We start from the raw sequence: 111348 nt of genomic DNA, 5'->3' as shown, positions 1-111348 counted from the left end.
GGCCCGCTCGGCAGCCTCACGCTGCTCGGCCTCGACCTGCGCGTCGCGTTCACGGCGCTCGCGCTCCATCTGCGCCTCCCGGGCCACCCGCTCGGCCTCCGCGGCCGCACGCTCCTCGGCCTGACGCGCCTCGGCCTCGGCCCGCTCCACCGCGGCCCGCTGCTCCGCAGCCGCCCGCGCCTCCCGCTCGGTGGCCGCGGCCGCCGAGGCCACATCGGCCTGGTTCAACGACTCCACCACCGCATCGATCGACGTCGCGATCGACCCGATCTCATCAGCATTCCTGTGCTCCACCCGCTTCTAACGATCACCCGAGGCGATCGACCGCAGCACCTCCACCACCCGCTGCAACGGCCGCGTGATCGAGCCGATGATGAAGAACGCCACCGCGATGAACAACAACGCACCGATGATCGCCACGACCGCCAGACTCAACCGCAACGAGCTCAGCTTGCCGTCGATGTCAGCGGTGCGCTCGGCGGTGACCTGCTTGGCGAGCTTCGACATCTTCTGGAAGCCGTCGTCGACCTTGGTGTACATCGTGTTGCCGCCGATCATCGCCACCCGGGCCGCCGCCTTGGTGTGGCCGGCCTGCAGCTCGGTGATCGCCTTGACCTCGATGTCGTCGTGGTAGGCGGCGACGAGCTTCTTCAGCGACTCCAGCCCCTTCACAGCAGCGGTCGTCTGCGCGCCCTGGGTGGTCTGGGCGGCGGCGATCGCGGCGTCGAGGTGCTTGGTGGCGTCCGCATAGTCGTTGGCCAGGTCGTCGATCATCTCCGCGACCGTGCCGGGTGCCTCGGACTCGATCGGCGTACCGCTCAATGCCGACTGCACGTCGTCGTCGCTGGAGACCCAGTTCGTGTACGCCGCGCTCATCTCGGTGATCGCGGTGGTGGTGGCCGCGTTGTCCTTGACAGCACCGATCGAGGGACCGACGCGCAGCAGTCCGATCGCGGTCATGACGAGGAAGACCGCGATCGCGATCGCCGCCATCGCCCACAGCTTCTGCTTGATCGTGACCTTGGTGAGCAACCCGCCACCACGCCGGTCGTCGCCGGGGCCGTCCGCTGAGCCCTGGGGGCGTTGCCCGGTCAGATGCTCGGTCAGGTGCGCGGTCGGGCGCTCGGTCTCACGCTCGAAGGCCAACGTGGCCATGGGGTCCTCCAAGATGTCCGGGGTTCGTCCCGTTCATCGGCCGCGAAAGCGTCCAGTGGAGGGCTGTTGGACGAGCAATGCGGTGCGCCGCGGCGCGGTGGCACGTCGTCGGGTCGCAGGCGGCTCAGGCAGTGTCGACGTGAGGGTCCGTGACGAGGGTGCGCAGGTAGCCCGCGAACCCGCCGGTGACGCGGCCGCGGGTGCGCCCTGACGTCTGGACCCACGGCCCGGTCTGGGTCCAGCGGCAGCCCGCGGCGAGGGCGGCGGCCACGAAGTGCACGTCCTCGTGCTCGCTCACGTTCGCGAATCCGCCGGCGCGGTGGTAGGCGGCGAGGGTGAAGCCGAGGTTGGCGCCGTAGACCGGCATCCGGACAGGATCACGGTGGTGGTGCCACCACCGCGCCAGGACGTCCTGGCCCAGCTCGGCCCGGTCCGGGCGGACGCGGCCCACCATCAGCTCGACACCGTCACGGGCCAGGTCGAGCTGCGCGGTGAGCCACGACGGCGGCACGGAGGAGTCGGCGTCGGTGGTCGCGAGCCAGACGGAGGCCGGACTCGTGCCACCGGTCCGTCGGGCCACGTCGGCGACTCCTGCTGCTCGCGCCCCGCCGACCGATCGGCTGTCGACGCTCACACAGGTCGCCCCGTGCCGAGTCGCGACGGATGCGGAGCCGTCCGTGCAGGAATCCAGGACGACGGTGACCTCGACGCGCGGCATCCGCGGCCGGCGGCGTACCTCCTCCACGGCCTGGCCGATCGCCGTCAGGCACCGTGGCAGGAGCGCCTCCTCGTCGTGCACCGGTACGACGACGTGCAGCTCACTGATCCGCCTCACCGGTCGGGCTCCGGCCAGGCGTCGTCGCGCGCGAGCACCAGCACCTCGACGTCCCGCTCGGCATAGCGCGCCTGGACGGGACGCGTGAGCCGCTCGCTCAGCAGCCGATGTGCACGCGGACCGTCCAGCGGCCAGCCGACGACGGGGTGGCGCCAGTGGCAGAGCAGGATGGCGCCGTCGGCTCGGACGGAGTCCTCCAGCCGCTGGGCCAGGCCTTCCAGCCGTCGGGGGCTGAGGAAGTAGGCCACCTCCGCGACCACGGCCAGGTCGAAGCCGGCGTCGTGCGGGTGCGGCCACTGGCCTGGTACGTCGGCGACGTCGACGCGGAGACGGCCCGCGGCGATCGGCTCGTGCAGCCGACGCCGGGCCGCGTCGACAGCGGTGGGGCTGGCATCGAGGGCGACCAGCTCGCCCGACGGCACCAGCCGTTCCACCAGCCGCGCCGTCAGGGCGCCGGTCGAGCAGCCGACGTCGAGGATGCGCTCGAAGCGGGGCCGAGGGAGGGCGGCGAGGATCAGCTCCCGCTTGCGCTCCTCGTACCAGCGGGTGTCGACGCCCCAGGGGTCGGCGACCTCCTCGTGCAGCCGCTCGAGGCGGGTGTCAGCGGGACCGGCGACCACGAAGAACTCCTCCGGCCCCTCGAAGTGCGCGAGCATCTCGGCGGTGAGCAGCGCCTCGTCCCCGGGCTGTTCGGAGAGCGGCAGGACCTGGCTGCGGTGCGCGGCGATGGCGCGGTCGCGACGCTCCCGCGCGGACGCGCTCAACCGCAGGCGGCGCAGCTCCGCCCAGGGCGCCTGCTCCGGATCCGACCAGTGCCACCACCAGACGGGGAACTCCAGGAGATCGGCGTCGGTGCGCAGCGCGGCGGTGGCTGCCGCGCGACCCGCCGCCTCGTGGTCGGGGTGTCCGTCGTGACGCCACGGCGCGACCAGCAGCGTGCCCGGCCCGCGCTCGCCGATCCGTTCCACGAGTGCCGTGGCGAGGTCCTCCTCGGCAGCGTCCACCGCCCCATCCGCGGCACCCAGGAACACCAGCTCGGCGTCAGGTGCAAGGGCGGCGAGCGCCTCGTCCGCCTCGGCCCGTCGGCGCGCGGCGAGATCGTCGGGGGAGTGCGTGGGCGAGTGCGGATGGCTGGCCTCGCCGGCGGTCGCCAGTACCAGGGTCACCGCCAGGCCGCGCTCGGTGGCCTCGGCGATCAGACCGCCGGCACCGAGCGACTCATCGTCGGGGTGGGCGGCGACGACCACGACCCGTCGGTACGGCGCCAGGTCGATCGTCCCGATGTCGCCGAACTCGGAGCGGGCGCGCCATCGCTCGGCACTGGTCCCCGGTCCGTCGTGGGTGAACCGCACGCCGCTCATCGACGCGTCACCACGGCCTGCGCGCCGCGACCGAACGTCCGAGGGCCGCCACGTCCCGCTCGGCATGGTGCTGGCGCAGGTAGAGGCGGAGATCGGCGACCCGGTCGGCGTATGCCGCCTCCTGGGCGAGCGGTGCCGGGCCCATCGCGTGATCGGCCTCGCGCAGCACCGCCTCGGCAGTCTCGTGGACGGCGTGCCTGACCTGGAGCGCCAGCACCGCACCCGCCTCGCCGTCGGCGCGACCCGCGTCGATCCGGTCGGCGGACTCGGCCAGGAGCGCGCGGGCGCAGCTGAGCGCCACGTCGGCGCGGCCCAGGTGGAGCTCGCCGATCTGATCCAGGGGCCGTGCCGCGGCCTGCTGCTGCATGCGCCGGATCACACCGACGGCGCCGCCGAACCAGACCGCCGCCACGCCGATGCCGCCCCAGGCGAAGCCATCGCGGCGCAGGTACCAACCCGGCTCGCCGACAGGCCGAGCAGGTACGCCGTCGAGTGTCACCGACGTACTGCGGATGTTCCGCAACCCGTGCGGCACCCACTCCTCGACGCCACCCTGCACTCCTTCGTCGCGGAGGTCGATCGCGAACAGGCCCCGTTGCTCCGCGTCGACCCAGGCCGTGATGAGCGCATGGCTCAGGTCCCCGGCCAGCGAGCACCACGGCTTGGTCCCGTGCAGGCGCCATCGGCCGTCCCGCTCCTCGGCCGTCACCCGCACGCGTGGTCCCTCGGCGGCGAAGACGCCCCACGTCGAACCAGGCTGCGCGAACTCGCGCTGGTCGGCCTCGGCGAGGATCGCCAACGCATCGAGGTGGGGCTCCCACGCTCGCGCGAGCGACAGGTCGGCGGCGGAGAGCGTCGCCAGCGCCGCCCACCGCTCAGCCGTCGCGCCGCCGCCGGGCAGGGGCACGTCAGTGCCGCCGTCGGCGGCCAGTCGCAGCGCCGCGACCGGGTCCCGACCCACATCTGCGCTCCGCGCGGCCAGGTCGTCCCAGCGGCTCCCCGTGACCGCGCCGAGCCCGACCCCGAACCGCTTCGAGTCCATCGCTTCCTCCGATCGGCTCGTCCTCCGGCCCCTCACCGGCACGGTGCCGTACCCGAGGCGGCACACCGGCAAACGAACGCACGCCCGGCCCGGCGCCAGACGGCGGCTCCCCGGCTCGAGAGCCGGGGAGCCGCCGTCGACAGGCGGTGCTCAGCGGTTGATGCGCACGCTCACCTGCGTCCACGCACCCGCACCCACGGAGTTGAGCGCGCGGACCTCCACCTTCGCGGTGTGGCCGTGCGTCAGCTTCCGCGCCTTGATCGCGAATCGCCGCGTCCCGGCGCCGAGCGTCCTGCTGATGACGGTCCGGCCGCTCTGCTTGACGATCAGCTCGTAGCCCTTGATCGTCGCGCCTCCGGTGCTGGCGGGAGCGCCCCACACCGCGACCCGCTTCGTGGCCGACTTCTTGCCGGTCACCTTCAACGAGGTGACCTTGCCCGGTGCCGTGCTGGGTGCCTTGGTCGGGCCTGTGGTCGGGCCTGTGGTCGAGGGTGCCGGGAAGTCGCGGACCCGGGCGGTCGCACCCTGGCCGTACAGGTCGGCGTGCGGCCACGCCGAGGAGCCGGCCCAGCTCGCGTCGTAGGGAACGTAGGCGGAGACGCCGTCATGGTTGATCATGTTCAGCGTGCCGCCGACGGTCGCACCGGACGGGGTCGTGGAGACCGCCGTGCTGCTCCCGGTGGGCGTGTACGTCGCCGAGGAGCCCAGGATCTGCCCGGCGTACAGGCCGTGGAAGGTGATTCCGGGCTTGACCGGCGTCGTGATCAGGCTGGTGATCGTGCAGTAGCAGCCGTTGCCGAGACGTCCCCAGGACTGGAAGCCCTTCAGGGCGAAGGTGGTGACGTCGTTGTCGATGGTCAGCACCGGGTAGCCGTTGAACGTCGCGCTCTGCTTCCACACGTGCGGCTGCTGGCCCAGCTCGTCGGGGATGTCATAGGGCACCGTCAGCGGCCACTCGTTCTGCAGGAACATCACCTGGCCGTCGTTGCCGTGCCAGATGACCTCCTCCTTCTTGAAGTGCTCGAGCCAGATGCCCTGGAAGGTGACGTGGTCACCGTTGACGATCGCACCGTGCTCGCCGTTGTTCTGCGCGACCCAGTTGGTCGTGGTGTAGCCGTCACCGCTGTTGTTGTTGGTCTGGATCTCGGCCTGGTTGAGGATCACGTAGTTCTGGTTGACCAGCTCGTCGGTGTTGGCGCCGCTGACCGAGCTGATGTCGCTCAGCGTGGTCGGGTCGGTCTTCGAGCCCGTCGCGCCCGGCGTGTTGCCGATCACGATCTGGTTGGCCGGGAACGGTCCGGCGGCGTTCGCGTCGAAGGCTGCGCCGTTGGCGTTGAACCCGGCCAGGACCGTGCCGGTCGCGGCGTCGTTCACCACGATTGACGCCGTCGGGTTGGTCGTCGTCAGGGTCGCCTCGCCCAGCCCGAAGATCATCTGGTCGGGCTTGGTGACCCTGATCGGCGACTCGATCGCGTAGGCACCTGGGTTGAGTACGACGTTCTGGCCGCCGGCCAGTGCCGCGTTGATCGTCGCCGCCGTGTCCGTGGCGGCAGAGGCGAGGTAGACGTCGCTCAGCGGGAGGGACGTGCCGTTGCTCGTGGTGCTCCAGTCGTACCCCTGGACGTTGAAGCGCGCCGAGGGGTTGAAGACCTTGAACGTGCCCGCGTCGGCGTAGACGAACGGCGACTCACGCACCACGGGGACGGTCGCGAGGTTCGTGACGTCGCCCGGAGCGGTGGTCGACGTACCTGGACCGAAGTCGTCGGCCGGGGCACCGATGACGCCGGCGAAGACGATGCCGGAGCCGAAGCCGGTGAACCCGCCGATCCGGCTGTCCTGGATGTAGAGGTCGGAGTTGCCCTCCTCGCCGGCCTTGCCCTGGGTGTTGAGCCCGTTGGTGTCAACGAGCTTGCCGGTGATGTTCGAGTTCGCGACCACGAAGCCGTTGGCGTCGCCGCCGTAGTTGTTCAGCGTCTGCGGAGTCGTGCACGGGGTGGTGCACGGCCCGGTGATCGCGGTGGCGAGGTCGGCGTCGAGGTTGCCGAGGATGTTCACCCGGCGCAGCGTGGCGTTCTGCGAGGTGAACCACGTCAGTGTGTGGGCGGGGCTGCCGGCCTCGATCGGGTTGACGGTCAGGTTCTCCATCTGCGTTGGCCGGATAGCGAGGCCGTCCCTCGGGATGTCCAGCGCGCCGTTGATCACCACGTCGCACGGACTGGCGCCGAGCCCCGCGACCACCGTGCCGCTGGCCACCTCGGCCTGGATCGTGTTGTCGGTGGTGGCCGTGGCCGGCGTGGCGGTCGGGTCGCCATAGGTGCCGGGCATGAAGAAGAACTGCCGCGGTGCCCTGGCGGGGGTCGTGGCGGCCTTCAGGGCCGTGTTGATCGTGGTGACCGACATGTTCGGAGTGAAGATCGTGACGTTCGGACCGAACGCATTGGGCGGCACGGTGTTCACGTCGGTCGGCGACGTCGGGCACGCGGTGGTGCTGGTGACCGACGAGGTGTGGGCGGACGGTGCGGTGGCCGACGCGGGGCCCGAGGCTGGCCCGCCGACCACCAGGAACGCGGCGGACGACGCCGCCGCCAGGGTGCACAGCAGTCTTGTTGGCAGTGCGCCCGGTGCGCGCCTTCGTTCCAACGACATACGAAACTCCTCGTGTGAGATCCGACCCGTGGGATCGCCGCGATACCTCCGCTCGCCGCGATGGTTGCGTTGCAACCGGTCGTGTGGCGAGTGTCACGTTTCGGCGCAGGCGCGGGAATCCCGCGGCACCGATACCTCCGATCGGAGATCCAGGTCGGAGGCGGACGTCAGAGGCGGATGCGGTGCTACGGCGCCGCAGGGTCGGCAGCGACGGCGCGGTCCTCGACCTCGATCGCGACGCCGTGCAGGATGCGACGCAACCAGACCACCGCCGGGTCGCGCTCGCGCCGGCGGTGCCAGTGCGCCGCCTCGGTGATGTCGATGTCGTCGAGCGGTGTGCGGGCCACGGTGAGGCCGAGCTCGTCCGCGCAGCGGGCCGCCAGCCGCGAGGGGATGAAGGCGCACAGCTGGGTGCCCGCCACGGCGAAGGGGAGGGTCAGCATGCTGGTCACCCGGACCTGGACACGCCGGTCGGCGAGACCACTCGCTGCCAGGGCCACCTCGAGGGGCCGCGGCCGTGCGGACGGCTTCAGCTCGGCGACGGCATGCGAGAGCCGACCCAGGTCCGCGAGGGTCAGCCCTTCGGGGCGGAGGGCGGGGTGGTCGGCCGACACGACGCAGACCAGCCGGTCGGTGAAGACCGGCTGGACACCGCCGGGCCAGTCGAACGCGAGCGGTGCGATCGTCAGCTCCTGCCGCAGCAGCTGAGCCTCCATCCGGTCGGCTTCGACGTCGAAGGGCTCGAGCACGAAGCTGCAGTGGGGAGCCTGCTCGGCGAGCGTGCGGGAGATCGGCTCGGCAAGCACGCTCATCGCGTACTCGGACATGCTGATCGACAGCTCGCGCGTGCTGGTGGCTCCGTCGAACTCCTTGCCCTCCGCCAGCAGCGCCTCCGCCGACCGTGCAGCCTCGGCGACGACCTTGCGCAGCTCGATCCCGAGGGGCGTCAGGTCGAGCCCGTTCTCACCCGCGACCAGCAGGTCGTCGCCGAAGTGATGGCGCAGCCGCTGCAGAGCGCCGCTCATGGCGGTCTTCGTCATCGGGATGCGGGCACTGGCTCGGGCGAGATTGCGCTCCTCGAGCAGGGCGTGCAGCGGCAGGATGAGGTTGGCGTCAACGTCCTTCAGTCGTCTCCGCACCGCCATACTCTAGGCTCCGACTCCCTGGCCGAGAGATGTGTTCGCGCGATCATGGGAGCCGCGGTCCGGCCAGGTCGCCTGATCCGGTGTGGAGGTGCGGCATGGCGCTGGGTGGCTTCGACCTCAATCTGCTCGTGCCGCTGCAGGCGCTGCTGGAGGAGGCGAACGTCACCCGGGCCGGCGAGCGTCTCGGGGTGACCCAGCCGACGATGAGCGGCTCGTTGGCCCGGCTGCGCCGCACCTTCGGCGACGAGCTCCTGGTCAAGAGCGGACGCGAGTTCGAGCTGACCCCGCTGGCCAAGGACCTGCTGCCGCACGTCCAGGAGACGGTACGACTGATGGGATCGGCGCTGCGCCTCGACGACCCCTTCGATCCAGGGACCAGCGAGCGCACCTTCCGGCTCGTGATGAGCGACTACGCGATCGCCGTCATGCACGGCCCGCTCGCGGTACGCCTCCAGGCGCAGGCGCCCGGAGTGAGGCTCGAGATCAATCGGGTCGGATCGGTGCCCGACGAGCGTCTGCTCGTCGACCACGACGTGGTGATCGCGCCGATGGCGCGCAGGTTCCCGGGCAGCACCAAGCCGCTGTGGCGCGACCGGATGGTGATCGTTGCGGATCGGGCCAACCCTCGCATCCGCGACGGGCGCCTGACGGTCGCGGATCTGGCCGCGCTGCCGCACGCGGTCACCTACTTCGCCCACCAGGCGGTGACCCCTGTCGACCAGGCGTTCAACGAGCTCGGGATCGAGCGACAGATCACCCTCCGGGTCTACGGCTTCCTGCCGCTCCTGTTCGCCGTACAGGGAACCGAGATGGTGGCCTTCGTGCCCGAGCGACTGACGCAGGCATATCGGGGCGGCTCCAACTCGCTGGTCGCGATCCAACCGCCGTTCGATGAGATCCGGCTGACCGAGGGTTACTGGTACGACGAGTCCCGCCTGATCACCGACGGGGGCTATGCCTTCCTGCTGGGCCAGCTCGAAGCGGTCGTCCGCGATTGGCACGACGGCTCCTAGAGCCGCCCCGCTCGGTTGCGGCTCGGATCCGCTCAGTCGCCGCGTGCCGTGGGGGCGCCGAGCCGCTGACTGAGCAGCCGGGCGAAGTGGGCCACCACCTCGGGCTGCGGTGCGCTGGTGGTGTCGGTCGGGTAGGTGACCGCCAGTCCCGCGACCGGGTGGTCGTTGTGGTCGAGCACCGGCACCGCGATGCTCGCCATCCCCAGCGTCACCTCACCGTCCTCCACGGCATAGCCGCGGTGGCGCTGCTCGGTGAGGACTGCCCGCAACGCGGTAGGGGACTGCGGCCCGTTGCCGGTGCGGTCCGCGAACGCGGCCCGGTCCGGGTAGAGCGCGCGCACCTGGCTGGCGGACAGGCTGCCCATGATGGCGCGACCGCTCGCCGTCAGGTGGGCCGGCAGGCGCACCCCGACATCGGTCACCAACGGCGGCCGACCGGGCGCGCGCTCCTCGACGACGTACAGGACGTCGCGACCGTGCAGCACGGCGAGGTGGGCGCTGTGGCCGACCCGGTCGACGAGCTGGGCGAGCGGGCGACGGGCGATCCGCTGCAGTGGTGCCTGCCGGATGTAGCCGCTGCCGGCCTCGAACGCGGCGACCCCGAGGCCGTAGCGGCGCTCGTCGACGAGGTGGACCACGAAGCCCTCCTCGATCATGGTGTTGACGAGGTGGTACGCCGTGCTCCGCGGCAGCTCGCACGCCCGCATCAGGGCCTCGATCGAGACCGGATCGGCCTGGGTCGCGAGGAAGCGGAGGACGCGGAGCGCCCGCGTGGCCGCCGGGACGTGGCTCATGGAGGTGAGCGTGCCACGGCGGCCGTCGCGACCCGAAGGCTGTTCGGCTCAGAAGCCGGTCGCGACCAGATGCGGGTAGTACTCCCGGAACCCTCCTCGACCGTCGAACTGCGCCAGCAGGCGCAGGCCGTTGCGCTCGATGATGATGCTGCTGACCCAGGCCGCGGCCATGGAGACCATCGCGACAGTCGTCGCCGTGATCCAGACGTCGATCAGCTGTCCGTCCCGCGCTGGGACGGCTCCGTTGGCGCGCAGGATGCGCATCAACGGCTCGTGCAGGAGATACACCCCGTAGCTGATCGACCCGAGGAAGACCAGCGGCTGCCACAGCAGCCACCGCGGATCGGTCCGCCGGGCCAGCACGAGCGAGCCGACCACCAGCAGCGACGCCGCGATGTCGAGGTAGTGCAACCACTCCGTCGCCACATCGTCGGAGCGTCGTACGACGGAGCACGCGATCAGCGCGACCGCCACGGCGCACGCCGTCGGCCGCACCCAGGCGGACCGGAACTCGACACCGGCCGCCGTCAGCACGGCCAGCATCATGCCCGAGCCGAAGGCCATGCCCTTGGCTATCGGGCCGAACCACACCGGCCAGTCCGTGTAGGAGGTGTGCACGACCACGGAGTGGTAGGCCATCCAGGCGGTGCCGAGGACCATCAGCGCGACCGGGAAGATCGCCAACGCCACCAGCCGCGCCCTGCGCGTGGTGACGCGGCGGCACCGACGACCGATGAAGATCGCTGCCAGCGCCATCAGGACGTAGAAGTGGAACTCGACGGCCAGCGACCACGCGGGACCGTCGGTCCAGTAGATGTAGGTCTCGCTGTGGACCTGGGTGAAGGTCAGGTGCAGGACCAGGTCGTGCCAGTTGCCGGGCAGCCGGGTGTTGGAGATGCCCCAGACCAGGAAGACCACGGTGTAGTAGAGCGGGATGAGCCGGGCACAGCGACGCAGCAGCATGTCCATCGCCGAGCGTGGTGGTTCGCCCGCCAGCCCGGCACGCGCGACGGGCAGGAAGAGCACGAACGCGCTCAGCACGAAGAACAGGTCGACGGCCAGGTCGCTGGTCGTGGCGAGCAGCTTCGTCAGCAGCGGCAGTCGGTCGTGGCCACCGACGATGTCGACCATCTGGTTCTGGTAGGCGTGGAAGGCGACCACCGAGAGGGCGGCCACCCCACGCACGCTCTCCAGCGGGAACCAGCGCCGCGACGCGGGTGCGAGCGGAACCGCGCTGCTCATGCCGGTGCCATCCCGAGTGCCTCGCGGTCGTCGCCGCGCTGATCGCGTGGGGTGACGGTCCACTCGCGTTCGCCGCACAGGTGCTTGAGCTGCGCGACCCGCATCGCCATGTTCTTGGCCTCGGTATAGAAGAGCAGGGCGAAGACCAGGTAGCCGACGAACCACCACGGATGCTGCCGGATGCTCGGGACGGCCAGACGCCAGGCGAACATCACCTGCAGCGGCCCGGCGACGAGGGTGAAGAGCGTGGTCATCAAGAACAACGGGGCCGACCAGTGCAGCACGCCGTCGCGCCAGGCGAGGAAGGCCAGCAGCGGGATCGGCAGCGGGGAGATCCAGGGATACAGCTCGCGCCAGCCCAGCAGCACCAGCACGCCCCAGCGCTGCCGCAGGGTCAGCGTCGGCGAGGTGACGGTCCGCAGGAGGTAGCGCGCGGACACCTGCACCCAGCCTTGTGCCCAGCGCATCCGCTGGCGCCAGAGCGCCGGGATCGAGACGGGCGCCAGCTCGAGGGAGACGAGCCCCGGGTCGCTGACGATGCGGTGGCCTTCACGGGTGGCCCGGATCGAGCAGTCGATGTCCTCGGTCAGGCGGTCGGTGCGCATCCTGATGGCGCGGATGACCGAGGTGCGCCAGAAGCCGTTCGAGCCGCCGAACAGCCCGAACCCGTGCATCGACGCCCGTCCCGGGTGACTGACGGCGTAGATCTGCTCGAACTCGACGGCCACCATCCGGGCCAGCAGCGAGTGCGCGCCGTTGCGTACGACGCAGTGGCCCTGGACCACGTCGGTGCCCGAGCCGATCCACTGCCAGGCGCGATCGAAGGCGCCGGGCATGGGGTGGTGGTCGGCATCGAAGATGCCGACGAACTCGCCGGTGATCAGTGGCATGGCGGCATTGACGTTCTGTGCCTTGCTGGTGCTGCCCTCCACGCGTAGCAGCACGAGCCGTGGATCGGTGCGCGCCAGTGCGGAGAGCTCGTCCTCGATCGGATGGGTGCGCGGTGTGTTGTAGGCCAGGATCACTTGGAGCCCGCCGCCGTACGCGTGGGCCAGGAAGGTGTGCAGGGTGTCCAGGATCGTGTCGGCCTCGTTGGGCAGGTAGGCGGCGACGATCGCGGTCGCCGGCGGTGGTGGCGAGGTCGTCGGCGGTGGTTGCTCGGGTGTGAGCGCGTGCAGGGACTCGATCCAGATCAGGCTGGCGGTGAAGGCCAGTGCGGCCACCACGAACCAGTAGAGGAAGGACGAGAGGTCCAGTCCCGCCCGGTAGCAGGTGACGAGCACGAGGAAGGGCAGGACCAGGCTGATCAGGCTGGCGGCCAGGATCTGGAGGAGCAGGCCCGTCACGTGCGATCGCCGGGCGCGTCGCGAGGTGGTGCCGACGCGTCGCGCCACCAGGTCTCCCAGTCGGGATGCTGCGTGCGCGGTCTCCTGCACGCTGAGCAGGTGGCTCGCTCGGGCAGCCTGCGATCGCGGCCGCTGATGCGACCAGCTCGTGCCGGCCCGCACCCAGTGCGAGGAGCCGTCGGGGGAGGAGAACGGCTCGAGCGAGAGCGCTCGGCACATCGCCTCGAGCCGAGCGGAGACGTGCCGGCGAGGCTCTCGGGACAGATGTACCCGCACGTGGTGGTCGTCGACGTCGGCCACCCCCGTCTCGCCCTCGCGCAGGAACGGTCGGATCCGGGTGAGGATCGCCTCGGAGAGGCCGGGGTCGGGGAGGGCGTCGTTGGGGAGGGCGTCGTCGGCCGTGCCGCCGACGCGCAGGTGGGGGACGGCGAGAATGGCGAGGACACCGGAGCGCTCGTCGTCGGGTTCGCGGTGCAGATGCTGTGGTTCTGGGCGCGACGCAGGCGCCCACCGGGAGATGGCCATCGGTGGATCCGATCTGGTCAGGTGCCTCAACGGTCCGCCCACCTCGAGGATGGGCACATTCCCTGCTGTGGGAGAGGGGGACCGGTCGCCGTTGGCCGGATCCGGGGCGAGATGGTCGCGACGGAGACTCACCTCGATTCTAGGGAACGCGGGCCGTTGTCCGCCTGCCCCATCTGGGGTAATCCGACGGATCCACCCGATGCGCCTGGTGTCTCATATCCGAGACAGATCTCCCTCGTCCGCGGTGGTGCGACAGGCCGCCGGGGGTTGCAATGGAGGCATGGTTGAACACATCACGGTCGGCGTCGGACCGCTCTCGATCGACGACGTCGTAGCGGTGGCCCGCCGGGGCGCCGCAGTAGAGCTGAGCGCCGAGGCGCTCACCGCTATCGACACCGCTCGCAAGGTGATCGACTCGCTCGCGGCCTCGGCCACCCCGGTGTACGGCGTCTCCACCGGCTTCGGTGCCCTCGCCAACCGGCACATCCCCGGCGAGCTGCGCGCCCAGCTGCAGCGCTCGCTGGTCCGCTCGCACGCGGCCGGCTCCGGTCCCGTCGTCGAGCGAGAGGTCGTCCGAGCGCTGATGCTGCTGCGGCTCTCCACGCTGGCCACCGGCCGGACCGGCGTACGCCGCGAGACCGCCGAGCTGATGGCGGCGATGCTGTCGGCCGGGATCACCCCGGTGGTGCACGAGTACGGCTCGCTGGGCTGCTCCGGTGACCTCGCGCCGCTGGCGCATTGCGCGTTGACCCTGATGGGCGAGGGCGAGGTGTTCGACGCCGAGGGCACCCGGATGCCGGCTGCCGAGGCGCTCGCCGCAGCCGGCCTGGCGCCGGTGGAGCTTGCCGAGAAGGAGGGTCTCGCGCTGATCAACGGCACCGACGGCATGCTGGGCATGCTGGCGCTGGCGATCGACGACCTGACCGACCTGCTCAAGGTCGCCGACGTCACCGCCGCGATGTCGGTGGAGGGCCAGCTCGGCACCGACCGGGTCTTCGCACCCGAGCTCCAGGCGATCCGGCCGCATCCGGGCCAGGCGTCGTCGGCGGCCAACCTGACCGCGCTGCTGCGCGACTCCAGCGTGGTGGCCTCCCACCGCGGCCCCGACTGCAACCGCGTCCAGGACGCCTACTCGCTGCGCTGCTCGCCGCAGGTCCACGGCGCTGCCCGCGACACCGTCGCGCACGCCGCCACCGTGGCCGGTCGCGAGCTCGCCTCCGCCGTCGACAACCCGGTCGTGCTCGCCGACGAGGGCCGGGTCGAGTCCAACGGGAACTTCCACGGCGCGCCGGTGGCCTACGTGCTGGACTTCCTCGCCATCGTGGCCGCCGACGTCGCCTCGATCGCAGAACGGCGTACGGACCGTTTCCTCGACACCGCCCGCAACCACGGCCTGCCGCCGTTCCTCGCCGACGACCCGGGCGTCGACTCGGGCCTGATGATCGCCCAATACACCCAGGCAGCGGTCGTCTCCGAGCTCAAGCGCCTGGCCAACCCGGCCAGCGTCGACTCGATCCCGTCCTCAGCCATGCAGGAGGACCACGTCTCGATGGGCTGGTCCGCCGCCCGCAAGCTGCGCCGCTCGGTGGACGGGCTGGCCCGTGTGCTCGGCATCGAGCTGATGACCGCCGCCCGCGCGCTCGACCTGCGGGCGCCGCTGACCCCCGGCCCCGCGACCGGCGCGGTGGTGCGGCTGCTGCGTGAGGCCGGCGTCGAGGGCCCCGGCACCGACCGCTTCCTCGCCCCTGACATCGACATCGCTTACCAGCTCGTCGTCGACCGCCGCGTGACCGCCGCTGTCGCCGATGTGATCGGAGAACTCGCATGAACGTTTCGACAGGCTCAACGGGCGTTTCGACAGGCTCAGCCAACGAGCGACTGCCCATCCACGCCGCGACCGGATCCACGTTGACCGCGAAGTCGTGGCAGACCGAGGCCCCGCTGCGGATGCTGATGAACAACCTCGACCCGGAGGTGGCCGAGCGGCCCGAGGACCTGGTCGTCTATGGCGGCACCGGCAAGGCGGCGCGCAGCTGGGAGGCGTACGACGCGCTCGTGCGCACCCTGCGCGACCTCGAGCCGGACGAGACCATGCTGGTCCAGAGCGGCAAGCCGGTCGGTGTGATGCGCACCCACGAGTGGGCGCCGCGCGTGCTCATCGCCAACTCCAACCTGGTCGGCGACTGGGCCAACTGGGAGGAGTTCCGCCGGCTCGAGGAGCTCGGTCTGACGATGTACGGCCAGATGACGGCCGGCTCCTGGATCTACATCGGCACCCAGGGCATCCTGCAGGGCACCTTCGAGACCTTCGCCGCGGTCGCGGACAAGAGGTTCGGGGGCACCCTGGCCGGCACCATCACCCTCACCGCCGGCCTCGGCGGCATGGGTGGCGCGCAGCCGCTGGCCGTCACCATGAATGACGGCGTCGCGATCTGCGTCGACGTCGACGACTCCCGGATCAAGCGCCGCATCGAGCACCGCTACCTCGACGTCCGGGCCGACTCGCTGGAGCACGCGCTGGAGCTGGCGGTGGCGGCCCGGGACGAGCGCCGTGCGCTGTCCATCGGCCTGCTCGGCAACGCCGCGGAGATCTTCCCGGCACTGCTGGAGCGCAAGGCTCCGATCGACATCGTCACCGATCAGACCTCCGCCCACGACCCGCTGTCCTACCTGCCCCTCGGTGTCCCGTTCGAGGAGTGGCACCAGCGCGCCGCAGCGGACCCCGAAGGCTTCACGAAGCAGGCGCGGGCCTCGATGGCGGTCCACGTGCGCGCGATGGTGGAGTTCCAGGACGGCGGCGCCGAGGTCTTCGACTACGGCAACTCGATCCGCGACGAGGCCCGCAAGGGCGGCTACGACCGCGCGTTCGAGTTCCCCGGCTTCGTGCCGGCGTACATCCGACCGCTGTTCTGCGAGGGCAAGGGCCCGTTCCGGTGGGCAGCGCTCTCCGGCGACCCGGAGGACATCCGCAAGACCGACGAGGCGATCCTCGAGCTGTTCGGTGAGAACGACCGGCTGCGCAAGTGGATCACCATGGCGCAGGAGCGCGTCCACTACCAGGGCCTGCCCGCCCGGATCTGCTGGCTCGGGTACGGCGAGCGCCACCTGGCCGGCCTGAAGTTCAACGAGATGGTGAGGAACGGGGAGCTCAAGGCGCCGATCGTGATCGGCCGTGACCACCTCGACTGCGGCTCCGTGGCCTCGCCGTACCGGGAGACCGAGGGGATGCTGGACGGCTCCGACGCGATCGCCGACTGGGCGCTGCTCAACGCGCTGGTCAACACCGCCTCGGGCGCGACGTGGGTCTCGATCCACCACGGCGGCGGCGTCGGCATGGGCCGCTCCATCCACGCCGGCCAGGTCTGCGTGGCCGACGGCACCGACCTGGCTGGACAGAAGATCGAGCGCGTGCTGACCAACGACCCGGGCATGGGCGTCATCCGGCACGTCGACGCGGGCTACGACCGTGCCGCCGAGGTCGCCGCGGAGCGTGGCGTTCCCATCCCGATGCAGGACCGTCCGATGCACCGTCCCACCCAGGAGAGCTGATCGGCGTGGCGCAGCCGGACTTCGAGCGGATGTGGCGCGATCTCGCGCCCATCGGCCGATCCACGTCCTCGGGCGGATACTTTCGCCAGCCGTGGCTCTCCGCCGAGCTCGAGCTGCGCGCGTGGTTCCGCGAGGCGGCGACCGCGCGCGGGCTCGAGGTCGAGGAGGATCCGTTCGGGAACCTGGTGGCCTGGTGGCCGCCCCAGGGGGTTTCGAGGCTCGCTGGCGCTCGCACCTCGACCAGCGGCGCGGTCCTGACCGGCTCGCACCTGGACTCCGTGCTCGACGGCGGGGCCTTCGACGGCCCGCTCGGCGTGGTGTCGTCGTTCGCGGCGATCGACCTGATGCGCGAGCGCGGCGTGGCTCCGACACGCCCGCTCGGGGTGGCTGCCTTCGTGGAGGAGGAGGGCTCGCGCTTCGACCGGGCCTGCCTCGGCTCCCGGCTCGCGGTGGGGGCCGCGTCGTGGGCTGATGCCCGCGAGCTCACCGACCGCGACGGCGTCCGCCTCGGGGACGTGGTCGAGGGTGGCACCTCCACGCTGCTCGACGGGGTCGACGCCTATGTCGAGCTGCACGTCGAGCAGGGTCGCGGGTTGGTCGACCAGGACGCGGCGGTCGGCATCGGCAGTGGCATCTGGCCGCACGGCCGTTTCCGGTACGACGTGGCGGGCCGCGCCGACCATGCCGGCACCACCCGGATGGAGGACCGCGCCGACCCGATGCTCACCTACGCGATGACCGCGCTGGCGGCCAACAAGCAGGCGCGGCTGGCCGGGCAGCGGGCCACCTTCGGGCGGATCGAGGTCCGTCCCAACGGCACCAACGCGGTGCCGTCCCACGTCACCGCATGGCTGGATGCGCGTGCGGAGTCCGACCAGGCACTCGCCGACCTGGTCGCGGCGATCGAGCGGCAGGCCGTCGACCGGGCCGACCGGGACGGCACCACGGTCACCGTCACCGCGGAGTCGGTCAGCGGGCAGGTCGCCTTCGACGTACCGCTTCGTCACGAGGTGGCCGCCACACTCGGCTCGGAGCGGCGGCGTGTGCCGGTGCTGCCGACGCAGGCGGGGCACGACGCCGGCATCCTGCAGGAGGCGGGCATCCGCTCCTCGATGCTGTTCGTCCGCAACCCGACCGGCATCTCGCACTCCCCGGAGGAGACGGCCGGCACCGCGGACTGCCTCGCCGGGGTGGAGGCGCTCGCCGACGCGCTGACCGGGCTCGTGGGATGAACGCCTACCTGCTGCAGCACGCCTGGGTCGACGGCCGGGTCCGCGACGCGGTGCTGGTCGAGATCGAGGACGGCCGCTTCACCCGGGTCGCGCCGGACGCACCCGCTGCCGGTGCTGCCGGTGCTGCCGGTGCGACCCGGGTGGCGGGGCTGAGCCTGCCGGGCTTCGCCAACACGCACAGCCACGCGTTCCACCGCGCCCTGCGTGGCCGGACACAGGCCGACCGCGGCACGTTCTGGACCTGGCGCGAACAGATGTACGCCGTCGCAGGCCGGCTCGAGCCGGACTCCTACTACGAGCTCGCCCGCGCGGTCTACGGCGAGATGCTGGCCGCCGGCTACACCGCCGTGGGGGAGTTCCACTACCTCCACCACCAGCCCGACGGCGTCCCCTACGCGGATCCGAACGCGATGGGCGAAGCGCTGCTGGAGGCGGCGCGCGAGGTCGGCATCCGGATCACGCTGCTCGACACGCTCTACCTCTCCAGCGGGTTCGGTGCGGCGACCCAGGGTGTGCAGCGTCGCTTCGACGACGGCACGCCGCAGGCCTGGCAGGACCGGGTCGACGCGCTGCGCGTCCCCGCCGATGGTTCGGCCGGGGACGGGGACGGGGTCCGGATAGGTGTCGCCGCCCACTCGGTGCGGGCCGTGCCGGGGGGCGCGCTGAAGACCTTCGCGCCGTACGTCGAGGCTGGTGCGCCCGTGCACATCCACCTCTCCGAGCAGGTCAAGGAGAACGAGGACTGCCTGGCGGCGTACGGGCTGACCCCGACGGGCCTGCTCGCCGAGCACGGCGTGCTGGGGCCCACGACCAGCGCCGTGCACGCGACCCACCTGACCGACGACGACATCCGGCTGCTGGGGGAGGCGCACGCCTTCGCGTCGTTCTGCCCCACCACCGAGCGCGACCTCGGCGACGGGATCGGACCGAGCCGCAGGCTGAAGGACGCGGGCGCCGTCCTGACGCTCGGGTCGGACAGCCACGCGGTCATCGACGCGTTCGAGGAGATGCGCGCGCTGGAGATGGACGAGCGGCTGGCCACCCAGGAGCGCGGGCACTGGAGTGCCGCCGAGCTGCTGCGCGCGGCGTCGTCGGACGGGCACCGGAGCCTCGGCTTCGCCGACGCGGGCGAGCTCGCTGTCGGTCGCCGTGCGGACCTGGTCACCGTCGACCCCGGCTCCGCCCGGACCGCCGGCACCGGCGGCGACGAGCACAGCGTGGTGTTCGCGGCCGGCGCCCCCGACATCACCCAGGTCATGGTGGACGGCCGGGTCGTCTTCGAGGGCGACCACCGCAGCGTCGGGCACACCCTGCACGAGACGATCGGAGCGATCTGGGCATGAGTCTCCTCCTCACCAACATCGGCGAGCTGGTCACCAACGACCCGGCGGCCGAGGACCTGCTCGGGCTCCGCACCGACGCGGCCCTCGTCATCGACGAGGGAGAGATCGTCTGGGTCGGCGATGCCGCCCGGGCACCCGACGCCGACGAGGTCGTCGACGCCGCCGGCCGGGCTGTGCTGCCCGGGTTCGTCGACAGTCACAGCCACCTGGTCTTCGCCGGCGACCGTGCGCGCGAGTTCCAGGCCCGGATGACGGGGGAGTCATACTCCGCCGGCGGCATCCGCACCACCGTTGCCGCGACCCGAGCGGCCAGCGACGACGAGCTCGCCGCAGGCGTGGGGCGGCTCGTCGAGGAGATGCGGCGCCAGGGGACCACGACCGTCGAGATCAAGTCCGGCTACGGGCTCTCGGTCCACGACGAGGCGCGCTCGCTACGGGTCGCGCGGCAGTTCACCTCGGAGACGACGTTCCTCGGCGCCCACGTCGTCCCGCCGGAGTACGCCGAGGACCCCGCGGCCTACGTCGACCTCGTCACCGGACCGATGCTGGCGGCTGCCGCGCCGTACGCACGCTGGATCGACGCGTTCTGCGAGCGAGGCGCCTTCGACGCCGACCAGGCGCGTGCGGTGCTTCAGGCCGGCGCTGCCGTCGGGCTGCCCGGTCGGCTGCACGCCAACCAGCTCGGTCCGGGGCCGGGAGCACAGCTGGCCGCGGAGCTGGGGCTGGTCGCGGTCGACCACTGCACACACCTGTCCGACGAGGACGTGCACGCGCTGCGGGAGGCAGGGACCGTCGCCACCCTCCTGCCGGGTGTGGAGTTCTCCACCCGGCAGCCCTACCCGGACGCGCGCCGCCTGCTCGACGCCGGCGTCGCGGTCGCGCTCGCCAGCGACTGCAACCCGGGGTCCTGCTACACCAGCTCACTGCCGCTGTGCGTCGCCCTCGCCGTACGGGAGATGGGGATGAGCCCGGCCGAGGCGGTGTACGCCGCCACCGCGGGCGGCGCCGCTGCCCTGGACAGGTCCGATGTCGGAGCGCTGGTGCCAGGTCGTCGCGCCGACCTCGTCCTCCTGGACGCGCCGAGTCATGTGCACCTCGCCTATCGCCCCGGCGTGCCCCTCGTCGCCGGCGTCTGGGTCGGAGGGGTCCGCGGTCGGCCCCGAGCTGGCGAGGTCTGAACGACCGCTCAAGAGTCTGGGCTCTCCCCAGCGTGGACTGAACGGTTGTTCGGTCCGGCGGGGTGGTTCGCTCGCAGCTGAACGATCGTTCGATCGGCGGCATGGGCCGCTCGCAGCTGAACGATCGTTCAGCCGACCTGCCCTCAATGCGTCGACGGCTCGGTCTCCACCTCGCGGCGGTCGTCGGACCACATCGTGTGGAAGGTGCCCTCCTTGTCGATGCGGCGGTAGGTGTGGGCGCCGAAGAAGTCGCGCTGCGCCTGGATCAGCGCGGCCGGCAGGCGCTCGGAGGCGAGCGAGTCGAAGTAGGACAGTGCCGAGGAGAATCCCGGAGCCGGTACGCCGGAGGCCGCCGCGATGCCGACGATCCGGCGCCACGCGGCCTCGCCCTCGGCGACAGCGTCGGCGAAGTAGGGATCCGCGAGCAGCGACTCGAGCTCGGGGTTCTTCTCGTAAGCCTCCACGATCCGGTTGAGGAACTGCGCCCGGATGATGCAGCCGGCGCGCCAGATCTTGGCGATCGCGCCCAGGTCGATCTCCCAGCCGAACTCCTTGGCCCCGGCGACAATCAGGTCGAATCCCTGCGCGTAGGCGACGACCTTGGAGGCGTAGAGGGCGGCACGGACGTCGTCCTCGAACCCCTCCGGAGCCTGGACCGGCTCGGGACGACGCTTCACCACGCCCTGCACGGCAGCGCGCTGGGTCGGCTTGCTGGAGACGGCGCGGGCGAAGACGGCCTCGCCGATCCCCGAGACCGGGATGCCGAGGCCGACGGCGTTCTGCACCGTCCACACGCCCGTGCCCTTCGAGCCTGCCTCGTCGCGGATCACGTCGACCAGCGGCTTCCCGGTCTCGGCATCGTGCTGGGAGAGCACCTCGGCGCTGATCTCGATGAGGTAGGACTGCAGGTCGCCCTCATTCCACGACCGGAAGACCTCGACGAGGGCGTCGACGTCGTGGCGACCGACCCGGCGCAGCAGGTCGTAGGCCTCGGCGATGAGCTGCATGTCGGCGTACTCGATGCCGTTGTGCACCATCTTCACGAAGTGGCCGGCGCCGTCGGTGCCGACATGGGTCACGCACGGCTCGCCCTCGGCCACCGCGGCGATCGAGCGCAGGATCGGCCCGAGCGTCTCCCACGCCTCGTCCGAGCCGCCGGGCATGATCGAGGGCCCGTGCAACGCGCCCTCCTCACCCCCGGAGATGCCGGTGCCGACGAAGTTGAGGCCGCGCTCGCGCAGCTCGTGCTCGCGGCGGATGGTGTCGTGGAAGTTGGCATTGCCGCCGTCCACGATGATGTCGCCCGGCTCGAAACGCTCGGACAGCTGCTCGATGACCGCGTCGGTGCCCTTCCCGGCCTGCACCATGATGATCGCGGTGCGCGGCTTGGTGAGCGAGGCGACGAAGTCGTCGATCGACTCCGAGGCGATGAAGCCGAGGTCGCCGTGCTCCGCCATCAGCTCCTCGGTGCGGGCGTAGGTGCGGTTGTAGATGGCGACCGTGTTGCCCTCCCGCGACGCCAGGTTGCGCGCCAGGTTGGACCCCATCACCGCCAGCCCGACCACGCCGATGTTCGCCCGCCCGTCGGTGCCGTTCGTGTTCTCCGCCATCTCGCAGCTCTCCCGTCTCGGTGTCTCCCTGCGACGGTGCCCGCTCGCCCCTGGGGGATGCGCGGACCGGGTCGCTCTTCTCTCAGCGTCGCAGAGCGCGAGCCGGGAATCCATGGTCTGCTGGCACGCCGTCGCTCGGCGGCCTCGGCTGGACTGAACTGCGCCTCGTGAGGTCACTGGGCAGGATGACCACCGTGAGCCGTACCTTCACCGTCAGCCCGCCGCCGTCCGTCGTCATCGGCTACCTCCAGGACTTCGGCAACGCCGAGCAGTGGGATCCGGGCACCCAGCGCTGCACCCGCCTCGATGAGGGTCCGATCCGGGTGGGCAGTCGGTGGCGCAACGAGTCGAAGATCGCGGGGATGTCCACGGAGCTGGTCTATGAGCTGGTCGAGCTGGCGGGGGACCGGATCGTGTTCGAGGGGCGCAACGACTCGGCGACGTCGACCGACACCATCACGGTGGTGCCGCATGGCAGCGGCAGCGAGGTCACCTATGAGGCTGTCATCGAGATGAAGGGCGCCGCCAAGCTGGCGACGCCCTTGGTCAAGGTGGTCTTCGAGAAGATCGGCAGCGACACCGAGGAGGACCTGACCAACGTCCTGAACGGGTTGGTGGTGTGAGGCGGGCGCTCGGCCCTGACCCCAGGGGTCAAGACCACTCGGCTGAGCCGCGCAGCGCCTCCGCGATCGGCGTCGCACCGTTGCGGAAGCCGATGGTGCGGCCCACCGTGCTGTCCTCGAGCAGGGTCGCCGCGACCACGGCGGCGACGTCGGACCGCGTGGTCGCGGAGTCGCCCTGGTCGTCGGGGGTGACGATGTCGATCCGGCCGGTCGGCTCGTCCAGAGTCAGCCGACCGGGGCCGAGCACGGTGGCGGCGAGCGAGGTTGCGCGCAGGTACTCGTCGGCCGCGGCCTTCGCCTCGGCATAGGCGAAGAACCGGTTGTCCGGCGGTACGCCGTGGTCGGGCCGCGAGCCGAGGTAGGACACCATCACGTATCGCGGCACGCCAGCGGCCACAGCGGCGTCCATGCTGCGGATCGCCGCGTCCCTGTCGACGGCGTACGTCCGGGAGGGGTCGCCGCCGCCCGCGCCCGCCGACCAGACCACCGCGTCCTGCCCGCGGAGCAGGTCGGTCAGTCCGGTCACGTCCAGCTTCTCGATGTCGGCGCGCACCGGGCGCGCGCCGGTCGCTGCGACCTCCGCCTCCTGTGCCGGGTTGCGGAACACGCTCGTGACCTCGTCGCCGCGCTCGACGAGCAGGGGCGCCAGCAGGAGTGCGACCTTGCCGTGCCCGCCCAGGATCAGGACCTTCGTCATGCTTCCTCGCTCTCTCCGGATCACGCCGTCACACTCAGACGGTAGCCCCGCGGCCGAAGGCCGCCGAAGCAGGAGGAGAGCCCATGGACATGCGACTCGAGCTGGTGCCGCTGCGCTCGACCGACGTCGACCGCAGCAAGGCGTTCTACGTCGAGCGGGTCGGCTTCCACCTCGACCACGACGTCGAGCCGGGCAACGGGATGCGGGTCGTCCAGCTGACGCCCCCGGGCTCGGCCTGCTCGGTCGTGGTGGGTGTCGGCATCGGCGGTCACGACGCGGCGCCCGTGGCGGGCCTGCACCTGGTGGTGGACGACCTCGACGCAGCACGTCAGCAGCTCCTCGCCAACGGGGTCGGAGTCTCGGAGATCCACGACATGGGCGGTGGCGTGCGCTACGCCTACTTCAGTGATCCCGACGGCAACTCCTGGGCGCTGCAGCAGATCTCCAGGTGATAGCGGTCCGACGTCGGGTACCGGTAGGCGCGAGCAGACGTCCACACCGAGGAGCACGCGATGCGAGCAGTGACCTGGCAAGGCCCGAAGCAGATCAGCGTCGATCATGTTCCGGACCCCGTCATCAACCAACCGACCGACGCGATCATCCGCGTCACCACCACCGGGCTGTGCGGCTCGGACCTGCATCTCTATGAGCCGCTGTCGCCGTTCATGACGCCGGGGGACATCGTCGGCCACGAGCCGATGGGGATCGTGGAGGAGGTCGGATCCGAGGTGACCAACCTCCGGCGCGGCGACCGGGTGGTGATCCCGTTCAACGTCAGCTGCGGCGAGTGCTGGATGTGCGAACGTGACCTGCAGAGCCAGTGCGAGACGACCCAGAACCGCGACCAGGGCACCGGCGCGAGCCTGCTCGGCTACAGCAAGCTCTACGGTCAGGTGCCGGGCGGGCAGGCGGAGTACCTCGCCGTTCCGTACGCCGACTACGGCGCCATCAAGGTGCCCGAGGGCCCCTCCGACGACCGCTTCGTCTTCCTCTCCGATGTGCTTCCCACCGCCTGGCAGGGGGTCGAGTACGCCGGAGTCTCCAGCCCCGAGCAGACCCTGCTGGTGATGGGGGCCGGTCCGATCGGCGACATGGCCGCCCGGATCGCGCTGCACCGCGGCGTCCAGGTGATCGTGGCCGACCGGGTGCCCGAGCGGCTCTCCCGCGTGGCGAGCCGCGGCGCGGAGGTGATCAACATCGACGAGGCCGGCAAGGACTTCGCCGACGAGGTCCGCGCCCTCACCCACGGCCGGGGCGCCGACGCGGTGATCGACGCGGTGGGGATGGAGGCGCACGGCTCGCCGTTCGTCGAGATGACCCAGAAGGTGGTCGGCATGCTGCCCGACGCGATCGCGCAGCCGTTCATGAAGAAGGCCGGGGTCGATCGGCTCGCCGCGCTTACGGCGGCCTTCGACGCTGTACGCCGCGGCGGGACCGTGTCGATCTCCGGCGTGTACGGCGGTGCGCTCGATCCCCTCCCGATGATGCAGCTGTTCGACAAGCAGGTGCAGCTGCGGATGGGCCAGGCCAACGTGCGCCGCTGGAGCGACGACATCGTGCAGCTGCTGGACCAGGACGAGGACGTGCTCGGCGTGGAGTCGTTCGCCACCCACCATCTGTCGCTGGACGAGGCGCCGCGAGCGTATGCCGACTTCCGCGCGAAGAAGGACGGGATGATCAAGGTCGTCTTCAACCCGTGAGCACCCGCGCGTGCGGACCGCGCCCGCCCGTGATGTCCTTGTCGGCGTGAGTCACATCGACGAGATCCCGGGCCCAGACGGACGCACCATCGAGGTGCTCACCGGTGGTGACCCCGACGGCTTCCCCCTGCTCTTCCACATGGGCTCGCCGTCGGCGGTCGCCGCCAGTGCGGCGATCGACGCGGTGGCCGGCGCCGCGGGCCTGCGGTACGTGACGTTCTCGCGCCCTGGCTACGGCCGGTCCACGCCGCGCCCTGCGCCGGGCCGGTACGCCGACGACGTGGCCGAGAGCCTGGTCGTCCTCGATCACCTGGGCATCGGCGACTTCGTCACCGTCGGGTGGTCGGGCGGCGGTCCGCGTGCACTCGCCTGCGCCGCGCTGGTGCCGGGCCGGTGCCGTGCGGCGGCGACCCTGGCGGGCGTCGCGCCGTACGGTGCTGCGGGTCTGGACTGGTTCGAGGGGATGGCGGAGGAGAACCTGGAGGAGTACCACACCGCCGAGCAGGGCGCCGAGGCCTACGGCGCGCTCGTGGAGGAGCAGATCCTGCCGATGCTGGCCGCCACCCCCGACCAGATCGCCGATGCGATGGGCGGGCTGGTCACGCCGGTGGACAAGGCGATGGTCACCGACGAGTTCGCCGACTGGATGAGCCGCACCTTCAACCATGCGGGCGCCCAGGGCGCGATCGGGGTGCGCGACGACGGGCTCGCCGCGGTCGCACCCTGGGGCTTCGACCTGGCTGACATCACGGTGCCGGTCGCGGTGTGGCAGGGACGCCAGGACGCGATGGTGCCCTACGCCCACGGAGCGTGGCTGGCCGCGAAGGTCCCGGGCGCTCAGCCGCACCTCTTCGAGGACGAGGGACACCTCTCGCTCCTCGGCCGCCTGGACGAGATCCTGCACGACCTCAAGCAGCTCGCCGGCCTCTGAGGCTCCGTGTCAGCTCGGCGTCGAGGCGGTCGCCCCTCGCCGCGGCACCGGCACATCGGCGGCCACGGCTGCCATGTCAGCGCTCCAGGTCCAGTCGGTGGGGAGCGTGATGCCATCCAGTCCGATCGCCTGGTAGATGAGCCGGTAGGCCTCGGGGTTGTTGCGCCGCTGCTGGTCGAACATGCGGTGCAGGTTCGCCCACAGCGGGATGCTGTTGGGGGAGCCGAGATACTCGCCCTCGCCGGTGCCGGGCAGCACGTTCGGGTGCAGGCCCGAGGAGGAGAGCAGCCGGCGCGGTCGAGCGTCCATGATCATCACGATGGACTCGATGCCGTTGGCCAGTGCGGCGGTGACGATGCCGTGGTAGAGCGCGGCGGAGCACAGCGTCGTGCGACCAGGAGCCCGGCGTACGGCGATGGTGGCGACGTCCCAGGTGCGGTCGGGATCGATGCCGGCGGCGCGGGCCGACCGGACGCCGTCGACGCCCCAGGGGGCTCGCGCCGTGTCGTTGAGCGTCTTCAGGCCGGCCGGCCCGGGTGCGATGAACCTGGCCGTGGCCAGCGCCCAGCCCGTCTCGTCGAGCACCGTCATGAAGCCGGTCTGAGCGGCGTAGGGGCCGTACTCGAGCTCGAACTCCTCGGCCGTGTTGCCGTAGGTGCTGAGGAACACCTCGGCCTCGCAGGCGAGGGCCGCCTCCAGGTCGGACCCGACGGGGTCGAGGAGGAGGCGCAAAGGTGTCCCGGTCATCCTGATCTCCCTGTCCTGGGTGGCCACGTCACGGTAATGCATCCCGATCGGGGTTCGTGGCGAGTTCGGCCGACTGTCGCCCGCTGTGCACCCGAGTGGTGTGTTCCTCGGCCCGCTCGGGCGCGGCCGAGGCGTCGACCAGGTCGGGACCGGCACCGGCACCCGGACCGGCACCTGGACCGGCGCCGGAGCCGTTGGTGGCCCAGAGGCTGACCCAGCGCTCGACTTCGGAGGCGGGCATCGGCCGCGCGATGTGGTAGCCCTGCAGGCTGTCGACGCCCATGGTGACGAGGGTGGCCAGGTCGGTGGCGTTCTCGACGCCCTCGGCGACGATGCGCATGTCCAGCGCGTGCGCGAGCTGGATGGTCGAGGCGACGATCATCCTGCTGCGGTCGTCCGTGGAGACGTCGTGGACGAGGGACCTGTCGACCTTCAGCTCCTGCACCGGCAGGTTGCGCAGGTAGGTCAGCGAGGAGAAGCCGGTGCCGTAGTCGTCGATCGAGACCTGCATCCCGTGGTCGCGCACCTCGAGCAGGATGTCCCGGGCCCGTTGCGGATCGGCGAGGAACGAGTCCTCGGTGACCTCCAGCACGAGGCGGTCGGCAGGCACGTCCCACTCCTGCAGCGCATGGTAGAGGCGCGGCAGGAAGGTCTGGCTGAGCAGCTCCGGGGGAGCGCAGTTGATCGCCAGTCGCAGGTCCAGGCCCGCGGCGAGCCAACGGTGCAGGTCGCGGACCGCCTGCCAGGCGATCGCGTCCGACAACAGGCCCATCAGCCCCACGCGCCGGGCGGCCGGGAGGAAGGCGATCGGGCTGAGCAGCCCCTGGGTCGGGTGGCGCCACCGCACGAGTGCCTCCAGCGAGTGGACCTGCATGGTGGTGGTGTCGACCTGCGGCTGGTACCAGACCTCGATCTGCTCGTCGGCGATGCCTCGGCGCAGGTCCTCGGTCAGCTCCAGCCGTGACCGGGAGAACTCGTCGAGGTGGGCGTCGTAGAGCGCTGCTCCGGACCGGGAGCTCTTCGCCTGGTACATCGCGACGTCGGCCCGGCGCAGCACTTCACCGCTGTCGGTGTCGCTGTCCTTGACGACGGTGATGCCGATCGACCCGGCCGGGGAGATCTCGATGCCGTCGACCATGATCGGCTCGGCGAGCTCGCGCAGCACGCGGTGGGCGGTCTCCACGAGTGCTATCTCGTCGACGGTCTCGAGCAGGAGCGCGAACTCGTCGCCACCGAGCCGCGCCACCAGGCCGTCGCCGGCGACGGCCTCCTGCATGCGGACCGCCACGAAGGTCAGCACGACGTCGCCCGCATGGTGGCCGAGCGCGTCGTTGATCTCCTTGAAGCCGTCGAGGTCCAGCAGCATCAGGGTCAGCGGCCGCCGGTCGGCCAGGCACTTGTTGAGGTGGGCACGGACGGCCCGCCGGTTGGGAAGCTTGGTGAGGTCGTCGGTCTGCGAGAGCGCGAAGGCCTCCGTGGCTCGGTTGGCGTCGCGAAGCGCCAGCACCATCCGAGCGCCGACGGCGCTCAAGGTCAACACGGCCGGCGGCACGGTGTAGAACGCGAGCGTGTCGTCGGGCCGGATCGTCAGCACGGCGAGCGCGATCGCGCCGGCGGTGACCAGCAGGCGCGTCCCCGCCACCTTGGGGATGGCTCGCATCACCCGTTGCTCGGGACGGCACGCGGCCGCGACCAGCAGGAGCCAGGCGCCGCCCCACAGGGCGTTGCTGGTGTTGCCGAAGTCGTAGGTGGGAGCCGAGACCTGCAGGGCGAAGCCGGAGTCGGCGCAGGCGAGCAGCACGAAGGCCGCGCCCAGCATGAGGGACTTGCGCTGGTCACTGCGGGTCTGCAACAGCGACTGGCCGAGCACCACCAGCGCCAGCGCCAGATCGGCCAGCGGATACATCAGGGCCAGCAGGAGCGCCAGGCCGTTCTCTCCCGAGGCGAGTCGGATCGGTGTGACCAGGAGCAGTGACGCCAGACAGGACGTCGCCCCGCAGATCACCGCGACGTCGAGCCAGCTGCGGGTGAGACGACTCTGTCTGCGATCCACGTCGAGGATCAGGTAGCCGACCAGGCCGAGGTAGGAGGTCAGGAACAGCCACTCGCCGGGCGAGGGGAACTGCTGCTGCTCCTCGAGGCTCGCGGCGTTGACCACCAGCGACCCGAGCGACCAGATCGTCACCGTGGCCGCCAGCATCACCAGCGGGATGCGACGGGTCGGGTAGAGCCGCGCCGCCAGCACCAGCCGGAGCACCAGGAGCGGGAAGAACACGGTCAGGCTGGTCAGCAGGATCGCCTGTGCGGTCTGGTACGACGCTCGCTCTGCGATCTGGTTGGTCACCAGCCCGCCGACCAGCACGGCCCACGAGAGCCGCGCGATCGTGCGGTGGACCGCCTCGGTGCGTCGCCGCGGGCGGGTGAGGGTGGCGGACGCGGAGTGAGCGCTGGGCGAGGAGCCCTCGGGCTCCTTGGCGCGGCGCTCCATGTGTCCCCTTACCCGGGCCGTGGGTCTCGGCACTTCGGTCGTCGGCACTGCGGTGGACAGGTCGGTCGATGGTGTGGCTCGGCGCAGAGCCCTCAGCTGGCGGTTCAGCGGACTTCGCCCGTCAGACTCGCCAGCAGCAGGTCGACGTCCGAGCCCGTCGTACGTGGGTTGACGAAACAGAGCCGGAGCACCGTCTCGCCCGCGAACACGGTCGGTGTGACCAGCCCGAGGCCACCGTAACGCGCCGCCTGCGACCATCGCGCATACTCGTCGCCCTGCCATCCCGTACGCCGGAAGAGCACCACGGACAGCTGCGGCTCGGTCGCGAGCTCCAACACGGGGTTGGCTTCGATCTGCTTGGCGGCGTACGACGCGGTGTCCAGGCACCGCTCGACGGCGTCGACGTAGGCGTCGGTGCCGTTGGCGAGGAGCGAGGCCCACAGCGGCAGCCCGCGGGCGCGTCGGGTCAGGTGCACGGCGTAGTCGGCCGGGTTGTCGGCGTCGCCGTCGTGGGCGGCCTCAAGGTAGTCGGCCTGCTGGCGGTGGGCCGCGCGGGCACGCGCGGGTTCGCGGTAGAGGACCGCCGCGCACTCGTACGGCGTGAACAGCCACTTGTGCGGGTCGATCGTGATCGAGTCGGCGAGCTCGATGCCCGCGAACGCGGAGCGGAGGGCGGGCGCCAGCATCGCGGCGCCGCCGTACGCGGCGTCCACGTGCAGCCAGATCCGCCGGTCGGCACAGACCTCGGCGATCTCGCCCAGCGCATCCACGGCACCGGTGTTGGTCGCACCGGCGCTGGCGACCACGGCGACGACCTCCGCCGGATCGTGGGCGTCGAGGACCCGATTCAGGTCACCGGCACCCAGGGCGCCGTCCGGCGTACCGGCCGTCACCACGTCGCATCCCATGATGGCCGCGGCTGCTCGCACCGAGGCGTGCGCCGAGGCCGCCATCACCACGATCGCCGGAGGCCTGCCCGAGGCCGTGCTGCGGCCGTGCCGAGCCGCGACCAGGGCGCTGAGGTTCGCCATCGAGCCGCCGCTGACGAAGGCGCCGTGTGCGGTCGAGGGATACCCGAGGACGCCGCCCAGCCAGCGGAGCGCCGCTCGTTCGGCCGCGACGACCGCGCCGGCCTCGAGCTCGCTGCCGCCGTAGATCGACGCAGCCGACAGGGCTGCGTCGGTGAGCACCGCGGCGGGGGTGGGCGCGCCGCCGACGAAAGCGAGGTAGCGAGGATGGTCGGTCGGGAAGGCGGTGGGCAGCACGGCGTCTCGTACCCAGGCCCAGGCCGCCTCCATGCCCACCCCGTCGCCGGCGATCGCGGGAAGCGCGGTCGGCCGCCGATCCGGGTGGTGGCCCGGTGGGAGCGCACCCGCAGGATCGGACAGCCTCGCGGCGGCCCACGCGGCGATGTCCTTGAGGGTCTCGTGGTCCTGCGCGACGAACTCGTGCACATCGGCCTATCGGCAAGCCCGGGGCGTGGGCTGAGCGATTCTCCGGAGTTGTCGTCGGCCTGTCCGGCTGGCTAGGTGGTCGTCGCGCTCGGTGGGGCGACGGCCTTGGGTGCCATGGCCATGCCCACCAGCCCGAACGGCAGGGGCAGCCAGTAGCTGAAGAGCCGGTAGGCGAAGGTCGCGATGACCGCGTCGCCGGGACTGACGCCGGCGAGCACCAGCAGCGCCGTCAGACCCGCCTCGACGAAACCGAGGCCACCTGGCGTGACGGGGATGTTCGCAAGGGCCTTGGCGCCGGCGAAGGCCATCAGCACCAGACTCGGGTGCGGGTGGGACCCGATGCCGGCTAGGGCGACCTCGAGCGTCATGAAGTCCAGCAGCCAGCGACCGACCGCCGCGGCGATGGCGCGACGCCAGCGGCCCTCGAGGACTTCGGCGATGTGGCCTCGCGAGACCAGCAGGCTCTGGGGGAGGTGGGTGATGGGATCGGAGTGACGACGTATCCGGTTGCGGACGGCCTGCACCACGGCCCCGACCCACAGCAACGGACGGTCGGTCTTGATCAGCAGGGTGGCGATCGCCACCAGCACCAGGAAGGCGACCACCGCGGCCCCGGCGGCGGTCAGCAGGTTGTGGTTCACCGGGCCGCTCAGTACCGCCGGGATGGCCAGCAGCGGCAGCCCGAGCACGGTGCCGAAGACCAGCAGGTTCACCGCCGTCAGCGCGCTCACCACCGGTCGCCGCTCCAGGCCGGCGGCCACGAACATGCGGTACTGCAGCGCCGCTCCGACCGGTCCGCCGCCGGGAGCGATGTTGGACAGCGCGTTGGAGGCGAGCTGTGCAGCGATCACCGGGCGCCACGCGACCCCGCGCAACGCCACTCGCTGCAGGTCCCACAGGCACGCGCAGACGCCGACCTGCAGGAGGAACATGGCCGCGAGCGAGGTCAGCGAGAACCGGGTGATCTGGCGCCACGAGGAGAATGTCTCGACCAGGCTGGGAAGCACCAGGTAGAGCGAGACGAGGGTGATGGCCAGCCAGATCAGGTTCCGCCGCAGCGACCGGGGCTTCTCCTGCTCACCGCGCTCGATCTCGCCTTCGGTGTCGGCGTGCCGCTCGATCGCGCGCTCGAGTCGATCACCGATCGAGTGGGGGGCGGTCTCGTCGAGCACACCGACATCCTCGCAGAGGAACGGCGCCGTGCCGAGGAAAGTGGCTCGCACGCCCGGGCGCCGCTCCTCGATACGCGCTCGGCGCTGCGCCGATGACTCGATAGGTCAACGGTTCAGTCAGCAGACCACTCGCAATGGTCCCGCGGTCGCAAGTAACCTTGCGACGCAGCTGTCTGACAAGTACCTTGGCTCGTGGACGTAGAGCCGATCATTCTCGACTCTGCCCATCGCCACGGCGTACCAGAAGAGGACATGATTCACGCGCTGCGGTTCCAGATTCACCACGTCCGACAGGACGACGACATGGTGATGTTCATCGGGCCCGACCGTACGGGGCGACTCGTCGAGGTTGGCCTGGTGATCTGGTGGGGCGGCGAACTCGCCATTGCCCACGCACTCCGCCCAGCACGAGCCACGTATCTGAGGTGACATACATGCGACGCTCCCTTGAAGACCTCATCGCGAACGCGGATGCACTGGCCGACAAGTTCGAGAACTACGAGCCCAGCGCCGACGACTTCGACGCCCCGCTCCCGCCGCTGATGGCGGTCAAACTGGCGGCGTTCCGTCGCGCCCAAGCCGAGCGCGAGCTTGCGACTGCCATCACGCAGGCCCGCGAGGCCAAAGTCTCCTGGCGCACCCTCGGCGAGGCGATCGGCACCACTGGGGAGGCTGCCCGCCAGCGCTACACCAAAAGCGCCAGCTAGCCGGGGCCTGAGCTGGTGATCACTACCGGCCCGTCTTGACGCATCCCTCAATCCGGTGAGGCGTCGCGCGCTCAGACGTCGGTAGGTTGATCGCCATGACGTCGCCGTCGGAGACGGACGCCGAGCACGGAGTGCTGGAGAGCGGCCGGCTCTACCGGCTCGGTCGGGTGTGTGCCCGCCGCGCCTGGTGGGTGATCGGCGCATGGCTGCTCGTTGCCGTGCTGGTGATGGTGGGGCGCGCGGCCTTCGGCGGCAGCTACCTCGACGACTTCAACCTCCCCGGTACGCAATCGCAGGCGGGCGCCGACCTGATCGCCGCCCACGACCCGGCGGTCGGGGCGAACACGGGCCAGGTCGTCTTCTCGGTCTCCTCCGGGTCGGTCGCCGACCAGCGGAGCGTGATCGAGTCGGCGACCACGGCGATCGGCAAGGTCCCGCACGTGGTGTCGGTGAGTGATCCGTTGGCCGCGGCCACCACGTCGAAGGACGGCACCACCGCCTACGCGACGGTCCACTTCGACCAGAACCCGCTCAAGCTCGGCAAGCCGACGGTCGACCGGATCGATGCTGCGGTCGCACCCGCGCGAGCGGCCGGCGTACAGGTCGACTACGGCGGGCCGCTGGGTCAGGCCGCCAAGCCGGACGCCTCCGAGATCGCCGAGGTGGTCGGCATCCTGGCGGCGATCGTGATCCTGCTCGTCGGGTTCGGCTCGGTGTACGCCGCCGGTCTGCCCATCCTGAGCGCTGTCACCGGAGTGGTCACCGGCCTCGGCATCCTCTCGCTCCTGGCCGCGGCGACGACCTTCGCCTCGGTCTCGCCGACGCTCGCCCTGATGATGGGGCTGGGCGTGGGCATCGACTACGCGCTCTTCCTCACCACCCGACATCGCCAGATGCTGATGGACGGCCACGACCCGGTCGAGGCGGCGGCGCACACGGTCGCGACCAGCGGCCGCGCGGTGGTCACGGCCGCGGTGACGGTGATGCTGGCGATGTTCGGCCTCTACGCGTCCGGGCTGGCCTTCATCGGCAAGCTGGGGCTGGCCGCGGCGACCACGGTCGGTGTCGGCGCTGTCGCGGCCGTCACGCTGGTACCGGCGCTGCTCGGCGCCGCAGGCCGGCGGATCGACCGGCTGCACGTCCGGACGCCCGTCGCCGAGCGGAGCGCGGGCAGTGGCGAGAGCGGCTGGCACCGGTACGCCGAGCGCGTCGGCGCCCACCCCTGGCGGTTCCTGATCAGCGGCCTGGCCGTGCTCGCGATCCTCATCATCCCGTTCTTCTCCATGCGGCTCGGTCACGTCGATGCCGGCGCGGACCCCTCCGGCTGGACCTCGCGACGCGCCTACGACCTGATCGAGAAGGGCTTCGGCATCGGCGCCAACGGGCCGCTCACCGTCGTCGTGGACGTGCCGAAGGGCGCCACGGCCGACGCGGCGACCCAGCTCGGCCAGCAGGTCGCCACCGCGATCGCGGCCTCGGACGACGTCGCGAGCGTCTCGCCCGCGCAGCCGTCGTCGGACGGCTCGTTGCTGATCCTCAGCGTCGTACCGAAGACCGGGCCGCAGGATGCGGCCACGCTGACCCTGCTCGACACCCTGCGCGCGCAGACGCTGCCGAAGGCGCTGGCCGGGTCGCAGGCTCGGGGTCTGGTGACCGGGCCGGTCGCCTCGCAGCTCGACTTCCGCAACAAGATCGCGGATCGACTGCCGCTGATCGTGATCGTGGTGATCGTGCTCGCGTTCCTGCTGTTGCTGGCGACCTTCCGCAGCCCGGTGCTCGCCCTCAAGGCGGCGGTGCTCAACCTCGTCTCGATCGGTGCCGCCTACGGGGTGCTCGTCGCGGTCTACCAGTGGGGCTGGGGGTCCTCCCTGCTGGGCGTCGGCGAGAAGGTCCCGATCGAGTCGTACGTGCCGATGATGATGTTCGCCATCGTCTTCGGCCTGTCCATGGACTACGAGGTCTTCCTGCTCTCCCGGATCCGCGAGGGCTGGTTGCGCCACCACGACAACCACGCCAGCATCGTGGAGGGCCTCTCGGCCACCGCCCGGGTGATCACCTGTGCGGCGCTGATCATGGCCAGCGTCTTCTTCTCCTTCGTGGCGAATCCCAGCGTGGTGGTCAAGATGATCGCCCTCGGGCTCGGCGTCAGCGTGATCGTCGACGCCACCGTCATCCGGCTGCTGCTGGTCCCGGCGAGCATGTACCTGCTCGACCGGCTGAACTGGTGGATGCCTGCCTGGCTGGACCGCTGGCTGCCGCACCTCGACCCCGAGGGCCCGCCGCCGGAGACACACGTGGCCGCGGTGCCGGCCGGCGACGCCTGAGCAGCGGGTGGCCGATCGCGCCGTACGCCGGAGGTCTCAGCGCGCCGATCGCGCGTAGGCGGCCGGTGTTGTCCCGAGGAGTCTGCGGAAGTGGCGGGTGAGGTGCGCCTGGTCGTAGAACCCGACAGCGGGGGCGACCTCGACGGGTGCCACCCCGGAGAGCAGCAGCCGGCGCGCCCGGTCGAGCCGACGGCCGGTGAGGTAGCGGTAGGGTGCGATGCCGTACTCGAGGCCGAAGGCCCTGACCAGGTGGCTGGGGTGCGCGCCGAGCTCGGCCGCCAGGTCGGCGAGGACGACCTCCTGCTGCAGCCGGTCGTCGAGGATGCGGCGCAGCCTGGCGGCCAGCGGCCGGTCGGTGCTGACAGGGGTCGTGACCCGGTCCAGCCGGTCGTGCAGCGCGTCCGTGACCAGCGCGAGCCGCGCCTCGGCCTCGAACCGGTCGTGCGAGCGGTCGAGTGCGTCATCCAGGCCGCGCACCGCCGAGAGCAGCTCGCGGTCGCGCCAACCCGGCTGGTCCACGGCGGCGCCGATGCGGTCGTGCCCGAGCACGTCCTCCTCGAGGTAGATCACCCGCTTGCGGAACCCGGCGCTGGTCGCGTTGTGGCCGTCGTGCGGCACGTGGGGCGGCAGCAGGGTCACCAGCGAGGGCATCGCGCCGTGGTCGTGCCGGTCGAGCTCGAACCCGATGGTGCCGCTGTCCACGACCAGCAGCGTCCAGGTGCCGTGGGTGTGCGGCGGGTAGGCGTGGCTGGGGAAGTGCGCGTGCAGCACCTCAGCGACCCCGGCGACCTCGGGCCGCCAGGCCCGGATCGTCGCCGCTGAGCCCATGTCAAGAACGTACAAGACCGCTCGGTCGGCAACCGCGACGATCGGTGCATGGGCAGCTATTCGTTCGACACCAAGATCGCCGTGATCCTGCGCGAGGACCTCGCGCCGTGGCAGGGGGTGAACGCTGCGGCGTACCTCGTCAGCGCGATCACGCACGCCTTCCCGCAGCTGGTCGGCGCGGCCTACGAGGACGCCGACGGCACGCCGTACCTCGCCACGCTCGGGCAGCCCGTGTTCGTCTTCGAGGGCGGGAAGGAGACGCTGGGGGAGGTGCGTGAGCGTGCCGTACGCCGCGAGCTCGCGGCCAGCGTCTTCACCAGCGACCTGTTCAGCACCGGCAACGACGAGGACAACCGGGCCGCTGTCCGCGCCGTAGGGGGACCAGACCTGGACCTGGTCGGGGTGGCCGTGCACGGACCGGGCAACGCGGTCGACCGGGTGATGAAGGGCGCGCGCCGGCATCCGTGAGCCGGCGCGCGACCGCGGGCCGTGGGGCCTAGTAGGTCCCCTTGATCACGAAGAACGAGCCGCGGATCGTGCCGGCCAGCTTCGACTTCTGCCGGGCGAACTTGAACCCGGCGGCGGCGAGCTCCTCGGGCACCTCCATGCCCTCGGACAGCTTGAACCCGACCGCGCGCTTGCCCGAGTCTGCGAGCGTGTAGAGCACGTTGATGATCAGGCCGGACTCGTAGATCACCTCCGGCCACTTGATGCCGTCGACCTCGATGTCGGCGACCTCCAGCGCGCGGGACGAGATCTCGAGGTCGCGCTCCTCCTTGAGGATGCGTTCCACCCACGCCAGCAGCTCGGGAGCCTCCTCGGCAGGGATGGTCGTGTAGGTGTGGTCGTACTTGTTCTTGAAGTACCTCGCCTCGTTGGCCCGCAGGCCGGCCAGGGCATCGGCGACGGGGGAGGTCTCGAGGCCGATCGTCGAGACGTCCTGGAAGTCGACTGCGTAAGACATGGGTGCTCCTCGTGGTGGGCCTGGTGGCCATTGTGCCGGTAGGTCTCTCGATGGCTCGACGGTCGAGCACCGAGGAATGTGACATCGCCGGCTGGAGTTCACGCGCTGGCCCGGGCACGGTTTCGACCGCGGCCGTAGGTTGGACCCCATGACCCGCCCTCTCCGGATCGGCGTCCAGCTGCAGCCGCAGCACGCCGACTACAAGCAGATCCGTGATGCCGTCCGCCAGGCCGAGGAGCTCGGCGCGGACGTCATCTTCAACTGGGACCACTTCTACCCGCTCTACGGCGAGCCCGAGGGCAAGCACTTCGAGGCTTGGACCACGCTCGCCGCCTGGGCCGAGCAGACCAGCCGCGCCGAGCTCGGCGTGCTGGTGACCTGCAACAGCTATCGCAACCCCGAGCTGCTGGCCGACATGGCCCGCACCGTCGACCACATCAGCGACGGCCGGCTGATCCTCGGCATCGGCTCGGGCTGGTTCGAGAAGGACTACGACGAGTTCGGCTACGACTTCGGCACCGCCGGTGGCCGTCTGGACGCGCTGGCCGAGGCGCTGCCGCGGATCGAGTCGCGCTTCGCCAAGCTCAACCCGGCTCCCACGCGTCACATCCCGGTGCTCATCGGCGGCGGCGGCGAGAAGAAGACGCTGAAGCTGGTCGCCCAGCACGCCGACATCTGGCACTCCTTCGCCGACGTCGACACGCTCAAGCACAAGCTCGGCGTGCTGGCGGGACACTGCGAGACGATCGGCCGCGACGTCTCCGAGATCGAGGTCTCGGTCGCCGCGACGGATGTGGACGGCGCCAAGGCGCTGCGCGAGGCGGGCGCCTCGCTGATCACGTACGGCGTCGGCGGTCCTGACTACGACCTCAAGCCGCTCGAGCAGCTCATCGCCTGGCGCGACAGCTGAGCTGTCGGGCCGAGCCCGGCCGGTGTCTCGCGGGTGGGGGCCACTCGGATCCGCTCAGAGCCGGAGCTCGCGCCCGAGCGTGACCGCCCGGTCGCGCGGCACCGCGAGCTGGTCGACACGATCGGTGACCAGGCGGCTCAGCAGTAGGTAGAGCCGTTGCTGCCAGACCGGCATCGGGCTGTCGCGGGTGACGCGCGGCTTCGGCTCGGAGAGGAAGAAGTAGGCGCTGTCCGGGTCCAAACCATCGAGTCGTTCGTCGTCGCGACAGGCGTTGCGCAGGACGTCGACGACGTTGAGGCGGTCGCGATAGCCGAGCGTCACGTCGAGGGACACGATGCCCTCGCCCGCCTCCTCGACGCGGATCGCGTGCTCGTGCGCCCGCGAGGTAGGGGTGTCCTCGACGTGCCAGCTCAGCAGCACGGTGCGTTCGGGCAGCACCCGCCCGAGGTCGAGCGCGGTCCGCAGGGCGAACGGCGCGACCGCGCGATCGTAGGTCAGGAACACACCGTCGCCCGGGACCCGCTCGGGACCGATCTCGACGAGACGCGCAACCAGGTCCTCGAGCGGGAGCTCCTCCTCGCGCCGGGTGGTCGCGACGCGGCGCTGCCCGGTCCACCACGTCCACATCACGACGAACATCACCGAGCCGATGAGCAGTGGCAGCCAGCCTCCGGAGACCACCTTCGGCAGGGCCGCGACGAAGAAGGTCAGCATCAGCACCCAGGCTGCGGCTCCGGCAGACGTCTTCCGCCAGTTCCGTCTGGCGTGTTGCAGCACGACATACAGCGTCACGGTGACCAACAGGGTCACGCTCACCGCGAGGCCGTACGCCGCTGCGAGTCGCTCCGAGCTGCGGAAGCCGATGACGACCGCGAGCACCGCCACGCCGAGGGCCCAGTTCGCTGCCGGGATGTAGATCTGCCCCGCGTGGGCCGAGGAGGTGTGCCGGGTCCGCAGCGACGGCAGGATGCCGAGACCGCCACCCTGGTGCACCACGGTGAAGCCTCCGGCGATGACCGCTTCCGAGGCGATGATCGTGGCGGCGGTCGCGATGATCAGCACCGGGATCGTCCCCAAGGAGGGAACGACGGCGTAGAAGGGATCCATGGCCGCCGCGGGATGACGCATCACCTCGCCGGCTTCGCCGAGGTAGGCGAGGATCAAGGCCGGCAGCACGAGGAAGAGCCATGCCCGGCGGATCGGTGAGCGCCCGAAGTGACCGAGGTCGGCATAGAGCGCCTCGGCCCCGGTGACGGCGAGGATCACCGAGCCCAGGGCGATGAAGGCGGTGGCCGGCTCCTCGAAGAAGTAGGCGACGGCATAGCTCGGCGAGATCGCGGCGAGCACGGGCGGGTCGTGGACCAGGGACCCGATCCCGGCCAGTGCGAGGACGACGAACCAGAGGACCATCACCGGTCCGTAGAGGCGTCCGATCGCGCCGGTGCCGATGTGCTGGAGGACGAAGACGCCCGCGAGGATGACCAGCGCGACCGGGACCACGAGGGGCGCCAACCCGGGGTCGGCGACCTTCAGGCCCTCGGCGGCCGACAGCACGCTGATCGCCGGCGTGATGACGCTGTCGCCCAGGAACATCGCCGCGCCGATCATGCCCAGGAACACGGTGACGGTGACGGTCCGGTGAGACGTCGCCGTCCGACGCAGAAGCGCCAGCAGCGCGAGCAGGCCGCCCTCGCCTTCGTTGTCGGTGCGCAGCAACAGGCCGACGTAGAGCGCGGTGACGACGAGGAGCAGGCTCCAGATCACCGTCGAGGTCAGGCCGTAGACGGTGGCCTGGTCGAGCTGCTTGCCCTCACCGAGCACCGCCCGCATGGCGTAGAGCGGGCTGGTGCCGATGTCGCCGAAGACGACGCCCAGAGCGCCGACCGTCAGACTCGCGCCAGCCGGTGTGGCCACCTCACCGGCCGCTCTTCGGCTGCGTCGTTCTCATGAGGCAACGCGCGAGCGGTCTCCCGTGCAGGGCCATGCCACGGTGGTACCCGAACCGGCGCCACCCCACCCCTCAGCCCGCCGGTCGCGGTCGCGCCTTCGACACCGGACGGCGTGCGGCTGGCAGGTAGCCCTCGCGCCACAGCCCGATCGCGCCCGCAAGCACGGCGACCGCCTCGGCGATGAAGGCGGACCAGACGTAGGCGCCCTGCCAGTGCTCGTTGACGCCGAAGAGGCCGACCGTCGCGGAGATGACGAAGGCGGCCATGGTCGAGACGCCGAAGCCCAGCGCCAGGAACAGCGGCTCCCAGTCGCGCCAGGCGAGCAGCAGGATCGCGATCACGACGCCGGCCACGACGTTGATCATGAAGGCCGGTCCGACGACGTGCTGGTGTCGCACGCCGTCGATCCACAGGTGCAGGTGCACATAGGCGGAGACCAGTACGGCGAGGGCCGCGAGGACTCGGATCATCATGGGTGTCTCCTTTCGGTGGCCTCGCCGCTGAAGGCAGCGAGGAAGCGGTTGCGGAACGTGTCCATCCGCCACACGGATGCGTCGGGTGCGGGCAGCAGCCCGTCCTGCCAGTGCCAGCCGTCGATCGCGCTGAGGACCGCGGGGTCGCGGGCGATGATGCTGATCGGGACGTCGTGGCCGGGGTCGGTGCCACTCACGTAGCTGTGCGGCTGATGATCGCCGAGCACCACCAGCACGAGGTTGGGGTCCGACACCTGCCCCAGCCAGGAGACCAGCGCCTGCCAGGTGTACTCGACCGACTCCCCGTAGGCCGCCCGCACCTTGGTCGGGTCGGCGAGGACCGACGCCGCTGAACCGCCGTCGGTGGGCACGTGGTCGAAGACCGATCCGTCGCCCACGCTCGGCCAGCCGACCAGGTGCGGCAGCGGAGTCCACGGGTGGTGGCTGGAGACCAGGTCGACCTCCGCCATCACCGGCTGGTGCGCGCCGGTGAGCTCGTTGCGCTGCAGCGCCGCCAGGGTGAACTGGTCGGGCATGGTCGCGTAGCCGAACCGCGGACCGCGGTAGTCGACGTTGTCGGCGTCGTAGAGCTTGTCGAAGCCGTAGAACCGGCGACCGTCGGCCCAGTTCTTGGTGATCGCCGGTACGTCGAAGACCGTGCGCCAGCCGGACTGCTCGAACGCCGAGGTCAGGGTGGTGCGCCGCGCTGTGACGAGCTGGTTGTAGCGCTGCTGGCTGTCGACCCACAGCCCCGACTCCAGGGTCGAGTGCGCCAGCCAGCTGGCCGCGCCGAACGTCGGCGAGGTCAGGAACGCGCTGCGGGCGCCGTACCCGGAGGCCTGCAGCTGCGCCGTGCCGCGCTCGAGGACGGCGTCGATGCCGGGGGAGTAGGACGTGCCCTGCACGGCGACGCGGCCATAGCTCTCCACGAAGACGAGCAGCACGTCCTTGCCTCGCAGGCCGGTGAGGAGACCCGACGGGACCACGTCGGGGGCCGCCAGCTCGTGGGCGAAGTGCGTTCGGTCGGCGAGGTCGGAGCGGACCGCCCGCACCTGGCCGAGCGCCAGGTCGGTGGTGCGGGTGGAGGCCAGACCTGATCCCGCGGCGGCGGTGAGGACGCCGACCGCGGCGATCCCGGCCACGGCGGAGACGCCGAACCGACGGTGTCGCGCGGCCGAGGACATCACCCGCGCACTCGCCCCGGTGAGCACGGCCAGCAGGACGACTACCAGCAGCACGACCGCTGCCACCACGCCGGCCGCCCCGAGCAGCCCGCCCGAGTCGCGCACGACCCCGATGGCGGGGCCGAGGTAGTAGGAGTCGTTGAGGAGGTCGAAGGGGCGGTCGAGCACGACCGAGAAGCCGAGGTCCAGTGCGCGCAGGACGAGGAGCAGGGTGAGCAGGACGCCCACGAGGGCGCTCACCGGTCGGCGCGCGGCACGGGGCGTGACGAGCGCCACCGCCACCAGCACCAGCAGCTCCACCGGCACCCGGAGCACCGCGCCGAGCGAGACCTGGTCCAGCCGGTCGGGCGCGACCAGCGCCAGCCAGACCACGACGTACGCTGCGACGGTCACCGCCAGCGCCGGCCTGCCGTGCGCCTGCGCCGGGCGGGTACCCCACAGCTGTCGCACCTGGTGGGCGAACGACTCGACCAGGAGCGCCAGCGCGACGACCAGCGCGGTCAGCTCCACGGCGCGGGGCAGCAGGTCCGCGGCGACGACCGTCAGCACGATCCCCTGGACGGCGGCGGTGACCTTGGCCCAGTAGCGCGGCGGTGTCTCACCGCGCAGCCACGGCCAGCACCACCCGGCGACCAGCAGGAGGTAGCGCGCCAGCCCGATCAGGAGGACCCACCACGCGACGTGCGCGGCGACGTACGTGCTGAGCACCAGCACGAGGAACGCGTCGACCTCCATGTCGTAGCGCGCCCCGAACCGGGTGCAGGTCCCGGTCCTGCGGGCGACGTAGCCGTCGACCCCGTCCAGCACGAGCGCGATCGCGGCCAGCGTCACGAGCAGGCCGACCCGAGCGGGGCCTGAGAACGAGAGCACGACCAAGAGGGCCACGACGCAGGCGAGCAGCAGTCGTATCGTCGTGATCGTGTTCGCGGCCCGGATCTGAACCATCTGCCTGCCACCTCCGTGATGGGAGTACACGACAGACACGACACCCGCTCTGCTCCGGTTCAATCCGGGCCGACGCAGTGCCGGCCAGCACGCAAGGAGGGCTCGGATGGAGCCACGCAGCGCCCGTGCCTTCGTCACCGTGCGCCCCGGCGTCGGTGAGATCCACCAGGTGGCGTTGCCGGACCCGGGCGCCGAGGAGGTCCTGGTCCGTGCACTGCACAGCGGGATCAGCCGCGGGACCGAGACGCTGGTCTTCCGCGGCGAGGTGCCTGTGGCGCAGCGCGAGCGGATGCGCGCCCCGTTCCAGCGCGGCGACCTGCCCGGCCCGGTGACCTACGGCTACCTCAGCGTCGGTGTCGTCGAGGCCGGTCCGCGTGCGCTGCTGGGACACACCGTCTTCTGCCTCCATCCCCACCAGACGGCGTACGTCGTCCCCGCCGACGCGGTGCTGCCGGTTCCGGAGGACGTGCCGGCGAGGCGGGCGGTCCTGGCCGGCACGGTCGAGACCGCCGTGAACGCCCTGTGGGAGGCCGCGCCGCTCGTCGGCGACCGGATCGCGGTCGTCGGCGGCGGCATGGTCGGCTGCTGCGTCGCGCGCCTGCTCGGGGCCATCCCCGGCGTCGATATCACCGTGGTGGATCCCGACGGCGACCGAGCGGCGACGGCGGCAGCGCTCGGCGTGGCCTTCGCGACGCCCGAGGCGGCACTCGGCTCACTCGCCGGCCAGCTGGACCTGGTCGTGCACGCCAGCGCTACGGGCGAGGGGCTGGCCCTGGCACTCGACCTGCTCGGTGAGGAGGGCACGGTGCTGGAGATGAGCTGGTACGGCGACCGCACGGTCCCGGTCGCCCTGGGCGGCGCCTTCCACTCCCGCCGGCTGCGGATCATCGCCAGCCAGGTCGGTGCCGTCGCGGCCGCCCGTCGGCCCCGGCGTACCACGACCGAGCGGCTCGCGCTTGCCCTCTCGCTGCTGCGCGACGACGCGTTCGACGTACTCCTCAGCGACAGGTCGCCGTTCGAGGAGCTCCCGGAGGTGATGGCTGCGCTCGCCGCGGGCCGGCCGGCGCTGTGCCACACCATCGACTACGACCCGGAGGGATGAGCGATCACGATGCCCACGTCCTGCTACACCGTCACGGTCCGTGATCGGATCATGGTCGCGCACAGCCTGAGGGGGGAGGAGTTCGGACCGGCGCAGCGGCTGCACGGCGCGACGTACGTCGTCGAGGCGGCGTTCCGCGGGCCGGAGATCGACGCCTCGGGGGTGCTGGTCGACATCGGACGGGCCGCCGCCGAGCTGCGCGACGTGCTGGCCGGGCTCGACTATCGCAACCTCGACGAGTCGCCCGCGTTCGCGGGCCGCAACAGCACGACCGAGGCCGTCGCCCAGGTCGTCGGCGATGCACTCGGCGAGCGGATCCTCGCCGGCGTGCTGGGCCCGCACGTCTCGGCACTGACGGTCACCCTGCGCGAGTCGGACATCGCGTGGGTGTCCTACGAGACCGGGCCGTGGGACTCGCGATGAGGACCGTCCACCTGGTCGTCCCCGAGGGTGTCGACGACCCGACCCGGCCCAGCGGCGGGAACGTGTACGACCGGCGGGTCGCCGACGGCCTTGCGGCCCGCGGCTGGCGGGTCGTCGAGCACGCGGTGGCGGGTCCGTGGCCGTGGCCCGACCGGGCGGCGACGGCGCTGCTGGCCGCCGCCCTGGCCGAGGTGCCCTCCGATGAGCCGGCGCTGGTCGACGGTCTGGTCGCGGGCGCCTCACCGGGCGTCCTGGTCCCGGCCGCCGCAAGGCTCGCGCTCGGCGTACTCGTGCACCTGCCGCTCGGGCTCGACGCACCGCACGCGCGCCCCGCGGAGGAGGCGGTGCTGGCCGCGGCTGGGGTCGTGATCGCCACCAGCGACTGGACGCGGGGCTGGCTGGCCGACCACTACCGCCTGTCATCGGTGGCGGTCGCGCCGCCGGGCGTCGACCCGGCGCCTCCGGCTGCGGGCTCGGAGACCGGGGCTGGCGAGGGGGGAGCGCTGCTGTGCGTGGGGCGAGCCGGTCGGGCCAAGGGGTACGACGTCCTGGCGACCGCCCTTGAGACCCTCACCGACCTGGCCTGGTCCTGCGTGTGGGCGGGACCGGTCGAGCACGCCGCGCCCAGCCGGATCACGACCACAGGTCCCCTCCCGGCCGCCGCCCTGGCCGAGCGCTACCGTGCCGCGGACCTGCTGGTGCTCCCCTCTCGCCACGAGACCTTCGGGATGGTGCTCACCGAGGCGCTGGCCCACGGCGTACCGGTGGTCGCCTCGGACGTCGGCGGTGTCCGCGAGGCGGTCGGTCGCGCGCCGGACGGGCGCCTCCCCGGCCTCCTGGTCCCATCCGGCGAGCCCGAGGCGCTGGCCCGGACGTTGCGCCGTTGGCTGACGGATCCGAGCCTGCGGGCCTCGCTGCGCGCTGCGGCGCGGTCGCGCCGCGGCACCCTGACGAGGTGGGCCGACACCGTCGCCTCCGTCGAGGCCGCGCTGCCGGCACCGCTGCCACGGCACAGGGAGCGGCTGGTGGCGCGGCCGTGAGCGCATCCACGACGGTCCCCGCGGCCGCCTCCACGACCGCGGCAGCGCGGCGGTCTGGTGGTGTGTCCGAACGCGCGGCCCTCAGGATCAGGCCCTGGCTGCGACCGGCGCTGGGCGTGCTGATCGTGGTGGCACTCCTGGTGCGCTTCGGCGCGGACCCGGTGGTGCGTGGCCTGCGCGCCACCGACGGCACCCTGCTGCTGGTCGCGGTCGGGCTGACCGCCGTCGCGACGGCCTGCTGTGCGTGGCGCTGGCGGGCGGTGGCGGCGGTGTTCGGCGCCGAGATCGGCCTCGGTACGGCGTACCTGTCCTGCTACGGCTCGCAGTTCCTCAACGCGACCCTGCCGGCGGGCGTGTTGGGCGACGTGCACCGTGCCGTCCAGCACGGCCGCCGCGCCGGCAGCCTGCCAAGGGCGGCGCGCAGCGTCGTCTGGGAGCGCACCCTCGGCCTGATCGTGCAGGTGGCGGCGACGGTGGGTGTGCTGGCACTCGTGCCGACGGGCCTGCGGCCGGTGGCGCTGGTCGTCGGTGGGGTTGCGCTGGCCGCGGCTGCGCTGGTGCCGTGGATCCGTCCCGTCGCCCGTGATCTGGCCGCCGTCCTCGCCCGGCCGCGTGCGGCGGTGACAGTGGTGGCCACCTCGCTCGCCGTCGCCGGCGCTCACGCCGTCGTCCTGCTCACCGCGATGAACGTCGTCGGGGTCGACCTCGACGGCCCGCAGCGGCTCGCCCTCGCGCTGGCGGTGCTGCTCGGCTCCACGGTGCCTACCAGCATCGCCGGGTGGGGACCCCGGGAGGGCATCGCAGCATGGGCGTTCGTGGCGTGCGGCCTGCCCGCCTCCGACGGGTTGGCGGTCTCGGTCGCCTACGGCGTCGCCGCCCTGGTGGCCACGCTGCCCGGCGGGATGGCGCTGCTGGTGACCCACGTCGTGCTCGTCCGGAGGGAGGCGTCGTCGCGTGGCTGAGAGTGCGAGCCGGCCCTACACGCTGCTGAGCTGCTGCGTCTCGCTCGACGGCTGCCTCGACGACACCAGCGAGCAGCGACTGGTGCTCTCCAACGACGCCGACCTGGACCGGGTCGACGCCGTCCGGGCCGGCTGTGACGCGATCCTGGTCGGTGCCGGCACCATCCGCGCCGATGACCCGCGCCTCTTGGTGCGTGCGGCCGAACTCCGCCGTGAGCGGGCCGGACGCGGGCTGCCCGAGAGTCCCCTCAAGGTCACCGTCACGGCGCGCGGCAAGCTCGAGCCCGAGGCGCGGTTCTTCACCCTCGGCGCGGGCCCGAAGCTGGTCTACTGCGCCGACGCCAGTGCCGCGGATCTGCGTGCCACGGTGGGGGAGCGGGCCGAGGTGGTCGACGCCGGACCCACGATCACCATGCGTGCGCTGGCCGAGGACCTGCACCGCCGAGGCGTACGCCGCCTGCTGGTCGAGGGCGGCGCGAGCATCCTCACCCAGTTCCTGGGCGAGGGCGTCGCCGACGAGCTCAACCTCGCTCTCGCGCCGCTGCTGGTGGGGGACCCGCACGCGCCGCGGCTGCTCGGCCCGGGCACCGCGGGTGAGGCCGGCAGCCGGGCGCGGCTGGCCGGCGTGCGCCAGATCGGAGACGTGACGGTGCATCGCTATGCGCTCTCCGCGCGCTTCCCGGGGCCGTCGTGCGAGTGCCCGCCCGAGGAGCGCTGAAATGCGGCAGGCCACGATCAGGACTCACGTCCGGCTCCCCGTCCGGCTGCCGGGTGGCCAGGTCACGACCGCCCGGTTGTTCACCTTCGACGGTCTGGCCGACGGACGGGAGCACATCGTGCTCGGCCTCGGTGACCGCTCGGAGCCGGCGGCTGCCTGCGGGCCCGGCGTACCGCTGGTGCGGGTGCACAGCGAGTGCCTGACCGGCGACGTGCTGGGCAGCAGGCGGTGCGACTGCGGGCCACAGCTCGACGACTCACTCGACCGGCTCGCCTCCGAGGGCGGCTACCTGCTCTACCTGCGACAGGAGGGTCGCGGCATCGGCCTCTACGCCAAGATCGACGCCTACGCGCTGCAGGACGACGGGCTGGACACCTTCGACGCCAACGTCGCGCTCGGCTATCCCGCGGACGGCCGCGACTACGCCGTCGCCGCCCAGATGCTGCAGGCCCTGGGCATCGGCGAGGTGCGGCTGCTCACCAACAATCCCGACAAGACATCGCAGCTGACCCGGCTCGGGATCGGGGTGGTCGAGCAGGTGCCGATGACGGTCCACCTGACGCCGAGCAACCGTGCCTACCTCGCTGCCAAGCAGGCGCGGTCCGGGGAGCCGATCCGACCCGTCAGACCAACCCGCGCACCTGCGCGACGAGGGTCTGCTCGACGGCCTTCGTGACGGCCTTGGTGACCAGGTTGCCGAGTTGGCTGGAGTCGTCGAGGTCGCCGAGGAGCGCGCGTACGTCGAGGTTCTCCACGGCCTGGCGCAGCACCTCGTCGGTCGGCAGCGCTCGGTTGATGACCGTGTCGGGAAGTGCCCGGATCGCCAGCTTGACCAGCGCATTCAGGTCGGCGGAGTCGAGGGCCTGGTCGACCAGGTCTGCGGCGGGCGGCAGCGCGCCGGCCGCCTTCACCCGGTCTATGGCGTCGAGCATCCCCGCCTTGAGCGCGTCGACCTGGGCATCGGACGGATCCTCGTGGTCCTGGGCGAGCTGGAGCGTCAGGGCCTCGCGGGAGACCCCGAGCCGGCACGCCGCACCGTCCAGCCCGAGCAGCACCAGCTGTTGCCCGAGTGCGTCGAGGGTGGCGGGGGTCCGGGTCGGGGCGGGCGCCGTGCACGGATCGGCCACCGCGCTCGGCGCGTAGCGGCCTCCGCCGTTCGCGACCTGGACGACCAGCACGATCGCCACCAGCACGAGGGCGAGGAGGGGCAGCGCGAGGCTCCGTGCCCGTACGGCGAGGCTCACCGCGACCTCCGGCGTACGGAGAGGGGGATCAGGGCCAGCAGTGCCAGGGCGCCGGCGATCAGGAACGAGTCGCGGAAGGCGCGGGTCGCCGCGCGGCGTACCTGGTCGTCCAGCGCGCGTTCGAGGTCGTCGGCGGCCGGCCGGTCCTCGGGGGCGATGTCGAGCGAGCGGAAGGCCGGGCGCAGGTCTGGGACCTGGTCGTGCTGGTCGGCCAGCCGGTCGGACAGTGCGTGCGCGATGGCGACCTTGTCGCCGGCCTGCAGCGGTGCGTCCAGCACCAGGGCGGTGACCGCTTCCTGTGCCGGCCCCTGGGCCGCTTCGAGGCTGGCGGTGAAGACCGGGGTCAGCACCAGCAGGCCGGCCACGACGCCGAAGTGACGGGCTGCGATGGTCCAGCCGCCGTGGACCGCCCGCGGCAGGCGGTCGCGCAGCGCGGCGGCGGTCAGGCGGTCCACCGTCATGCCCAGACCCAGCCCGATCAGGGCCTGCGGCGCGATGGTCCAGGCCAGGTGCGCCGAGGGCGGCAGGGCGAGTGCGACCAGGCCGCCGGCGATCAGCAGGCTGCCGGCCACCGCCTCCATCCGCGGCGTGGCCCCGAGCCGGCGCACCAGCGGCCGGGCCGCGGCCGCCGCCAGCGGGATCACCGAGACGGTCAGGGCCGCGGCGGCAGGGGAGTGGCGCCAGCCCTCCACCAGCAGCAGCACCAGGAGGAACAGCGCTGCCGTCAGCGCGGCCGAGAGCAGCGCCAGGGCGAGGTTGGGCGCGAGCGCGGGCGGGTGCCGCTGCGGTGTCGGCGTACGGACCGGCCGGATGCTGAGCGCGGCCGGTACGGCGAGGATCGCCACCGGCACCTGCACCACGAAGATCGCCTGCCAGGAGATGGCCTCGGTGAGCAGTCCGCCCACGACCGGGCCGGCGGCGGTGCCGACCACGCCGGCCGCGATCCACCAGCCCACGCCGCGAGTCTCGCCCTCGACGCTCACCAGCAGCTCGAGTGAGCCGACCAGGGCGAAGGCACCGCCGAGCGCCTGCACCGACCGCGCGGCGATGAGCAGCTCCATCGAGCCGGCCAGCGCACACGCGGCCGACGCCGCCGCGAACAGCGCTATCCCCGCGGCGCAGCAGATCCGCGGGTCGAACCGGTCGCAGAGCCGGGCGGCGGGGACGGCGCACAGCGCCAGCACCAGGTTGAAGGAGATCAGCACCCACGCGATCTGCGGGACGGTGCCGTGCAGCCGCTGCAGGATCGCCGGAAGGGCGAGCGTGACCACCGCTGAGTCGGCGAGCACCAGGCCGACCGTCAGCGCAAGGAGGGGAACCCGGAAGCGGCGCACGAGCCCATCCTTCCCTCAGGTGCGAATCAGTCGAAAGGGCAGCCGAGTTTGCACCCGCTGCTGCGGACTCGGCGAATTCGCCGGCCGCCGAGCGCTGCTTAGGGTGCTGCCGTGACAGATCTCGACGCCCGTCCCGTGACCCCGCCGACCGCCCCGACCTCGATGCCGCGCGGCGCGAACGAGGATCCCCGGATGCCGCGGCTCGGGCGGTCGGCCGGGTTCACCTCGTTCATCGCCGGGCAGTGGGGCGAGCCGGAGCGGCCCGCACCGGTGGTGGCGGGCGCCGCCGACGCGGCCGCCGCGCACCGGGCGCGCCTCAGCGCGGCCTTCCCCGGCGCGGCGATCGTGGTTGCCGGCGGGCGCGCGCCGGCTCGGGTCAACGACTGCTACTACGACTTCCGGCCGCACAGCGACTTCGCCTGGCTGACCGGCTGCACGGCCGAGGACGCGGTCCTGGTGATGACGCCGGCCGGCTCATCGCACGACGCCACGCTCTACCTGCCCGCGCCGTTCGGCCCCGGTGAGGAGCGGTTCTTCGCGGACGCGACGTACGGCGAGCTCTGGGTCGGAGCCGCGCCGCGCCTCGCGGACTGGCAGCGCGCGCTCGACGTACCCGTGCGGGACCTGAGTGACCTCGAGGCCGCGCTGGCGCGGACCTCCGAGGCGCTCGTCGGCGGTCACCGCGACTGGCCGCCCGCGCTCGAACGCCCGGAGCAGTCCACCGAGCTGACGCGCGTGCTCGCCGAGCTGCGGATGGTCAAGGACGCCTGGGAGATCGCACAGCTGCGCCAGGCGGTCGACGCCACCGTGCTCGGCTTCGGGCAGACGGTGCGGGAGATCCCGACCGCGATCCGGTCCGGCGGCGAGCGCTGGCTGCAGGGCACCTTCGACCGGGCCGCTCGCACCTTCGGCAACGGGCCGGGCTACGCCAGCATCGTCGGTTCCGGACCGCACGCCCCGACGCTGCACTGGGTGCGCGCCGACGGCCCGGTGCTGCCCGACGAGCTGCTGCTGCTCGACATGGGTGTGGAGGTCGACTCGCTCTACACCGCCGACGTCACCCGCACCTTCCCCGCCTCCGGACGCTTCTCCGAGGTGCAGCGCCGGGTGCACGACCTGGTCGAGCGGTCCCACCGGGCCGGACTGGACGCCGTACGTCCGGGGCGTCCCTACGGTGACTTCTTCGAGGCTTCGATGCAGGTCATCGCCCAGGGCCTGCACGACTGGGACCTCCTCCCGGTCTCGGTCGACGAGGCGCTCTCGCCGGACGGCCAGCAGCACCGCCGCTGGCTGGTCTGCGGGATCGGCCACCACCTCGGTCTCGACGTCCACGACTGCGCGCGGTCGAGCTACGAGGCCTACCAGGGCGGCACGCTGGAGCCCGGCATGGTGATGACCGTCGAGCCGGGTCTCTACTTCCACGCCCACGACCTCTCCGTCCCGCCGGAGCTGCGCGGGATCGGCGTACGGCTCGAGGACGACGTCCTGGTCACCGAGCGCGGCTCCGAGGTGCTGTCCGCGGCGCTGCCGATCGACGCCGCCGGGATCGAGACGTGGATGGCGAAGCCCGGCTAGGTCGCCGGCGCGTGGGTCAGCTGACCCGAAGGGTGCCGTGCATGTTGCTGTGGTAGGCGCAGTGGTAGGCGTAGGTGCCGGGCTTGCTCGGCGCGGTGAACGTGACGGTCTTGCCCGGCGGGATCGTCACGTTGAAGGCTCCGCCGCTGTTGGCGGTGACGGTGTGCGCCTCACTGTCCATGTTCATCACCTCGACGGTGGACCCTGCCGGGACCGAGGCGGGGCTGGTGAACGCGAAGCTCTTGATCATGATCATGTCCGCCATGCTCGAGCTGCCCGTCGTGCTCGGCGCCATGGACATGGGGGACATGGAGGACATGGAGGACATGGAGGACATGGAGGACATGGAGCCCGACGACGAGGCGTGGGCGCTCTGAGCGCTGGTGGCGGTCGCGTTGCCGCTGCTGCCGCAGGCAGCGAGCGAGACGACGCCGACAACGGCGGCCCCGAGCAGGGCGATGGTGCGGCCGGTGGTTCGGCCGGTGGTTCTGGACATGGCTGTTCTCCTGGTGCGGAGTAGGTGTGATCAGGACGCGTCGGCGGTGTGCACGAGGTGGGCGAAGACGACCTCGTTGCCGATGTGGTGGTGGATCGAGGCGTCGAAGTCACTGCAGGTGATGAGCCGCAGGCTGGGCTCGGACAGGTCCCGGCCGCCGTAGACGAGGCGAGTCGGGAACGTCGCCTTGAGGAAGTCCCGTACGGCGTCGACGTGGAAGGTGAGCACGTGCCCGTCCGCTCGGTGCACGATCACGCGATCGCCGGGGTGGATGTCGCCGAGCCTGAAGAAGACCGAGGGGCCGGTATCGGTGTCGACGTGTCCCTCGATGATCGCGGGCCCGGGCTGGCCGGGCGAGGGGGAGTTCGTGAACCAGGCTGCTTCGTTCAGGTGTGGCCCTGGTTGGGGCACTGCCAGGCTGCCGTCGGCGGCGAGCCCGATCGGGTTCACCGTCGTGCTGACGCCGATGGCCGGGATGGAGATCGTCGTGGGGCGAGAAGGCCCCAGCGGCGCCGGGGCCGCCGGCCCCGCGTCCCCGGCGTCGGCACCAGCGGAGCCGGTGCCGACGGGGAGGCTCGGCGAACTGCTCGGGAGCGGATCGATCCGACCGGCCGACGTCGGCTCCGGGGCGCTGACCTGGGCTCGCACCACGACGATTCCCAGGACCGCGGCGGCCGCCACGGCCACAAGGGCGAGCACGAGGGCGACCTTGCGACCGGGCGACCAGCCAGGTGTCGGCATGGAGGCGTCAGGCCTTCACAGACCTGCGACGGACGGTGAACAGCGCGGTCCCGGTGCCGGCGACGAGGAGACCACCGGCGAGCAGCAGCAAGCCCGAGTCCTCCATCCCCGCGGTCGAGCCGGTACCGGTGCTCACGCCGCCGGCGGGCATCGCGTGCAGCGCGCCGCACAGGGCCGGTGACGTCGCTGCCAGCGGCAGGCTGGGCACGAGGTCGCTCTTCTCGCCCTGGGCCTTCTTGCTCAGCGTGGTCGGGTCGTCACCGTGGACGACGACCACCGCGGTGTCGTTCTTCAGGGACTGGACGACCTTCGGATCCAGGGTGATGGTGCGCGAGTAGTGGGTGCTGGTCCCGGACGGGGCGATCTTGATGTCGGTCCCGGCGGCCGGAGACGTGTCCCCGGTGACCGACAGGGTGGTCCCGATCGGGCCGTACGCCGGGGCGCCCTCCGTGGTGGACACGACGCCGTCGCCGTTCTTGTCGGCGGAGGCGGTGGGACACACGCCCTGGCCGCCGATGTGGATGTGCTGGACGTGGGGGAACGGCGCGCCGTTGAACTGGCCTGCCAGCCCGGACCAGCTCTCGGTCACCTTCGCGGTGTTCCCGTTCAACGTGAGCATGAGCATGCCCGACCCCGACTGGTGGTTCAGCGGGTTCAGCGTCGCCTGGTAGGACGAGCCCGAGTCGGCCGTCGCCGGCCCCGCGGCGAGCGCCAGCGGAGCAGCCGCGGCGGCGAGGGGAACCAGAATGCGAAGTACCTTGTGCATCGTCTTCCTCTTCTCTGATCTGGGAGCCTTCGAAGGCGGTTCCTCCTCGACTCTCACCAGGTGTTCGTCGCGGAGGGCGTGTCCGGTTTGGTCGGGACCGTCGTCGGCGTGTCGGGCCCCGACCCAACCGGTGGGGTGCTCGGCTCCGAACCCCTCGTGACAGCCCGATGGGCTGGAAGGGATGGGGATGATGCGACGCATCGCACTGGCCGTGGCCGGCGTACCGCTCCTGGTGGCGGGCTGCGGCTCGTCTGCTGGAATGGGCACCGCTGCGCACGACACGCCCGGAGGCCAGCCCTCGGGCGGTGCCTCGATGGCCGGAGACGTCGAGGTCGCCGCGGCTCCCTCGGAGACGGCGTCGATGATCTGCGGCGAGGAGATCCGGGAGGCCGTCGCCCACACGCTGACCGTGCCTGAGGTGCCGGCCGGCACGCACACGTGGCGTGACCGGCTGTACCGGTGCGGCTACCGCCTCGGCGCCGGCGAGCTGCGCCTCTCGGTCAAGGACCTCGACACGGCCGCCCCGGGGAAGGCGTACTTCCAGGGTCTGCGCGCGCGCCTGCCCGGCGCCACCGTCATCAAGGGGCTGTCCAACTTCGGCTTCCCGGCGTTCGAGACCCACCACGGCGACGTGGTCTTCATCAAGGACCACAAGACGCTGTGGGTCGACGCCAGCCGGCTCAGTCCGGCGCGACTCCCCGACGGGATGGCACGCGAGGACGTCGCCTACGGCGTGGCGGCGGCCGTCATCGGCTGCTGGACGGAGTGATCAGGGGATCACGACGGGAGGAGCGTTCTCGTCGCGCTCGTTGCTCTGGGTGGGTGCTTGCTCCTTCTTGCGTGGCAGCATCAGGGCCGGGATCATCGCGAGCACGATGACGACCCAGGCCACCCAGTAGGTATGGGCGAAGGCCTCCGCAGCGCTCGACATGCCCTTCGCGACGGCTGCGGGGTCGAGGTCGAGCTTGGCGAAGAGCAGCGGCTGGGTGTTCTTCAAGATCGCGGCCGTGGTCTCGACGATGCCGTCCGGGAAGCCCGGCACGCCCTCGGTGCCGGGGATGACGGGTGAGTCCTTGAGGTTGTTGGTCAGCACCACCGACATCGTCGCGACGCCGACGGAGCTGGCGATCTGCTGGTTGATGTTGAGCAGCGTGGATCCCCGCGCCACCTCGTGCGGCTTCAGGTTCCGCAGCGCCGTGGTCATGATCGGCATCATGGTGGCGCCCATGCCCCAGCCCATCACCACGAGCATCACGATGATCGCCGGGTACGGCGTGGTATCGGTGATCTGGGTGAGGCCGAACATCCCGATGATGATCAGCAGCAGCCCGACCGGCACGATCCGGCCGATCGGCACCCGGTCGGAGAGCCGTCCAGCGATCGGCATCGTCATCATGGCGCCGAGTCCCTGCGGGGCAACCAGCAGGCCGGCGTGCAGGGTGGACTCGCCGCGCACCTGCTGGAAGTAGGTCGGCACCAGCAGCAGGCCGCCGAAGAAGGCGCTGGCGAACAGGAACATCGTGATCAGCGAGAGCGCGAGGTTGCGGTTCGCGAGCAGGCGCAGGTCCAGCAGCGGGTGCTTCGGCTTGAAGGACCACCATACGAAGGTGGCCATCAGCGCCAGGCCGACGAGCGCCGGCACCCAGACGTGGGGGTTGCTCACGTCGCCGCCGTGGCTCGGAAGCGAGGAGACGCCGTACAGGAACAGGGCGAGGCCGGGCGACATCAGCAACATGCCGACGACATCGAGGGACTCCGAAGGCTCCGGAGCGTCCTTCTCGAGCACGAACCACGCGTAGACGGCCGCCGCGATCCCCAGCGGCACGTTGATCAGGAAGATCCAGTGCCAGCTCGCGATCTGGATCAGCCAGCCGCCCAGGATCGGGCCCATGATCGGGCCGAGCAGCATCGGTACGCCGAGGATGGCCATCAGCCGGCCCATCCGGTGAGGGCCGGCCGCGCGCGTCAGGATGGTCATGCCGAGCGGCATCAGCATGCCGCCGCCGAGCCCCTGCAGCACGCGGAACCCGATCAGGGCGTTGATGCTCCAGGCCGTGGCGCACAGCCCCGATCCGGCGGTGAACAGCAGGATGGCGGTGACGTAGAGGCGCTTGGTGCCGAAGCGGTCGGCGGCCCAGCCGGTCAGGGGGATGACGGTCGCGAGTGCCAGCGTGTAGCCGGTGACGGTCCACGCCACCTGGGAGTACGGGAGCTCCTCGCTGCCATGGCCGAAGACGCGCTGGAAGGTCGGGAGCGCCACGTTGACGACGGTGATGTCGAGGATCGACATGATCGCGCCGAGCACGACCACGCCGGCGACCTTGAGCACCGCTCCGTCGATGTGGTCGGGATAGTCGGTCGATGGGCCCGACTGAGAGGTGGAGGATGCCATGGAAGGTCCTTCCGGGAAGTCGGTCGGTGCGGCCTGTTGCCGGCGCCCCGCGAGACCCAGGACGCGCGCTGCACACCTCTACGGATCGTAACCCGTGATCTGGATCACTTGTTCCCGGTTATCAGGAGCCTTTCTTCTCTTCCTCCTGAGCCTGCTTCGCCGCCGCCTTGATGTCGTCGGCCTCGGCCTTGTCGATGGTGGAGCGGATGACGGCATCGGCCCGCTGGAGCGCCTTCTGGATCTTGACCGCTGCCGGGTCGGAGACCAGGGCGACCAGCCCGGAGTGGCCGGGTGGGATCGCGTTCTCAAGCTCCTGCTCGAGCTCCTTGTGGTGGTGGCGCTGGCGGAGCTTGCCGGTAAGGGCGCCGGCGCCACCGAGCACGGCGGCACTGCCGAGGATCGACGGCGGGAAGATCACGCCGAGGGCGACGCCGCCCACGAGGCCCCAGGTGAGGCCGGATCGGGTGCTGTGGTCGGTCGACTTCTGCACCTCCAGCTTGCCGTCCTCGGAACGGCGCACCACGATGACGCCCTCCACCTCGATGGTGTGGCCGTCCTCCACGGACTTGAGGGCCTCGTAGGCCTCCCAGGCCGTGTCGGTGTCGCTGAAGTCCGCGACCAGGAGGGTGTAGGCGCCGTCCGAGACGGCGGCTGCGTTCACGTCGACTTCGGGGGCGTTGCTCTCGTCTGACATTGCCTGCTCCTTGCAGAGGGGATTCCACCCTCACGCCGCCACGGCCCCGCGGGTTCCCCCGGAACGGGTGGGGAAGTACGACGTCCCGCGCCGCGCCTCCGTCCGCGCGGGTTCCGGGACAGATCCCGCACCTGCGCGGTCCGTCCGCGCGGGAGCCGCCCGGCCGCGTACCGGATCCCGCACCTGCGCGATCCGTCCCGCCTTCGGAGCGAAGCGGCCGTGGAACCGAGGTGAAGGTGCCGTGAAGCCGTGCTGAAACCGCAGCGCCTTAGCGTCATCAGTACGCCGCCAGCCCGACGACGCCGTACCCGAGGAGCCCACGATGAGCACGACCACGACCACCGCCGCGACCAGCACAGGGTCGCGTACCTATCCGTCCCTGCGCGCGGCGTGGATCCCGCTGGCCGCGCTCTGCCTGGCCTTCTTCGTCGAGATGGTCGACAACACCCTGCTCTCGATCGCGCTGCCGACGATCGGCCGCGATCTCGGCAGCGGCACCACCTCGCTGCAGTGGGTCACCGGTGCCTACTCGCTGACCTTCGGCGGCCTGCTGCTCACCGCCGGCTCGGTTGCCGACCGCTTCGGTCGCCGCCGGGTGCTGCTGATCGGGCTCGCCGCCTTCGGGCTGATCAGTCTCCTGGTGGTGGGCGTCGACTCCTCCGGTGAGCTGATCGCGCTGCGGGCCGCGCTCGGCGTCGCCGCGGCGATGATGGCCCCGATCACCAACTCGCTGGTCTTCCGGCTCTTCGACGACAAGGCGCTGCGGATGCGCGCCATGACCGTGATGATCGTCGTCGGCATGTCCGGCTTCATCCTCGGCCCGGTGCTCGGCGGCACCGCGCTGGCGCACATCCGCTGGGAGTGGCTGCTGCTGGTGAACGCCCCGATCGCGCTGATCGCCTGCATCGGCGTGTGGCGCGGTGTCGCTCGCGACGAGCGCGACGGCCTGACCGACGACGCCCTCGACCTGCCCGGTGCCGCGCTGAGCGTGCTCACCATCGGCCTGGCCTGCTACTCCGCTACCTCCGGCGTCGACCACGGCTGGCTCTCGGCCGGCACCCTCGCCTCCATCATCGGTGCCGTCCTCGCCGGTCTGGCGTTCGTCTGGCACGAGCGTCGTACGGCGTCGCCCATGCTCGACCTGACGCTCTTCTCCAACGGCACCGTGCGGGGCGCGACCATCGCCCAGGCCGGCACGTCGATCGCGATGGCCAGCGTGATGTTCGGCCTGATCCTGCACTTCCAGTACGCCTACGGCTGGTCCCCGGTCCGTGCGGGGCTGGCGAACCTGCCCATGATCGTGACGATGCTGCTCGCGACGCCGCTGTGCGAGTGGATGATCAAGCGGTTCGGACACCGCATCGCCTGTGTCATCGGCGCGGTCCTGCTCGCCGGCGCGCTGGGCGGCATGGCCTGGGGCGTGAGCCACGGCTACCTGGCGATCGCGGTCTCGATGGTGGTCATGACCATCGGTCTCCGGACCGTGATGACGATCTGTGCTGTCGCGCTGGTCGACGCGATGCCGGCCAACCGCACCTCGATCGGCACGGCGCTGAACGACACCGCCCAGGAGGTCGGTACGAGCGTCGGCACCGCCGTGATCGGCACCCTGATCGCCGCGCTGGTCACCACCTCGCTGCCGGCCGGCGCTTGGAGCGACTCGCTCATCGCGCTGTTCTTCCACGGCGAGCGGATCACCTACGCCGTGCTCGCGGTGGTCGTCGGTGTCATTGCGATCGGCGGTGCGCTGACGCTCACCGACTCGCGCAGTGCCGACGAGCACGCCTGACCGAGAACGACGAAGGGCCCCGCGACGCTGACCGCGCCGCGGGGCCCTCGTTCGCCGTGCTGTGCGCCTGCCCCTCCTGGGTCGGGAGCCGTTCGCGCAGACACGGTCGTCGTGAGGGAGTACCGTTGAAGTTGCCGACGGCTCCGGCATGGAGAGTGCGTCTTCGTCGTCTTCGGTGCGAGATCTGGCCCGAGCGCCAGGGGCGGGTCGGCGACCTTGAGAAGCGACACAGCGACCAGGCACCACCGACCCGACGACGGCAGCGCGGTGCTGCGCGTGCGAGACGTGATGAAGCGCATCGCGTGCAGCCTGGCGCTCGCGGTGGTCGTGCCCGCGCTGCTGCTGTGGGTGATGCTCGAGCTGACCAACGTGACCACCGCGATCCTGGTGTGCCTGGGGTGGATGGTCCTGGCGATGGCGTGGCGCTACGTCACCAAGCGGCCGGTCTCCGGGCTGCTTCTCCTCAGCCTCGGGATCCTGACGATCAAGACGGCGCTCACCCTGATCACCGGGAGCAGCTTCATCTATTTCGTCCAGCCGGTCTTCGCCGACCTGGCGGTGGCGGTGACGTTCCTCGGCTCGTTGTGGACGTCGCGACCGATCATCGCCCGCCTGGCGCCGGACTTCTACCCGATGAGTGATGCGGCCGCCGCGCGTCCCGAGATCCGTCGGCACTTCCGACGGCTCACGCTGCTCTGGGGCCTGGTGATCCTGGTGAAGGGCGGCATCACGCTCTGGCTGCTGGAGTCGCTCTCCACCGCCAACTTCGTCCTGATCAAGGGTGGCGCCATCATCACGCTCACCATGACCGCGGCGGTGGTCACGATCGCCTGGTCGTACGTCGTGGTGCGCCAGCAGGGCCTGCTGCACGGCTCGCACTCGTGCGAACCCCTGGTCCTCGACGCTCATGCGGCAGCGACCGCCGCGGCCGCTCAGCCCTGAGTCCCCGAAAGCTGGGGTCAAGGGCGACTGCCAGCCTCCGGGGATATGGATGCGGTGCCCATGTCCGCCCGGTCCATCCACAGGGCGCGACGGAATCTTGCGGAGCCGCCGTCAGCGGCGCCGGTGGTGGTGCGCCAGCCGCCAACCCCAGACCAGCGAGCCGCTCAGCAGTCCGAGCAGCCCTCCGGTGAGTGCCGCAGGCATCCCCACCTCGAGGATCGCGACGGCGGCGGTAGGGGCGTAGACGTGCAGCCCGATGACGAGACCGACGATCCCGCCCAGGGTGCCCAGCGCAGCAGCCCCGATCAGGGCATGGCGCGGGGCGAGTGGCAGCTCGTTGAACGGCTCCATGATCTCCCGAGCGATGCGGCCCATGCGACGACTATGGACCTCTGCGGGCCACACCGGAAGCGTTGCCTCCTTCCGAGCCGGCGGCGCCCACACCTCAGCCCGAGATCTCGGCGGGCGCACGCCCGGAGCGGCGCAGTCCACGGTCGAACAGCACCAGGAGTACGACGCCCGCCGAGCAGATCAGGATGATCAGGCCGATCAGGTGCATGTCGCCGTCGCTCGGTGACTGGCCGAAGGTCGCGCCCAGCACCCCGGAGGCCAGGATCGCGCCCAGGTAGACGAAGGTGCGGGAGAGCCCCGACGCCGTACCGAGCTGGGCGGCAGGCGCCTGTTGGTAGAGCACCTGCTGGTTGCTGATGCTCGCCAGCCCCTGGCCCAGCCCGAAGACCCCGGCCATCACGAGCAGGTAGGCGAGTGGGCGGTCGGAGTGCATGCCGAGCATGAAGACGCCCCCGATGAGCGGAAAGACGCCAGTGAGGAGGAGTGGCAGCCAGACCTTCGTGGTCCGAGCGATCGTGAGCGAGACCAGGCCCGCGAGTACGGCGGTCGGCAGCTGCAGGAAGCCGGCCTGGGAGGCGGAGAAGCCTGCTGCATCCTGCACCCACTGGCTGTAGCCGTAGGTCATCGCATAGCTGCCGAAGTACAGCAGCAGCATCCGCAGGTAGGTGCGGGTCAGGGCGCCGTTGCCGGCGAGCATCCGGAAGTCGATGAACGGCTTGGGCTGGCGCAGCTCCCAGCCCAGCAGCAGGCCGAAGACGACCAGGGTTGCGGGCAGCAGCCACCAGACCGGGGCATCGAGGTGGATGAGGAAGACGAGCAGGGTGGCGATGGTGATGCCGAACAGGGCGATGCCGATCGGGTCGAGATCGAGGAACCTGGCGTCGCCGCGGCGTGCGCTGCCGTCGGACGGCACCCACAGCATCGTCATCACGAGCGCGGCCAGGGCCAGCGGGATGTTCACCAGGAAGATCGCGTGCCATCCGCCGAAGGCGATCAGCAGGCCGCCGAGGACCGGACCGATCACGGAGCTCGTCAGGGTGCTGATCGAGATGCCCGAGAGCACTGCCGGGGGCGTCTCGACGCCCGCCTGGTCGGAATGGGCCCGGACGAGTGCCATCACCGAGGGATAGGCCGCCGACGTACCGATGCCGAGCAGGATCCGGGAGATCAGCACAGGGGTGAAGCCGGGTGCCAGCTGCGGCAGGATGCCGGCCGCGATCACCACGACGAGCCCTGCCAGGTAGACGCGGCGGGCGCCCATGATGTCCCCGATGCGACCCATGGTGGGCTGGGCGATCGCGCTGGTGAGGTAGAGGCCTGCGACGAGCCAGACCACGGTGGCGCTGGAGACGTGCAGGGAGCGGCTGATGGGGGAGAGCGCCACCGAGATCATGGTGGTGTTGATCGGGTTGAGCAGGGGCCCGATGAAGAGCGGGGCCAAGAAGCGCCAGCCGTAGACGCCTCGGGTGGAGGCCGCCGCAGCGGCCTGCTGGGTATCGGCTGGGTTCACGCCCAGGTCGCCGCCGCCGGCGTGGGAGCGACCAGGGTGGTACGCCGGAACGTGGTACTGCGTGGCTGGGCTCCTCAGGATTCGGTGATGCGGAGCAAGAGCGCGACGCTGTCGCGCAGCGCGATCTGCTCCTCGGGTGTGAAGCGCGTGGAGATGGTCTGGGCGAGCCAGTCCTCCTTGACGCCGCGGGCGTCCTCGACGAGCTGTCGGCCCTGCTCGGTCGCAGAGATCACCTTGCGACGACCGTCGGCGGCATCGGGCCTGATCGCCACGAGCCCGGCGCTCTCGAGTACGCCGACCGTCGCGCCCATGGACTGCGACCGGACGCCTTGGAGCTGGGCGAGCTCGGTCACCGCCAGCGGGCCGTCGCGGTAGAGGTAGCCGAGTGCCTCGCTCTGGCTCGGGGTGAGGCCGAGTCGGCCGCCGTGCTCACGCAGGGCACGAGCCATCTTGCCGACGGTGGTGCGCAGGTCGGCTGCCACCTCGGCGAGCGCGGCGTCCTTCAGCGGCTTGGTCATGAGGCCAGTCTACCACGATGCGAAGACAACCTTCGTAGTTAGGCTTCATACCTCGGTGGGCGGCTCAGTCCGCGGCGCTCGTGCCGGCGAGCTCCTTGAAGTAGAGAGACAGGGCTCGCTCTGACCGGGGTCGGTGTCGGTGTAGCCATGGCGGACGTAGAAGCGGCGTGCATCCACGTCCTGGCCGTCGACGTTGATCTCCAGGAGCTCGCCGCCACGACGGCGTACCTCGGACTCGGCCGCCTCCAGGAGCTCGCCGCCGATGCCGTGACCGCGTCGATCGGGAGCCACGTAGAGCTCGTCGAGGAGTGCCGCCGGCCCGTCGTACCAGGCGTTGGGCCGCAGCGAGACCAGCGCGACCGCCACCGCCGGTTCCTCCACGAGGACTGCGAACATCGCCTGGCCTGCGAGCAGCTCGCGCAGCCGCTCGGTCAGGATGGCGACGCCCGGGGCCGGGGTGTCGAACTCCCGGTTGAAGGCGTCCAACAGCTCCGCGACGGTGGGCGCGTCGTACGCCGTGGCGATCCGAACGGGCACCGCGGTCACCTCCCGGGAGCGGCGGCACGCCGCCCACAGGTGCATCATCGCCGACGCGGGGCGACATCCGCGACGCGTTACTCGTAGCCTGTGCCCGATGACAGGTCCCGTGCGCTGGTGGGAGATGCGCCCCGCAGAAGGCAGGCAGGCCAAGACCTATACCTGTCCGATCTGCCACGGCATGTTCCTGGCGATGACCCCCAACACCCTGCTCTTCCCCGAGGGGGATCGTGAGCGTCGTCGCCATGCCCACACCGCGTGCGTCGCGAGGCAGCGCGCGGCCGGCAAGATGCTGACCAGGTCGGAGTGGGAGCGCGCATCCCGTCCGGCGCGGCCTTCGAAGCAGCCCTGGTGGCGCCGCCTGTTCGGTGCGCGCCGATGAGTGGCATCGGCCGGTCCAGGAGCACGCCACGATGATCACGGTCCGCCATCACGTCATCCCGGACGCCGAGCTGACGTGGCGCTTCTCGCGTTCCTCGGGGCCGGGCGGCCAGCACGTCAACACCACCGACACCCGGGTGCAGCTGAGCTTCGACCTCGCGGCCTCGGACGCCTTCCCCGACCGGCTGAAGCAGCGGATGCTCGGCCGGCTCGGTGGTGAGGTCGTGGTGGTCGCCTCCGAGCATCGCTCCCAGCTGCGCAATCGCCGAGCGGCGGAGGAGCGGCTGGCCACCGTGCTCGAGGCGGCGATGAAGCCGCCACCGGCGACACGGGTGCCGACCAAACCGTCGAAGGGGTCGCAGCAGCGACGGATCCACCAGAAGAAGAGGCGCGGCGAGATCAAGCGCCTGCGCGGGCGGCCCGAGGACTGACCAGGAGGGGCGTCGTGACCTGGGCACGCGCACGTCCGGCGTACGCTGCCAGTAACGAGTCCCTCTCTGGAAAAGGCCCCCATGGACCGAGTACCTGTCCGCCGCAGCCGCGCGCGTCGACTGATCCTGCCCGCCGCCCTGACCTGCGGGCTGGCGTTGCTGTCGGCCCTGATCGCGCCGACGGCTGCCTACGCCCGTGGTGGTGGCGGCCGTGGCGGCTTCGGTGGCGGCGGTGGTGGCGGCGGCTTCAGTGGCGGTGGCGGCGGATTCGGCGGCGGGACCGGGTTCTTCTTCCTCGGCAGCGGCGGTGGCGGAGGCGGCGGCTTCCTGATGATCATCGTCCTGGTCGTGGTGATCTACATGCTCTACAAGACCTGGTCCCAGCGCCGCGAGGCGAGACGGACCATGAACACCACCAGCGACCGGAAGGCGCACCGCGCCGATCGGGATGCCAGCGCCCGCGCCACCAGCGTGGAGGCGCACGTCGCGGCTCTCGCCACCACCGACGCCACCTTCGACGTGGAGGCGCTCAAGCGGCGCGCCACCTCGCTCTACGTGACTGCGCAGCAGGCGTGGACCGCCCGCGACGAGGCCACGCTGCGCTCCATCCTCGCGCCGGTCCTCTACGGCAAGTGGTCCGAACAGCTTCAGGAGTACGCCGCCAGGGGCGAGGTCAACGTCGTCGAGATCGCCCAGGGCCCGACCGTGGAGATGGTCAACGTCGCCAACCGCACCGGCGAGAGCAACGACACGGTGACCTTCCGGATCACCGCGACGCTGCGCGACTACGTGGTGAGCAACCGCTCCGGAGCCCAGGCGACCCGCAGGGACAGCTCGTCGCGTCCGGTCGAGTACTGGACCCTGCGCAAGAACACGGCCGGCACGTGGATCGTCGCCTCGATCGAGCAGGCCGAGGACGGCAGCCACCACCTCACCGACGCGATCGAGACCGACACCTGGAACCAGAAGGCGGTGGCCCGCGACGCCGTGCTCGAGGTCGCCGGACGTACGTCGGCCGCGCACGCCTCCGACGTGCTGTCCCTGACGGGCGTGTCATGGACCGACGCCGCCGATCACGCCGCCAGCGACCTGAGCCTGGTCGACGGTCGCTTCGACAAGTCGGTGCTCGAGGTGGCGATCACCGAGTTCCTCGAGGAGTGGCAGCTGAACGACGGCAGCCTCGACTTCACCGCCGTCCGCACGCCGCACCGCACCGTCATGCGGACCGCGACGATCCGCAGCATCGAGGTGCGTGAGCTCGTCTCCCGTGAGCCGATCGTGTTCCGGGTCGCGGTCTCGGCAGAGGGGATCTACTACGAGGTCGACCGCCGGACCGAGGACGTCGTCGCGGGTGACGCGCACGCGTCGCGGACGGTGCCGTTCGTCTTCACGCTGCGCCTTGACGACGCCACCTCGCACGGGTGGACGGTCGTCGGGGTCGACGCCGTCGGCTGAAGCTCTCCCGGGCTAAAGCCGCTCTGAACCTGCGCTTACCCCGGCTGACCCCTTGCGGCTGGGACCAGAGGAGCGAATGCTGGTCGTGGAGGCGAGGCCATGGCCAGCAAGCGCACACCCGACGGAGTCCCGATCCTCTCCCGGGGAAAGCACCGCAACCCTCGACGCGGGGCCTGCTTCATGGAGATGGCCTCGTTCCTGGCCGGCGAACCGTGGAGTGATCATCCCGCGTGCACCGATCCGCTGCTGGCCCACTTGGCCCGGATGGTCAACGACTGCACCAGCGACTCCGGACGCGGTCGGCTGGTGACGCACATCCCGTCGGTCGTCGGCGTCCGCGGGACCGGGCTCGCCTGGGAGGTCTCGCTGAGCGCCGCGGTCGCGGCAGTGGCGCTTCCCCAGGTGCCGGAGTCGTTCCAGCGCCCCCTTGCCGTGGGCCTGCTGCGCTGCGAGCAGACGGCGAGCAGTCTCCGACCCGGTGCTGTCACGGGCCTCGACGAGCTGTGTCGCGCGCTCGCGGACGCGCCCCTCGCGGCGGCGTGGGCACGCCGGTTCGTCGGCAGCACGCCCCCGAACCCGAGAGCCTTCCGCGAGCGCACGGCGCCCCACATGATGAGCTGCGCGGTCCGCGGGATCGCCGAGTCCACGGCGCCCGACGTCGACCAGCGGCTGCACGACCTGCTGACCACCGCCATCGGTGCCGCCGCCGACGGTGCCAGGACCAGCCCCGCGCCGTCGCCTGAGCGGGCGTCGGGTACGCCGGCCTCGCACGTCCCCTTCTGAGGGGAGAGGGCGGCGGTCCGCTGGCGGTCACGCCTTTCGGCGATCCGCCCCGCCGGCGTGCGCGGTCGGGCGATACTTCGCCGGTGACACGAACCTCCGAGCCTCAGCAGCGGCCCGCCGTACGCCGGTGGGCATGGCTCTTGCCGTTGTTCGTGCTCTGGATCGGCGGCAGCACCGAGTTCTTCGACGACGGCACCGGGGTGCGCATCGCGATCGCTGTGTGGTTCGTGGTCTGCCTGGTCACCGGGGCAGCGTGGCAAGTGCTCTGCCGTCGCGACTTCGTGGACCGGTTCGTCTGGCTCGCGGCGCTCTTCGTGCTCGTGATGGCGGCGAAGATGCTGTTCGGCTCGCTGCCAGGGCACTTCAACGCCAACACCTTCCCGGTGCTGACGGTGCCGAGCATCGCCGCGGGTGTGATCCTGACTGAGGCTCGGCTGCGGGGCCGAGAGCTCTAGCCGGTGCAGGGGTCGGTCGGGGGACGGGGATGATGCAGCCGTCGTGGCCGAACGACCACTGCCCGACGGCACCAGGCACTACGCTCGATGGATGCGCCTTCTCCCGGCCATCGGACGGACTCTCGCGAGAGCAGTGGTGGTGGCCTTCGGTGCGATCAACGCGATCAGCGGCAGGGCCGACCCCGTGCTGCCGCCGCCGGAGTTCCCCGAGAGGCGTCGGGAGTACCGACCGTAGTCGAGTTCGGCTCGAGATCGGCGCGGGTTCGATCACCGCCGGTCAGGACCTCGAGCAGCGTCGTCCCACCGGTTCCTGAACGAGGGCGTCTCGATGGCCTACAGCTTCCATGACGCCGACGCGCCCGAGCAGCACACCACCCAGTACTTCGAGATGGTCGGCAATCGAGGGATCTACCACAACGGCTGGTCCGCGGTGACCAAGCACCGCACTCCCTGGCAGACCGGCGCCGTTCAGCTGCCGGCGTTCGACGACGACGTCTGGGAGCTCTACGGCGGCGGTGCGGACTGGACCCAGGCTCGTGACCTGTCCGCCGAGCAGCCGGAGCGCCTTCACGAACTCCAGCGGCTCTGGCTGATCGAGGCTGCGAAGTACAACGTCCTCCCACTCGACGACCGGTTCGCCGAGCGCGCCAACCCGCAGGTCGCCGGGAGACCTGCGCTCATCGAGGGGAACTCGCAGCGCATCTACCGGGGGATGGTCAGGCTGACCGAGGAGTCGGTGCTCAACATCAAGAACCGCTCCCACGCCGTCACCGCGAAGGTCACCGTCCCCGACGGCGGTGCGGAAGGGGTGGTGATCGCCCAAAGGTGGTCAGGCCGGCGGCTGGGCGCTATATCTGCACGAGGGCGCCTTGACCTATTGCTACAACTTCTTCGGCATCGACCGGTTCTTCGTCCGCGCCGGCGCTCCGGTGCCGCCGGGCGAGCACGAGCTCCGCTTCGAGTTCGACTACGACGACGGCGGCCTGGCGAAGGGCGGCGAGGTGACGCTCTTCCTTGACGGCGAGGCGATCGGATCCGGACGCGTCGAACACACTGAGCCCGGCCGGTTCTCCGCCGACGAGACCTGCGATCTCGGTGTCGACCTCGGCTCCGTCGTCAGCACCGACTACCAGCCTGGACGCAACGCCTTCACCGGCGCTGTCGCCTGGGCGCAGATCGACGTCGGGGACCTCGACCCCGAGCATCAGGCCCTGGAGCACCAGATCCACCTCGCCGTGGCCCACGGCACCCAGTAAGGGCGCTGTGCCACCTTCAGGACGGCGGCTGGCAGTTAGGCGACGACCATGTCGAAGAGCAGCTCCCGGCCGTTCTTCTCGTGCCATCGCTCGCCCGGCTTGGCGAAGGGGAACTGTCGGGCCAGTGCGAGGGACGGCTCGTTGGTGGGCAGGATGGCCAGACGAAGGACGCGCACGGAGGGCTCTGCCGCGGCGCGGGCGATCAGGACGCGAAGCGTCTCCCGGGCGTAGCCCCGTCGCCGGTAGCCGGGCTCGACGGTGTAGCCGGCGCTGACCATGCCGTCGGCGTCGGGCGGCGCGTGGAGCCCGCCGGCACCGACGGCTGTGCCGATGGTCTCGTCCCACAGGACGCCGATCGACCAGGCGACGTCTTCGGGGGCCGTGGCGAGCTTCAGCGCACGGCGTTCCCAGACTCCTCGAAGCTCCTCGTTGACGAGCCAGGGGGAGAGCCTCACGGGTGCGAGCGCCTGGGCTGCACCGAGGTCACCTCGGCCCAGCGCCTGGATGGCGTCGAGGGTGAGCTGAATGATCTGGACCGATGGCACGGCGGGAAGTATGACGGCACGGCGCGCCATCTCGCGGCGTATCGAGAGAGTCCGCGGCTGGTCAGTCTGGGGGAGCGACTTCGCCGCAGTCGACGCAGATCGTCCATCCTGAGTCGAGATGGAGCACGTCGTCTTCGCGGCGCTCGGCGCAGACGGTCCCGGGCATGAATCCGCTGACCAGCTGCGGCTGTGGTGCGGCCTCCACCCACGTCGCGCCGGCGGGCACCCACACCCGTTCACCGACCATCGCCCAGGGCCGCAGTTCTCCTTCGACCCGCAGATCGGCCTTCTCCTCCGGCGTGATGATCAGCGGAGTACGCGGACGCTTGTTCAGCTGTGGCCAACACCCGGTGTCGCGGCAGCGGGCGTTGAACGCCTGCCAGCGCTCGTACTCTTCCGCGGTCGCTTCAGCAGAGTCGTCTTCGATCAGGTCGATGCCGAGGTACGCGGAGATGTCGGGCTCGCACCCGGCGAGGAATCCCTTGATCCACCACCGGGAGGCATCGCTCATCGAGTCGATCTCGCACAGGCTTCTGGTGACGTCGTAGCCCCGGCCGGGGAGGTAGATGTGCATGCGGCCCGGGAACGTGTGGGCATTTCCTTCGATGTAGCCCACCTCGCCGTCGACGACCACTTCGAGCGAGGTGTCGAGCATGAACCGGTGCCCGCGTTGATCCACGAACTCGGCCCACGGGTCCTCAGTCACGCTGCCCCTCGCGCGACTGGTCACGGAAGGGTCGGTTGCGCGGGCCGTACCCTTCGGTCTCCCACCAGGGCCGCATCAGCTCCGGCTCTGCCGAGGACGCAGCGCGGTGCTCGGTGACCGACGGCTCGCCGGCAGCAACCCTCACGGCGGGCTGCGCCGCGGCCCGCCGATCGAAGGCGCCCTCGCTGGCAGCCCAGCGGAAGAACACGATGAAGAACAGCGGCAGGGCCACCAGCTCACTCAACGCGAGCATCAACGCTCCGGCGGTGTGGACGTCCCAGTTCGCGTCGTCGGCGCGTCCGGCGAACCAGCCGCCGGCCAGTCGATGTCCCGTCGTCATCACCAGTACGCCGGGAATCGCGTCGAACAGGCCGTCGCCGAAGGCGAAGAGCAGGCGGAACGGTGCCGTGCACCAGTCGGGAAGGAGCTCCGCGCCGAGCATCGGCAGCGCCGCCAGGCACCCGACGAGGAGTGCGGCCAGGTAGAGCCCGTCCATCGCCGCCGCGTGCGTGAGGCCGTCGCGGAGGATTCCGGTGAAGAACACGACCACCATGAAGGTCGTGGCGATCGCCGCTGCCACGACAGGGAAGGTCAGCACCCGCACCACGGGGCCCGCAAGAATGCGGTCGAGCCGGGTGCGACCACGGTCGCCCAGAGCCGTGCGCGCCAGCCGCACCGGGTCGCCGAGGGCCAACGCCACCGGCACCAGTGCCAGCAGCAGGGTGAGCTGCGTGGCCAGGGCCCACAGGTGCGTGTGGTTGTAGACGGCCAGCGACGACATCGTGCACACGACCACTCCGCCGAGCCCCAGGATCATGAAGCACGCCACCTGCCACCACGGCCAGCCGCCTCGTCGGCGCGCGCGATGAACGCCGAGGAGGTAGACGGCCGCGATGACGGCGAGCGCGATGGTGATCGCTGGATTGAACGTCCAGGAGTCGACCGCGGCCGTGAAGGTATAGGGACGAACCGGCACCCGGCCATGCTAGATGCGGGACCTCCGGATCCCGCTCGCGGGGGATTCGCGGCTGTCACTGGTGGGGTTATCCCCACCTGCGACTCGGGGGTCCGCGCCGAGGCAGATGCCGGGAGACTCCAGTGACCGGTGTGGTGGCCGGAATCGAGAGTGGACCCATGTCCACTTCACTCTCCCGCCCGACCGACAGCGGCCTCCGGCCGACAGTGGCTCGAGGCGCCTCGGTCCGGTTGGCCAGAGCCGCCGCCCGCACCGCCCAACGCCGCCCCAAGACGATCATCGCCGTCTGGCTGCTGCTGGTCGTGATCTGCATCGCCTCGGGCGCTCTCGCCGGCACCAGGTCCCTGACCGACGTACAGTCAGAGGTCGGCCAGTCCGCGAAGGCCGATGCGCTCGTGCAGCGTGAAGGGCTGCGCGACCCTGCCTCGGAGAGCATCCTGATCACCGCGCCGACCGCGGCCACGGCCAGCGCGACGGCCGCCGACCTGACCCGGGGAGCGGCCGCGCTTCCCGAGGTCGCTGCGGTGACCGGGCCTGCCCAGTCGGCGGATCTGGTCGCTGACGGCGGCCGCATCGTGCTGGTGCAGGTCCAGCTGCGCGGTGATCCCGACGACGCCGCCGACCACGTCGCCGGCCTGCTGAAGCTCGGTGCGACGATCGAGCGGGACCATCCCGGCGTCGACGTCCAACAGGCCGGCGACGGTACGTCGAACAAGGCCATCAGCGACCTCATCACGTCAGGGCTGCACCGTGCCGAGCTGATCTCGCTGCCGATCACGCTGCTGATCCTGGTGCTGGCCTTCGGCGCACTGGTGGCTGCCTCGGTGCCGCTGATACTCGGCCTCACCGCTGTCGCGGCCGCCATGGGTGCCCTCGGCCTGGTCTCGCTCATCGCGCCCAACAGCGACTCGACATCGGCCATCGTCGTTCTCATCGGCCTAGCCGTGGGCGTCGACTACTCGCTCTTCTACGTCCGCCGCGAGCGTGAGGAGCGGCGCCGTGGCCATGGCCCGGCGCGGCTGCTCGGCAAGGCGCAGCCCGACTCCGCGCTGGAGGCGGCCGCCGTCTCGGTGGGCCGCGCGATCCTCATCTCGGGCATCACCGTCATGGCCGCACTGGCCGGCCTGCTGCTCACCGGTGCCGGTGACTTCATCTCGATCGGTCTGGGCACCATCCTGGTCGTCGCTCTCGCCGTGATCGGCTCGCTCACGGTGCTGCCGGCCACGCTCGCCCTGCTCGGCGACCGGATCGACCGCGGCCGCATTCCCGGCTACCGCGCTCTGGCCGCTGCCCGGGAGCGTCGCGACGCTCGTGCCGGTCGGCGGACAGGCGTCTGGGCTGGGCTCGCCCGCGGCGTCACCCGGCACCCCCGCGCCGCCCTGGTCGCCTCGGTCTGCGTGCTCGGCACCCTCGCGGTCCCCATGGTCGGCATGCACACCGGCGACCTGCAACCATCCGACCTGCCTCAGAACCTCCCCGTGGTGAAGGCGATCAACGCCATCGAGGCGACCTTCCCCGGCGCTCCGCAGGACGTCCAGCTGGTCGTGACCGGTCACGACCTCACCACACCCACCGCGCGCGCCGGCCTCAAGGAGCTCGGGCAGCACGCAGCGAGCATCACCGGTGGCCGCGGCCAGATCGCGGTGTCCGTCTCCTCGTCGGGGACCGTGGCGCGGGTCGACGTACCGATGCCGGACCAGGGGCGCGCCGCCGCCACGTCCACCGTCCAGCGGCTCCGGAGCCAGGTGGCCCCTACGGCCACCACCGTCGAGGGCGTCACTGCTCCGGCGATGGTCACAGGCGACGTCGCCTCGAGCATCGACTACTCCCACCGGATGAGCCAGGTGACCCCCGAGGTGATCGGCTTCGTGCTCCTCCTCGGCTTCCTGTTGCTGCTGATCACCTTCCGGGCGTCGCTCCTGGCGGCGACGGTGATGGCCCTCAACCTGCTCTCGGTCGGCGCGTCGTACGGCATCCTCACCGCTGTCTTCCAGCACGCCTGGGCCCAGAACCTGCTGGGCTTCCACTCCACCGCCCCGATCATCAACTGGCTGCCGCTGTTCATGTTCGTGGTGCTCTTCGGCCTCTCGATGGACTACACCGTGCTGGTGCTCGAACGCATCCGGGAGGCCCGGCAGGCCGGTCGCAGCCCGCGCGAAGCAGCGGCCGAAGGCGTCACCGAGACCGCCGGCACCATCACCAGCGCCGCCGTGGTCATGGTGGCGGTGTTCTCGATCTTCGCCACGCTCGGCGTGATCACCTTCAAGCAGCTCGGCGTCGGACTCGCCGCGGCCGTCCTGCTCGATGCCACCCTCGTTCGAGGTGTCGCCCTGCCGGCGGCAGTCGCCCTCCTCGGCGAGCGCGGCTGGCGGGTGCGCGGATGGAAGGATGTCCCCGTAGCAGCCAGCGCCGGGAGGGAGGCAGCATGAGCAACGAGGCGGCACCCGGCGATCCGGGGCACCGCACCGCGACCTCGCCGCTTGCCTTCGCGCTCGCGCTCGCGGCTCTCGTCGCGCTCGCCACCACGGGCATCTGGGCGGCCACCGGAAGCGGTTACTTCTGGCCGGGCTGGGTCATGCTCGGATGCGCCGCGGTCGTGGCTCCGCTCGCCTGGTGGAGTCATCTGAGCGGCCGACCGAACACCCCGCGTACACGGGTGTGGTGGCACCTGGACATCACCGCAACCCTGACCGTGGCGCTGCTGCTCATCTGGGTGCTCTCCGGAGCGCAGGGCCCGTGGGTGTTCTGGCCGATCTTCAGCCTGGTGCTGCTGCTCGGGCTGCACGCGCTGGTCGATCTGCGCGCCGAGGTGCCCCAGCTCCGGGCCAGGCAGCTGCAGGAGCGCGTCGACACCCTGAGCCGCACCCGCCGTCAGGCCGTGGACGCACAGGCCGCGGAGCTGCGCCGCATCGAGCGAGACCTGCACGACGGCGCGCAGGCTCGCCTGGTCGCGCTGGCGATGCAGCTCGGTCGAGCGGAGGTCAGCCTCGCCCACGAGCCCGAAGCCGCCGCGCTCGTGCGGGCCGCTCGTGAGGAGGCCACGGTCGCGATCCAGGAGTTGCGCGACCTCGCCCGTGGCATCGCGCCGCCTGTGCTCGCCGACCGCGGCCTGGTCGCGGCGGCCGCGTCGCTGGCCGACCGTGGGCACGCGACGCTGACGGTGACCAACACCAACGGCGGCCGACGCCTGCCGCCGGCGGTCGAGAACGCCGCCTACTTCCTCCTCGCCGAGGCACTGACCAACGCCGCCAAGCACGCCCCCGGCGCCGCCGTACGGGCCGAGCTCGCCCTCGAGCCGGACCGGCTCGTCGTCGACGTCGTCGATGACGGGCAGGGCGGGGCCGACCCGAACGGCAGCGGCCTCCAGGGTCTGCGCGCACGGGTCGAGGCCCTGGACGGCAGGCTCACCCTCACCTCGCCGGCCGGCGGACCCACCCACCTACACGCGGAGCTGCCATGCGAGTAGTCATCGCCGAGGACCACGCACTCCTGCGCGAGGGGCTGGTCGCCCTGCTCAACGGTGTCGGCATCGAGGTCGTGGCCACCGCCGATACCGGCCCGGGCCTGCTCGACATCGTCACGGAACACGCACCCGACCTGGCGATCATCGACGTACGCCTGCCCCCAGACTTCAGCGACGAGGGCATCCGGGCCGCGATCGCTGCCCGGGCCGTGCACCCCGAGCTCGCCACGCTGATCCTGTCCCAGTACGTCGAGCCCGTGTACACGGCCGAGCTGCTGGACTCGCCGGGCGGCGGGATCGGCTACCTGCTCAAGGAGCGGGTCAGCGACGTGACCGAGTTCGTCGACGCGCTGCGCCGGGTCGCCTCCGGCGGCACCGCTCTCGACCGCGAGGTGGTCACCGAACTGGTCCGCAGCCGCTCGGCCACCGGCGGCCAGCTCGACGCCCTCACCCCGCGCGAACGCGAGACCCTCGCCCTGATGGCGGAGGGCCGCACCAACGCGGGCATCGCCAAGGTGATGGTGGTGACCCTGGGCGCTGTCGAGAAGCACATCTCCAACATCTTCACCAAGCTCGACCTTCCCGACACCGATGATGACCACCGCCGCGTCCTGGCGGTGCTCACCTACCTGCGCACGACGACCTGAGCCCGAGCCGGAGCGCCTCACTCCAGCAGGTTCGCTCGCAAGAACCGCACCTCCTCCTGGTCGAGTCGGGCCTGCACCCGGCGCAGCACGATGTCGTCGATGCGCTGCTGGTCGCGCAGCTCGAGCAGGGCATCCCGGCGCCGGCTGAGAAGCGCGAGCGAGAGGCTCCGGTACTGGTCGTCGTGCTCGACGACGGGGTCGCCCTCCGCGCCATCGGCGGCGAGCAGCTTGCGCTCCTTCTCCAGCTCGTGGCGCACTCTCTCCACGACCCTCGGGCCGCTGCCGAGCTCGCTGGCCGTGGTCTCGAGCGTCTCGAGGGCGGCGTCGAGGGTGTACTCCTCGGCGTACTGGAGCTCCTCGGCGACCGATGTGTCGACGGGCAGCCGCGCGAACCGGACGACGGACGGGAGCGCCAGGGCCTGGAGGAGGGTCAGCACGATCACGCCGCACGCGATCAGCACGATCAGGTCCCTGTCGGGGAACGGGTCACCGGAGTCGACGGTGTGCGGCACGGCGAGGACCGCGGCGAGCGACACGGCGCCGCGGAACCCGGCCACCGCGCTCACCGTCCGCTGCCGCGCCGGGACGCGGCGCGACCGCTGGACGGGCCGGCGATCCAGGAGCCGGATGATGTACGGCGTGGTGTACAGCCACGCCCATCGCACGCCGATGACCACCGCGGTGACGGCGACGATGTCGACGAGCGCTCGCGACATGGAGGTGCTGCTCAACCCGCGCACGGCGGACTGGGCCGAGATCCCCACCAGCACGAACAGCGCGCTGCTGAGCACGGTGGTGGACAGCGCCCAGAAAGGCGTGAAGATCTGCCGCGTCACCGCACCGGTGATGCGCGGGGTCACCTGACTCATGAACAGCCCGCAGGCCACCACCCCGAGGACGCCGGAGGCGTGAACGGCATCGGCCAGCAGGAACGCCGCGAACGGGGTCACCAGCATCGCGATGCTCTCCAGCATCGGGTCATCCATGAGCCGTCGCACCTGCCAGCTGATCAGCCCGATCAGGACGCCGGTCAGCAGCCCGCCGCCGTACGACCAGACCAGCAGCCAGGTGACGTGCCATCCGGTGAGGTGCTGTTCGCCGACAGTGACACCGACGGCGAGACCGTAGATGACCAGGGCGGTGCCGTCGTTGACCAGACTCTCGGCGCGCAGGACGGTGACCGTACGGCGCGGCAGGTCGTGCGCCAGCACGCCAACGGCCGTTGCGTCGGTCGGTGCCAGTGCGGCGCCGAGGACCCAGGCCGGCCCCCAGGCGAGGCCGAGGCCGTGCGCGGTGGCGGCGACCGCGGCAGCGGTGAGGGCGACGAGCGCGGTGCTGGTCAGCACGACCACCCGCAGGTTGTTGCGGATCTCGCGCAACGAGGTCGTCAGGCTCTCCCAGTACAGCAAGGCCGGCAGGAAGAGCAGGAGCACCGCTTCTGGCGGCAGCTGGGCCTGCCGCAGATGCGGGACGAATCCCACCAGGATGCCGACCAGCACCAGCAGGAGCGCCGGTGCGATCGGGTAGCGGCTCGCCAGGGCACCGCACGCGACCAGGGCGACGCCGAGCAAGACGACCATCTCGAGTCCAAGCACATGCACATCCTCGCCACCAACCGGTCGAGGGCGCCATGCCTCGCGGTGGCGGAGTGCCCGTCACACCCGCGCAGTCGCGAGGATCGCCTCGGTCAGCCTCGCCGTCGCCTGCGAGGGCTTGCGGCCGGTCGGCCGGGCGAGGTTGATCGTCCAGTCGAGCGGCTCGCGCAGTGGGATGCGGGTGACGGAGTCGTCGACGGCGGAGATCGGCAGGATCGTCACACCGAGGTCGCGGCAGACCAGGGAGAGGGCGAGGTGGAAGTCGGTGACCTCGGTGCGGATCGTCCGCACGACGCTGGCGGCGGCGAAGGCGAGGTCGACGACGGTGCGGTTGCCCCAACCGGTGGGGTAGTCGATGAAGGGCAGGTCGCCGAAGTCGGCCACCGACACCTCCGCCTTCGTCGCGAGCGGGTGGTCGTGGGAGCAGACGAAGACCAGCGGCTCCCGGTGGATCTCGTCGATCCGCAGGCCGGGCAGCGACTCGGCATGGGTGGAGACCAGCGCCAGGTCGAGGGCGCCCGAGCGGACGTCGGCCATCGAGGTGGCCGAGCCGGCGATCGTCTGGCGCAGGTGTACGGCGACCCGCGGGTGCCTGCCCTGGAAGTCGCGGAGCAGGTCGGCGACGTCCCAGGGTCCCGTGAAGGTCAGCGTGCCGAGCCGGACGGTGCCCGAGACCTCGCCGCGGGCCGCTCCGACGGCATCGCGCGCACTCTCGATCGCGTCGAGCACCGCGCGGGCGTGGGGGAGCAGTGCCTCGCCCTCGGCGGTGAGACCGACCCGGTGGTAGCCGCGCTCCAGCAGCTTGGCGCCGAGCTGACGCTCCAGCTGGGCGATCGCGGCTGAGACGGCGGACTGCACCACACCCACGCGTTCGGCACCGCGGGTGAAGCTGCCGGTGTCGGCGACGGCGAGGAAGTACTCCAGCTGATGCGGTTGCACGCGACAACGCTATCGCCGTACGCGATGAGAGTCAGCGCCAACATTCGTTGGACGCGATGCTTGTGGCGCGCCACGCTGGACGACATGAGCACCACCGCCACCCTCGCCGCCACGCCCGCTGCCGGCCTGTCGCCGAACGCCAGCCGCCACCACGCCCGCGGCTTCTGGCTGATCGCCTTCCTCTTCGCCACCACGATGGCCTTCGCCGGCGCGCCAGCACCGCTCTACGTGCTCTACGCGAAGGAGGACGGCTTCGGCTCGTTCGCCGTCACCGTGATCTTCGCCGCGTACGCGATCGGGGTCGCGGCCAGCCTCTACCTCGCCGGCCACCTCTCCGACAGGTTCGGCAGGCGCCAGGTGCTGCTGCCGGCAGTGCTGCTCAACGTCGTCGCCGCCGTCATGTTCCTGACCTGGCACCAGCTCGGCTGGCTGCTCGCGGCCCGCTTCGTCAGCGGCCTGGGCGTCGGCATGCTGACCGCGACGGCGACCGCTCACCTGACCGAGTTGCACCGCCACGCCCGGCCCGACGCCTCCCCGCAGCGCGCCGCTGTCGTCGGCACAGCCGCGAACATCGGCGGAATCGGACTCGGGCCGCTGGTCGCCGGCTTCCTCGCCCAGTACGCCGGCCGCCCGCTCTACACGCCGTACGCCGTCTTCGCCTTCCTCATGCTCGCCGGCCTCCTCGCGCTGGTGATCGTGCCCGAGACCGTCGTCCCGGCGGCCGACGAGTGGCGCTACCGTCCGCAGCGGGTCGCGGTCCCGGTCGAGGCGCGTGCCGGGTTCGTGGCAGCGGCGATGCTCGCCTTCGTGAGCTTCGCGATGTTCGGCTTCTTCACCTCGCTGGCGCCGTCGTTCCTCTCCGGCACGCTGCACCACACCTCGCACGCACTCGCCGGCGCGATCAGCTTCTCGGTCTTCGGCTCCGCCGCCGTGGCGCAGGTGCTGACCGCTCGGTGGGCCCCTGCCCGCCTGTACGCCGTCGGCCTGGTCGTCCTCCCGGTCGGGCTGCTTCTGGTGATCATCGCGATCCTCGGTGCCTCGCTGCCGCTGCTCGTGGTCGCCGGCATCGTGGTCGGCGCCGGTGCGGGGACCTCGTTCAAGGCGGCCGTCGCGTCGGTGATCGAACTGGCCCCGCCAGCCGCGCGCGGCGAGACCCTCGCCGGACTGTTCCTGATCAGCTACCTCGGGATGTCGGTGCCGGTCATCCTGCTGGGCGTGCTGCTGCAGTACGTCGCCATCGATCCCTCGATCCTCACCTTCGGCGTGGTGATGCTGGCGCTCCTGGCGCTCGCCGCGGTGATGGTCACGGCCAGCCGCCGGCGCCAGCCGGCACTCGCGTAACGCGCGACGGTGGTGCCGGCCGGCACCACCTTCCCGAGCCTCCCCGGCGTCAGCGCCTCGCGAGCGGCTTGGCGTAGGTCAGGTCGAGCAGGCCCTGGTACGCCGGAGCCCTCACGTCGGTGTCGGAGCGAAGGCTCCAGCCGAGACCGATGGCCGGGTCGGCGGCGTCCTCGAGGTAGCCCTGCAGCTGCGGATTGGAGCTGTTCTCGACCGCGGCGTAGAGCGCGCTCTGGTCGCCGACGGCACGGAGCCATGCCGACCCCGCCGTCCTCGACGTGGCGCTGGCCGGCGCGGACGCCCTGTTCGTCCTCGTGCCTCCGAACTTCCGTGCGCTCGACGTCACCGCGCGCTACCTCGGCTTCGCCCGGCCGATCGCCGCGGCTGTCCGTGCGCACGGCGTACGCCGGATCGTCGCCGTCTCCTCCCTCGGTCGTGGCTTCCCCGGTCGGGCCGGTCTGCTTTCCGCGGCCTGGGCCCTGGACGACGTGCTCGAGGCGAGCGGCGCCGCCTATCGCTCGCTGCAGCCGCCGTTCTTCATGGAGAACCTGCTCCACCAGGTCGCCTCGATCCGCGATCAGGGGACCTTCGTGCTGGCCGCCGATCCGGACCAGCCACTCGCTGCCGTGGCCGGCAATGACATCGCCCGCGCCGCCGCCGGGTTGCTGGCGCACCCGACCTGGACCGGCCAAGAGGACGTCCCCGTCCGCGAACCCGTCGACCACACGCCGCGAGAGATGGCGGAGATCATGACCGAGGTGCTGGAACGGCCCATCGCGTACCGTCAGACGACCGTCGCAGACTACGGCGCGCAGTATGCGGCGCACGGCGCCAGCCCGGCGATCGTTCAGGGCGTGGTCGAGATGGCCCAGGCCCAGGCAGCCGGCGTCTACCCGCCTGCACCCGCAGGCACCGACGGTACGTCGTTCGGCGACTGGTGCGACCTCGTGCTCGCTCCGGCCGTGGCATCCGCAGAGGCGTAGCGCCTGATGGGCTGGCGCGGCGGGAGCTCGCTTCTCTGGGCGACGTCACTGGATGGAGTTCGACGTCAAGGCATCGTGGCCGTGCTGCGCCGACGGCGGATCTGGACGCCGATCACCACCACGACGACGGCGACGGCCAGCAGCGTGGAGTAGTGGTCGATCCGGTCAATGACGTCGACGGCCGGCTTGCCGATGGCGTAGCCGAGGCCGACGATCGGGCCGACCCACAGCAGCGTGCCGAGCGCGTCCAGGGCCAGGAAGGTGCGTAGTCGCATCCCCGAGAGGCCGGCGGCCACGTAGATCAGCAGCGACGGCAGCGGCAGGTAGTAGGCCAGCACGACCGCCGCCGGTCCGAATCGCTCGGCCATCCGCTCGAGCCGAGCCGTCCGCAGCTCGCGTCGTGCCATGCCGCGCGGCGATGAGTCGCTGCCCAGGACCAGGTGCAGCGCGCGATCTCCCCAGCGCCGGCCAGCCCACCAGAAGACCCAGTCGAACATCATCGAGCCGGGGATGGCGATGACGACCGCGACCCACAGCGGCAGCTCGCCCAGCCGGCTGTGAGCCCCGACCGTCACCTCGGCCAGGGTCGACCCGCCGACGATCTCGAGCAGCAGGGGGTGCGACCCGATCAGAGCGGGCACGAGCGGCCACATCGCGAGCGAGTACGCGACGTAGAGGCCGATCAGCAGCACGATGGTGGTGTCAGCCCGTTCGGCGCTGTCACCCCAGGGAGTCGGCACTCGGCCAGGCGCCTGCGGCTCCGGGTCGTCAGAGGCGAAGGTCATCGGGTCGAGTCTCCCACCCGGCAGGTCACGCACTCGCTCACGCGACCCAGTCGCGGACCTACTCGCGCCGTCACTCCGCCTCGGCGGTGGAGTGGCGCGCCGCCCTCAGAGCTCGAGTACCAGCTTCGGGCACCCGCCCGCGGCCCGCGACACGCAGACGTACATCACGTCGTTCGCGTTCCGCTCGGCCGGGGTAAGGATCGAGTCGCGGTGGTCCACGGTGCCGGCGAGCACGCCGGTCTCGCAGGTGCCGCAGGTGCCCTCCTGGCAGGAGGAGAGGACCTGTACGCCGGCGGCCCGGACGGTCTCCAGGATCGACTGGTCCGCGGCGACGGTCAGGGTCAGGCCCGCGTCGGCGAGCTCGACCTCGAACGAGCCGTCGTCGTCGGAGTGCAGCTCCTCCTTCGGCGCGAAGTGCTCCATGTGCACCAGCCCCTCGGGCCAGCTCGCGCAGAGGTCGGTGACAGCGTTGAGCAACGGGGCCGGCCCGCAGCAGTAGACCATCGTGCCTTCCTCCGGGGCAGGCAGCAGGTCGGCCAGGGGGAGCAGGCCCTCCTGGTCCTGCGGGTGCAGCCCCACCCGCGAGCCGTACGCCGCGACGAGCTCGTCGGCGAACGCCATCGAGGCTCGCGTCCTGCCGCCGTACGCGAGCCGCCAGTCGGCCCCGGCGGCCTCGGCCGCGGCGATCATCGGCAGCATCGGCGTGATGCCGATGCCACCCGCGATGAACAGGTAGGACGCCGCCGGGACGAGCGGGAAGTGGTTGCGCGGTCCGCGCACCCGCACCAGGTCGCCCTCGGCGAGCTTGTCGTGCACGTAGGTCGATCCACCGCGCCCCTCGGCCTCGCGCAGCACCGCCACGCTCCATGCCGAGGTCTCGGCCACCTCGCCGCACAGCGAGTACTGCCGCACCAGGTCGCCGACGTGCAGGTCGACGTGGGCGCCGGGCAGCCAGCTCGGCAGGGCCGCGCCGGCGGGGTCCACCAGCCGCAGTCGGCGGACGTCGTCCGCGGGGGCGTCGATCCTCTCGACACGCAGCTCGAGCTCGTGCTCGGTGGCCGGGTCGACGTGATGCTCGTCGTGGCCGGTCATGACTTCACCAGCTCACGTACGGCGGAGTCGCTGCCGACCGGCGGCGTACCCCCGTCGGGGGCATCCCCGGGGCCGTGGGTGTCGGGGTGCGCGAGCAGCCAGTCCCACAGCTCGATCGGGTCGGTGGCCTCGTGCGGGACGCCGCACCAGCAGTAGCCCACCAGCACGTCGGTGTTGAGCTTCCACACCACGCGGTAGACGGTGCGGCCGGTGAGCATCCGCGATGGCGGCGGCAGGTCCGCTCGGACCGGGGTGTGTGGCTCAGCCATCAGACGGTCCCCGCGACGGCCGGCGCAGCTGCCGGTGCGGCTGACGGCGCCTCGCCGGCGGCGATCAGCTTCTTCAGGATCCGCCGGGCGGCGAGGCCGCCGGTGTCGATGTTGATCGACAGCTCCTGGTAGTTCTCCTTCTCGCCCTCGACGACCTCCTCGAGGATGTTGAGCGCGACCACGTCCTGCATCACCACGGTGTGGTTGTTGGTGGCGAGGTACTCGGTGACCTTCTCGTCGCCCAGCGCGAAGTCGCGCGCCACCATCCAGAAGTCGTGCGTGGAGTGCTCGGTCTCCGGCGTGATCCCGTAGGTGACCTCGACGTGGAAGGCCTTGTCGTCCGGGCCGTCCTCCGGCGGGAGTACGCCGGCGGGCGCGATCCGGCTGTGCAGCAGGTAGAGGCACGGCGCGTGGTACTCGACGTCCTGCCAGCGGATGATCCGACCCCCGATGCCGGTGGAGTTCGCGTAGAACGGCGGGCACTCCGCGTCGTCCATGTGCCGGCTGACGTAGACGACGTTCGCCTCCTCGTCGACCTCGGTGGTGATTGGCGTCTCGGCGACCTCGGGGGTGCCGATGTAGCCGCCGTGCAGGTAGGTCTCGTGCGAGAGGTCCATCAGGTTGTCGACCAGCAGGCCGTAGCGGCCCTGGATCGGCTCACGACCGCGGACGACGGTGTAGTCCGGGCTGTCGAGCCACGGTGCGCGCGGGATCAGCGCGGTGTCGGCCAGGTCGGAGTCGCCGATCCATACCCACACGAACGAGTCCTGCTCGTGCACCGGGAAGGAAGGCACGCGAGCGGCCCGGGGGATCCGCTTCTGCGCAGGGGCGGCGACGCAGCTGCCGCTCTTGTCGTAGGTGAAGCCGTGGTACCCGCAGATGATCTGGTCGTCCTTGAGGTGGCTCAGCGAGAGCGGGTAGCGGCGGTGGACGCAACGGTCGGCGAGACCGACCACCTCGCCCTCCGAGGTCCGGTAGAAGACCAGCGGCTCGTCGCAGATCGTGCGACCGAGCAGCCCTTCCTCGATCTCGCTGCTGTAGGCGGCGATGTACCACTGGTTGAGCGGCCAACTAGGCATGAGAGCTCCTGAGGACTGAGGGAAGTCGATGTAGTAGACGATGCGTCGCCGACCGTGACGCCCGACACATGCTTTCCGGCTACCGGAAGACATACTGGGTCTTGTGCCTGCCTCTGCCGATGCCGCGTCGCTGACCACCAAGACGCTCGACGTGCTCGCCGCCTTCTCCAGCGCGCAGCCGCGGCTGAGCCTGTCCGAGGTCAGTCGCCGCACCGGGCTGGCGCTGACCACGACACACCGGATCGTGAGCGATCTGGTGGCTTGGGGAGCCCTGGAGCGGACCGATGCAGGCGACTACGAGCTCGGCCTGCGCCTGTGGGAGATCGCCTCGCTGGCGCCGCGCGGGCTGCCGCTGCGCGAGGTGGCGCTCCCGATCATGGAGGACCTCTACGAGGCCACCCACGAGAACGTGCAGCTCGCGGTCCGCGACCACCTCGACATCGTCTACCTGGAGCGGCTCACCGGGCGCAACGCCGTACCTGTCCTGACGCGGGTGGGCGGTCGCTTCGCGATGCACTCGACAGGTGTCGGGCTGGTGCTGCTCGCGCACGCGCCGGCGGCGGTGCAGGAGGAGGTGCTCGGAGGCCGGTTGCGTCGCTGGACCCCGCACACGGTCACCGACGCGGGGCATCTGCGCGCCGTGCTGGCAGACGTACGCCGCAGCGACGTCGCGATCAGTGATCGTCAGGTGACCTCCGACGCGGTGTCGGTGGCGTGTCCGGTGCGGGGAGCCGACGACAGCGTCGTGGCGGCGCTGTCGGTGGTCTTCCACGCCGAGGGCCGGATCTCTCCGCAGGCCATCACGCCGGCGTTGCGCGCGGCCAGCCGGACGATCTCACGGCTGCTCGGCTCGCCGACCGCGCGGCAGCAGCCGCGTGGCTCGCGCCGCCGGCGCGGCGGCGCGTGACGTCGAGAGGTCAGTTTCGGGGGGTTGAGTGTCCAGACGAGCTGGACACTCAACGCCCGAAACTGACCTCTCGACGTTGGGGGTGGGATGTCACTGCGGCGCAGAGGCCTCCGCGCCCGCGACGAAGGTGTGGCTCTGCTGCCGGCCACCGAGCATCAGCGCGGCGATCAGAGCGGCGGCCAGGGCGGCGATGCCGCAGACCAGGTAACCGATCGAGTAGGCGTGCGACAGTGCGTGGAAGGCGACCTCCTTGAGCGGGTTCGGCGGGTTCGGGATCGCGTTCGCACCCAGCGGGCCGGAGTTCACCACGCCCTGCAGCTCAGGCGGGAGGGCGTTGACCTTCTGCTGCAGAGCGGGATCGCCGGCAAGCTTGGCGGAGATCGCGTTCGCGGCGTTGGTCAGTGCGATCGCACCGACGATGGCCGGACCGAGTGTCAGGCCGAAGTCGCGCAGCATGCTGGTCGCACCACTGGCCATGCCGGCCTTGTCGGTCGGGACGCTGTTGACCGCGACCACGGTGATAGCGGTGACGGCGGTCTTGAAGCCGGCGCCGATCACCAGCAGCGGGATGGCCATCACCCAGACACCGGGATGCGTGGCCGCCGGGATCGCGGCCAGGGCGACGTCGCCGATGCCGATCAGGGCCATGCCGGTGGCGAGCACCCAACCGGGGTTGTAGCGCTGCAGCACCTTCGCGCTGACCGGGAAGAGCACCACACCCATGATGTTGAGCAGGATGAAGCCGCCAGCGGTCTTCAGCGGCGAGTAGTTGAGGATCGCGGAGAGCCGGATGCTGGTGGCGTAGGCGGTGCCGAGGTAGGCGAACATGCCGAGCACCGTCACCACGGCCGAGACGGTGAACATCCGGTTGCTGAACAGGGAGAGCTGGATCAGCGGCTTGTCGACGCGCTGCTCGATCAGCACGAAGGCGACCATGAAGACGACAGCGATGACGAAGCTGCCGATGACGCGGGCGCTGCTCCAGCCGTCCTCAGCGCCCTGGATCACGCCGAACAGGAGGGCGAAGAGCGAGATGGCGATGGTGATCTGTCCGGGCCAGTCGAGCGAACGGCCGACCGGCGAGGAGGAGTTCTCGGCTGCGATGAAGGTGATCAGTGCGCTGACCGCGGCCAGAACGGCCATCGCCAGGAAGGCGTAGCGCCAGCTGGCGAACTCACCGCCGGAGTGGTTGAGCTTGGCGAGCAGGCCGCCGATCAGCGGCGACATGAAGCCGCCGGCGGTCAGGGCCGCTGCCCAGATCGAGATGGCGTGCGCGCGATCCCTGATCGTGTGGGTGCCTGCGGCGATCATCGCCACCGACGTCGGGAAGATGGCTGCTGCGCCCAGGCCGGAGATGACCTGGCCGGTGAGCAGCACGCCTACCCCGCCGTCGGGGGTGAAGTAACCGAACAGGCCACCGATCACCATCAGCAGCGAGCCGATCGCCAGGAGTCGCTTGCGACCGAAGAGGTCGCCGACGACTCCGAAGGAGAGCTCGAAGAGGGTCACCGGCACCAAGAAGGCATCGGAGACCCAGGTCAGCTGGGTCGAGGTGGTCCCGAGGTCCTGATTGATATAGCCGTTGATGACGGCAGGGATGCTGACGCCGACCTGGGCGACGAAGCACGCGCTGATAGCGGCAAGAAGGGTGCCTGCGGTCAGCTTGGGCAACATCCCAGGGGCACCGGAGGATGCGACGGTCTCACTCATAAGTGTGAAGCAAACCACATCGGAATCCTGATGTACAGGTTTCCTGATTAATATCTTCGGCGTCCCGTTTCAGACGAGAAAGGCCAGGTCAGGGCCGGTCTTCGGGGCTTGCGCCGGGGTGCCGCAGGGCCTGACGGCACTGCTCCAGGGCGAGCCGTAGGGTGTCCGCGTCGGCGTCGGTCATCAGCGAGAGCATCTGCTGCTCCAGGGCCGCGGCGCCGGGGCGCAGGTCGTCGAGCAGCCGCTGACCCGCGGGCGTCAGCGCGATCACCAGCCGTCGCCGATCGGCCGGGTCGCGGTGCCGCTCGATCAGGCTGCGGCCGAGCAGGGCGGTCACCATGTCCGCCATGCTCTGCGCGGTCACGAAGGAGAGCCGCGCGAGATGGGCGGCGGTCAGGTCGGGGTGTCGCTCGAGCACCGTCAGCGCGGTGTACTGCAGTGCGGTCAGGCCGACCGGCCGGGCCAGCTCGTCCAGCTCCGCACGTACGGCGAGCTCGACCTGCTTCATCAGGTAGAGCAGCGTCGGTGGGGCAGCGGTCGGCTGCCGGTCCGTCGCCGCAGCGGTGTCCGTCATCGCAGCCCCTCCTCCGCGCCGGCGCGACGCCGGCAGAGCGCAGTCATCCTAGGGACCCTCAGCCGAGCCCCAGCACGCCGGCGGCGTTCTGCTTCAGGATGCCCGGTAGCACCGCCTCGTCGACCAGGCCGGTGAAGTCCTCCAGCCAGCGCTCCGGGGTGATCAGCGGGTAGTCGCTGCCGAAGAGCACCTTGTGCCGCAGCATCCCGCCGGCAGCGCGGACGAGCTCGGGCGGGAAGTACTTCGGTCGCCAGCCGGACAGGTCGATGAAGACGTTCGCCTTGTGCGTCGCCATCGAGATCGCCTCGCCCTGCCACGGCACCGACGGGTGCGCCAGGATCACGGTCAGTCCGGGGAAGTCGGCGGCGACGTCGTCGAGCAGGATCGGGTTGGAGTAGCGCAGCTTGATCCCGCGCCCGCCCGGCAATCCAGCGCCGATGCCGTTCTGGCCGGTGTGGAACAGCGCCGGCACGCCGAGCTCCTCCAGCGCCGCCCAGAGCGGGCGGAAGGTCGGGTCGTCGGGGGAGAAGGCCTGCAGGCTGGGGTGGAACTTGAACCCGCGGACGCCGTACTCCTCCACGAGCATCCGTGCCCGTCGCACCGCCGTCTCGCCCTGGTGAGGGTCCACCGACCCGAACGGGATCAGTACGTCGGCATGCGCGGCCGCGGCCTCCGCGATCTCCTCGCTCGACAGCGCCGGGTGGCCGGTCGCGGTGGTGGCGTCGACGGTGAAGACGACCGCCGCCATCCCGGCTGCCCGATACCGGACGGCGAGGTCCTCGACGGTGGGCGTGCGGCTCTCCGCGCCCTTGAAGTACGCCGCGGAGGCGTCCATCAGCTCGTCGTCGAGCGAGTGGTGACCGTGGCCGTCGGCCTCGACGTGGACGTGGACGTCGAGCGCCGTGATCGCCTCGAGGTCGATGCGGGGCTGATAGCGGGTCACTGGGTTGCCTCTCGGAGTCGGGACTTCACCAGCTTGCCGGACGCGTTGTGCGGCAGCTCGGGCAGGAAGACGATGGAGCGGGGGAGCTTGTAGCGCGCCAGCCGGCCGTCGAGGTGGGCGAGGAGCGCCGACTCGTCGAGATCGGCGCCGGCGCGGACCACGACGTAGGCACGACCCACCTCGCCCCAGCGCTCGTCGGGCACGCCGATCACGGCGCACTCGGCGATGTCGGGGTGGCTGTGCAGGGCCTGCTCGACCTCGGCGGGATACACGTTCTCGCCGCCGGAGATGTACATGTCCTTGAGCCTGTCGACGATGCGGAGGTAGCCCTCCTCGTCGCGTACCGCCAGGTCGCCGGTGTGCAGCCAGGCCTCCTGACCGGGCCCGGTGTCGAAGGCGGCTGCGGTGGCCAGGTCGTCCTGCCAGTAGCCGGGGGAGACGTTGGGACCCGATACCAGCACCTCGCCGAGCTCGTCGACCTCGGTCTCGCGCTCGCCGCGCACTCCCTGGGCGACCACCCGGACGTCGGTGAAGAAACAGGCGGTGCCGGCCGAGCCGAGCTTGCGGACCCCGTCGGCCGCGCGCAGCATCGTCGTACCAGGGGAGGCCTCGGTCAGGCCGTAGCCCTGGACGATCATGAGGCCGCGGTCGAGCCAGGTGTGCAGCAGAGACTCGGGGATCGGCGCGCCGCCGCTGAGAGCAAGGCGCAGGCTGTCGAGGTCGGCCTCGCCGAACCGCGGGGCGGCGGCCAGGGCGAGGTACATCGAGGTGACCCCGAAGAGCAGGCTGACCCTCATCGACTCGATCAGGTCGATCGCGCGGACGGGGTCGAACTTCGCCTCGACCAGCGCCGTGCCGCCCTTGAGGACGGTCGGGAACAGCACCTGGTTGAGCGCCGCGGTGTGGAACAGCGGCGCGGTGACCAGCGCGATCTCCTCGTTGGTCAGGTCGATGTCGACGAGCAGGTTGTAGACGTTCCAGATCACGTTGCCATGGGTGAGCATCACGCCCTTGGGACGCCCGCTCGTGCCGGAGGTGTACTGGATCATGAAGAGGTCGTCGAGCCCGATCGGCTCGTCGATCTCGGTCTCCTCGGCGCTCTTGAGGCCGTCGAGGCCCGCACCGCTCGCGCGCGAGAAGACCACCGTGTCGATGCCGAGGCCGGCGATCGCCGGGTCCTCGGTCGGGCCGGCCAGGACGTCCTCGACGAGCAGCAGGCTCGCGCCGCTGTGGCTGAGCACGTGCACCAGCTCCGGGGTCGCCAGCCGGGTGTTGACCGGCACGAAGACGCTGCCGAGCTGAGCGGTGGCGAACATCGCCACCACCATCTCGATCGAGTTGAGCCCCAGGAACGCGACCCGGTCGCCGCGCTGCACGCCCCGCTGCCGCAGCCCGTGGGCCATCCGGGTCGCACCCCGGTGGAGGTCGGCGTACGTCGTCGGCACGTCGTCTTGGACCAGGGCCGCCTTCGCCGGTGTCATCCGGGCGCGGCGGCGGGTCCAGGAGCCGAGGCCGTTGTCCCTCATCGCGCCTCATCCCCGTGGTCGCCGAGCTGGTCCCGGTCGCCGAGCTGGTCGAGGTCGCCGAGACCGACGCGCTGCTTGAGCGCGATCAGCTCACGCAGGGCACGGTCCCGCCGGGCGAGTACGTCGCGCTCGCGGCCGGCCATCTCGACGCGCACGCCGTCGACCAGCTGCGCGGTGAGCTCGGGCGTGAGCTCGGGAGCGCCGAGGTCGTCCCACCAGTCCACCATCGGCGGACCGAGGTGCTCGAGCACGTGCGCCATGCCGCCGGGGCCGCCGGAGAGGTGCTGGGTGGCGATCGGTCCGAGCAGCGCCCAGCGCAGGCCGGGGCCGGACGCGACCGCCTGGTCGAGATCGGCGACGGTGATGGCACCGCGGCGGACCAGGTCGTAGGCCTCGCGCCACAGCGCCGACTGCAGCCGGTTGACGACGTGTCCGGGCAGCTCGGCGCGCACCCGCACCGGGCGGCGGCCGAGGAGCGTCATCGCGGTCATGGTCGCCTCGATGGTCTCCTCGGAGGTCATCCTGCCGCCGACCACCTCCACCAGGGGCACCAGGTGCGGCGGGTTGAAGGGGTGCGCCACCACCACGCGCTCGGCGTGGCGGCAGGCGTCCTGGAAGGCGCTCGGGCCGAAGCCGGACGAGCTGCTGGCCAGCACGACGTCGGGCGCTGCCGCCTCGTCGAGGGCGGCGAAGAGCTCGCGCTTGAGATCGACCCGCTCGGGGCCGGACTCGATGACCAGGTCGGCCAGCGCAGCTGCCTCGGCGGCGTCGGTGTGGACGTGGAGCCGGTCGAGGGCGCCGATGTCGGTATCGAGCTCGACCAGATGGGCGCCGACAGCGGCCCGGAGCCGTTCGTCGGTCGCCGGGTCGGGGTCGGCGGCGTGCACGGTCAGGCCCTTGGCCAGCACCAGCGCGGTCCAGCTGCCGCCGATCGAGCCGGCTCCGACCACCGCGACGGTGCTGATGTCGGTCCTCATGCGTGGGTCTCCTGCTGGTCTGCGTCGTGCTGGGGCGCCAGGGCGATGAAGGCGTCGAGCACGCTCGGGTCCGCGAGGGCGTCCCGGCTCACCACCTGGGTCACCGGTGTGCCCTGAAGGATGCGCTTGACCGGCAGCTCGAGCTTCTTGCCGGTCAGGTTGCGCGGGATCGCCGGGACGCCGACGATCCGGTCCGGGACGTGCCGCGGCGAGAGTGCCGTGCGCAGCGCGGTCCGGATGGTGCCCGTCAAGGCATCGTCGAGTCCGGCCAGATCCGGCGTCGTGGCGACGAAGAGGATCAGCTCGCCGTTGCCGCCGGCCGGGTCCTCCAGATGCACGACCAGGCTGTCGGCGATGCCGGGCAGCTCCTCCACGACGCGGTAGAACTCCGCAGTGCCGAGCCGTACGCCACCGCGGTTGAGGGTGGCGTCGCTGCGGCCGGTGACGACGCAGCTGCCGTCGGGCTCGAAGACGATCCAGTCGCCGTGCCGCCAGATGCCGGGATAGGTGTCGAAGTAGGTGTCGCGCAGCCTGGTGCCGTCGGCGTCGCCCCACAGGCCGATCGGCATGGACGGCATCGGCGCCGTGACCACCAGCTCGCCGGGCTCGCCGATCACCTCGCGACCCCCCTCGTCGTACGCGTGCACGTCGACGGCGAGGGCGCGACCGGAGATCATCCCGGCCCGGACGGGCAGGAGCGGGTTGTTCTGCACCAGGCCGCTGCACACGTCGGTGCCGCCGCTGCCGACGTTGAGCTGCACGTGTGCGCCGAGCTGCTCGCCGATCCAGGCGTAGCCCTCCGGCGGCAGCGGCGAGCCGGCCGAACCGACGACGCGGATCCTGAGATCGAGGTCGCGCAGGTCGAGACCGGCGGCGCGGCAGGCCATCACGAAGCCGGGGCTCGCGCCCATCAGCGTCGCACCTGTCTGCTCGGCCAGGCGCCACTGCCAGGCAAGATCGGGGTACGCCGGGTCGCCGTCGAGCATCACGATCGAGGAGCCGACCAGGAGACCGGAGGCCAGGGCGTTCCACATCATCCAGGCGGTGGTGGAGTACCAGAGCATCACGTCGCCGGGGCCGAGATCCCACGAGAGTGCGTGGTTCTTCAGGTGCTCCAGGGTGATGCCGCCGTGGCCGTGCACGATCGCCTTCGGCTTGCCGGTCGTGCCGGAGGAGAAGAGCACCACGAGCGGGTGGTCGAACGGAACCGGTGTCGTCTCGGGGATCGGCTCGGTGACCTCGGCGAGCAGGGTCGGCCACGACGTGGCGCCGGGCACGCGCCACGTGCCGTACTCGATGTCCACGACGTGGCGCACGCTCGGCAGTTCCGCGGTGATCTCGGCGACCTGGTCGCGGCGGTCGACCGGCTTGGCGCCGTACTGGTAGCCACCGGCGACCAGCAGCACGACCGGCTCGACCTGGCCGAACCTGTCGATCACACTGCGCGGGCCGAATTCGATCGCGCAGCTGGTCCACACCGCGCCCAGGCCGGCGGCGGCCAGGAAGGCGACCAGTGCCTCTGGGGTGTTGGGCAGGTATCCGGCGACTCGGTCGCCGGGCCGCACGCCCAGGTCGACGAGGGCGCGCCGAGCGCGCGCGACCTGCTCGCGCAGCTCGGCCCAGGTCAGGTCGATGTCGGGACGCGCCTGCGAGCGGCCGAGGACCGCCGCGGTGTCCTCGGTGCCGGCACCCGCGCCGCGCAATGCCTGCTCGGCGTAGTTGAGCAACGAGCCGGGGAACCAGGTGGCGCCGGGCATGGTGCGCGTCGCCAGTACGGCGCTGCGCTCGCCGTGGTCGGCCACCTCGAAGAAGTCCCAGATCGCCGACCAGAAGCCGTCCAGGTCCTCGACCGACCAGCGCCACAGTCCGTCGTGGTCGCGCAGCTCCAGGCCGCGGTGCTCGTTCACCCAGGTCACGAAGCGGCCCACCTCGGTGGTCCGCAGGACGTCGGCGGGCGGGGTCCAGAGGATGTCCCCGGTGTCGATGCCGGGCTTGCCCTCCGTGTTGCTCGTCTGCTCGCTCACCGGTCGGTCACCTTCTGGGCACGGCCGTCGAGGAACGCCTGCATGCGCTGCTTGGCGTCGTCGGTGCCCTGCGCGATAGCGGCCATCATCGACTCCATCACGTAGCCCTCGCGCGGGTTGGCCTCGGCGATGCGGGGGAGTGCCTGGATGATCGCGTAGTTGGTCTGCGCGGCGTTGTCGGCGATCCGCGTCGCCAGCTCGATCGCGAGGTCGAGGCCGGCGCCGTCGTCCACGACGTACTGGGAGAGGCCGACTGCGGCGCCCTGCTCGGCGTCGTACCGACGGCCGGTCAGCATGAGGTCCGCCATCCTCGCGACGCCGATGAGGCGGGGGATGCGGACCGAGCCGCCGCCACCGACGAACAGGCCGCGCATCCCCTCGGGCAGCGCGTAGAACGTGGAGCGCTCGGCCACCCGGATGTGGGTCGCCGCGGCCAGCTCGAGGCCGCCCCCGATCACGGCGCCCTTGAGCGCGGCGATGACGGGGACCGGTCCGAACTCGATCTGCTCGAACACGCGGTGCCACATCCGCGAGTGGCGTATGCCGCCGAGGGTGTCGCGTTCGGCCATCTCGGCGAGGTCGAGGCCGGCGCAGAAGTGCTCGCCGTCCGCCGCGATCACCACGCTGGCCACGTCCTCGGGCAGCTGGGCGAAGAACCGCTCGATCCCGAGCACCGTCTCGTCGCTGAGCGCGTTGCGCTTCTCGGGTCGGGCGAGGGTGAGCACGGCGACCTTGCCCACGCGCTCGACGCGCAGGGTCGGGGGGAGCTCGACGAGCGGCTGGGACACAGGACCTCCAGAAACGAACAGGAATCCTGATTATTACAGCAGCCGCTCCGGCGCGGCGCAACCACCTACCTCGCGCGGCGACCGGCAGGGTGGCGTGGTGGCGTGGTGGCGTGGTGGCGTGGTGGCGTGGTGGCGTGGTGGCGTGGTGGCGTGGTGGTCGGGCCTGGGGTCGGCGCTTCTCAGCGCGGAGCCGTCGCCCGCGCGGCAGCCGCGCAGTCGCGGCACACCCGGGCCAGCAGGGTGTCCATCCGCAGCTCCCAGAAGGTGTGCCACATCATCGTCGGCTGCCCGCACGCCGTGCGGTGCTCGCCGTTGCGCCGGATGTGGAACGCGCCCCAGGCGCTGCGGCGGCCGTCGAAGAGTCGCTCCGCGTGGCGTGCGGTCAGCAGCCACTCGCTCGCCTTGGCGGCCGGACGAGGGCCGGATGTCCGGGCCGCCGCCCGGGCGTTCGGCGGTGTGGCGCCGGTTACTGGTGCTGTGCTCATGCCCGTCATCCCTCGCTCGGCAACGTGATGCAGTCCTCATTGTGGGACTCAATGTCTTCAAGTGAGACTAAGTCTCAGCAGGCAGAATGTCCATCACCGAAAGGAGCCCTGATGAGTGCTGGCCGTTCCGACATCGTCGAGGCCGCGTTCCGCCTGTTCGCCGAGCGCGGCTACGACGCGACATCCGTCGACGACATCGCCGCGGCGGCGGGGGTGAGCCGCAGTACGTTCTTCCGCTCCTACGGCTCCAAGGAGGCGGTGATCTTCCCGGATCACGATGCGCTCCTGCAGCGCGTCGAGGACCGGCTGCGCAGCTCGCACGCCGACTCCGCGCTCGCCGCGGTCGTCGACGCGGTCAAGATCGTCCTGTTCCACTACGTCGCCGAGGGCGAGCGTGCCCGTGAGCGCTACCGGCTCACCTCCTCCGTGACGGCGCTTCGCGAACGCGAGCTGTGGGGCGGCCTCCGATACCAGCGACTGTTCCGGGCCTATCTCGGCCGCTGGGGCGACGGCTCGGAGGCCGCCGAGCTCAACGCCGAGCTGATGGCGGCCAGCGTGGTCGCGGCGCACAACCGCGTCCTACGGCGCTGGCTGCGCGGCGAGATCGAGGATCCGCAGCGCGAGATCGAGCACGCGCTGGCCGCCGTGCAGCGGACCTTCGCCCCGGGTGGGGCGGGAGCCGTCGGCGCGGTCGTGGTGGTGACCAGCTCGGCACCGCTTGCCCGGATCGAGGCGGCGGTGCGACAGGCCCTGGCGGAGGACGGTTCCTGAGCCCCCGGCTTGGCAACCTCGCCGTCGGCGTGGGTGGATGGTGCCATGACGACGGATGACCCGGGCGCGGAGCTCGCCCGCCTGCGTTCCAGCATCGACAACCTCGACGCCGCGCTGGTGCATCTGCTGGCCGAGCGCTTCAAGTGCACCGAGCAGGTCGGACGGCTGAAGGCGCGGGTTGGGATGCCGCCCGCAGACCCGGGGCGCGAGGCGGCCCAGATCGAGCGGCTGCAGCGGCTCTCGGACGAGAGCGGCCTCGACGCCGCGTTCGCGCAGAAGATCCTCGGCGTGATCATCGCCGAGGTCATCCGCAACCACGAGGCCTTCCAAGGCGCGGAGCCCGGAGCGGGCCAGCAGCACTGAGCCTGCGGGCTACCGCGAGCCCGTGTCGTTGGGGGTCCGCTGCGCGCCCTCGTCGGGACCGGTCGGGGCGGGGTCCGTGCTCATCGCGGGGAGCGACGCGGTGAAGCGCGTCCCCGCCGCGACCGTGCTCACACAGGTGACCGTGCCGGCGTGCGCCTCGACGAGGGACTTGACGATGGCCAGTCCCAGGCCGCTGCCGCCCTGGTCGCGCGAGCGACCGGCGTCGGCCCGGTAGAACCTGTGGAACACCTTGACGACCACGTCCGGTGGCATGCCCGGCCCGTGGTCGGCGACGGTGAGCATCACCCGGCCCGCGTGCACGTCGACTCCCACCTGGATGGGCGACTCGACGGGGGTGTGGTGCAGGGCGTTCGAGAGCAGGTTGGCCAGCACCTGGCGCAGACCGTGCTCGTCTCCGGCGACCACCGGCAACCCGTCCTTCGCCGTACCCGGGTCGAGGTCGATGTGTCGCTCGGGCTGGCGTGCCTGGGCATCGACGACCGCGTCCACGGCGAGACTGAGCAGGTCGACCGGCTCGTGGGCGAGCGGTCGCTGCTGGTCCATCCGGGCCAGGAGCAGCATGTCGTCGACGAGTGCGCCCATCCGCAGTGACTCGGCCTCGACGCGGCTCATCACGGTCCGTACGCCGACGGCATCCTGCATCACGCCGTTGCGCCACAGCTCGGTGTGACCGCGGATGGTCGCGATCGGGGTGCGCAGCTCGTGGCTGGCGTCCGCGACGAAGCGTCGCAGGGTCTCCTCTGAACGCACCCTGGCGGTGAAGCTGCGCTCGATCTGCCCGAGCATGCCGTTCAGAGCCCGGGCGAGGCGGCCGACCTCGGTGCTCCGGCGCTGCTCCGGGACGCGGCGGCTCAGGTCGCCGTCGGCGATCCGCGCCGCGACCTGCTCGATGTCGCGCAGCGGACGCAGCCCGATCGCGGCCACCGCCCAGGACAGCAGGACGGTGAGGGCGAGCACCGCCGCGCTGGTCGAGGCGGAGATGACGGTCAGGCGGTGCACCGTGGCGTCGGCGTCGCTCATCGACACCGCCAGCACCAGGGAGCTCCCGTTCGGCTCCGAGACCACGCGCACCCGCCACCGGGTGTGGGAGTCCTTGCTGTGCACCGTCACCGGTCCGGCAGCGGCCTGCGTCGGCAGTGACTCCAGGTCCGGTGCCGAGCTGCCGAGGCTGGCCCCGATGGTGCACACGGTGGCGCCCTGCTGGTCACGGACGATGATGAGGAAGTCCGAGCGGGCTCGAGCGCTGTTCTTCGAGCTCTGGCACAGCTCGGCGGGCGTCGGTTGACGGCCGAGGTCCGGCCGAGCACCCGAGCCTGCGCTGGGTGCTGAGCTGGGTGCTGAGCTGGGTGCGGAGCTGGGCGCTGAGCTTGGTGCCGCGCCGGGCACAGGGCCGGGGCCGGGCCCCGGGCCGGGCGAGCCGTGCAGTGCCGTGACCTGCGCGTCGACCCGCTCCTGCAGGTAGGAGCGCAGCAGCACGATGCCGGCGATGTTCGCGATCGCGAGTCCGCCGGCGATCAGCACGACCACGCCGACCATCAGCCGGGCACGGATCGAGAGCAACCGCCTCATGGGGCCGCGACGCGCAGCACGTAGCCGACGCCGCGCACGGTCTGGATCAGTGTCGGTTCGGTGACGTCGATCTTGCGTCGCAGATAGCTGATGTAGGAGTCGACGACCGAGGAGTTGCCGCGGAAGTCGTAGCGCCAGACCTGCTCGAGGATGTCGGCCTTGGCGACCACCCGTCCCGCGTTGCGCATCAGGTACAGCAGCAGCGCGTACTCGGTGGGGGACAGGCTCACCTCGGCCCCGCTCCGCCAGACCCGGTGCTGACGGTCGTCCATGACCAGGTCCTCGAGGACCAGCCGGTCCTCGACGGGGGCGAGCTTTCGCCCACGGGTACGCCGCAGCACCGCGCCGACCCGTGCCGCTACCTCCTCGAGCGAGAACGGCTTGGTGATGTAGTCGTCGCCGACCTCCAGCCCCTCGAGCCGGTCCTCCAGCCCGTCGCGCGCGGTGACGAACACCGCGCCCAGGCCGGGGTGCTGCAGGCGGAGCGCCCCCAGCAGCGTGAAGCCGTCGGTGTCGGGCAGCATCACGTCGAGCAGCGCCAGGTCGATCTGGTCGCGGCCCGCGTGGGCACGGGCCTCGGCACCACTCGCAGCACGTAGCACGCGGTGGCCGGCGTGGCTCAGGCTGAGGGCGATCATGTCGAGGATCGGCGGCTCGTCCTCGACGACCAGGATCGTGGCGGCTCCGCCGTCGCCGTACCGATCGCTCGGTTGACTGCCCTGCACTGTTCTCCGCCCTCCACGGCCGCCACCGTGACGGAGCCGAATCTCGCTCGTCACAGCGTGCGGGACAGCAGCGGCCAGATCCAAGGCCCGGCCCGGAAATGCAGGGAATTCCCAGGATTCTCGGATGCGTGGCTCAGCCGACGCGCTGCGCCAGCGCGACGATGATCCCCTCGGGTCCACGGACGTAGGCCATCCGCCACTCGCCCTCGAACTCGCCGATGCCACCGACCAGGCCGTAGCCGTCCTCGGACAGCTGGTCGACGGCCGCCTGCAGGTCCTCGACCTCGAAGGCGATGCTGCGCAGGCCGAGCTCGTTGGCCGGAGCCGCTGCCGGCCCCGGCACGGCCGCTGGCCGCTCGAAGCTCGACAGCTCCACGGCAGTGTCGCCGTCCGGTGGGCGCAGCATCACGATCTCGGTGCGGGCACCGGTCATCCCGATGACGGTGTCGATGAACGCGCCCTCGACGCACGTCCTGCCCTCGACCTCCAGCCCGAGCATCTCGAAGAAGGCGGTCGCGACGTCGAGGTCGGCGACGGTGATGCCGACGTGGTCGAAGCGACGGAGGTGTGCCATGCGGCCATCGTCACACGCTCACAGCGCTCCCGGCCCGGCGAGCGGCGGCGGTGGTGGCGGCCAGCTCACCGCACACGCCAGTCCGTGCGCGTCCACGCCCTCGGTGATCGCCAGCGCCATCCGGGAGCAGACCAGGGCCTGGACGTCGGCGTCGTGCCAGAACCGCACATGGAGCCTCACCCGATCCGGGTCGACACCGACGACGAGGGCATCGGGCGCGGGATTCGGCTGCACACCGCGTACGTCGGAGGCGGTCGAGAGCACCAGGTCGATCACGGCGACGATCCGTTGGCGCGCCGTATCGCTCGTCGCGCGGCCGTCACCAGCGGCGGTAACGGGTTCGGCGGCGCGTTCGGCACTTGCGTCACCGCGGTCATCGCCCGGGTGGAACAGCGCCCCGAGCGCGACCCGGACCTCGAGCTCGGACCTGATGGCGCCGCGGGTGGTGTAGTTGAGCAGGGATCCGTCCAGCAGCAGCTTGTTCGGCAGGTGGATGGTCACACCGTCGAGCGTCTCGATGACGACCGATCGACTGTTGAGATCGATGACGTGCCCGGCGTGACCCGAGCACTCGATCAGGTCACCGAGCTTGACCGTGCGGCGCGTCTGGATCAGCAGCCCCGCGCCGAGGTTGTCGGCGATGCCGCGGCCCAGGAGCACGATCGCACCGAGGACGACCAGCAGCGCGACCAGGAGCGGACGGACCTCCGCGCCCAGGATGCCGAGCACGACGCCGAGCCCGGCCAGGTAGATGACGTAGCGCGCGATCCGTGCCGCGCCGAGGACGGTGTCGTCCGGGACGCCGGAGACCCGGTGGCCGAGGCGGAGCACCGTCTGCGACACGTACCGTGCGACCAGGATCGCGGCCACCGTGGCCACCAGGGCCCACAGCACGTTCCAACCGCTGAGGTCGAGCTCGCCCACCGGGGTGGGCAGGGTGACGAGAGGGATCGCCGGGCTCATCGTCTCCTCCACGGGACGCCGCCGGACCGCAGTGCAGGCAGCACGACGAAGGCCGCCAGCGCCGCCACACCGACCCCGACACCGGTCTCGGCCACCCGCTCCCAGAACCGGCTCCGGGCGCTCGTCGGGTCGTGCGCGAGCAGCATGACGAAGACCAGGTACGTCGTGAAGGTCGGCAGCACGTACCAGCGGCTGCCGGCGGTGGCGGTCGCCGCCGTCACGACCAGCCCGATGGCCACGCCGTACACCCAGGCGGCGGGGGAGGCGAGCACCAGCAGCACGGCGGCGGCGGCCCCGAGGACGACGTCGGCGAGCCGGCCGACGGACCGCAGCCGCTGCTGGGGCGGGACGGGCCGCATCACCAGCAGCGCCGCCGTCGGCGCCCACCCCACGTGCTCCAGGTCGGCGGCGAACCCGATCGCCGCGCAGGCTGCCCCGACGAGACCGACGACCCAGCCGTAGGCCCGCATCAGGTCCGGGGGAACCGACGGCTGGGGACCCGTCGGCGGAGCCTCGTGCTCCGCCCACGCCAGCGCGACCAGCGTCGACCACACCGTGCCGAGGACGATGTCACCGGCGAGCGGGGCGACGGTGTCCACGCCGGGATAGCTGAACCCGACGGCGAGCAGCGGCAGGCACAGGGTTAGCCCGACCATCGCGGCCGGCAGCGGCCGGCTCGCCAGCACCCGGCCGAGCAGGCCACCGGCCCCCGCCATCGCGACCACGGCCACGATCGGCCACTGCGCCACGATGCCGCCCAGGAGGATCGAGGCCGCTGCCAGGATGCCGAACAGCGCTGAGCGCACCCGAGCGCGCCGGTGCGGGGCCAAGGGCACGGCACACACCGGGATCAGGCCGACCGCCAGCGCCGCTGCCAGCTGGACGTTCCAGACGGCGGCGATCGCGGCGGGCAGGCCGGTGCACGCCCCTCGGGCGGCCTCGGACCATCGCCAGCGCAGCCCTGGCGTGCGCGACGCGCTCGCCAGCGTCGGCGATCCGGGCATCTGCTGACACGTCCTCTCCTCGGCGAGGCCAGGCGAGGAACGGACCCGGCACCGTTGAGGAAGGTGGTGGATGCCGGGCCCGTTCCGGCCTGGTGGCCGGCGCGGCGGTCCGGGCCGTCAAGCGATCCGAGCCGTCAGGCGATCCGAGCCGTGCGCGCCTGGTGCCACGTTGTCGACTCCGAGGCCCGGGCGGCCTCACCCGAGTCGGGTGAGGTCACGCGCCGGCAGTGCCGTAGCGTTCCTGAACCAGCCTCAGGTGCGTCCAGGAACGGAGCCCGACGACACCCTCGGTCGTGCCGAGCCTGTCGAGTACGGCGATGGTGTCCTCGACCGTCGTGGTCACGATGGTGCCCACCGCGTCGGCGCTGCCCAGCGTCACCGCCAGGAAGTCGACCGAGCCGATCTCGCCGATCCGGCGCAGCGCGTCGTCCGCGGGCTCCTCGAGGTCGACGGCGAAGCCGGTCATGAAGGAACGTCCGAGCCTGGTCGGGTTGACCAGGGTCACGATCCGGATCACGCCCCAGTCCAGCAGATTGCGGACCCTGGCCCGGGTCGCGGCGGCCGAGAGGCCGACGTGGGCGGCGAGCTCGGCGTAGGTGGCCCGACCGTCGGCGCGGAGGAGGTCGACGAGGGTGCGGTCGAGCTGGTCGATGGCCGGCTCGCTCCCGTCCGTCGCGCTCGGCGGTGGCAGGTGCGGCTCCTTGACGACATCGGTGTAGACGAGGGTCTCCACGGCGACGACGCCCTCGACGTGTCGCAGCCGGTCGACCACGCGGCGCAGCCGCCGCAGGTCGGTGGTCCTGATCTCGGCGACCACGCTGGCCTGGCCGGAGACGATGGAGACGAAGACGCTCTCGTCCTGCTCGGCCACGACTCGGGCGACCTCGTCGCGAGAGGTGCCGGCGACGGTGATCGAGAGGTGGGCGTTGGCGTGGATGCCGTCGAAGTCGGGGCGGACGGTGGCGACCACGCGCAGCACGCCCTCTTCGAAGAGCCGCAGCACGCGTGGGCGTACTGCCTTGCGGGACAGGCCGACCCGCCCGGCCAGCGACTCGAGGGAGGCACGCCCGTCAGCTCGCAGGGCCTCGACGAGCTCGAGGTCGGTATCCGTCAATCTGGCCGGGGTCACCGGCCTCACGGTAGCGAATCGGGCGCGACGGAAGCGTGAAGCAAGCGAAAAGGGCGTTGACGATGAGACGAACGGCACATATCGTTTGAACAAGTCGCATGCGACGAGTTAATCGGACCAATACGCCGGGGCTTCCGGCACATAGCGCAGGAGATCCGGTGAGAACAGACGAGCGCATCCGCTCCGGTGGGATCGAGACCCACACCATCGACTTCATCCCCTTGACCGAGCGCCGCGGCAAGCCGTGGCACCTGTTCACCCTGTGGTTCGGGGCGAACAGCGTGATCGTCAGCGTGGTGACCGCCTCGATCCTGGTCGGCGGCGGCATGTCGTTCGGCTGGTCGGTGGCCGCGATCGTGATCGGCTTCGCGCTCGGCGGGTTCCTCGCCGCGTTCCACTCCGCGCAGGGCCCGCAGCTCGGCATCCCGCAGATGATCCAGAGTCGCGCCCAATTCGGGTACGTCGGCGGCGTCGTCCCGATGATCATCGCCGAGGTCAACTACCTGGTCTTCTTCGCTGCCGCACCGGCGATCTGCGGCCTGCTCACCAACGCGGTCTGGGGCTGGAACATCTACCTGGTGGCCGTCGTCGTCACCGCGATCACCTTCGTGGTCGCGCTGTTCGGCTACGACCTCAGCCACCGCCTGGCCAAGTACCTCAGCGTCGCCTCGGTGGTCGTCTTCGGCATCCTGACGATCCTGGTGCTCAGCCATTCCGGCATCGACCACCCGACCACGCAGAACCTGCACACCGGCGGCTTCCAGACCGGGCTGTTCCTCACCGGCATCGCGGTGACCTTCATCTACGCCGCGGGCTACGCGCCGTACATCGCCGACTACTCCCGCTACCTGCCGGAGTCGACCTCGACGAAGGCGACGGCCTGGTGGACCTATGCCGGCATCGTCATCTCGGGCATCTGGCTGTTCGTGCTCGGTGCCTACCTGACCACCATCACCGGGTACGGCGCCGACACCCTCGGCTCGGTGGTGCAGGTCAGCGACTCGTTCAGCACGGCGTTCACCGCCCTGCTGGTCGTCGTGGTGATCGGCATCCAGGTGTTGCAGGGCTCGCTGTCGATGTACGCCGGCGGCAACACCGCGATCAGCATCGCCACCTCGCTGCGGCGTACGGCCGCGCCGATCGAGGCGAGCCTGCGCACCCGACTGTGGTCGCTGGCGCCCTTCGCACTGGTCTGCCTGATCGCGACCATCGCCTACTCCAAGAGCTTCACCGACGCCTTCACCGATGCCCTCGGCATCGTGCTGATCCTGCTGATCCCGTGGTCGGCGATCAACCTCGCCGACTTCTACTTCGTCCGCAACGGCCACTACGACGTGGCCGCGATCTTCGACCCGAACGGCAAGTACGGCCGGGTCAACGTCGCCGGCGCGGTCAGCTTCCTGCTCGGCTTCGTCGTCGAGCTGCCCTTCGCCAACCTCGGCTTCTGGGTCGGTCCGATCGCCAAGAAGCTCGACGGCGGCGACCTGTCCTGGCTGGTCGGCATCGTGGTGAGCGGCGCCTGCTACCTGCTGATGACCCGGACCGCGCGCGTCGCGGTCCCCACCCCGGAGGTTTCCGTCCGATGAGCACCACCATCCTGACCGGCGGCCCGATCCGCACCATGACCGACGACCCCGGCGGCGACCTGTCCGGCAACCTCTCCGGCGACGCACAGGTGCCGGAGGCGGTGCTGGTCCACGACGGCGTGGTGCAGGCGGTGGGCAGCCTCACCGAGATGCGGCGGGCGGCGTACGTGACGCCCGAGGAGATCGACCTCGACGGCCGGACCCTGATGCCGGGCTTCGTGGACGCCCACGCGCACACCATCCTGCACGGCTCGGCGATCGACTGGGTCGACCTCTCCGGCGCCCGCAGCATCGACGACGTCGTCCGGCTGCTCGGCGCCCGCGCCGAGGCCCGGCGCGGTGAGGCCGTGCGCGGCTACGGCTACGACCAGTCCAAGCTGGCCGAGGGCCGGCACCCGTCGGCGGCCGACCTTGATCGGGTCGCCCGCGATCGGGTGGTGCAGATCCAGCACGCCAGCGGACACGGCTACGTCGTCAACACCCTGGCACTGCGCAACGCCGGCATCACCGCCACCACGCCGACCCCTGCGGGTGGGCGGATCGACCGGGACGCCGACGGCGAGCCGACCGGCGTCCTCTTCGACTCCGCCTGCGATCTGCTGACCGGTGCCGAGGGCGTCAAGGTGCGCAACCACGGCCCCAACTTCCACCTGCCGATGACGCACGCCGAGATCGACCACCTCTTCGACCTCGGTCAGCGCTCGCTGCTCGAGGCAGGCATCACCACGATGTGCGATGCCCAGGTGACCCAGCTGGAGATGGACGCCTACTTGCGGGCCCGCGACGAGGGCCGGCTGCGGATGCGCACCGAGATGCTCGCGCTCTCCAGCAACCTCGAGCACCTGACCGGGCTCGGGATGAGCTCGCGGCTGGGCGACGACCAGCTTCGGCTGTGGGGCGTCAAGCTCTACGCCGACGGCTCGGTGATCGCGCGCACCGCCTACCTCAACGGGCACGCGTGCTGCGGAAAGCCGTCCCCGAACGGCTACCTCTACCACGAGCCCGAGGAGCTGGCCGCGCTCATCACCACCGCTCACCGGCTCGGTCTCAGCACCGCCACCCACGCCCAGGGGCCGCTGCCGATCGGGGTGGTCCTGGACGCGGTGGCCGCCGCCCGAGCCGAGCGTCCGCGCACCGGCCTGGTGCACCGGATCGAGCACTGTGGCTTCCCGACCGGGGAGCAGATCGGCCGGATGGCCGGCCTGCACGTGGTGCCGGTGCCGCAGCCGATGCAGGTCAGCCTGTACGGCGACTCGCTGATGGAGGAGTTCGGCGAGTTCGGTGGCCGCTTCTACCCGTACGGCGAGTTCGAGCGGGCCGGCCTGCCCGTCGTCATCTCCTCCGACGCCCCGGTGACGATGCCCAACCCGCTGGAGGCGGTGTGGGCTGCGGTCACCCGCGAGACCCTCGGCGGTGCGATCTCGGGTGAGGAGGCACAGCAGGCCGGTCGCGCCAACGCGCTGCGCGGGGTGACCGTCACGCCGGCGCAGATGCTGGGCCGCCAGGACATCGGCGTCATCCGGCCGGGCGCCCGGGCTGACCTGGCGTTCCTCGACGCGGACCCGGTCACGGTGCCGGTCGGGCAGCTGCCGAAGGTCGGCGTCACCGAGTCCTGGATCGGCGGCGAGCGGATCGCGCCGATCCAGGTCGCCTAGGTCGCGAGGCTCTCCACGCTCAGCGCGGGCTCATCGGGTGGCGCCGGCGTCAGCACGGCGTCCTCGATGAGCTCGGAGCGTTCGATGTCCGCCTCCACCCGGCGGAACCGGACGGCCAGGTCGCCCTCGCGGTCGTCCCCGACGAGGTCCACCGCCGCGACCACGAAGAGCTTGCTGGGGCCGACGTACTCGACGTGGAGATAGGTGATCCGCTCGATCTCCGGGTGCTGCAGCAGGGTCCCGAGCACCTCGCCCTGCATGGTCGGGCTGAGCCCCTGCCCGAGCAGGTAGGCCATGTTGCGCCGCATCAGGAAGATCGCCACCACCGCCAGGAGCAGCCCGACCGCGATGGATCCGCAGGCGTCGTACGCCGGGTTGCCGGTGAGCTGGTGCAGGCCGATCGCGGCGCCGGCCAGGACGATGCCGATCAGGGCGGAGGCGTCCTCGAAGTACACCGCCCGCAGGGTGCTGTCGGAGGTGCGGGAGACGTAGCGGAAGGGGTGCAGCCCGAGCGTGCGCGCCTTCCCGTGCACCTGCCGGTTCGCCTGCAGGAACGAGGAGCCCTCCAGCAGCAGGGCGAGGCCGAGGATGACGTAGTTGATGGTGAAGCTGCCGCCCTCGCGCGGCTCCGAGAAGAGGTCGGTGACGCCGTGCCAGATCGAGACCATCGCGCCGGCGGAGAAGAGCCCGAAGGCGGCCACCAGCGACCAGATGTAGGTCTGTCGCCCGTAGCCACGGGGGTGCTGCTCGTCCCGCGGCCGGCGCCCGCTGCGCTCGGCGACCAGCAGGAAGACCTCGTTGCCGGTGTCGGACCAGGAGTGCGCAGCCTCGGCGACCATCGCGGCCGAGCCGGTCAGTGCGGCGGCGACGCTCTTGGCGATCGCGAGCAGTGCGTTGGCGCCCAGGGCGATGACGACCGTCAGCGTCGATTCGCCGGAACTGCCGCTCTGGTCGCGCGCCTCGGCCTCGAACGCTTCCACACCCATGCCCCCGCGGTACCCAGGATCCGGTCGGGCGCTCAGCGGCCGAGTCCCTCGATCACCTCGGCGCCCGGCAATGCGGCGAGCACGGCGCCGGGGACCAGCAGCTTCGAGCGCCGTACGCCGGAGCCCACCACCACGAACTCCGCACGCGTCAGGCGCTCGTCGACCAGCACCCGCCAGGTCGGCGGCAGCCCGACCGGGGTGATCCCGCCGTACTCCATCCCGGACTCCGCCGTCGCCCGGTCCATCGGCAGGAACGACGCCTTGCGGACATCCAGGAGCCGGCGCACCAGCCCGTTGACATCCGCGCGCGTGTCGGCGGCCACGACGCAGGCAGCGATGCGCTCCTCACCCGCCCGCTGGCCGGCGACGAGGACGCAGTTGCCACTCGCGCCGAGATCCAGGTCGTAGGCGGCCACCAGGGCGGCGGTGTCGGCGAGGTCCGGATCGATCGCGACCACGCCGACTCCGATCGCCTCCGGCCAGCCGGCCAACGCTGCGCTCACCGGTGCGGCGAGGAGCTCCGGATGGTCGGCGGCGGGCAGCGTAGTCAGTTCAGCGATCGCGGGCAGGCTCATGGCTGCATCCTGACCCACCCCGTCAACCGGTGTCCGTTGCTCCGCGTTGCCCGGCTCCGATTAGACTGGAACCGCACGTTAGTTCAGTGAGAATGAGGACTTCTGGTGTTTCTTCCGTTCGTGGAACGCACCACTTCGGGCTTTCTCCCGACATCGGCGACCGTTGTGCAGCATCTCGACCTGGGCACCGTGCACATCACACGCACCCAGGCTCGCCGCTCCCGGGCCGAGGGCGGCGACTACCGCGACCCCGGTGACGCCCTGGTCTGGGCGTTCGTGCTGCGCGGCCGGGTCTCGGTGCGTCAGTCGCGCCACGTCCTCGACACCGACGTGGGTGCGATGAGCGTCAAGCACTTCCGACGTGCGACCAGCTTCCAGTACACCCCCGACTTCCAGGCGCTCTCGATCCGGATGGAGGCCGAGTCCCTGGGGCTGCGGCCACGGGCGCTGGACGCGCTGAGCAGCATGGCCTTCCCCGTCGGCGGAGGGGTGCCACGGATGCTGTGGTCGATGGCCGGCAACGCTCTGCAGCACGCCTCCGACCTGACCCCTGCGACAGCAGGCGCGGTGGCGCGCTCCGCGGTCGACTTCACCGCGGCGTTCGTCGATGACTTCCTCGGCCGGCTGACCCCGACCGAGGTCGAGCGCAGGAACGTGGTGGCGCTGGCGTTGCGGCACATCGACGTCTACGCCGCCGACGCTCGGCTGACGCCGGCGAAGGTCGCCGACGGGGCGCACGTCTCGCTGCGCTCCCTGCAGAAGGCGTTCCGGGCCGAGTCGCGATCGGTCGCGACCAGCATCCTCGAGGCACGGCTGGCCCGCGCCACCCGGCTGCTGGCGGATTCGGCGCCGAGCACGCCGATCGAGCAGATCGCTGAGCGGTCGGGCTTCAGCTCGCCGGCTCGTTTCAGCCGGGCCTTCCGTGAGCGCTACGCGACGACGCCGAGCGACTGGCGCCGGGAGCACGGTCTACCGGACCTGGCGGCCGACCTGACGGTCCCGCACGCGCGGTCGCCGCAGCAATTGATTGACGGCGTGCGAACTCTTCCTTGACGTTGCGCGCACGGGCTCGATGCGCCCCGGCCGCCGTCCTAGGCTCGAAGCCAGACCGCTCGGGCCGGCCGAGCGGGGTATCCCCTAGGACCCCACCATGTCGCTGCCCACCGTCGTCCTGGTCCACGGCGCCTTCGCCGATGCGGCGAGCTGGGCTCCGGTCACCCGCGAGCTGCTCGACCGCGACATCGCCGTCGTCGTACCCCCTGTCTATCTGCGCAGTCTCGCCGAGGACGCCGCCGCGGTCCGCTCGGTCGTGGACCAGATCGACGGTCCGGTCGTGCTGGCCGGGCACAGCTACGGCGGTGCCGTGATCGGCGTCGCCGGCGAGGCTGAGAACGTTGCCGGTCTGGTGTTCGTCGCCGGTTACGTGCTGGAGGTGGGGGAGAGCCTGGGCCAGCTCCAGGGCGGCTTCCCCGACTCCGACCTGGCGGCCAACCTGGTCACCCGGTCCTACCCGATCGCCGGCGCCGAGCCCGGCACCGACTTCGCGGTCGCTCCCGCCGCCTTCCCGGCCGTCTTCGCCGGTGGCCTCGATCCTCGGGTGGCCGAGGTGCTTGCCGTCTCGCAGCGACCCCTCTCGGGGGCCGCGTTCGGCGAGCCTGCTGCGGCAGCCGCCTGGAAGACCAAGCCCGGTTGGGGCGTCGTCGCCGCCGCCGACCACACCATCAACCCCGACGTCGAGCGGTTCGGCTACCAGCGCGCCGGTCTGCGCGCGGTGGTCGAGCTCGACGGTCCGCACCTGCTGATGCAGACCCACCCGGCGCAGGTCGCCGACGTGATCGTGACGGCACTGCGGGAGACCGCAACCGTCGACGCCTGACGCCTACCCCGGCGCAGGCGTCACCTCCCCACCCCCGAGAGAGAAGAGAACCCCCATGGCAGGAAACCCGCACAACCTCGCCCTCGAGCCGGCCGCGCAGGCCTTCGTCGACGCCACCAGCGAGCCGCCGTTCCTCTACCAGCTCGCCCCCGAGGAAGGTCGTAAGGCCGTCGACGGCGTCCAGGACGAGCCGATCGCTAAGCCCGAGATCGACGAGGAGTGGATCGAGGTCCCCGGTGGCCCGAGCGGATCGGTCCAGGTGCGGATCGTGAAGCCGAAGGGCGCCACCGGCGCGCTCCCGGTGGTGCTCTATGTGCACGGCGCCGGCTGGGTCTTCGGCGATGCCCACACCCACGACCGGCTCGTCCGTGACCTTGCCGTCGGTACCGGCGCCGCCGTCGTCTTCCCGGAGTACGACCGCTCGCCCGAGGTGCGCTACCCACACGCGATCGAGCAGGCGTACGCCGTGGCGCAGTGGGTCGGGACCGCGGGCGCGGAGCACGGCCTGGACGGCGGCCGGATCGCGGTGGCCGGTGACTCGGTCGGCGGCAACATGTCCGCCGCGCTGACGCTGCTCGCCAAGGAGCGGGGTGACGTCTCCTTCCGCTTCCAGGTGCTCTTCTACCCGGTCACCGATGCCAGCTTCGAGACCGAGAGCTATCACCGATTCGCCGAGGGCTACTTCCTCGCTCGCGAGGGGATGAAGTGGTTCTGGGACCAGTACACGACCAGCGAGGCGGATCGCGCCCAGATCACCGCCTCGCCGCTGCGGGCCACGACCGAGCAGCTCGCCGGTCTCCCGCCGGCGCTCGTCATCACGGCCGAGGCCGACGTGCTGCGCGACGAGGGCGAGGCCTACGCCGCGAACCTGCGGCGTGCCGGCGTGCCGGTGACGGCGGTGCGCTACCAGGGCATCGTGCACGACTTCGTGATGGTCAACTCGCTGCACGAGACGCACGCGGCACAGGCCGCGATCGCGCAGGCGGTCGCCGCTCTGCGCGGCGCTCTGCTCGACTGACCTCGGTCCCAGCGACTGGATCGGGCCGGGCGGCAGCGTCCGGTCCGATCCAGCGCTGTCGAGCACCGTCCAGCGGGTGCTGCGGTCGGCGTCAGGTCTCGCTCACCGCGTTCTGGACGCCGCCGGTGCGCTCGATCCGGAAGCCGGTGAACCCGTAGAGGACGCTGAGCGCCGGACTGGCGTAGCAGAAGACGGCGTAGGGGAGGTAGAGCAGTGTCGAGATGCCGAGGGTGGCGCCCATGAAGGCGCCGCACGAGTTCCACGGCACCAGGGGCGAGGTCACGGTGCCACTGTCGGCCGCCAGCCGGGAGAGGTTGCCGGGGGCGAGCCCGCGGCGGGCGAACTCGGCCCTGAAGATCCGGCCGGGCAGCACGAGAGCGATGTACTGGTCGCCGGCGACGATGTTGAGCCCGAAGCCGCACACGAAGACGGCGAGGAAGAGCTGGCCGGTGCCGCGGGCGGCGGTGATCATCGGGTCGACGAGCCGCGCGATCAGGCCGAACTCCTCCAGCAGTGCGCCGAAGGTCACTGCGGCGAAGATCAGCACGATGGTCAACAGCATGCTGTCGATGCCGCCGCGCGAGAGCAGCCGGTCGACCTCGGGGATGCCGGAGTCGATCGAGAACCCGTTGCTCATCGCCAGCCACACCGCCTTGATCGACTCGATCACGACGTTGCCGGCGCCGGGGATGAAGTGGGCGTAGACCTCGGGCTGCAGGAACGCGCCGAGCACCCCGGCGAACAGCGTCGAGGCGAGCAACGCCAGCGAGGCCGGCACGCGGCGTACGGACAAGATCGCGAGCAGCACGAGCGGCAGCAGTGCCAACGGCGTGATCCAGAAGATCGAGTCGAGGTCCGCCAGCTCCGAGGTGGTGTCCATCGCCGTCGGCGCGGGTCCGCTGATGCTGAGGACGGCGAAGACCGCCAGTGCGATCACGAACGCCGGTACGGAGGTCCACACCTGCCGTCTGATGTGCTCGTGGACCGGGAGGTCGGCGACCTGCGCGGTCAGGATCGTCGTCTCCGAGAGCGGCGAGGTCTTGTCCCCGAGGTAGGCACCGGAGATGACGGCCCCGGCGGTGATGTCCGGCGACACCCCGATCAGGCCGGCGATGCCGACCAGACCGACGCCGATGGTCGCGGCGGTGGTCCAGGAGCTGCCGATGCTCAGCGCCACCACGGCGCAGATGAGTGCGGTGGCTGCGTAGTACCAGCCCGGCGAGAGGATCTTGATGCCGTAGAAGACGAGCGTCGGGATGGTGCCGCTGAGGTTCCACACCCCGATCAGTGCGCCGACGGCCAGCAGGATGAAGACCGCACTCGTCACCGAGGCGATCGCGCCTTTGCCGGCCTCCTGCACCGCCTCGAACCGGTGACCGTTCTTCATCGCGATCAGCGCGGCCACCGCGCATGCCAGCAGCAGCGCGACCTGGATCGGCCCGTCGAGCGCGTCGAGCCCGAAGAGGGCCAGCGAGCCGGCGATGAGCAGCGCGAGCGCACCGAGCGGGATCAGTGCGTCGGCGAGCGAGGGCTGGCGCGTGGGCCTGTCCTGGAGTGGTGCTGACATCGAGCCCCCCGCCCGCCGCAGCTGGGCTGCTCGCCCGGTCGGGCCGAGCGGCCTGCTCGAACCCCTGCCGATCGACTCGGCACGCCTGATCGTAGTGACCGCCGCGACCCGCGGCAATCGTCGTCGCAGGCAAGGATCGGGGTCTCTGACCGGAGCCTTCCGCAGTGCTCTTGCCAGTGCTCTCGTATCGTCGTTGAGCATGGACGAACGCGCGACGACGATGGCGGCGATGCGGGCCGCGCTGGAGCAGGAGCTGCCGGCGGCGGTCGAGCTGCGCCGCCGGGTCCACGCCCAGCCCGAGCTCTCCGGTGCCGAGCGGCGCACCGCCGAGGCGGTGACCGACGCGATCGGCGTCGGGGAGGTGAGCGTGGTCGCCGAGACCGGACGGCTGATCCGGATCGGGCGTCCGGACGGGCCGTGCATCGCCGTACGGGCCGAGCTTGATGCTCTGCCGCTCATCGAGTGCACCGGATCTGACGACGCCTCGACGAACGGCCTCATGCACGCCTGCGGCCATGACGTCCACCTCGCCGCGGTGGCAGCGCTGGCCCGGGCCGCGGCGCGGGTCGAGCTGCCCGTGCCCCTGCTCGTCATCCTCCAGCCACGGGAGGAGAAGCCCCCGTCGGGGGCTCGCGAGATCGTCGCGACCAAGATCCTCACCGAGCACGAGGCCCGCGCCGTCGTGGGAGCGCACGTGCAGCCGCTGCTCGCCCGGCACACCGTCGCGGCGACGGAGGGCGCGGTCAACGCCTCCACCGACGAGTTCGAGGTCCTGATCACCGGTCGCGGTGGACACGGCGGCTATCCGCACCTCACCCGGGACCCCGTGCTGGCACTGGCCCAGGTCATCGTCGCGCTCCAACAGGTCGTCAGCAGGCGCATCGACCCGCTCCATGCCGCGGTGCTCAGCATCGGTGCCGTCCGTGCCGGCTCCGCAGCCAACGTCATCCCGGACGAGGCGCACGCCCACGGGACGCTGCGACTGCTGGATGTCGCCGACCGGGAGGCGGTCCACGAGGAGATCACCACCATCGTCGACCGGGTGGCAGCAGGGTTCGGCTGCCGTGGCGAGGTGCGGATCCAGGACGGCGAACCGGCCCTGGTCAACGATCCGGTGCTGGCGGCGGGGGCGCACCCGTGGCTCGACGAGCTCGGGTTCGAGATCGCCCCGTCCCTGCGCTCGTGCGGCGCAGACGACTTCTCCCACTACGGCGACGTGGCTCGGATCCTGATGATGTTCGTCGGCGTGGACCAGCAGCCTGGCCTGACGGAGCCGGCCATCCTGCACCATCCGACGTTCCGGCCCACCGACGTGGCCGTGCGCGACGTCGCCCTCGCCCTGCTGGCCGGTTACGTGGCAGCGCTCGATGCTTCGATCGTGGGTTGAGGGGGCACTGTCGAGCCATGACACGGACAGTGGGAGTCGAGGAGGAGTTCCTCCTGGTCCAGCGTGAGTCGCCCTACCTCGCGGCCGAGGGCGACAAGGTCGTGGCGCGGGCCGAGGAGGCCACGAAGGGGCGCTTCGACCAGGAGTTCATGCAGCAGCAGGCAGAGCTCGGTACGGCGCCGCACCATGACATCGGATCGCTGCACGCGGACCTGCGGGCGCGTCGCGCCGAGCTGGCCGCAGCGGCGCGCAGTCGCGACGTACGGCTGCTGGCGTCGGCGACGAGCCCGCTGGACGAGCGTGTGACTACCACCGCGGACGCCCGCTACGAGCAGATGATTGACATGTTCGGCCGGCTGGCCCAGATGCAGCTGGCCTGCGGCATGCACGTGCACGTCTCGATCGATTCGCCCGACGAGGGCGTGGCGGTGCTCGACCGCATCCGCGGGTGGCTGCCGGTCCTGCTCGCCCTCAGCGCGAACTCGCCGTTCCTGGCCGGCCGGGACACCGACTACGCCAGCTATCGAAGCGTGCTGTGGGGGCAGTGGCCGACCGCCGGCGCGGCCGACCTGTTCGGCTCGATCGAGGGCTACGAACGGGCGCGCCAGGCGCTCATCACCAGCGGCGCGGCCCTGGACGAGGCGATGATCTGCTTCGACGCCCGGCTCTCGGCGCGCTACCCGACGGTCGAGATCCGGATCTGCGACGTGTGCGCCGATGTCCGCGACGCGGCCACGATCGCGGCCCTGGCCCGCGCCCTCGTCTCCACGATGGCGGACCAGGCGGCTGACGGGATCCCGGCGCCGACGATCCGCAGCGAGCTGATCCGGGCCGGTTCCTGGCGCGCCGCTCGATGGGGCGTGGAGGAGAAGCTCGTCGATCTCGCGACCGGACGGCTCGTGCCGGCGTGGGAGCTCGTCGGGGAGCTGTTCACCCTGGTCGAGCCGGCGCTGAAGAGCGCGGGGGACGACGAGCTGGTGCGGAGCGGGCTCGCCCGGATCAGGGAACGTGGCACCGGCGCCCGGCTGCAGCGGGAGGCCTACGCGAGCGGCGGCATCGATGCGGTGGTGGAGGTGCTGGTCGAGCAGACCACCGCGTGAGTTGAGTCGGGACTTTGTCAGCGTTGATTCGGGTCTTTGTCCGGGTCGAGTCGGGTCTTCCCCCGCGTTGAGTCGTGGGTCTGTGTGGGTTGAGTCCGGCCTTCTAGCCCTCCGACGGCAGCGGGTTCTTCGGCAGCTTCTTGACCCGCGGGCGCCGCTTGGGCCGGTCCGGGATCATGGTGCGCAGCTCTTCGAGCCGCCCCCAGCACAACAGCCGGTCCTCGGCCTCGAGGACGTTCGCGGCATTCGGGTTCGGGATCACCATCGAGCCCCGGTGCAGGGTGAGGACCGTGATGTCCCGCTCGCGCAGGCCGGAGTCCCCGAGCGTCTTGCCGACCAGGTCCGCGTCGCCATGCACCACGAGCTCTGCCACGCCGTACCCGGTGGAGACGGCGAGCCGTTCGCGGACATCGATCTGCGGGAAGGCGACCTGGTTGTCGATGTAGTCGACGATCGCGCCCGCGACGTCGAGCTTGGTGGCCGTCTCGATGCCCTCGAGCCCGGGGGAGGAGTTGACCTCCATCACGAGCGGCCCGTCGACGCTCTCCAGCATGTCGACGCCGGCAACCTTGAGCCCCATGATCTGGGCGGCCCGTACGGCGGTGCGCTCGAAGTCCTCGTCCAGCTCGACCCGCTCGACCGATCCGCCGCGGTGGACGTTGGAGCGGAAGTCCTCGCCCTGAGCCGTACGCCGCATGGCCGCGACGACCCTGTCGCCGACGACGAGCGCCCGGATGTCGCGGCCCTTGGACTCCTTGATGAACTTCTGGATCAGCACGTTGTGCCGGGTCGAGTGCAGCGTCTCGATGATCGCCTCGGCCACCTTGATGTCCGGCGCCAGGATCACGCCGATGCCCTGGGTACCTTCGAGCAGCTTGATGATGACCGGCGCCCCGCCGACCCGCTGGATCGCCGGGACGACGTCGGCGCGGTTGCGCACGAACGCCGTCGGCGGCATCGCGATCCCGTGCCGCGACAGGATCTGGTTGGCCCGCAGCTTGTCGCGCGAGTTCGTGATCCCACTGGCAGTGTTGGGGGTGTAGACGTCCATCTGCTCGAACTGTCGCACCACCGCGGTGCCGTAGTAGGTGATGGAGGCACCGATGCGCGGCAGCACCGCGTCGTACTCGGAGAGCTGCTTGCCGCGGAAGTGCAGGTCGGGCTCGTCGCCGGAGAGGTCGATCGCGAACCGCAGCGTGTTGAGCACCTTGACCTTGTGGCCTCGGTCGTGGGCGGCCTGGCGCAGGCGCTGGGTGCTGTAGCTGCGGGGCGCGCGGGACAAGATGGCGATCTTCACGGGGCGAATCCTGGTTGGATGGGGACGTGTCGAAGAACGATCCCACCCGCACCGTCGGCTGGCGTGAATGGGTCGGGTTGCCGGGCCTCGGGGTCGAGTGGCTCAAGGCCAAGATAGACACGGGCGCCCAGACGTCATCGTTGCACGCGTTCGCGTTGGAGGGGTTCGGGCGCGACGGCGAGGAATGGGTCCGCTTCGAGGTGCATCCGTGGCAGCGCAGCTCCGCCGATCCGGTCACCGTCGAGCTGCCCGTGCACGACCGCCGGCAGGTGCGCTCGTCCTCCGGGCACGTCGAGGAGCGGTACGTCGTGAAGCTCGACCTGCGACTGGACGGCCGCATCGTGCCTGCCGAGGTGACGCTCACGCGCCGCGACGCGATGGGCTTCCGGATGCTGGTGGGGCGTGAGGTGCTGCGGCGTGGCTTCCTGGTCGACTCGGCTGCGTCGTACCTGGGTGGCAGGCCGCCCAAGGAGGTCCGGCGGGCGAACCGTCGCGAGGGTGCCTGACGTCGAGGAGTCACTTTCGGCGGGTTGAGGGGTCAGTTTCGGTGGGTTGAGGCGCCCCGTCCGCCGAGCCACGCCCCGTCCGCCGGGCAACGCCCCCCGAGCGACGCCCCCCGGGCGACGCCCGCCGAGCTTGTCGAGGCGCCCCCAGTGCGCGGGGTGGCTGAGACAAACGAAAGACGTGGGCCAGTACCAGCGTGGTTGCGTGTCTTGGCTGGGTTGGGTGCCTTCGTATCGGTTGCGTCGGGCCACCACGCTTGTGATCGGGTACGGCGAGGATTTAGCGCGGCATGTCCGCGGAAGAGGGTTGTGCTGGCTGAT

At 71.2% G+C, this 111348-nt stretch carries 110 protein-coding genes; 49 read left to right on the top strand and 61 right to left on the bottom strand.

Annotation, left to right across the window (positions count from 1 at the left end; genetic code table 11):
• The 7 genes from H036_RS26195 to H036_RS0116705 form a co-directional block, all read right to left on the bottom strand.
• A partial coding sequence (locus H036_RS26195) for a hypothetical protein (protein WP_198289998.1) occupies nucleotides 1-294 on the bottom strand: 294 nt, incomplete at its 3' end.
• 6 nt (nucleotides 295-300) lie between these two features.
• Complete coding sequence (locus tag H036_RS0116730; RefSeq protein WP_017935954.1) at nucleotides 301-1155, bottom strand: HAMP domain-containing protein; 855 nt, start codon at nucleotides 1153-1155, stop codon at nucleotides 301-303.
• 124 nt (nucleotides 1156-1279) lie between these two features.
• Nucleotides 1280-1990 (bottom strand): glycosyltransferase, encoded by a 711-nt coding sequence (locus H036_RS0116725; protein WP_017935953.1) that lies wholly within the window; start codon nucleotides 1988-1990, stop codon nucleotides 1280-1282.
• Nucleotides 1987-3351: a PIG-L family deacetylase gene (locus H036_RS0116720; protein WP_026146124.1), complete on the bottom strand. Its 1365-nt coding sequence runs from the start codon at nucleotides 3349-3351 to the stop codon at nucleotides 1987-1989. Before H036_RS0116720 ends, H036_RS0116725 begins: the two co-directional genes overlap by 4 nt.
• Nucleotides 3352-3358: 7 nt before the next feature.
• Entirely contained in the window at nucleotides 3359-4393 is a 1035-nt protein-coding gene (locus tag H036_RS0116715; RefSeq protein WP_017935951.1) for a hypothetical protein, read from the bottom strand.
• A 150-nt stretch (nucleotides 4394-4543) separates the two neighbouring features.
• Nucleotides 4544-7039, bottom strand: coding sequence for a hypothetical protein (locus tag H036_RS0116710; protein ID WP_157417505.1), 2496 nt, complete (start codon nucleotides 7037-7039; stop codon nucleotides 4544-4546).
• Nucleotides 7040-7224: 185 nt separating this feature from the next.
• Entirely contained in the window at nucleotides 7225-8184 is a 960-nt protein-coding gene (locus tag H036_RS0116705; protein ID WP_017935949.1) for a LysR substrate-binding domain-containing protein, read from the bottom strand.
• A gap of 95 nt (nucleotides 8185-8279) precedes the next feature.
• On the opposite strand from H036_RS0116705, the gene H036_RS23320 reads away from it, so the two are divergent.
• The gene (locus tag H036_RS23320; RefSeq protein ID WP_017935948.1) at nucleotides 8280-9197 is read left to right on the top strand and encodes a LysR family transcriptional regulator; all 918 of its coding nucleotides are present in this window, start codon (nucleotides 8280-8282) and stop codon (nucleotides 9195-9197) included.
• 32 nt (nucleotides 9198-9229) lie between these two features.
• Here the strand turns inward: H036_RS23320 and H036_RS23315 are convergent, their stop codons facing one another.
• From H036_RS23315 to H036_RS23305, 3 genes are read right to left on the bottom strand one after another with little or no spacing between them, the layout of a single operon-like run.
• Nucleotides 9230-9991, bottom strand: coding sequence for an IclR family transcriptional regulator (locus H036_RS23315; RefSeq protein WP_017935947.1), 762 nt, complete (start codon nucleotides 9989-9991; stop codon nucleotides 9230-9232).
• Between the two features lie 48 nt (nucleotides 9992-10039).
• Entirely contained in the window at nucleotides 10040-11233 is a 1194-nt protein-coding gene (locus H036_RS23310; RefSeq protein WP_017935946.1) for an acyltransferase family protein, read from the bottom strand.
• Nucleotides 11230-13104, bottom strand: coding sequence for a glycosyltransferase family 2 protein (locus H036_RS23305; protein WP_051068707.1), 1875 nt, complete (start codon nucleotides 13102-13104; stop codon nucleotides 11230-11232). Before H036_RS23305 ends, H036_RS23310 begins: the two co-directional genes overlap by 4 nt.
• 280 nt (nucleotides 13105-13384) lie before the next feature.
• Here H036_RS23305 and hutH point away from each other — a divergent pair, with 280 nt between their 5' ends.
• Genes hutH through hutI form a run of 5 tightly spaced genes read left to right on the top strand, consistent with a single transcriptional unit; the run spans nucleotide 13385 to nucleotide 20406 of the window.
• Nucleotides 13385-14932 carry a histidine ammonia-lyase gene (gene hutH, locus H036_RS0116680; RefSeq protein ID WP_017935945.1) on the top strand — a complete coding sequence of 516 codons (1548 nt, stop codon included), beginning with the start codon at nucleotides 13385-13387 and terminating at the stop codon, nucleotides 14930-14932.
• Entirely contained in the window at nucleotides 14929-16653 is a 1725-nt protein-coding gene (hutU, locus tag H036_RS0116675; protein ID WP_051068706.1) for a urocanate hydratase, read from the top strand. Before hutH ends, hutU begins: the two co-directional genes overlap by 4 nt.
• Nucleotides 16654-16658: 5 nt before the next feature.
• Nucleotides 16659-17885, top strand: coding sequence for an allantoate amidohydrolase (locus H036_RS0116670; RefSeq protein WP_017935943.1), 1227 nt, complete (start codon nucleotides 16659-16661; stop codon nucleotides 17883-17885).
• On the top strand, nucleotides 17882-19228 hold the full coding sequence (locus H036_RS0116665; protein ID WP_017935942.1) for a formimidoylglutamate deiminase: 1347 nt from the start codon (nucleotides 17882-17884) through the stop codon (nucleotides 19226-19228). The genes H036_RS0116670 and H036_RS0116665 overlap by 4 nt, the downstream gene beginning before the upstream one ends.
• Complete coding sequence (hutI, locus tag H036_RS0116660) at nucleotides 19225-20406, top strand: imidazolonepropionase (protein ID WP_017935941.1); 1182 nt, start codon at nucleotides 19225-19227, stop codon at nucleotides 20404-20406. The genes H036_RS0116665 and hutI overlap by 4 nt, the downstream gene beginning before the upstream one ends.
• 143 nt (nucleotides 20407-20549) lie before the next feature.
• On the opposite strand, the gene gndA is transcribed toward hutI, so the two are convergent.
• Nucleotides 20550-22016, bottom strand: coding sequence for an NADP-dependent phosphogluconate dehydrogenase (gene gndA, locus H036_RS0116655; RefSeq protein WP_017935940.1), 1467 nt, complete (start codon nucleotides 22014-22016; stop codon nucleotides 20550-20552).
• A gap of 194 nt (nucleotides 22017-22210) precedes the next feature.
• Between gndA and H036_RS0116650 the strand changes: the two genes are divergently transcribed.
• Entirely contained in the window at nucleotides 22211-22639 is a 429-nt protein-coding gene (locus tag H036_RS0116650; protein WP_017935939.1) for an SRPBCC family protein, read from the top strand.
• A gap of 28 nt (nucleotides 22640-22667) precedes the next feature.
• Here H036_RS0116650 and H036_RS0116645 read toward each other — a convergent pair whose 3' ends face one another.
• Nucleotides 22668-23336, bottom strand: a complete 669-nt coding sequence (locus tag H036_RS0116645) for an NAD(P)H-binding protein (protein WP_017935938.1) — start codon at nucleotides 23334-23336, stop codon at nucleotides 22668-22670.
• A gap of 83 nt (nucleotides 23337-23419) precedes the next feature.
• Here H036_RS0116645 and H036_RS0116640 point away from each other — a divergent pair, with 83 nt between their 5' ends.
• Genes H036_RS0116640 through H036_RS0116630 form a run of 3 tightly spaced genes read left to right on the top strand, consistent with a single transcriptional unit; the run spans nucleotide 23420 to nucleotide 25967 of the window.
• Entirely contained in the window at nucleotides 23420-23788 is a 369-nt protein-coding gene (locus H036_RS0116640; protein ID WP_017935937.1) for a VOC family protein, read from the top strand.
• A 60-nt stretch (nucleotides 23789-23848) separates the two neighbouring features.
• The gene (locus H036_RS0116635; RefSeq protein WP_017935936.1) at nucleotides 23849-25036 is read left to right on the top strand and encodes an alcohol dehydrogenase catalytic domain-containing protein; all 1188 of its coding nucleotides are present in this window, start codon (nucleotides 23849-23851) and stop codon (nucleotides 25034-25036) included.
• Nucleotides 25037-25082: 46 nt separating this feature from the next.
• Nucleotides 25083-25967 carry an alpha/beta fold hydrolase gene (locus H036_RS0116630; protein ID WP_157417503.1) on the top strand — a complete coding sequence of 295 codons (885 nt, stop codon included), beginning with the start codon at nucleotides 25083-25085 and terminating at the stop codon, nucleotides 25965-25967.
• A 9-nt stretch (nucleotides 25968-25976) separates the two neighbouring features.
• Here H036_RS0116630 and H036_RS25175 read toward each other — a convergent pair whose 3' ends face one another.
• The 4 genes from H036_RS25175 to H036_RS0116610 form a co-directional block, all read right to left on the bottom strand.
• A complete protein-coding gene (locus H036_RS25175; protein WP_157417501.1) occupies nucleotides 25977-26714 on the bottom strand; it encodes a hypothetical protein in 738 nt (245 codons plus the stop codon).
• Between the two features lie 28 nt (nucleotides 26715-26742).
• The gene (locus tag H036_RS24545) at nucleotides 26743-29202 is read right to left on the bottom strand and encodes a putative bifunctional diguanylate cyclase/phosphodiesterase (protein WP_017935933.1); all 2460 of its coding nucleotides are present in this window, start codon (nucleotides 29200-29202) and stop codon (nucleotides 26743-26745) included.
• 104 nt (nucleotides 29203-29306) lie between these two features.
• Nucleotides 29307-30656, bottom strand: a complete 1350-nt coding sequence (locus tag H036_RS23290) for a pyridoxal phosphate-dependent decarboxylase family protein (protein WP_017935932.1) — start codon at nucleotides 30654-30656, stop codon at nucleotides 29307-29309.
• A 71-nt stretch (nucleotides 30657-30727) separates the two neighbouring features.
• Nucleotides 30728-31879: a lysylphosphatidylglycerol synthase transmembrane domain-containing protein gene (locus tag H036_RS0116610; RefSeq protein ID WP_157417499.1), complete on the bottom strand. Its 1152-nt coding sequence runs from the start codon at nucleotides 31877-31879 to the stop codon at nucleotides 30728-30730.
• A 141-nt stretch (nucleotides 31880-32020) separates the two neighbouring features.
• On the opposite strand from H036_RS0116610, the gene H036_RS0116605 reads away from it, so the two are divergent.
• The 3 genes from H036_RS0116605 (at nucleotide 32021) to H036_RS0116595 (ending at nucleotide 34859) form a co-directional block, all read left to right on the top strand.
• Complete coding sequence (locus tag H036_RS0116605; protein WP_017935930.1) at nucleotides 32021-32257, top strand: hypothetical protein; 237 nt, start codon at nucleotides 32021-32023, stop codon at nucleotides 32255-32257.
• A 5-nt stretch (nucleotides 32258-32262) separates the two neighbouring features.
• Nucleotides 32263-32535, top strand: a complete 273-nt coding sequence (locus H036_RS0116600; protein ID WP_017935929.1) for a hypothetical protein — start codon at nucleotides 32263-32265, stop codon at nucleotides 32533-32535.
• A 95-nt stretch (nucleotides 32536-32630) separates the two neighbouring features.
• Nucleotides 32631-34859 (top strand): MMPL family transporter, encoded by a 2229-nt coding sequence (locus H036_RS0116595; protein ID WP_017935928.1) that lies wholly within the window; start codon nucleotides 32631-32633, stop codon nucleotides 34857-34859.
• A gap of 36 nt (nucleotides 34860-34895) precedes the next feature.
• On the opposite strand, the gene H036_RS0116590 is transcribed toward H036_RS0116595, so the two are convergent.
• Entirely contained in the window at nucleotides 34896-35687 is a 792-nt protein-coding gene (locus H036_RS0116590) for an AraC family transcriptional regulator (RefSeq protein ID WP_017935927.1), read from the bottom strand.
• A 48-nt stretch (nucleotides 35688-35735) separates the two neighbouring features.
• Here H036_RS0116590 and H036_RS0116585 point away from each other — a divergent pair, with 48 nt between their 5' ends.
• Nucleotides 35736-36155: a DUF2000 domain-containing protein gene (locus H036_RS0116585; RefSeq protein ID WP_017935926.1), complete on the top strand. Its 420-nt coding sequence runs from the start codon at nucleotides 35736-35738 to the stop codon at nucleotides 36153-36155.
• Nucleotides 36156-36183: 28 nt separating this feature from the next.
• Here H036_RS0116585 and H036_RS0116580 read toward each other — a convergent pair whose 3' ends face one another.
• On the bottom strand, nucleotides 36184-36651 hold the full coding sequence (locus H036_RS0116580; protein WP_017935925.1) for a hypothetical protein: 468 nt from the start codon (nucleotides 36649-36651) through the stop codon (nucleotides 36184-36186).
• 148 nt (nucleotides 36652-36799) lie between these two features.
• Here H036_RS0116580 and H036_RS0116575 point away from each other — a divergent pair, with 148 nt between their 5' ends.
• On the top strand, nucleotides 36800-37561 hold the full coding sequence (locus H036_RS0116575) for an LLM class F420-dependent oxidoreductase (protein WP_017935924.1): 762 nt from the start codon (nucleotides 36800-36802) through the stop codon (nucleotides 37559-37561).
• Between the two features lie 54 nt (nucleotides 37562-37615).
• On the opposite strand, the gene H036_RS23285 is transcribed toward H036_RS0116575, so the two are convergent.
• The 3 genes from H036_RS23285 to H036_RS23275 all read right to left on the bottom strand — a co-directional run bounded on the left by H036_RS23285 (nucleotide 37616) and on the right by H036_RS23275 (nucleotide 42112).
• The gene (locus H036_RS23285; RefSeq protein ID WP_017935923.1) at nucleotides 37616-39475 is read right to left on the bottom strand and encodes a KUP/HAK/KT family potassium transporter; all 1860 of its coding nucleotides are present in this window, start codon (nucleotides 39473-39475) and stop codon (nucleotides 37616-37618) included.
• A gap of 106 nt (nucleotides 39476-39581) precedes the next feature.
• A complete protein-coding gene (locus H036_RS23280; protein ID WP_017935922.1) occupies nucleotides 39582-39983 on the bottom strand; it encodes a hypothetical protein in 402 nt (133 codons plus the stop codon).
• Entirely contained in the window at nucleotides 39980-42112 is a 2133-nt protein-coding gene (locus H036_RS23275) for a CDP-alcohol phosphatidyltransferase family protein (protein WP_081615589.1), read from the bottom strand. The genes H036_RS23280 and H036_RS23275 overlap by 4 nt, the downstream gene beginning before the upstream one ends.
• Before the next feature lie 106 nt (nucleotides 42113-42218).
• Here H036_RS23275 and H036_RS0116555 point away from each other — a divergent pair, with 106 nt between their 5' ends.
• Genes H036_RS0116555 through H036_RS0116530 form a run of 6 tightly spaced genes read left to right on the top strand, consistent with a single transcriptional unit; the run spans nucleotide 42219 to nucleotide 47033 of the window.
• Entirely contained in the window at nucleotides 42219-43214 is a 996-nt protein-coding gene (locus tag H036_RS0116555) for a zinc-dependent alcohol dehydrogenase (RefSeq protein WP_017935921.1), read from the top strand.
• 9 nt (nucleotides 43215-43223) lie between these two features.
• Entirely contained in the window at nucleotides 43224-43637 is a 414-nt protein-coding gene (locus H036_RS0116550) for a 6-pyruvoyl trahydropterin synthase family protein (RefSeq protein ID WP_017935920.1), read from the top strand.
• Entirely contained in the window at nucleotides 43634-44677 is a 1044-nt protein-coding gene (locus H036_RS23270) for a glycosyltransferase family 4 protein (RefSeq protein ID WP_051068712.1), read from the top strand. Before H036_RS0116550 ends, H036_RS23270 begins: the two co-directional genes overlap by 4 nt.
• Nucleotides 44674-45639, top strand: coding sequence for a lysylphosphatidylglycerol synthase transmembrane domain-containing protein (locus tag H036_RS23265; protein WP_157417497.1), 966 nt, complete (start codon nucleotides 44674-44676; stop codon nucleotides 45637-45639). Before H036_RS23270 ends, H036_RS23265 begins: the two co-directional genes overlap by 4 nt.
• Nucleotides 45632-46357 (top strand): RibD family protein, encoded by a 726-nt coding sequence (locus tag H036_RS0116535; protein ID WP_017935917.1) that lies wholly within the window; start codon nucleotides 45632-45634, stop codon nucleotides 46355-46357. Before H036_RS23265 ends, H036_RS0116535 begins: the two co-directional genes overlap by 8 nt.
• A 1-nt stretch (nucleotide 46358) precedes the next feature.
• Nucleotides 46359-47033 (top strand): GTP cyclohydrolase II, encoded by a 675-nt coding sequence (locus H036_RS0116530; RefSeq protein WP_017935916.1) that lies wholly within the window; start codon nucleotides 46359-46361, stop codon nucleotides 47031-47033.
• On the opposite strand, the gene H036_RS0116525 is transcribed toward H036_RS0116530, so the two are convergent.
• Both H036_RS0116525 and H036_RS0116520 read right to left on the bottom strand, forming a co-directional pair.
• On the bottom strand, nucleotides 46981-47601 hold the full coding sequence (locus H036_RS0116525) for a hypothetical protein (RefSeq protein WP_017935915.1): 621 nt from the start codon (nucleotides 47599-47601) through the stop codon (nucleotides 46981-46983). The genes H036_RS0116530 and H036_RS0116525 overlap by 53 nt on opposite strands.
• Nucleotides 47598-48935: an MFS transporter gene (locus tag H036_RS0116520; protein ID WP_017935914.1), complete on the bottom strand. Its 1338-nt coding sequence runs from the start codon at nucleotides 48933-48935 to the stop codon at nucleotides 47598-47600. The genes H036_RS0116525 and H036_RS0116520 overlap by 4 nt, the downstream gene beginning before the upstream one ends.
• A gap of 111 nt (nucleotides 48936-49046) precedes the next feature.
• Between H036_RS0116520 and H036_RS0116515 the strand changes: the two genes are divergently transcribed.
• A complete protein-coding gene (locus H036_RS0116515) occupies nucleotides 49047-50510 on the top strand; it encodes an aminopeptidase P family protein (protein ID WP_017935913.1) in 1464 nt (487 codons plus the stop codon).
• A gap of 16 nt (nucleotides 50511-50526) precedes the next feature.
• Here the strand turns inward: H036_RS0116515 and H036_RS24540 are convergent, their stop codons facing one another.
• Nucleotides 50527-50766, bottom strand: coding sequence for a cupredoxin domain-containing protein (locus H036_RS24540; protein WP_017935912.1), 240 nt, complete (start codon nucleotides 50764-50766; stop codon nucleotides 50527-50529).
• Between H036_RS24540 and H036_RS26115 the strand changes: the two genes are divergently transcribed.
• Nucleotides 50765-50887 (top strand): hypothetical protein, encoded by a 123-nt coding sequence (locus H036_RS26115; RefSeq protein ID WP_017935911.1) that lies wholly within the window; start codon nucleotides 50765-50767, stop codon nucleotides 50885-50887. The genes H036_RS24540 and H036_RS26115 overlap by 2 nt on opposite strands.
• A gap of 149 nt (nucleotides 50888-51036) precedes the next feature.
• On the opposite strand, the gene H036_RS0116505 is transcribed toward H036_RS26115, so the two are convergent.
• Both H036_RS0116505 and H036_RS0116500 read right to left on the bottom strand, forming a co-directional pair.
• Nucleotides 51037-51747 carry a class F sortase gene (locus H036_RS0116505; protein ID WP_017935910.1) on the bottom strand — a complete coding sequence of 237 codons (711 nt, stop codon included), beginning with the start codon at nucleotides 51745-51747 and terminating at the stop codon, nucleotides 51037-51039.
• A 7-nt stretch (nucleotides 51748-51754) separates the two neighbouring features.
• The gene (locus H036_RS0116500) at nucleotides 51755-52513 is read right to left on the bottom strand and encodes a hypothetical protein (RefSeq protein WP_017935909.1); all 759 of its coding nucleotides are present in this window, start codon (nucleotides 52511-52513) and stop codon (nucleotides 51755-51757) included.
• Between the two features lie 190 nt (nucleotides 52514-52703).
• On the opposite strand from H036_RS0116500, the gene H036_RS0116495 reads away from it, so the two are divergent.
• Nucleotides 52704-53282 carry a hypothetical protein gene (locus tag H036_RS0116495; protein ID WP_157417496.1) on the top strand — a complete coding sequence of 193 codons (579 nt, stop codon included), beginning with the start codon at nucleotides 52704-52706 and terminating at the stop codon, nucleotides 53280-53282.
• Here the strand turns inward: H036_RS0116495 and H036_RS0116490 are convergent, their stop codons facing one another.
• Both H036_RS0116490 and H036_RS0116485 read right to left on the bottom strand, forming a co-directional pair.
• Nucleotides 53283-54905: a DHA2 family efflux MFS transporter permease subunit gene (locus H036_RS0116490; RefSeq protein ID WP_017935907.1), complete on the bottom strand. Its 1623-nt coding sequence runs from the start codon at nucleotides 54903-54905 to the stop codon at nucleotides 53283-53285.
• A gap of 121 nt (nucleotides 54906-55026) precedes the next feature.
• A complete protein-coding gene (locus H036_RS0116485; protein ID WP_017935906.1) occupies nucleotides 55027-55599 on the bottom strand; it encodes a DUF1269 domain-containing protein in 573 nt (190 codons plus the stop codon).
• Between the two features lie 322 nt (nucleotides 55600-55921).
• Between H036_RS0116485 and H036_RS0116480 the strand changes: the two genes are divergently transcribed.
• Complete coding sequence (locus H036_RS0116480; RefSeq protein WP_017935905.1) at nucleotides 55922-57388, top strand: MFS transporter; 1467 nt, start codon at nucleotides 55922-55924, stop codon at nucleotides 57386-57388.
• A gap of 288 nt (nucleotides 57389-57676) precedes the next feature.
• The gene (locus H036_RS23260) at nucleotides 57677-58330 is read left to right on the top strand and encodes a VC0807 family protein (protein ID WP_157417495.1); all 654 of its coding nucleotides are present in this window, start codon (nucleotides 57677-57679) and stop codon (nucleotides 58328-58330) included.
• Between the two features lie 111 nt (nucleotides 58331-58441).
• Here H036_RS23260 and H036_RS0116470 read toward each other — a convergent pair whose 3' ends face one another.
• The 4 genes from H036_RS0116470 to H036_RS23250 form a co-directional block, all read right to left on the bottom strand.
• Nucleotides 58442-58705, bottom strand: a complete 264-nt coding sequence (locus H036_RS0116470; protein WP_017935903.1) for a hypothetical protein — start codon at nucleotides 58703-58705, stop codon at nucleotides 58442-58444.
• 70 nt (nucleotides 58706-58775) lie between these two features.
• Entirely contained in the window at nucleotides 58776-60191 is a 1416-nt protein-coding gene (locus tag H036_RS23255) for an MFS transporter (RefSeq protein WP_017935902.1), read from the bottom strand.
• 74 nt (nucleotides 60192-60265) lie between these two features.
• Nucleotides 60266-60709: a MarR family winged helix-turn-helix transcriptional regulator gene (locus H036_RS0116460; protein ID WP_017935901.1), complete on the bottom strand. Its 444-nt coding sequence runs from the start codon at nucleotides 60707-60709 to the stop codon at nucleotides 60266-60268.
• Nucleotides 60710-60754: 45 nt separating this feature from the next.
• Entirely contained in the window at nucleotides 60755-61246 is a 492-nt protein-coding gene (locus tag H036_RS23250) for a GNAT family N-acetyltransferase (RefSeq protein WP_198289997.1), read from the bottom strand.
• 97 nt (nucleotides 61247-61343) lie between these two features.
• On the opposite strand from H036_RS23250, the gene H036_RS0116450 reads away from it, so the two are divergent.
• The 6 genes from H036_RS0116450 (at nucleotide 61344) to H036_RS25485 (ending at nucleotide 64986) form a co-directional block, all read left to right on the top strand.
• Complete coding sequence (locus H036_RS0116450; protein WP_157417494.1) at nucleotides 61344-61628, top strand: hypothetical protein; 285 nt, start codon at nucleotides 61344-61346, stop codon at nucleotides 61626-61628.
• Nucleotides 61629-61659: 31 nt separating this feature from the next.
• A complete protein-coding gene (gene arfB / locus H036_RS0116445) occupies nucleotides 61660-62058 on the top strand; it encodes an alternative ribosome rescue aminoacyl-tRNA hydrolase ArfB (protein WP_026146119.1) in 399 nt (132 codons plus the stop codon).
• Between the two features lie 81 nt (nucleotides 62059-62139).
• On the top strand, nucleotides 62140-63513 hold the full coding sequence (locus H036_RS0116440; protein ID WP_017935897.1) for a Tim44 domain-containing protein: 1374 nt from the start codon (nucleotides 62140-62142) through the stop codon (nucleotides 63511-63513).
• 99 nt (nucleotides 63514-63612) lie between these two features.
• Nucleotides 63613-64296: a hypothetical protein gene (locus H036_RS0116435; protein WP_017935896.1), complete on the top strand. Its 684-nt coding sequence runs from the start codon at nucleotides 63613-63615 to the stop codon at nucleotides 64294-64296.
• 83 nt (nucleotides 64297-64379) lie between these two features.
• Nucleotides 64380-64751, top strand: a complete 372-nt coding sequence (locus H036_RS0116430) for a hypothetical protein (protein WP_157417493.1) — start codon at nucleotides 64380-64382, stop codon at nucleotides 64749-64751.
• Nucleotides 64752-64842: 91 nt separating this feature from the next.
• On the top strand, nucleotides 64843-64986 hold the full coding sequence (locus H036_RS25485; RefSeq protein ID WP_157417492.1) for a hypothetical protein: 144 nt from the start codon (nucleotides 64843-64845) through the stop codon (nucleotides 64984-64986).
• Between the two features lie 42 nt (nucleotides 64987-65028).
• Here the strand turns inward: H036_RS25485 and H036_RS26110 are convergent, their stop codons facing one another.
• A complete protein-coding gene (locus tag H036_RS26110; RefSeq protein WP_157417491.1) occupies nucleotides 65029-65514 on the bottom strand; it encodes a hypothetical protein in 486 nt (161 codons plus the stop codon).
• Between the two features lie 106 nt (nucleotides 65515-65620).
• On the opposite strand from H036_RS26110, the gene H036_RS26105 reads away from it, so the two are divergent.
• Complete coding sequence (locus tag H036_RS26105) at nucleotides 65621-66007, top strand: hypothetical protein (RefSeq protein WP_017935893.1); 387 nt, start codon at nucleotides 65621-65623, stop codon at nucleotides 66005-66007.
• Nucleotides 66008-66042: 35 nt separating this feature from the next.
• On the opposite strand, the gene H036_RS0116410 is transcribed toward H036_RS26105, so the two are convergent.
• From H036_RS0116410 to H036_RS23240, 3 genes are all read right to left on the bottom strand, one after another.
• Complete coding sequence (locus H036_RS0116410; protein ID WP_036488906.1) at nucleotides 66043-66552, bottom strand: GNAT family N-acetyltransferase; 510 nt, start codon at nucleotides 66550-66552, stop codon at nucleotides 66043-66045.
• Nucleotides 66553-66613: 61 nt separating this feature from the next.
• Complete coding sequence (locus H036_RS0116405; RefSeq protein WP_017935891.1) at nucleotides 66614-67207, bottom strand: hypothetical protein; 594 nt, start codon at nucleotides 67205-67207, stop codon at nucleotides 66614-66616.
• Between the two features lie 43 nt (nucleotides 67208-67250).
• A complete protein-coding gene (locus H036_RS23240; RefSeq protein WP_017935890.1) occupies nucleotides 67251-68234 on the bottom strand; it encodes a cytochrome c oxidase assembly protein in 984 nt (327 codons plus the stop codon).
• Nucleotides 68235-68392: 158 nt separating this feature from the next.
• Between H036_RS23240 and H036_RS0116395 the strand changes: the two genes are divergently transcribed.
• Genes H036_RS0116395 through H036_RS0116385 form a run of 3 tightly spaced genes read left to right on the top strand, consistent with a single transcriptional unit; the run spans nucleotide 68393 to nucleotide 72344 of the window.
• On the top strand, nucleotides 68393-70663 hold the full coding sequence (locus H036_RS0116395) for an MMPL family transporter (protein WP_017935889.1): 2271 nt from the start codon (nucleotides 68393-68395) through the stop codon (nucleotides 70661-70663).
• Entirely contained in the window at nucleotides 70660-71700 is a 1041-nt protein-coding gene (locus H036_RS23235) for a sensor histidine kinase (protein ID WP_017935888.1), read from the top strand. Before H036_RS0116395 ends, H036_RS23235 begins: the two co-directional genes overlap by 4 nt.
• A complete protein-coding gene (locus H036_RS0116385) occupies nucleotides 71691-72344 on the top strand; it encodes a response regulator transcription factor (protein WP_017935887.1) in 654 nt (217 codons plus the stop codon). Before H036_RS23235 ends, H036_RS0116385 begins: the two co-directional genes overlap by 10 nt.
• Nucleotides 72345-72361: 17 nt before the next feature.
• Here the strand turns inward: H036_RS0116385 and H036_RS0116380 are convergent, their stop codons facing one another.
• Nucleotides 72362-73939: a Na+/H+ antiporter gene (locus tag H036_RS0116380; RefSeq protein ID WP_017935886.1), complete on the bottom strand. Its 1578-nt coding sequence runs from the start codon at nucleotides 73937-73939 to the stop codon at nucleotides 72362-72364.
• A gap of 60 nt (nucleotides 73940-73999) precedes the next feature.
• Complete coding sequence (locus tag H036_RS0116375) at nucleotides 74000-74878, bottom strand: LysR family transcriptional regulator (RefSeq protein ID WP_017935885.1); 879 nt, start codon at nucleotides 74876-74878, stop codon at nucleotides 74000-74002.
• A gap of 84 nt (nucleotides 74879-74962) precedes the next feature.
• Between H036_RS0116375 and H036_RS0116370 the strand changes: the two genes are divergently transcribed.
• Nucleotides 74963-76219, top strand: a complete 1257-nt coding sequence (locus tag H036_RS0116370; protein ID WP_036488894.1) for an MFS transporter — start codon at nucleotides 74963-74965, stop codon at nucleotides 76217-76219.
• A gap of 49 nt (nucleotides 76220-76268) precedes the next feature.
• Here H036_RS0116370 and H036_RS25785 read toward each other — a convergent pair whose 3' ends face one another.
• Nucleotides 76269-76562 carry a hypothetical protein gene (locus H036_RS25785; protein WP_198290004.1) on the bottom strand — a complete coding sequence of 98 codons (294 nt, stop codon included), beginning with the start codon at nucleotides 76560-76562 and terminating at the stop codon, nucleotides 76269-76271.
• On the opposite strand from H036_RS25785, the gene H036_RS23230 reads away from it, so the two are divergent.
• Nucleotides 76531-77199: a hypothetical protein gene (locus tag H036_RS23230; RefSeq protein ID WP_232421891.1), complete on the top strand. Its 669-nt coding sequence runs from the start codon at nucleotides 76531-76533 to the stop codon at nucleotides 77197-77199. The genes H036_RS25785 and H036_RS23230 overlap by 32 nt on opposite strands.
• Nucleotides 77200-77264: 65 nt before the next feature.
• Here the strand turns inward: H036_RS23230 and H036_RS0116360 are convergent, their stop codons facing one another.
• From H036_RS0116360 to H036_RS0116345, 4 genes are all read right to left on the bottom strand, one after another.
• Nucleotides 77265-77984, bottom strand: a complete 720-nt coding sequence (locus tag H036_RS0116360; protein WP_017935882.1) for a DedA family protein — start codon at nucleotides 77982-77984, stop codon at nucleotides 77265-77267.
• A gap of 105 nt (nucleotides 77985-78089) precedes the next feature.
• Nucleotides 78090-79076, bottom strand: coding sequence for a PDR/VanB family oxidoreductase (locus H036_RS0116355; protein ID WP_017935881.1), 987 nt, complete (start codon nucleotides 79074-79076; stop codon nucleotides 78090-78092).
• The gene (locus H036_RS0116350; RefSeq protein WP_081615585.1) at nucleotides 79073-79345 is read right to left on the bottom strand and encodes a hypothetical protein; all 273 of its coding nucleotides are present in this window, start codon (nucleotides 79343-79345) and stop codon (nucleotides 79073-79075) included. Before H036_RS0116350 ends, H036_RS0116355 begins: the two co-directional genes overlap by 4 nt.
• Entirely contained in the window at nucleotides 79345-80424 is a 1080-nt protein-coding gene (locus H036_RS0116345) for a Rieske 2Fe-2S domain-containing protein (RefSeq protein WP_017935879.1), read from the bottom strand. Before H036_RS0116345 ends, H036_RS0116350 begins: the two co-directional genes overlap by 1 nt.
• A 103-nt stretch (nucleotides 80425-80527) precedes the next feature.
• On the opposite strand from H036_RS0116345, the gene H036_RS0116340 reads away from it, so the two are divergent.
• A complete protein-coding gene (locus H036_RS0116340; RefSeq protein WP_017935878.1) occupies nucleotides 80528-81331 on the top strand; it encodes an IclR family transcriptional regulator in 804 nt (267 codons plus the stop codon).
• Between the two features lie 90 nt (nucleotides 81332-81421).
• Here the strand turns inward: H036_RS0116340 and H036_RS23225 are convergent, their stop codons facing one another.
• From H036_RS23225 to H036_RS0116300, 8 genes are all read right to left on the bottom strand, one after another.
• The gene (locus H036_RS23225) at nucleotides 81422-83041 is read right to left on the bottom strand and encodes an MFS transporter (protein WP_017935877.1); all 1620 of its coding nucleotides are present in this window, start codon (nucleotides 83039-83041) and stop codon (nucleotides 81422-81424) included.
• An 88-nt stretch (nucleotides 83042-83129) separates the two neighbouring features.
• Nucleotides 83130-83615: a MarR family winged helix-turn-helix transcriptional regulator gene (locus H036_RS23220; protein ID WP_017935876.1), complete on the bottom strand. Its 486-nt coding sequence runs from the start codon at nucleotides 83613-83615 to the stop codon at nucleotides 83130-83132.
• Between the two features lie 58 nt (nucleotides 83616-83673).
• Nucleotides 83674-84537: an amidohydrolase family protein gene (locus H036_RS25475; RefSeq protein WP_026146114.1), complete on the bottom strand. Its 864-nt coding sequence runs from the start codon at nucleotides 84535-84537 to the stop codon at nucleotides 83674-83676.
• Between the two features lie 17 nt (nucleotides 84538-84554).
• Nucleotides 84555-86084, bottom strand: coding sequence for an acyl-CoA synthetase (locus tag H036_RS25470; RefSeq protein ID WP_017935874.1), 1530 nt, complete (start codon nucleotides 86082-86084; stop codon nucleotides 84555-84557).
• Entirely contained in the window at nucleotides 86081-87061 is a 981-nt protein-coding gene (locus H036_RS0116315; protein WP_017935873.1) for a 3-hydroxyacyl-CoA dehydrogenase NAD-binding domain-containing protein, read from the bottom strand. Before H036_RS0116315 ends, H036_RS25470 begins: the two co-directional genes overlap by 4 nt.
• Nucleotides 87058-89085 (bottom strand): acetoacetate--CoA ligase, encoded by a 2028-nt coding sequence (locus tag H036_RS0116310; protein WP_017935872.1) that lies wholly within the window; start codon nucleotides 89083-89085, stop codon nucleotides 87058-87060. Before H036_RS0116310 ends, H036_RS0116315 begins: the two co-directional genes overlap by 4 nt.
• A complete protein-coding gene (locus H036_RS0116305) occupies nucleotides 89082-89873 on the bottom strand; it encodes a crotonase/enoyl-CoA hydratase family protein (RefSeq protein ID WP_017935871.1) in 792 nt (263 codons plus the stop codon). Before H036_RS0116305 ends, H036_RS0116310 begins: the two co-directional genes overlap by 4 nt.
• 179 nt (nucleotides 89874-90052) lie before the next feature.
• The gene (locus H036_RS0116300) at nucleotides 90053-90358 is read right to left on the bottom strand and encodes a hypothetical protein (protein WP_157417490.1); all 306 of its coding nucleotides are present in this window, start codon (nucleotides 90356-90358) and stop codon (nucleotides 90053-90055) included.
• A 111-nt stretch (nucleotides 90359-90469) separates the two neighbouring features.
• On the opposite strand from H036_RS0116300, the gene H036_RS23215 reads away from it, so the two are divergent.
• Together H036_RS23215 and H036_RS0116290 are read left to right on the top strand one after the other, a co-directional pair.
• Nucleotides 90470-91129 (top strand): TetR/AcrR family transcriptional regulator, encoded by a 660-nt coding sequence (locus H036_RS23215; protein ID WP_017935869.1) that lies wholly within the window; start codon nucleotides 90470-90472, stop codon nucleotides 91127-91129.
• Nucleotides 91130-91174: 45 nt separating this feature from the next.
• Nucleotides 91175-91492 carry a chorismate mutase gene (locus tag H036_RS0116290; RefSeq protein WP_017935868.1) on the top strand — a complete coding sequence of 106 codons (318 nt, stop codon included), beginning with the start codon at nucleotides 91175-91177 and terminating at the stop codon, nucleotides 91490-91492.
• Between the two features lie 9 nt (nucleotides 91493-91501).
• On the opposite strand, the gene H036_RS23210 is transcribed toward H036_RS0116290, so the two are convergent.
• From H036_RS23210 to H036_RS0116260, 6 genes are all read right to left on the bottom strand, one after another.
• Nucleotides 91502-93082 carry a sensor histidine kinase gene (locus tag H036_RS23210; protein ID WP_017935867.1) on the bottom strand — a complete coding sequence of 527 codons (1581 nt, stop codon included), beginning with the start codon at nucleotides 93080-93082 and terminating at the stop codon, nucleotides 91502-91504.
• A complete protein-coding gene (locus tag H036_RS0116280) occupies nucleotides 93079-93807 on the bottom strand; it encodes a response regulator transcription factor (RefSeq protein WP_017935866.1) in 729 nt (242 codons plus the stop codon). Before H036_RS0116280 ends, H036_RS23210 begins: the two co-directional genes overlap by 4 nt.
• 133 nt (nucleotides 93808-93940) lie before the next feature.
• On the bottom strand, nucleotides 93941-94381 hold the full coding sequence (locus H036_RS0116275) for a VOC family protein (protein WP_017935865.1): 441 nt from the start codon (nucleotides 94379-94381) through the stop codon (nucleotides 93941-93943).
• A gap of 18 nt (nucleotides 94382-94399) precedes the next feature.
• Entirely contained in the window at nucleotides 94400-95344 is a 945-nt protein-coding gene (locus H036_RS0116270) for a mechanosensitive ion channel family protein (protein WP_017935864.1), read from the bottom strand.
• A complete protein-coding gene (locus H036_RS23205; RefSeq protein WP_017935863.1) occupies nucleotides 95341-96348 on the bottom strand; it encodes an FUSC family protein in 1008 nt (335 codons plus the stop codon). The genes H036_RS0116270 and H036_RS23205 overlap by 4 nt, the downstream gene beginning before the upstream one ends.
• 214 nt (nucleotides 96349-96562) lie before the next feature.
• Nucleotides 96563-97477: an Lrp/AsnC family transcriptional regulator gene (locus H036_RS0116260; RefSeq protein ID WP_026146112.1), complete on the bottom strand. Its 915-nt coding sequence runs from the start codon at nucleotides 97475-97477 to the stop codon at nucleotides 96563-96565.
• A gap of 158 nt (nucleotides 97478-97635) precedes the next feature.
• On the opposite strand from H036_RS0116260, the gene H036_RS0116255 reads away from it, so the two are divergent.
• Both H036_RS0116255 and H036_RS23200 read left to right on the top strand, forming a co-directional pair.
• Nucleotides 97636-99063, top strand: coding sequence for a purine-cytosine permease family protein (locus H036_RS0116255; protein WP_017935861.1), 1428 nt, complete (start codon nucleotides 97636-97638; stop codon nucleotides 99061-99063).
• Nucleotides 99060-100718 (top strand): amidohydrolase, encoded by a 1659-nt coding sequence (locus H036_RS23200; protein WP_017935860.1) that lies wholly within the window; start codon nucleotides 99060-99062, stop codon nucleotides 100716-100718. Before H036_RS0116255 ends, H036_RS23200 begins: the two co-directional genes overlap by 4 nt.
• On the opposite strand, the gene H036_RS0116245 is transcribed toward H036_RS23200, so the two are convergent.
• Together H036_RS0116245 and H036_RS0116240 are read right to left on the bottom strand one after the other, a co-directional pair.
• Nucleotides 100715-101704, bottom strand: coding sequence for a cation diffusion facilitator family transporter (locus tag H036_RS0116245; protein ID WP_017935859.1), 990 nt, complete (start codon nucleotides 101702-101704; stop codon nucleotides 100715-100717). The two genes, H036_RS23200 and H036_RS0116245, sit on opposite strands and share 4 nt — an antisense overlap.
• Before the next feature lie 32 nt (nucleotides 101705-101736).
• Nucleotides 101737-102279, bottom strand: a complete 543-nt coding sequence (locus H036_RS0116240; protein WP_017935858.1) for a YbaK/EbsC family protein — start codon at nucleotides 102277-102279, stop codon at nucleotides 101737-101739.
• A 120-nt stretch (nucleotides 102280-102399) separates the two neighbouring features.
• Between H036_RS0116240 and H036_RS0116235 the strand changes: the two genes are divergently transcribed.
• The 3 genes from H036_RS0116235 (at nucleotide 102400) to H036_RS0116225 (ending at nucleotide 105173) form a co-directional block, all read left to right on the top strand.
• A complete protein-coding gene (locus H036_RS0116235) occupies nucleotides 102400-103332 on the top strand; it encodes a helix-turn-helix transcriptional regulator (protein WP_157417489.1) in 933 nt (310 codons plus the stop codon).
• Between the two features lie 97 nt (nucleotides 103333-103429).
• A complete protein-coding gene (locus H036_RS0116230) occupies nucleotides 103430-104155 on the top strand; it encodes an alpha/beta hydrolase (RefSeq protein ID WP_017935856.1) in 726 nt (241 codons plus the stop codon).
• Between the two features lie 55 nt (nucleotides 104156-104210).
• Complete coding sequence (locus H036_RS0116225) at nucleotides 104211-105173, top strand: alpha/beta hydrolase (protein ID WP_017935855.1); 963 nt, start codon at nucleotides 104211-104213, stop codon at nucleotides 105171-105173.
• Between the two features lie 91 nt (nucleotides 105174-105264).
• Here the strand turns inward: H036_RS0116225 and nhaC are convergent, their stop codons facing one another.
• Nucleotides 105265-106740: a Na+/H+ antiporter NhaC gene (gene nhaC, locus H036_RS0116220; RefSeq protein ID WP_026146111.1), complete on the bottom strand. Its 1476-nt coding sequence runs from the start codon at nucleotides 106738-106740 to the stop codon at nucleotides 105265-105267.
• 199 nt (nucleotides 106741-106939) lie between these two features.
• On the opposite strand from nhaC, the gene H036_RS0116215 reads away from it, so the two are divergent.
• Nucleotides 106940-108127, top strand: a complete 1188-nt coding sequence (locus H036_RS0116215) for a M20 metallopeptidase family protein (RefSeq protein WP_232421890.1) — start codon at nucleotides 106940-106942, stop codon at nucleotides 108125-108127.
• Nucleotides 108128-108144: 17 nt separating this feature from the next.
• Nucleotides 108145-109227, top strand: a complete 1083-nt coding sequence (locus H036_RS0116210; RefSeq protein ID WP_026146110.1) for a carboxylate-amine ligase — start codon at nucleotides 108145-108147, stop codon at nucleotides 109225-109227.
• A 103-nt stretch (nucleotides 109228-109330) separates the two neighbouring features.
• Here H036_RS0116210 and H036_RS0116205 read toward each other — a convergent pair whose 3' ends face one another.
• Nucleotides 109331-110524 carry a RimK family alpha-L-glutamate ligase gene (locus H036_RS0116205; RefSeq protein WP_017935851.1) on the bottom strand — a complete coding sequence of 398 codons (1194 nt, stop codon included), beginning with the start codon at nucleotides 110522-110524 and terminating at the stop codon, nucleotides 109331-109333.
• A 26-nt stretch (nucleotides 110525-110550) separates the two neighbouring features.
• Between H036_RS0116205 and H036_RS0116200 the strand changes: the two genes are divergently transcribed.
• Complete coding sequence (locus H036_RS0116200) at nucleotides 110551-111030, top strand: ATP-dependent zinc protease family protein (RefSeq protein WP_017935850.1); 480 nt, start codon at nucleotides 110551-110553, stop codon at nucleotides 111028-111030.
• Nucleotides 111031-111348 lie beyond the last annotated feature (318 nt).

Source organism: Nocardioides sp. Iso805N (assembly GCF_000364605.1).
Taxonomy (GTDB): domain Bacteria; phylum Actinomycetota; class Actinomycetes; order Propionibacteriales; family Nocardioidaceae; genus Nocardioides.
The sequence above is the reverse complement of the archived record's forward strand: the minus strand, read 5'-3'. Positions and strand labels throughout refer to the sequence as shown.

Coding starts and splice junctions, on each gene's coding strand:
- H036_RS0116215 (WP_232421890.1), top strand. CDS start 106,940: ATGGACGAACGCGCGACGACGATGGCGGCGATGCGGGCCGCGCTGGAG.
- H036_RS23225 (WP_017935877.1), bottom strand. CDS start 83,041: ATGAGTGAGACCGTCGCATCCTCCGGTGCCCCTGGGATGTTGCCCAAG.
- H036_RS0116505 (WP_017935910.1), bottom strand. CDS start 51,747: ATGCCGACACCTGGCTGGTCGCCCGGTCGCAAGGTCGCCCTCGTGCTC.
- H036_RS0116440 (WP_017935897.1), top strand. CDS start 62,140: ATGGACCGAGTACCTGTCCGCCGCAGCCGCGCGCGTCGACTGATCCTG.
- H036_RS0116315 (WP_017935873.1), bottom strand. CDS start 87,061: ATGAGGACCGACATCAGCACCGTCGCGGTGGTCGGAGCCGGCTCGATC.
- H036_RS0116370 (WP_036488894.1), top strand. CDS start 74,963: ATGAGCACCACCGCCACCCTCGCCGCCACGCCCGCTGCCGGCCTGTCG.
- H036_RS0116290 (WP_017935868.1), top strand. CDS start 91,175: ATGACGACGGATGACCCGGGCGCGGAGCTCGCCCGCCTGCGTTCCAGC.
- H036_RS0116360 (WP_017935882.1), bottom strand. CDS start 77,984: ATGACCTTCGCCTCTGACGACCCGGAGCCGCAGGCGCCTGGCCGAGTG.
- H036_RS23200 (WP_017935860.1), top strand. CDS start 99,060: ATGAGCACCACCATCCTGACCGGCGGCCCGATCCGCACCATGACCGAC.
- H036_RS0116210 (WP_026146110.1), top strand. CDS start 108,145: ATGACACGGACAGTGGGAGTCGAGGAGGAGTTCCTCCTGGTCCAGCGT.
- H036_RS23220 (WP_017935876.1), bottom strand. CDS start 83,615: ATGACGGACACCGCTGCGGCGACGGACCGGCAGCCGACCGCTGCCCCA.
- H036_RS0116345 (WP_017935879.1), bottom strand. CDS start 80,424: ATGCCTAGTTGGCCGCTCAACCAGTGGTACATCGCCGCCTACAGCAGC.
- H036_RS0116385 (WP_017935887.1), top strand. CDS start 71,691: ATGCGAGTAGTCATCGCCGAGGACCACGCACTCCTGCGCGAGGGGCTG.
- H036_RS23280 (WP_017935922.1), bottom strand. CDS start 39,983: ATGATGATCCGAGTCCTCGCGGCCCTCGCCGTACTGGTCTCCGCCTAT.
- H036_RS23305 (WP_051068707.1), bottom strand. CDS start 13,104: ATGGCCATCTCCCGGTGGGCGCCTGCGTCGCGCCCAGAACCACAGCAT.
- H036_RS0116705 (WP_017935949.1), bottom strand. CDS start 8,184: ATGGCGGTGCGGAGACGACTGAAGGACGTTGACGCCAACCTCATCCTG.
- H036_RS0116485 (WP_017935906.1), bottom strand. CDS start 55,599: ATGTCAGACGAGAGCAACGCCCCCGAAGTCGACGTGAACGCAGCCGCC.
- H036_RS23270 (WP_051068712.1), top strand. CDS start 43,634: ATGAGGACCGTCCACCTGGTCGTCCCCGAGGGTGTCGACGACCCGACC.
- H036_RS0116575 (WP_017935924.1), top strand. CDS start 36,800: ATGACCCGCCCTCTCCGGATCGGCGTCCAGCTGCAGCCGCAGCACGCC.
- H036_RS0116460 (WP_017935901.1), bottom strand. CDS start 60,709: ATGACCAAGCCGCTGAAGGACGCCGCGCTCGCCGAGGTGGCAGCCGAC.
- H036_RS25485 (WP_157417492.1), top strand. CDS start 64,843: ATGCGCCTTCTCCCGGCCATCGGACGGACTCTCGCGAGAGCAGTGGTG.
- nhaC (WP_026146111.1), bottom strand. CDS start 106,740: ATGTCAGCACCACTCCAGGACAGGCCCACGCGCCAGCCCTCGCTCGCC.
- H036_RS23205 (WP_017935863.1), bottom strand. CDS start 96,348: ATGCCCGGATCGCCGACGCTGGCGAGCGCGTCGCGCACGCCAGGGCTG.
- H036_RS0116555 (WP_017935921.1), top strand. CDS start 42,219: ATGGAGCCACGCAGCGCCCGTGCCTTCGTCACCGTGCGCCCCGGCGTC.
- H036_RS0116270 (WP_017935864.1), bottom strand. CDS start 95,344: ATGAGCCCGGCGATCCCTCTCGTCACCCTGCCCACCCCGGTGGGCGAG.
- H036_RS0116720 (WP_026146124.1), bottom strand. CDS start 3,351: ATGAGCGGCGTGCGGTTCACCCACGACGGACCGGGGACCAGTGCCGAG.
- H036_RS23310 (WP_017935946.1), bottom strand. CDS start 11,233: ATGAGCAGCGCGGTTCCGCTCGCACCCGCGTCGCGGCGCTGGTTCCCG.
- H036_RS23235 (WP_017935888.1), top strand. CDS start 70,660: ATGAGCAACGAGGCGGCACCCGGCGATCCGGGGCACCGCACCGCGACC.
- H036_RS0116240 (WP_017935858.1), bottom strand. CDS start 102,279: ATGAGCCTGCCCGCGATCGCTGAACTGACTACGCTGCCCGCCGCCGAC.
- H036_RS0116665 (WP_017935942.1), top strand. CDS start 17,882: ATGAACGCCTACCTGCTGCAGCACGCCTGGGTCGACGGCCGGGTCCGC.
- H036_RS26115 (WP_017935911.1), top strand. CDS start 50,765: ATGTCCGCCATGCTCGAGCTGCCCGTCGTGCTCGGCGCCATGGACATG.
- H036_RS0116225 (WP_017935855.1), top strand. CDS start 104,211: ATGGCAGGAAACCCGCACAACCTCGCCCTCGAGCCGGCCGCGCAGGCC.
- H036_RS23275 (WP_081615589.1), bottom strand. CDS start 42,112: ATGGTTCAGATCCGGGCCGCGAACACGATCACGACGATACGACTGCTG.
- H036_RS0116245 (WP_017935859.1), bottom strand. CDS start 101,704: ATGGGTGTGGAAGCGTTCGAGGCCGAGGCGCGCGACCAGAGCGGCAGT.
- H036_RS24540 (WP_017935912.1), bottom strand. CDS start 50,766: ATGATCATGATCAAGAGCTTCGCGTTCACCAGCCCCGCCTCGGTCCCG.
- H036_RS0116490 (WP_017935907.1), bottom strand. CDS start 54,905: ATGGCATCCTCCACCTCTCAGTCGGGCCCATCGACCGACTATCCCGAC.
- H036_RS24545 (WP_017935933.1), bottom strand. CDS start 29,202: ATGGAGCGCCGCGCCAAGGAGCCCGAGGGCTCCTCGCCCAGCGCTCAC.
- H036_RS0116435 (WP_017935896.1), top strand. CDS start 63,613: ATGGCCAGCAAGCGCACACCCGACGGAGTCCCGATCCTCTCCCGGGGA.
- H036_RS0116300 (WP_157417490.1), bottom strand. CDS start 90,358: ATGAGCACAGCACCAGTAACCGGCGCCACACCGCCGAACGCCCGGGCG.
- H036_RS0116405 (WP_017935891.1), bottom strand. CDS start 67,207: ATGCTCGACACCTCGCTCGAAGTGGTCGTCGACGGCGAGGTGGGCTAC.
- H036_RS0116715 (WP_017935951.1), bottom strand. CDS start 4,393: ATGGACTCGAAGCGGTTCGGGGTCGGGCTCGGCGCGGTCACGGGGAGC.
- H036_RS0116645 (WP_017935938.1), bottom strand. CDS start 23,336: ATGACGAAGGTCCTGATCCTGGGCGGGCACGGCAAGGTCGCACTCCTG.
- H036_RS0116500 (WP_017935909.1), bottom strand. CDS start 52,513: ATGCACAAGGTACTTCGCATTCTGGTTCCCCTCGCCGCCGCGGCTGCT.
- H036_RS23210 (WP_017935867.1), bottom strand. CDS start 93,082: ATGAGGCGGTTGCTCTCGATCCGTGCCCGGCTGATGGTCGGCGTGGTC.
- H036_RS0116470 (WP_017935903.1), bottom strand. CDS start 58,705: ATGGGCCGCATCGCTCGGGAGATCATGGAGCCGTTCAACGAGCTGCCA.
- H036_RS0116580 (WP_017935925.1), bottom strand. CDS start 36,651: ATGTCTTACGCAGTCGACTTCCAGGACGTCTCGACGATCGGCCTCGAG.
- H036_RS0116530 (WP_017935916.1), top strand. CDS start 46,359: ATGCGGCAGGCCACGATCAGGACTCACGTCCGGCTCCCCGTCCGGCTG.
- H036_RS25470 (WP_017935874.1), bottom strand. CDS start 86,084: ATGAGGGACAACGGCCTCGGCTCCTGGACCCGCCGCCGCGCCCGGATG.
- H036_RS0116450 (WP_157417494.1), top strand. CDS start 61,344: ATGACAGGTCCCGTGCGCTGGTGGGAGATGCGCCCCGCAGAAGGCAGG.
- H036_RS0116585 (WP_017935926.1), top strand. CDS start 35,736: ATGGGCAGCTATTCGTTCGACACCAAGATCGCCGTGATCCTGCGCGAG.
- H036_RS0116350 (WP_081615585.1), bottom strand. CDS start 79,345: ATGGCTGAGCCACACACCCCGGTCCGAGCGGACCTGCCGCCGCCATCG.
- H036_RS0116480 (WP_017935905.1), top strand. CDS start 55,922: ATGAGCACGACCACGACCACCGCCGCGACCAGCACAGGGTCGCGTACC.
- H036_RS0116230 (WP_017935856.1), top strand. CDS start 103,430: ATGTCGCTGCCCACCGTCGTCCTGGTCCACGGCGCCTTCGCCGATGCG.
- H036_RS0116590 (WP_017935927.1), bottom strand. CDS start 35,687: ATGGGCTCAGCGGCGACGATCCGGGCCTGGCGGCCCGAGGTCGCCGGG.
- H036_RS0116635 (WP_017935936.1), top strand. CDS start 23,849: ATGCGAGCAGTGACCTGGCAAGGCCCGAAGCAGATCAGCGTCGATCAT.
- H036_RS0116640 (WP_017935937.1), top strand. CDS start 23,420: ATGGACATGCGACTCGAGCTGGTGCCGCTGCGCTCGACCGACGTCGAC.
- hutU (WP_051068706.1), top strand. CDS start 14,929: ATGAACGTTTCGACAGGCTCAACGGGCGTTTCGACAGGCTCAGCCAAC.
- H036_RS23260 (WP_157417495.1), top strand. CDS start 57,677: ATGAAGCGCATCGCGTGCAGCCTGGCGCTCGCGGTGGTCGTGCCCGCG.
- hutH (WP_017935945.1), top strand. CDS start 13,385: ATGGTTGAACACATCACGGTCGGCGTCGGACCGCTCTCGATCGACGAC.
- H036_RS0116710 (WP_157417505.1), bottom strand. CDS start 7,039: ATGTCGTTGGAACGAAGGCGCGCACCGGGCGCACTGCCAACAAGACTG.
- H036_RS0116355 (WP_017935881.1), bottom strand. CDS start 79,076: ATGACCGGCCACGACGAGCATCACGTCGACCCGGCCACCGAGCACGAG.
- H036_RS23320 (WP_017935948.1), top strand. CDS start 8,280: ATGGCGCTGGGTGGCTTCGACCTCAATCTGCTCGTGCCGCTGCAGGCG.
- H036_RS0116730 (WP_017935954.1), bottom strand. CDS start 1,155: ATGGCCACGTTGGCCTTCGAGCGTGAGACCGAGCGCCCGACCGCGCAC.
- hutI (WP_017935941.1), top strand. CDS start 19,225: ATGAGTCTCCTCCTCACCAACATCGGCGAGCTGGTCACCAACGACCCG.
- arfB (WP_026146119.1), top strand. CDS start 61,660: ATGATCACGGTCCGCCATCACGTCATCCCGGACGCCGAGCTGACGTGG.
- H036_RS0116275 (WP_017935865.1), bottom strand. CDS start 94,381: ATGGCACACCTCCGTCGCTTCGACCACGTCGGCATCACCGTCGCCGAC.
- H036_RS0116395 (WP_017935889.1), top strand. CDS start 68,393: ATGTCCACTTCACTCTCCCGCCCGACCGACAGCGGCCTCCGGCCGACA.
- H036_RS25175 (WP_157417501.1), bottom strand. CDS start 26,714: ATGACCGGGACACCTTTGCGCCTCCTCCTCGACCCCGTCGGGTCCGAC.
- H036_RS0116550 (WP_017935920.1), top strand. CDS start 43,224: ATGCCCACGTCCTGCTACACCGTCACGGTCCGTGATCGGATCATGGTC.
- gndA (WP_017935940.1), bottom strand. CDS start 22,016: ATGGCGGAGAACACGAACGGCACCGACGGGCGGGCGAACATCGGCGTG.
- H036_RS23315 (WP_017935947.1), bottom strand. CDS start 9,991: ATGAGCCACGTCCCGGCGGCCACGCGGGCGCTCCGCGTCCTCCGCTTC.
- H036_RS0116600 (WP_017935929.1), top strand. CDS start 32,263: ATGCGACGCTCCCTTGAAGACCTCATCGCGAACGCGGATGCACTGGCC.
- H036_RS23215 (WP_017935869.1), top strand. CDS start 90,470: ATGAGTGCTGGCCGTTCCGACATCGTCGAGGCCGCGTTCCGCCTGTTC.
- H036_RS0116595 (WP_017935928.1), top strand. CDS start 32,631: ATGACGTCGCCGTCGGAGACGGACGCCGAGCACGGAGTGCTGGAGAGC.
- H036_RS0116495 (WP_157417496.1), top strand. CDS start 52,704: ATGCGACGCATCGCACTGGCCGTGGCCGGCGTACCGCTCCTGGTGGCG.